103 protein-coding genes and 1 tRNA gene (2 of these 104 running past the window's edge) are annotated in these 115,343 nt (G+C 67.5%); 48 read left to right on the plus strand and 56 right to left on the minus strand.

Annotated elements, in window-relative coordinates; genetic code table 11:
* Together AC5WS7_RS24880 and AC5WS7_RS24885 are read right to left on the minus strand one after the other, a co-directional pair.
* Positions 1-303: the 5' portion of a YbaB/EbfC family nucleoid-associated protein gene (locus AC5WS7_RS24880; protein ID WP_495956971.1), read on the minus strand. Its footprint begins 198 nt before the window's first position; 303 of the gene's 501 nt are visible here — the first part of the coding sequence; its start codon is at positions 301-303; the stop codon falls past the left edge of the window.
* Positions 304-379: 76 nt separating this feature from the next.
* Positions 380-3,292 carry a WXG100-like domain-containing protein gene (locus AC5WS7_RS24885; protein ID WP_495956972.1) on the minus strand — a complete coding sequence of 971 codons (2,913 nt, stop codon included), beginning with the start codon at positions 3,290-3,292 and terminating at the stop codon, positions 380-382.
* Between the two features lie 198 nt (positions 3,293-3,490).
* On the opposite strand from AC5WS7_RS24885, the gene AC5WS7_RS24890 reads away from it, so the two are divergent.
* On the plus strand, positions 3,491-4,900 hold the full coding sequence (locus tag AC5WS7_RS24890; RefSeq protein WP_495956973.1) for a sensor histidine kinase: 1,410 nt from the start codon (positions 3,491-3,493) through the stop codon (positions 4,898-4,900).
* Here the strand turns inward: AC5WS7_RS24890 and AC5WS7_RS24895 are convergent.
* From AC5WS7_RS24895 to AC5WS7_RS24905, 3 genes are all read right to left on the minus strand, one after another.
* Positions 4,814-5,536, minus strand: coding sequence for a response regulator transcription factor (locus AC5WS7_RS24895; protein WP_495956974.1), 723 nt, complete (start codon positions 5,534-5,536; stop codon positions 4,814-4,816). The genes AC5WS7_RS24890 and AC5WS7_RS24895 overlap by 87 nt on opposite strands.
* 83 nt (positions 5,537-5,619) lie before the next feature.
* Entirely contained in the window at positions 5,620-5,820 is a 201-nt protein-coding gene (locus AC5WS7_RS24900; RefSeq protein WP_495956975.1) for a hypothetical protein, read from the minus strand.
* A gap of 154 nt (positions 5,821-5,974) precedes the next feature.
* On the minus strand, positions 5,975-6,352 hold the full coding sequence (locus AC5WS7_RS24905; protein WP_495956976.1) for a winged helix-turn-helix transcriptional regulator: 378 nt from the start codon (positions 6,350-6,352) through the stop codon (positions 5,975-5,977).
* A 94-nt stretch (positions 6,353-6,446) separates the two neighbouring features.
* Here AC5WS7_RS24905 and AC5WS7_RS24910 point away from each other — a divergent pair, with 94 nt between their 5' ends.
* Positions 6,447-7,304 carry an alpha/beta fold hydrolase gene (locus AC5WS7_RS24910; RefSeq protein WP_495956977.1) on the plus strand — a complete coding sequence of 286 codons (858 nt, stop codon included), beginning with the start codon at positions 6,447-6,449 and terminating at the stop codon, positions 7,302-7,304.
* A gap of 19 nt (positions 7,305-7,323) precedes the next feature.
* On the opposite strand, the gene AC5WS7_RS24915 is transcribed toward AC5WS7_RS24910, so the two are convergent.
* The 5 genes from AC5WS7_RS24915 to AC5WS7_RS24935 all read right to left on the minus strand — a co-directional run bounded on the left by AC5WS7_RS24915 (position 7,324) and on the right by AC5WS7_RS24935 (position 14,178).
* On the minus strand, positions 7,324-10,650 hold the full coding sequence (locus tag AC5WS7_RS24915) for a tetratricopeptide repeat protein (protein WP_495956978.1): 3,327 nt from the start codon (positions 10,648-10,650) through the stop codon (positions 7,324-7,326).
* Between the two features lie 315 nt (positions 10,651-10,965).
* Entirely contained in the window at positions 10,966-11,961 is a 996-nt protein-coding gene (locus AC5WS7_RS24920) for an LLM class flavin-dependent oxidoreductase (protein WP_495956979.1), read from the minus strand.
* Positions 11,962-12,081: 120 nt separating this feature from the next.
* Entirely contained in the window at positions 12,082-13,398 is a 1,317-nt protein-coding gene (locus AC5WS7_RS24925) for a glycosyltransferase 87 family protein (RefSeq protein WP_495956980.1), read from the minus strand.
* A 78-nt stretch (positions 13,399-13,476) separates the two neighbouring features.
* Positions 13,477-13,764, minus strand: coding sequence for a hypothetical protein (locus AC5WS7_RS24930; protein WP_495956981.1), 288 nt, complete (start codon positions 13,762-13,764; stop codon positions 13,477-13,479).
* A gap of 36 nt (positions 13,765-13,800) precedes the next feature.
* Positions 13,801-14,178: a DUF5313 family protein gene (locus AC5WS7_RS24935; protein WP_495956982.1), complete on the minus strand. Its 378-nt coding sequence runs from the start codon at positions 14,176-14,178 to the stop codon at positions 13,801-13,803.
* 183 nt (positions 14,179-14,361) lie between these two features.
* Here AC5WS7_RS24935 and AC5WS7_RS24940 point away from each other — a divergent pair, with 183 nt between their 5' ends.
* Positions 14,362-14,817, plus strand: a complete 456-nt coding sequence (locus tag AC5WS7_RS24940; RefSeq protein WP_495956983.1) for a MarR family winged helix-turn-helix transcriptional regulator — start codon at positions 14,362-14,364, stop codon at positions 14,815-14,817.
* A gap of 26 nt (positions 14,818-14,843) precedes the next feature.
* Here the strand turns inward: AC5WS7_RS24940 and AC5WS7_RS24945 are convergent, their stop codons facing one another.
* The gene (locus AC5WS7_RS24945) at positions 14,844-15,173 is read right to left on the minus strand and encodes a hypothetical protein (RefSeq protein ID WP_495956984.1); all 330 of its coding nucleotides are present in this window, start codon (positions 15,171-15,173) and stop codon (positions 14,844-14,846) included.
* Positions 15,174-15,225: 52 nt separating this feature from the next.
* Positions 15,226-15,966: a TetR/AcrR family transcriptional regulator gene (locus AC5WS7_RS24950; RefSeq protein ID WP_495956985.1), complete on the minus strand. Its 741-nt coding sequence runs from the start codon at positions 15,964-15,966 to the stop codon at positions 15,226-15,228.
* An 84-nt stretch (positions 15,967-16,050) separates the two neighbouring features.
* Between AC5WS7_RS24950 and AC5WS7_RS24955 the strand changes: the two genes are divergently transcribed.
* Entirely contained in the window at positions 16,051-16,917 is an 867-nt protein-coding gene (locus AC5WS7_RS24955) for an SDR family oxidoreductase (protein WP_495956986.1), read from the plus strand.
* A 135-nt stretch (positions 16,918-17,052) separates the two neighbouring features.
* Here the strand turns inward: AC5WS7_RS24955 and AC5WS7_RS24960 are convergent, their stop codons facing one another.
* On the minus strand, positions 17,053-17,493 hold the full coding sequence (locus AC5WS7_RS24960) for a GlcG/HbpS family heme-binding protein (protein ID WP_495956987.1): 441 nt from the start codon (positions 17,491-17,493) through the stop codon (positions 17,053-17,055).
* 96 nt (positions 17,494-17,589) lie between these two features.
* Between AC5WS7_RS24960 and AC5WS7_RS24965 the strand changes: the two genes are divergently transcribed.
* Positions 17,590-18,012 carry a MarR family winged helix-turn-helix transcriptional regulator gene (locus AC5WS7_RS24965; RefSeq protein WP_495956988.1) on the plus strand — a complete coding sequence of 141 codons (423 nt, stop codon included), beginning with the start codon at positions 17,590-17,592 and terminating at the stop codon, positions 18,010-18,012.
* 119 nt (positions 18,013-18,131) lie between these two features.
* Here the strand turns inward: AC5WS7_RS24965 and AC5WS7_RS24970 are convergent, their stop codons facing one another.
* Both AC5WS7_RS24970 and AC5WS7_RS24975 read right to left on the minus strand, forming a co-directional pair.
* Positions 18,132-18,626, minus strand: a complete 495-nt coding sequence (locus tag AC5WS7_RS24970) for a peptidylprolyl isomerase (RefSeq protein ID WP_495956989.1) — start codon at positions 18,624-18,626, stop codon at positions 18,132-18,134.
* 144 nt (positions 18,627-18,770) lie between these two features.
* Positions 18,771-19,544 carry an alpha/beta fold hydrolase gene (locus AC5WS7_RS24975; RefSeq protein ID WP_495956990.1) on the minus strand — a complete coding sequence of 258 codons (774 nt, stop codon included), beginning with the start codon at positions 19,542-19,544 and terminating at the stop codon, positions 18,771-18,773.
* A 103-nt stretch (positions 19,545-19,647) separates the two neighbouring features.
* On the opposite strand from AC5WS7_RS24975, the gene AC5WS7_RS24980 reads away from it, so the two are divergent.
* Positions 19,648-20,466 carry an AraC family transcriptional regulator gene (locus tag AC5WS7_RS24980; protein ID WP_495956991.1) on the plus strand — a complete coding sequence of 273 codons (819 nt, stop codon included), beginning with the start codon at positions 19,648-19,650 and terminating at the stop codon, positions 20,464-20,466.
* 39 nt (positions 20,467-20,505) lie between these two features.
* The gene (locus AC5WS7_RS24985) at positions 20,506-21,111 is read left to right on the plus strand and encodes a uridine kinase family protein (protein WP_495956992.1); all 606 of its coding nucleotides are present in this window, start codon (positions 20,506-20,508) and stop codon (positions 21,109-21,111) included.
* A 9-nt stretch (positions 21,112-21,120) separates the two neighbouring features.
* Here AC5WS7_RS24985 and AC5WS7_RS24990 read toward each other — a convergent pair whose 3' ends face one another.
* Positions 21,121-22,632: a DUF1214 domain-containing protein gene (locus tag AC5WS7_RS24990; RefSeq protein WP_495956993.1), complete on the minus strand. Its 1,512-nt coding sequence runs from the start codon at positions 22,630-22,632 to the stop codon at positions 21,121-21,123.
* Between the two features lie 83 nt (positions 22,633-22,715).
* Positions 22,716-24,002, minus strand: a complete 1,287-nt coding sequence (locus AC5WS7_RS24995) for an FAD-dependent monooxygenase (protein WP_495956994.1) — start codon at positions 24,000-24,002, stop codon at positions 22,716-22,718.
* Between the two features lie 157 nt (positions 24,003-24,159).
* Here AC5WS7_RS24995 and dinB point away from each other — a divergent pair, with 157 nt between their 5' ends.
* The gene (dinB, locus tag AC5WS7_RS25000; RefSeq protein ID WP_495956995.1) at positions 24,160-25,401 is read left to right on the plus strand and encodes a DNA polymerase IV; all 1,242 of its coding nucleotides are present in this window, start codon (positions 24,160-24,162) and stop codon (positions 25,399-25,401) included.
* A gap of 51 nt (positions 25,402-25,452) precedes the next feature.
* Here the strand turns inward: dinB and AC5WS7_RS25005 are convergent, their stop codons facing one another.
* A complete protein-coding gene (locus AC5WS7_RS25005) occupies positions 25,453-26,514 on the minus strand; it encodes an NAD(P)H-dependent amine dehydrogenase family protein (RefSeq protein WP_495956996.1) in 1,062 nt (353 codons plus the stop codon).
* Positions 26,515-26,579: 65 nt separating this feature from the next.
* Positions 26,580-27,629: an LLM class flavin-dependent oxidoreductase gene (locus AC5WS7_RS25010; protein WP_495956997.1), complete on the minus strand. Its 1,050-nt coding sequence runs from the start codon at positions 27,627-27,629 to the stop codon at positions 26,580-26,582.
* A gap of 202 nt (positions 27,630-27,831) precedes the next feature.
* On the opposite strand from AC5WS7_RS25010, the gene AC5WS7_RS25015 reads away from it, so the two are divergent.
* From AC5WS7_RS25015 to AC5WS7_RS25025, 3 genes are all read left to right on the plus strand, one after another.
* Complete coding sequence (locus AC5WS7_RS25015) at positions 27,832-29,505, plus strand: CocE/NonD family hydrolase (protein WP_495956998.1); 1,674 nt, start codon at positions 27,832-27,834, stop codon at positions 29,503-29,505.
* The gene (locus AC5WS7_RS25020; RefSeq protein WP_495956999.1) at positions 29,502-29,795 is read left to right on the plus strand and encodes a DUF3237 family protein; all 294 of its coding nucleotides are present in this window, start codon (positions 29,502-29,504) and stop codon (positions 29,793-29,795) included. Before AC5WS7_RS25015 ends, AC5WS7_RS25020 begins: the two co-directional genes overlap by 4 nt.
* 131 nt (positions 29,796-29,926) lie before the next feature.
* Complete coding sequence (locus AC5WS7_RS25025; protein ID WP_495957000.1) at positions 29,927-31,198, plus strand: YdcF family protein; 1,272 nt, start codon at positions 29,927-29,929, stop codon at positions 31,196-31,198.
* Between the two features lie 15 nt (positions 31,199-31,213).
* On the opposite strand, the gene AC5WS7_RS25030 is transcribed toward AC5WS7_RS25025, so the two are convergent.
* Positions 31,214-31,789: a sigma-70 family RNA polymerase sigma factor gene (locus AC5WS7_RS25030; RefSeq protein WP_495957186.1), complete on the minus strand. Its 576-nt coding sequence runs from the start codon at positions 31,787-31,789 to the stop codon at positions 31,214-31,216.
* A gap of 985 nt (positions 31,790-32,774) precedes the next feature.
* Here AC5WS7_RS25030 and AC5WS7_RS25035 point away from each other — a divergent pair.
* From AC5WS7_RS25035 to AC5WS7_RS25045, 3 genes are all read left to right on the plus strand, one after another.
* On the plus strand, positions 32,775-33,584 hold the full coding sequence (locus tag AC5WS7_RS25035; protein ID WP_495957001.1) for an LLM class flavin-dependent oxidoreductase: 810 nt from the start codon (positions 32,775-32,777) through the stop codon (positions 33,582-33,584).
* Between the two features lie 236 nt (positions 33,585-33,820).
* On the plus strand, positions 33,821-35,245 hold the full coding sequence (rox, locus tag AC5WS7_RS25040; RefSeq protein ID WP_495957187.1) for a rifampin monooxygenase: 1,425 nt from the start codon (positions 33,821-33,823) through the stop codon (positions 35,243-35,245).
* Positions 35,246-35,414: 169 nt separating this feature from the next.
* On the plus strand, positions 35,415-36,236 hold the full coding sequence (locus AC5WS7_RS25045) for a mycofactocin-coupled SDR family oxidoreductase (protein WP_495957002.1): 822 nt from the start codon (positions 35,415-35,417) through the stop codon (positions 36,234-36,236).
* 11 nt (positions 36,237-36,247) lie between these two features.
* Here AC5WS7_RS25045 and AC5WS7_RS25050 read toward each other — a convergent pair whose 3' ends face one another.
* The 3 genes from AC5WS7_RS25050 to AC5WS7_RS25060 form a co-directional block, all read right to left on the minus strand.
* Complete coding sequence (locus tag AC5WS7_RS25050; RefSeq protein ID WP_495957003.1) at positions 36,248-36,607, minus strand: hypothetical protein; 360 nt, start codon at positions 36,605-36,607, stop codon at positions 36,248-36,250.
* A gap of 56 nt (positions 36,608-36,663) precedes the next feature.
* Positions 36,664-37,560, minus strand: a complete 897-nt coding sequence (locus AC5WS7_RS25055) for an aromatic prenyltransferase (protein ID WP_495957004.1) — start codon at positions 37,558-37,560, stop codon at positions 36,664-36,666.
* 195 nt (positions 37,561-37,755) lie between these two features.
* Positions 37,756-38,577, minus strand: a complete 822-nt coding sequence (locus AC5WS7_RS25060) for an SDR family oxidoreductase (RefSeq protein WP_495957005.1) — start codon at positions 38,575-38,577, stop codon at positions 37,756-37,758.
* 74 nt (positions 38,578-38,651) lie between these two features.
* Here AC5WS7_RS25060 and AC5WS7_RS25065 point away from each other — a divergent pair, with 74 nt between their 5' ends.
* From AC5WS7_RS25065 to AC5WS7_RS25080, 4 genes are all read left to right on the plus strand, one after another.
* A complete protein-coding gene (locus tag AC5WS7_RS25065; protein WP_495957006.1) occupies positions 38,652-39,254 on the plus strand; it encodes a TetR/AcrR family transcriptional regulator in 603 nt (200 codons plus the stop codon).
* 1,005 nt (positions 39,255-40,259) lie between these two features.
* The gene (locus AC5WS7_RS25070) at positions 40,260-41,555 is read left to right on the plus strand and encodes a cytochrome P450 family protein (protein WP_495957007.1); all 1,296 of its coding nucleotides are present in this window, start codon (positions 40,260-40,262) and stop codon (positions 41,553-41,555) included.
* A 298-nt stretch (positions 41,556-41,853) separates the two neighbouring features.
* Complete coding sequence (locus tag AC5WS7_RS25075; RefSeq protein ID WP_495957008.1) at positions 41,854-43,560, plus strand: acyl-CoA dehydrogenase family protein; 1,707 nt, start codon at positions 41,854-41,856, stop codon at positions 43,558-43,560.
* Positions 43,561-43,999: 439 nt separating this feature from the next.
* Positions 44,000-44,791: an SAM-dependent methyltransferase gene (locus tag AC5WS7_RS25080; protein ID WP_495957009.1), complete on the plus strand. Its 792-nt coding sequence runs from the start codon at positions 44,000-44,002 to the stop codon at positions 44,789-44,791.
* 131 nt (positions 44,792-44,922) lie between these two features.
* Here the strand turns inward: AC5WS7_RS25080 and AC5WS7_RS25085 are convergent, their stop codons facing one another.
* Complete coding sequence (locus AC5WS7_RS25085) at positions 44,923-46,440, minus strand: alpha/beta hydrolase (RefSeq protein ID WP_495957010.1); 1,518 nt, start codon at positions 46,438-46,440, stop codon at positions 44,923-44,925.
* A 447-nt stretch (positions 46,441-46,887) separates the two neighbouring features.
* Between AC5WS7_RS25085 and AC5WS7_RS25090 the strand changes: the two genes are divergently transcribed.
* Complete coding sequence (locus AC5WS7_RS25090; RefSeq protein ID WP_495957011.1) at positions 46,888-48,213, plus strand: lipase family protein; 1,326 nt, start codon at positions 46,888-46,890, stop codon at positions 48,211-48,213.
* Between the two features lie 289 nt (positions 48,214-48,502).
* Here the strand turns inward: AC5WS7_RS25090 and AC5WS7_RS25095 are convergent, their stop codons facing one another.
* The 5 genes from AC5WS7_RS25095 to AC5WS7_RS25115 all read right to left on the minus strand — a co-directional run bounded on the left by AC5WS7_RS25095 (position 48,503) and on the right by AC5WS7_RS25115 (position 54,115).
* A complete protein-coding gene (locus AC5WS7_RS25095; protein WP_495957012.1) occupies positions 48,503-49,963 on the minus strand; it encodes an outer membrane protein assembly factor BamB family protein in 1,461 nt (486 codons plus the stop codon).
* Positions 49,964-50,589: 626 nt separating this feature from the next.
* Positions 50,590-51,177: an RNA 2',3'-cyclic phosphodiesterase gene (gene thpR / locus AC5WS7_RS25100; RefSeq protein ID WP_495957013.1), complete on the minus strand. Its 588-nt coding sequence runs from the start codon at positions 51,175-51,177 to the stop codon at positions 50,590-50,592.
* Positions 51,178-51,217: 40 nt separating this feature from the next.
* The gene (locus tag AC5WS7_RS25105; protein ID WP_495957014.1) at positions 51,218-51,793 is read right to left on the minus strand and encodes an IS630 family transposase; all 576 of its coding nucleotides are present in this window, start codon (positions 51,791-51,793) and stop codon (positions 51,218-51,220) included.
* Positions 51,794-51,880: 87 nt separating this feature from the next.
* Positions 51,881-53,311: a group II intron reverse transcriptase/maturase gene (ltrA, locus tag AC5WS7_RS25110; protein ID WP_495957015.1), complete on the minus strand. Its 1,431-nt coding sequence runs from the start codon at positions 53,309-53,311 to the stop codon at positions 51,881-51,883.
* A gap of 731 nt (positions 53,312-54,042) precedes the next feature.
* Positions 54,043-54,115, minus strand: a tRNA-Ala gene (locus tag AC5WS7_RS25115).
* 122 nt (positions 54,116-54,237) lie between these two features.
* On the opposite strand from AC5WS7_RS25115, the gene AC5WS7_RS25120 reads away from it, so the two are divergent.
* Both AC5WS7_RS25120 and AC5WS7_RS25125 read left to right on the plus strand, forming a co-directional pair.
* Positions 54,238-55,635, plus strand: coding sequence for an HNH endonuclease signature motif containing protein (locus AC5WS7_RS25120; protein WP_495957016.1), 1,398 nt, complete (start codon positions 54,238-54,240; stop codon positions 55,633-55,635).
* A 67-nt stretch (positions 55,636-55,702) separates the two neighbouring features.
* Positions 55,703-55,930: a hypothetical protein gene (locus AC5WS7_RS25125; RefSeq protein ID WP_495957017.1), complete on the plus strand. Its 228-nt coding sequence runs from the start codon at positions 55,703-55,705 to the stop codon at positions 55,928-55,930.
* Between the two features lie 81 nt (positions 55,931-56,011).
* Here the strand turns inward: AC5WS7_RS25125 and AC5WS7_RS25130 are convergent, their stop codons facing one another.
* Positions 56,012-56,752 (minus strand): DsbA family protein, encoded by a 741-nt coding sequence (locus tag AC5WS7_RS25130; protein WP_495957018.1) that lies wholly within the window; start codon positions 56,750-56,752, stop codon positions 56,012-56,014.
* A 244-nt stretch (positions 56,753-56,996) separates the two neighbouring features.
* Positions 56,997-57,941 carry an SMP-30/gluconolactonase/LRE family protein gene (locus AC5WS7_RS25135; protein WP_495957019.1) on the minus strand — a complete coding sequence of 315 codons (945 nt, stop codon included), beginning with the start codon at positions 57,939-57,941 and terminating at the stop codon, positions 56,997-56,999.
* Between the two features lie 314 nt (positions 57,942-58,255).
* Between AC5WS7_RS25135 and AC5WS7_RS25140 the strand changes: the two genes are divergently transcribed.
* From AC5WS7_RS25140 to AC5WS7_RS25150, 3 genes are all read left to right on the plus strand, one after another.
* Positions 58,256-59,638: a DoxX family protein gene (locus AC5WS7_RS25140; RefSeq protein WP_495957020.1), complete on the plus strand. Its 1,383-nt coding sequence runs from the start codon at positions 58,256-58,258 to the stop codon at positions 59,636-59,638.
* Between the two features lie 146 nt (positions 59,639-59,784).
* Positions 59,785-60,795 (plus strand): helix-turn-helix transcriptional regulator, encoded by a 1,011-nt coding sequence (locus AC5WS7_RS25145; RefSeq protein WP_495957021.1) that lies wholly within the window; start codon positions 59,785-59,787, stop codon positions 60,793-60,795.
* Positions 60,796-61,028: 233 nt separating this feature from the next.
* The gene (locus AC5WS7_RS25150) at positions 61,029-61,697 is read left to right on the plus strand and encodes a DUF899 domain-containing protein (protein WP_495957022.1); all 669 of its coding nucleotides are present in this window, start codon (positions 61,029-61,031) and stop codon (positions 61,695-61,697) included.
* A gap of 38 nt (positions 61,698-61,735) precedes the next feature.
* Here the strand turns inward: AC5WS7_RS25150 and AC5WS7_RS25155 are convergent, their stop codons facing one another.
* The 4 genes from AC5WS7_RS25155 to AC5WS7_RS25170 all read right to left on the minus strand — a co-directional run bounded on the left by AC5WS7_RS25155 (position 61,736) and on the right by AC5WS7_RS25170 (position 66,893).
* Entirely contained in the window at positions 61,736-62,074 is a 339-nt protein-coding gene (locus AC5WS7_RS25155) for a hypothetical protein (RefSeq protein WP_495957023.1), read from the minus strand.
* A gap of 14 nt (positions 62,075-62,088) precedes the next feature.
* Positions 62,089-63,729 (minus strand): phosphoglucomutase (alpha-D-glucose-1,6-bisphosphate-dependent), encoded by a 1,641-nt coding sequence (pgm, locus tag AC5WS7_RS25160; protein WP_495957024.1) that lies wholly within the window; start codon positions 63,727-63,729, stop codon positions 62,089-62,091.
* 187 nt (positions 63,730-63,916) lie between these two features.
* Complete coding sequence (locus AC5WS7_RS25165) at positions 63,917-64,321, minus strand: DUF190 domain-containing protein (RefSeq protein WP_495957025.1); 405 nt, start codon at positions 64,319-64,321, stop codon at positions 63,917-63,919.
* Between the two features lie 1,057 nt (positions 64,322-65,378).
* A complete protein-coding gene (locus AC5WS7_RS25170) occupies positions 65,379-66,893 on the minus strand; it encodes an MFS transporter (protein WP_495957026.1) in 1,515 nt (504 codons plus the stop codon).
* A 116-nt stretch (positions 66,894-67,009) separates the two neighbouring features.
* On the opposite strand from AC5WS7_RS25170, the gene AC5WS7_RS25175 reads away from it, so the two are divergent.
* Positions 67,010-67,684 carry a TetR/AcrR family transcriptional regulator gene (locus AC5WS7_RS25175; RefSeq protein WP_495957027.1) on the plus strand — a complete coding sequence of 225 codons (675 nt, stop codon included), beginning with the start codon at positions 67,010-67,012 and terminating at the stop codon, positions 67,682-67,684.
* 392 nt (positions 67,685-68,076) lie between these two features.
* Entirely contained in the window at positions 68,077-69,375 is a 1,299-nt protein-coding gene (locus AC5WS7_RS25180; RefSeq protein WP_495957028.1) for a D-arabinono-1,4-lactone oxidase, read from the plus strand.
* Between the two features lie 6 nt (positions 69,376-69,381).
* On the opposite strand, the gene AC5WS7_RS25185 is transcribed toward AC5WS7_RS25180, so the two are convergent.
* From AC5WS7_RS25185 to AC5WS7_RS25205, 5 genes are all read right to left on the minus strand, one after another.
* Positions 69,382-69,942, minus strand: a complete 561-nt coding sequence (locus AC5WS7_RS25185; protein WP_495957029.1) for an alkaline shock response membrane anchor protein AmaP — start codon at positions 69,940-69,942, stop codon at positions 69,382-69,384.
* 97 nt (positions 69,943-70,039) lie between these two features.
* Positions 70,040-70,672: a DUF6286 domain-containing protein gene (locus AC5WS7_RS25190; RefSeq protein WP_495957030.1), complete on the minus strand. Its 633-nt coding sequence runs from the start codon at positions 70,670-70,672 to the stop codon at positions 70,040-70,042.
* Entirely contained in the window at positions 70,669-71,007 is a 339-nt protein-coding gene (locus AC5WS7_RS25195; RefSeq protein ID WP_495957031.1) for an Asp23/Gls24 family envelope stress response protein, read from the minus strand. The genes AC5WS7_RS25190 and AC5WS7_RS25195 overlap by 4 nt, the downstream gene beginning before the upstream one ends.
* Before the next feature lie 130 nt (positions 71,008-71,137).
* Entirely contained in the window at positions 71,138-72,664 is a 1,527-nt protein-coding gene (gene glpK / locus AC5WS7_RS25200) for a glycerol kinase GlpK (protein ID WP_495957032.1), read from the minus strand.
* Positions 72,665-72,689: 25 nt separating this feature from the next.
* A complete protein-coding gene (locus tag AC5WS7_RS25205) occupies positions 72,690-73,454 on the minus strand; it encodes an IclR family transcriptional regulator (protein WP_495957033.1) in 765 nt (254 codons plus the stop codon).
* A gap of 258 nt (positions 73,455-73,712) precedes the next feature.
* Here AC5WS7_RS25205 and AC5WS7_RS25210 point away from each other — a divergent pair, with 258 nt between their 5' ends.
* From AC5WS7_RS25210 to AC5WS7_RS25220, 3 genes are all read left to right on the plus strand, one after another.
* On the plus strand, positions 73,713-74,540 hold the full coding sequence (locus AC5WS7_RS25210) for an MIP/aquaporin family protein (protein WP_495957034.1): 828 nt from the start codon (positions 73,713-73,715) through the stop codon (positions 74,538-74,540).
* 97 nt (positions 74,541-74,637) lie between these two features.
* Positions 74,638-76,158 carry a glycerol kinase GlpK gene (gene glpK / locus AC5WS7_RS25215; protein WP_495957035.1) on the plus strand — a complete coding sequence of 507 codons (1,521 nt, stop codon included), beginning with the start codon at positions 74,638-74,640 and terminating at the stop codon, positions 76,156-76,158.
* 68 nt (positions 76,159-76,226) lie between these two features.
* Positions 76,227-77,900 (plus strand): glycerol-3-phosphate dehydrogenase/oxidase, encoded by a 1,674-nt coding sequence (locus AC5WS7_RS25220; RefSeq protein WP_495957036.1) that lies wholly within the window; start codon positions 76,227-76,229, stop codon positions 77,898-77,900.
* Positions 77,901-78,018: 118 nt separating this feature from the next.
* On the opposite strand, the gene AC5WS7_RS25225 is transcribed toward AC5WS7_RS25220, so the two are convergent.
* On the minus strand, positions 78,019-78,852 hold the full coding sequence (locus AC5WS7_RS25225; RefSeq protein WP_495957037.1) for an MmyB family transcriptional regulator: 834 nt from the start codon (positions 78,850-78,852) through the stop codon (positions 78,019-78,021).
* A 93-nt stretch (positions 78,853-78,945) separates the two neighbouring features.
* Here AC5WS7_RS25225 and AC5WS7_RS25230 point away from each other — a divergent pair, with 93 nt between their 5' ends.
* On the plus strand, positions 78,946-79,479 hold the full coding sequence (locus tag AC5WS7_RS25230; RefSeq protein ID WP_495957038.1) for a YceI family protein: 534 nt from the start codon (positions 78,946-78,948) through the stop codon (positions 79,477-79,479).
* A 100-nt stretch (positions 79,480-79,579) separates the two neighbouring features.
* On the opposite strand, the gene AC5WS7_RS25235 is transcribed toward AC5WS7_RS25230, so the two are convergent.
* Positions 79,580-80,440 (minus strand): LuxR C-terminal-related transcriptional regulator, encoded by an 861-nt coding sequence (locus tag AC5WS7_RS25235; RefSeq protein ID WP_495957039.1) that lies wholly within the window; start codon positions 80,438-80,440, stop codon positions 79,580-79,582.
* Between the two features lie 70 nt (positions 80,441-80,510).
* Between AC5WS7_RS25235 and AC5WS7_RS25240 the strand changes: the two genes are divergently transcribed.
* From AC5WS7_RS25240 to AC5WS7_RS25250, 3 genes are all read left to right on the plus strand, one after another.
* Positions 80,511-82,181 (plus strand): AMP-binding protein, encoded by a 1,671-nt coding sequence (locus AC5WS7_RS25240; protein WP_495957188.1) that lies wholly within the window; start codon positions 80,511-80,513, stop codon positions 82,179-82,181.
* On the plus strand, positions 82,178-83,899 hold the full coding sequence (locus AC5WS7_RS25245; protein WP_495957040.1) for an AMP-binding protein: 1,722 nt from the start codon (positions 82,178-82,180) through the stop codon (positions 83,897-83,899). The genes AC5WS7_RS25240 and AC5WS7_RS25245 overlap by 4 nt, the downstream gene beginning before the upstream one ends.
* Positions 83,900-84,122: 223 nt before the next feature.
* Complete coding sequence (locus AC5WS7_RS25250) at positions 84,123-84,332, plus strand: hypothetical protein (RefSeq protein WP_495957041.1); 210 nt, start codon at positions 84,123-84,125, stop codon at positions 84,330-84,332.
* Here the strand turns inward: AC5WS7_RS25250 and AC5WS7_RS25255 are convergent.
* Positions 84,329-85,309, minus strand: coding sequence for an AraC family transcriptional regulator ligand-binding domain-containing protein (locus AC5WS7_RS25255; RefSeq protein ID WP_495957042.1), 981 nt, complete (start codon positions 85,307-85,309; stop codon positions 84,329-84,331). The genes AC5WS7_RS25250 and AC5WS7_RS25255 overlap by 4 nt on opposite strands.
* Positions 85,310-85,504: 195 nt before the next feature.
* Between AC5WS7_RS25255 and AC5WS7_RS25260 the strand changes: the two genes are divergently transcribed.
* Positions 85,505-85,885 (plus strand): VOC family protein, encoded by a 381-nt coding sequence (locus AC5WS7_RS25260; RefSeq protein WP_495957043.1) that lies wholly within the window; start codon positions 85,505-85,507, stop codon positions 85,883-85,885.
* 3 nt (positions 85,886-85,888) lie between these two features.
* Here the strand turns inward: AC5WS7_RS25260 and AC5WS7_RS25265 are convergent, their stop codons facing one another.
* Positions 85,889-86,632 (minus strand): helix-turn-helix domain-containing protein, encoded by a 744-nt coding sequence (locus AC5WS7_RS25265; protein WP_495957044.1) that lies wholly within the window; start codon positions 86,630-86,632, stop codon positions 85,889-85,891.
* Between the two features lie 147 nt (positions 86,633-86,779).
* Here AC5WS7_RS25265 and mscL point away from each other — a divergent pair, with 147 nt between their 5' ends.
* Positions 86,780-87,283 (plus strand): large conductance mechanosensitive channel protein MscL, encoded by a 504-nt coding sequence (mscL, locus tag AC5WS7_RS25270; protein ID WP_495957045.1) that lies wholly within the window; start codon positions 86,780-86,782, stop codon positions 87,281-87,283.
* A gap of 12 nt (positions 87,284-87,295) precedes the next feature.
* Here mscL and AC5WS7_RS25275 read toward each other — a convergent pair whose 3' ends face one another.
* The 4 genes from AC5WS7_RS25275 to AC5WS7_RS25290 form a co-directional block, all read right to left on the minus strand.
* Complete coding sequence (locus AC5WS7_RS25275; RefSeq protein ID WP_495957046.1) at positions 87,296-88,027, minus strand: PP2C family protein-serine/threonine phosphatase; 732 nt, start codon at positions 88,025-88,027, stop codon at positions 87,296-87,298.
* A 132-nt stretch (positions 88,028-88,159) separates the two neighbouring features.
* Positions 88,160-88,918, minus strand: a complete 759-nt coding sequence (locus tag AC5WS7_RS25280) for an ABC transporter permease (RefSeq protein ID WP_495957047.1) — start codon at positions 88,916-88,918, stop codon at positions 88,160-88,162.
* A gap of 17 nt (positions 88,919-88,935) precedes the next feature.
* Positions 88,936-89,592: an ABC transporter ATP-binding protein gene (locus AC5WS7_RS25285; protein ID WP_495957048.1), complete on the minus strand. Its 657-nt coding sequence runs from the start codon at positions 89,590-89,592 to the stop codon at positions 88,936-88,938.
* 592 nt (positions 89,593-90,184) lie between these two features.
* Positions 90,185-91,459 (minus strand): hypothetical protein, encoded by a 1,275-nt coding sequence (locus tag AC5WS7_RS25290; RefSeq protein ID WP_495957049.1) that lies wholly within the window; start codon positions 91,457-91,459, stop codon positions 90,185-90,187.
* Between the two features lie 359 nt (positions 91,460-91,818).
* Here AC5WS7_RS25290 and AC5WS7_RS25295 point away from each other — a divergent pair, with 359 nt between their 5' ends.
* Positions 91,819-93,048, plus strand: coding sequence for a cytochrome P450 family protein (locus AC5WS7_RS25295; RefSeq protein WP_495957050.1), 1,230 nt, complete (start codon positions 91,819-91,821; stop codon positions 93,046-93,048).
* 172 nt (positions 93,049-93,220) lie between these two features.
* Positions 93,221-93,982, plus strand: coding sequence for a 3-hydroxyacyl-CoA dehydrogenase (locus AC5WS7_RS25300; protein WP_495957051.1), 762 nt, complete (start codon positions 93,221-93,223; stop codon positions 93,980-93,982).
* Between the two features lie 114 nt (positions 93,983-94,096).
* Here AC5WS7_RS25300 and aspA read toward each other — a convergent pair whose 3' ends face one another.
* Positions 94,097-95,512: an aspartate ammonia-lyase gene (gene aspA / locus AC5WS7_RS25305; RefSeq protein WP_495957052.1), complete on the minus strand. Its 1,416-nt coding sequence runs from the start codon at positions 95,510-95,512 to the stop codon at positions 94,097-94,099.
* Between the two features lie 229 nt (positions 95,513-95,741).
* Between aspA and AC5WS7_RS25310 the strand changes: the two genes are divergently transcribed.
* The gene (locus AC5WS7_RS25310) at positions 95,742-96,659 is read left to right on the plus strand and encodes an aldo/keto reductase (protein WP_495957053.1); all 918 of its coding nucleotides are present in this window, start codon (positions 95,742-95,744) and stop codon (positions 96,657-96,659) included.
* Positions 96,660-96,698: 39 nt separating this feature from the next.
* Here the strand turns inward: AC5WS7_RS25310 and AC5WS7_RS25315 are convergent, their stop codons facing one another.
* The 4 genes from AC5WS7_RS25315 to AC5WS7_RS25330 all read right to left on the minus strand — a co-directional run bounded on the left by AC5WS7_RS25315 (position 96,699) and on the right by AC5WS7_RS25330 (position 101,799).
* Positions 96,699-97,466, minus strand: coding sequence for a 3-oxoacyl-ACP reductase (locus AC5WS7_RS25315; RefSeq protein ID WP_495957189.1), 768 nt, complete (start codon positions 97,464-97,466; stop codon positions 96,699-96,701).
* Between the two features lie 84 nt (positions 97,467-97,550).
* Positions 97,551-98,912: an aldehyde dehydrogenase family protein gene (locus AC5WS7_RS25320; protein ID WP_495957054.1), complete on the minus strand. Its 1,362-nt coding sequence runs from the start codon at positions 98,910-98,912 to the stop codon at positions 97,551-97,553.
* Between the two features lie 19 nt (positions 98,913-98,931).
* Positions 98,932-100,305, minus strand: a complete 1,374-nt coding sequence (locus tag AC5WS7_RS25325) for a glutamine synthetase family protein (RefSeq protein WP_495957055.1) — start codon at positions 100,303-100,305, stop codon at positions 98,932-98,934.
* A 435-nt stretch (positions 100,306-100,740) separates the two neighbouring features.
* Positions 100,741-101,799, minus strand: coding sequence for a zinc-binding dehydrogenase (locus tag AC5WS7_RS25330; protein ID WP_495957056.1), 1,059 nt, complete (start codon positions 101,797-101,799; stop codon positions 100,741-100,743).
* Positions 101,800-101,883: 84 nt separating this feature from the next.
* On the opposite strand from AC5WS7_RS25330, the gene AC5WS7_RS25335 reads away from it, so the two are divergent.
* A complete protein-coding gene (locus AC5WS7_RS25335) occupies positions 101,884-102,717 on the plus strand; it encodes a helix-turn-helix transcriptional regulator (protein WP_495957057.1) in 834 nt (277 codons plus the stop codon).
* A 26-nt stretch (positions 102,718-102,743) separates the two neighbouring features.
* Here AC5WS7_RS25335 and AC5WS7_RS25340 read toward each other — a convergent pair whose 3' ends face one another.
* Positions 102,744-103,160: a nuclear transport factor 2 family protein gene (locus AC5WS7_RS25340; protein WP_495957058.1), complete on the minus strand. Its 417-nt coding sequence runs from the start codon at positions 103,158-103,160 to the stop codon at positions 102,744-102,746.
* Between the two features lie 86 nt (positions 103,161-103,246).
* Between AC5WS7_RS25340 and AC5WS7_RS25345 the strand changes: the two genes are divergently transcribed.
* From AC5WS7_RS25345 to AC5WS7_RS25355, 3 genes are all read left to right on the plus strand, one after another.
* The gene (locus AC5WS7_RS25345) at positions 103,247-103,831 is read left to right on the plus strand and encodes a PadR family transcriptional regulator (protein WP_495957059.1); all 585 of its coding nucleotides are present in this window, start codon (positions 103,247-103,249) and stop codon (positions 103,829-103,831) included.
* A 130-nt stretch (positions 103,832-103,961) separates the two neighbouring features.
* Positions 103,962-104,654 (plus strand): DUF899 domain-containing protein, encoded by a 693-nt coding sequence (locus AC5WS7_RS25350; protein ID WP_495957060.1) that lies wholly within the window; start codon positions 103,962-103,964, stop codon positions 104,652-104,654.
* A 94-nt stretch (positions 104,655-104,748) separates the two neighbouring features.
* Entirely contained in the window at positions 104,749-105,645 is an 897-nt protein-coding gene (locus AC5WS7_RS25355) for an alkaline phosphatase family protein (protein ID WP_495957061.1), read from the plus strand.
* A gap of 600 nt (positions 105,646-106,245) precedes the next feature.
* Here the strand turns inward: AC5WS7_RS25355 and car are convergent.
* A complete protein-coding gene (gene car / locus AC5WS7_RS25360; protein ID WP_495957062.1) occupies positions 106,246-109,788 on the minus strand; it encodes a carboxylic acid reductase in 3,543 nt (1,180 codons plus the stop codon).
* Between the two features lie 432 nt (positions 109,789-110,220).
* On the minus strand, positions 110,221-110,826 hold the full coding sequence (locus AC5WS7_RS25365; protein ID WP_495957063.1) for a TetR/AcrR family transcriptional regulator: 606 nt from the start codon (positions 110,824-110,826) through the stop codon (positions 110,221-110,223).
* Positions 110,827-110,916: 90 nt separating this feature from the next.
* On the opposite strand from AC5WS7_RS25365, the gene AC5WS7_RS25370 reads away from it, so the two are divergent.
* The 6 genes from AC5WS7_RS25370 to AC5WS7_RS25395 all read left to right on the plus strand — a co-directional run.
* A complete protein-coding gene (locus AC5WS7_RS25370; RefSeq protein WP_495957064.1) occupies positions 110,917-111,261 on the plus strand; it encodes a putative quinol monooxygenase in 345 nt (114 codons plus the stop codon).
* Between the two features lie 464 nt (positions 111,262-111,725).
* A complete protein-coding gene (locus tag AC5WS7_RS25375) occupies positions 111,726-112,364 on the plus strand; it encodes a maleylpyruvate isomerase family mycothiol-dependent enzyme (RefSeq protein ID WP_495957065.1) in 639 nt (212 codons plus the stop codon).
* 580 nt (positions 112,365-112,944) lie between these two features.
* On the plus strand, positions 112,945-113,316 hold the full coding sequence (locus AC5WS7_RS25380; RefSeq protein WP_495957066.1) for a DoxX family protein: 372 nt from the start codon (positions 112,945-112,947) through the stop codon (positions 113,314-113,316).
* Positions 113,317-113,442: 126 nt separating this feature from the next.
* Positions 113,443-113,925 carry a MarR family winged helix-turn-helix transcriptional regulator gene (locus tag AC5WS7_RS25385; protein ID WP_495957067.1) on the plus strand — a complete coding sequence of 161 codons (483 nt, stop codon included), beginning with the start codon at positions 113,443-113,445 and terminating at the stop codon, positions 113,923-113,925.
* A gap of 283 nt (positions 113,926-114,208) precedes the next feature.
* Entirely contained in the window at positions 114,209-114,424 is a 216-nt protein-coding gene (locus AC5WS7_RS25390; RefSeq protein WP_495957068.1) for a hypothetical protein, read from the plus strand.
* 433 nt (positions 114,425-114,857) lie between these two features.
* Positions 114,858-115,343, plus strand: the 5' portion of a protein-coding gene (locus tag AC5WS7_RS25395; RefSeq protein ID WP_495957069.1) for a class I SAM-dependent methyltransferase. It continues 231 nt past the right edge of the window; 486 of the gene's 717 nt are visible here — the first part of the coding sequence; its start codon is at positions 114,858-114,860; its stop codon lies off the right edge, out of view.

Genomic DNA, 115,343 nt, shown 5'->3' on the forward strand with positions numbered 1-115,343 from the left:
ATTCTGCACCCCTTGCATCGCCGCTTGGGCGGCGGCGGTCACGTACTCGGCGAGCTCCTCGTAGCTCAGATCCGAGACCTCACTGCCGAACTTTGTTTCCACCACCATGCCGTCGGCATTGACCGTCACTTGGACGCGGTCGTCGCCGATCGACGCCGTCGCCGTCAGCTCGGAACGACGCTGCTGCAGGTCGGCGATACCGCGCATCTGGTCCTGCAGCCCTTCGAGCATCGTGGCCACATCGGCCGCCAACCGCTCGTTGACCATGACACCTCCACCGTAGGCTCCGCCCATCAAGCCCATCGCACGACGGTGAATACGACATGTCGCACAAGGAAATCCGATCCGACGCCGACACGATCTTCGATCGTCACCGGCACTAGAGTTTGAAGGCCACGTCCACGTTCGAGGGGCCGGACGATCCGCTTGCGCCGGGATCGGTTCCCTGCGGGTTCGTTCCTTCCGGGTTGGTTCCTTCGGGGTTGGTTCCCTCAGGATTCGTTCCCTCAGGATTCGTTCCGCCCGGGTTGTCGCCGAACGGGTTGTCACCGAAGGGGTTGTCACCGGAGCCCGACGCGCCCGAACCCGTCGCTCCCGTCGCGCCCGGCCCCGATGCCCCGGCCGGCCCCGTCGCGCCGGGGCCGGCGGAGCCGCTCGCCCCGTCCAGCCACGTGTCGGAGCCCGGCGCGGCCGGCGCCTCGTACGGCCCCGGCAGCTCCCGCCACTCGGGTTCGCGCTTCGGACGTGTCTTGGCCTTCATATCCGTCGACTTGCCCAGGAAGTCGTCGTCCCGCTTAGGCGCGGCCGCGGCCACCGGGGCCCCGCCCGCGCCCGGACCCGCACGATTCGGATTCCGCGGCGGCACCGGCGGCGGCACCGGCACCCCAACCGCACGATTCGGATTCCGCGGCGGCACCGGCGGCGGCACCGGCACCCCAACCGCACGATTCGGATTCCGCGGCGGCACCGGCGGCGGCTGGTTCCGGGCCGGGTTGCGCGGCGGGGCCTGCGGTGCCGCGTGGTCGGCCCCGCCTCCGCGGTTGGGCGGCGCCGCGTAGAGCGAATCGTCATCGCTGGAGCGCCCGCGCATACTTCCCGACGAGAAGAGCGAATCGTCATCGCCCGTGCCGGTCCGGAACGGGCGGGGAGTTCCGGGCTCGCTGCCGACGCCCAACGCGCCGGGAGCCGAGCGAATGCTCAGGTTGTCGTCGTCGCCGCCGCGCCCGGCCTCCGTGCCGAGCGACCTTCCGCGCATGCCGGTGTTGTTCGCGGAGCCGTCCCCGATGACCTCCCCGCGCGCGTTCGACCGGCCGCCGAGGAGATGCGACGACTCGCCGAGCGCGGACCCGCCGTACTTCCCTCCGCCGAGTCCCGTAGTGAGACCGGACTTCCCGCCACCCGAGCCGGGCGTCAACTCGGACTTGCCACCACCCAGACCCGGCGTGATCTCGGACTTGCCACCACCCAGACCCGACGTCAACTCGGACTTACCACTACCCAGACCCGACGTGATCTCGGACTTACCACCACCCAGACCCGACGTGATCTCGGACCTGCCACCACGCAGACCCGACGTGATCTCGGACCTGCCACCACCCAGACCCGACGACAACTCCGACCTGCCACCCAGGCCGGCGGTCAGCGACGGCTGACCTCCGCGTCTCGACGTCGGCGCGGGGAACAGGTCCGGGTTGCCGCGCCCGCCACCGAGCGTGGTTCCCTGGCTCCGGCTGTCGACCGGGAAGCCGCGCTGCGGAGCCGAACTCGCGCCCAGTTGTGAACTGTTGGCGACCGGACGGATCACCGTCGACGAGCCGTCCTCCGGCCCACCGGTCCCCCGCGGGCCCGATGACGAAGCCAGTTGTGAATCGCCGCCGCCACGGCTCGACCCCGAGGGCCGCATCTCCATTGAGCCGGAGCCACCGTTGATTCCCGAATCGCTCTGCGGCGCAGCGCGATTGGTCGGCTTCGCGATGATCTGGCTGCTGTCGGCGGCGGTCGTGTCGGGCCGCGATCCGGTATTTCGGGTCGTGTTGCCGCCCGTGATCGTGTTACCGCCGGTGGTCGTGTTCCCACCCGGCCTCGTGTTGCCGCCTGTCGTGGTGTTGCCCGCCGTCGGGTTCCCACCGGGCCTCGTATTGCCACCGGTGGTGTTACCGCTCGTCGTGGTGTTGCCGGCGTTCGGATTCGGGCGATCGGTCCGCTTGACCTTGTTCGTCGCCTGGTTCTTCATCCACACCGAGTACCGCAGATCGTCCGTGGTCGGTACGGTCCGCTTGATGAACGTGCCGCGCGCCGCGCCGACGATCGCGCCACGCGAGATGCCGCCGACCCAGCCCATCGGCGAGCCGAACGCTCCCGGGCCGTAAGCCGCCGCCGCGACCATATTGCCGAACAGCGAGCTGGTAGCACCCGAAACCGCGCCGATGCTGGCGCCGCGGATCACCGCGCCCGCCGGATAGGCGATCCCCTTGCCGAGCGGGATGTTCATCTTGGCGAGCGAGCTGCCCAGATACTTGTCCATCCCGAAACCCATATAACGCGCGACCTCGCGACCGGGTATCGAACCGGCGGCCGACGCCGCCATCGAGACGCCGAATTCCTTCCAGTCGAAGCTGTGCCGCTTCCCCGCCGCGATCTGGCCGACCTGTACCGCGCCGTCCATCAGCGCCGAGGTCGCCGCACCCTCGAGGATCTTGACCGTGTACACGCCGAATCCCTTGGCGCTGGGCATGATCAGCCTGCCGCCGCTGAGCAGTTCCTTGAAGTAGTACCGCTCCTTCATCGCCGAGGCGCCCAGGCGCTGAGCCATCCGCTCGATGAAGTTCTGTACGTAGTCCTCGATGATCTTCAGCACCGACCGGGTGGTCGCGATGGCTCCGGCCTCCACGGCCGGCGCGGTCGGCGGGAACGTCCACGCCCAGATGATCTCGGCCGCCAGCCAGGCCAGCGACAGGATGATGGTGAGCTTGGTGGCCTGCAACTGGGTGCCCATATCGAAGGTCGAGTCGGCGACCTCCTGCAACATCTCGGCCAGCGTCTTGACCGAATGCTCACCGTCGATCAGGTCGTCGAACTTCGCACCCATGCTGTCCGCGCCCGCACCGGCGGGGTAGGCCTTCTCGGTATCGGATTTCGCCGTCACGACGTCCGGTTCCAATGCGGACAGGGCTTGCGCGGCGGCCTTCCACGCATCGGACAGGGCCCACATGGCGTCCTCGTCGCCGTCGGGCCAGGCGGTGCCCGCGATCCAGCCCAGCCAGCGCAATTCGGGCGGCAGCTCGAGCGTCATCGAGTCACCTCCCCCCACGCTGTCCACCCGGCCCACGGTTCTCGCTTACCAGGAGACCGAACTTCGGTGAATAACCGATGGCGCACAGAGAAATTCGGCAAGGCGAACGATCCTCGTCCGCACCGCCCACGCGACGCGCCCGCAAACCACCGGTGAACCGTTCGAGCGGCAGCGGCCGTGGTGTCGCATGATGGGCAGGTGAATCGGATCCCGGTCTGGCTGCGGCCCTCGCGTTGGGGGGTGCGGATCCGGTCGGCCATGACTGCCGCGCTGGTCGTCGGCGTGGTGCTGCTGATCGCGGCGGGCTCGATGCTCGGGCTGCTGCGGCGCTCGCTGATCCACCAGCTCGACGTCTCCGCCGACACCAGGACCAGCCAGATCGCCGACGAACTGCGGCACAGCGACGGTCATCGGGTTCCGGAAGGGCTGCTCGCGGTCGAGGGGCAGGTGGTGGCGGTGCAGGTGATCGCTCCGGACGGCCGGATCGCCTGGCGGTCCGCCGATAAGCTGAGCACCCCGCTGACCGAACCGGGCTCGGCCGGAACCCCTGCCGTCGGACTACCGCCGACCAGCGCTTACGACGAGGATCTGCGCGTCGCCGCGCGCACCGTGAACACCTCCGAAGGGGACTTCACGATCCTGGTGGCGGCGGACACCGAACCGGTCGAACATGCCACGGAAGAGGTCGCCGTGCTCCTGGCGATGGGTGGGCCGCTGGTCGTTCTCGCTGCCGCGGCGGCGACATATCTGCTGGTCGGCCGGTCCCTGCGCTCGGTAGAGGCGATCCGGTCACGAGTCGCGCGGATCGAGTCCTCGGCCCTGTCGCAGCGCGTGCCGGTGCCGCCCGCCCGCGACGAGATCGCCCGCCTCGCCGAGACGATGAACGAGATGCTCGCGCGGGTCGAGGCGGGACACCGGGCCCAGCAGCGCTTCGTCGGGGATGCCTCGCACGAGCTGCGCAGCCCGCTCGCGACCATCACCGCGGCTCTGGAACTGGCCCGGGATCGGCCCCAGGCACTGGACCGCGATCTCATCGAGGGCGCGCTGCTGCCGGAGACCGAGCGGATGCGCCAGCTGGTGGAGAATCTGCTGACCCTGGCCGCCGCCGATGAGCACGGCCTCGAACTGCGCACGGGCGACGTGGATCTGGACGATCTGGCCGACGCCGAGGCGGGCACGTTGCGGCTGCGCGGCGATGTGTGGGTGCGCACCGCGATCGTGCCGGTCCGGGTGATCGGCGACCGGCCGAGACTGGCTCGGGCACTGCGCAATATCGCCGACAACGCCGCCGCGCACGCGCGGGCCCGGGTCGCGATCGGTCTGGAGAGCGACGGTGCGCGCGCCCGCATGATCGTCGACGACGACGGCCCCGGCATCCCGCCCGCGGACCGCGAGCGGGTGTTCGGACGGTTCGTGCGCCTGGACGACGACCGGGCCCGCAGCAGCGGCGGCTCCGGACTCGGGCTCGCGATCGTATCGGAAATCGTTGCCGCACACGGCGGAACGGTGACCATCGACGAGTCACCCTGGGGCGGAGCCCGTTTCGTGCTCGAGCTGCCCCTCGCCGGACCCGCCGGGATCGAGCAGACGATAGCCGACCCCGCGTAGGGTTTCGATACTGCTGCGGCCGAAGGGCGTATCGATCTTCTTGCGCAGATATCCCACGTAGACCTCGACCACGTTCTCCGGGCCGTCGTAGTGCACATCCCAGACGTTGCGCAGGATTTCGGCCTTGGTCAGCACATTCCCCTTGTGCCGCAACAGGAATTCCAGCAGTCCGAATTCCCGCGGGGTGAGCGTGAGCGGGGTGTCGCCGCGAAACACCGAGCGCCGGGCCGGATCGAGGACCAGGTCACCCGACCGCAGCTGCGCCGGCTGCTGGGGCGCGCGGCGGCGCAGCAGCGCGCGCAGCCGGGCGATCAGCACGACGAATGAGAACGGTTTGGTCAGATAGTCGTCCGCGCCCAGGTCCAGGGCGTCGACCTGGTCGTAGTCACCGTCCTTGGCGGTCAGCATCAGCACGGGGGTCCGCACGTCCTGTGCGCGCACCCGGCGCAGCACCTCGTAACCGCTCAACCCGGGCAGCATGATGTCCAGCACGATGACGTCGAAGTCGTGTTCGGTGGCCCACCACAGGCCATCGGTACCGGTCGCGGCCAGCTGGACCAGGAAACCCTCCAGCTCGAGCCCGCGACGCAACGTCTGCGCCAAGCGTGGTTCGTCCTCGACCACCAGCACCCGCATCGCCCCAGCATGCAACATCGCCCGTTACGCCCCGGCGGCACACCCCCGATTCGGGCAGCCCGCAACGATCGGCGCTGCCGCGGTCAGGCGCTGCCGGGGTGACGAGCCTGGTCGTACCAGCGGTGCGGAATCGACCAGTCCCATTCCGGCTCCGGTCGGCGGGTCTGTTGCCGTTCGCGCAGGTACTCGCCGTAGACTTCGGCCGCGCCGAGGGTGCCCCCCAGCATGATCAGTCCGGACATGATGTGATGCCACACATCGGCTTTCGAGATGCGTCGTCGCATCGGTACCTCCTGTACGCCCGGCTCGCAACAGTGCGCCAGCGCCGCCGTGCCCGCGGGTCGGTTCACCCGGCCGAACTCGTCACGCCGTGTCGATCCTGACGTGCGAGCGCCTCCGGGCGGGGCGCTTTGGGGGAATTCCCCTCGGGCGCGCCGCTCACACCTCCGATGCGCGCCGGGCGAGGTCGATCTCGGCCATGTGGTCCTGCGCCCACGCGCGCAGCGCCGACAGCGGCACTTCCAGCGATGTGCCCAGTTCGGTCAGCCGGTAGTGCACCCGGGGCGGCACGGTGGGCTCGACCCGACGCGCGACCAGACCGTCGCGGGTCAGATCGCGCAGGGTCACCGAGAGCATCTTCTGCGAGACGCCGGGCATGCGCCGACGCAGTTCGGCGAACCGAACCTCCTGCGGAGCGGCCTCGGCCAGCAGTTTGACCACCATCGACACCCATTTGGTGCCCAACCGGTCCAGCAATCGCCGGGTCGGGCAGCCGGGGTCGAACAGATCGCCGCGCGGGCCGGTGGGGGTGGTCACCCGGAGCTCACCACCTGTCTCGAAAGTGCCTTCTTGGCCGGACCTGTGATCCTACCTATGGTCACTTGGTAACCAAAAGTGACCGGAGGTACGAGTGTCCGCAGCACAGCCCGACATCACCGTTCGACAGGTCGCGGCCAACGGCATCGAGATCGCCGTGGCCGTCGCCGGACGCGGCCCCGCAGTCCTGCTGTTGCACGGATTTCCGCATACCTGGCAACTATGGCGCGCCGTGATCGGCCCACTGGCACAACGTCATCGAGTGATCGCGCCGGATCTGCGCGGCTTCGGCGGCAGCACCCGCGCGGCCGACGGCTACGACGCGAACACCCTGGCCGAGGACGCGGCCGCACTTCTGAACGCCCTCGGCGAGCCGAACGCCACGGTGGTCGCGATCGACGCCGCCGTCCCCGCCGCCTTCCTGCTGGCCCTGCGGCAATCCGGCCCGGTCGACCGGCTGGTGCTGATGGAATCGCTGCTGGGTACCCTGCCGGGCGCCGAAGCCTTCCTGACCGGCGGCCCGCCCTGGTGGTTCGGCTTCCACGCGGTCCCCGGCCTGGCCGAACAGGTGCTGACCGGCAACGAACCCCGATATATCGACTGGTTCCTGCGCGCCGGAACTCTCGGCCGCGGCATCCCGCAGGGCATCCGGGACGCCTTCGTCGAGGCGTACACGGGGACCGAGGCGCTGCGGTGCGCGTTCTCCTACTATCGCACGCTGCCCGAAACGGCCGAACAGATCCGCACGGCCGTTGCCGCGGCCCGGCTGACCATCCCCACCTTGGCGATCGGCGCACATCCGGTCGGGAGTTCGCTCGCGGAACAGCTCCGACCCGTCGCCGACGACCTGAGGTCGCACCTGATCCCGGACTGTGGCCACATCATCCCGCTGGACCGCCCCGACGCACTGCTCCCGCTGCTCACTGATTTCATCGATCCGGGCAGCGAGTAATGCTCTAGCGCAACCGCTCTCAACGCCCCCAGCGGCGAGTGAGGTTGTCGTCCAGGTATTTTCGCGTTGACTCGGTGAGTGAATGGTCGGGGCCCAGGATGCGGCTTCTGGTCGCGAGGGTGTGTTCGAGGATGTGTACCGCCTGGTCGTGGTCGCCGTACAGGTGGTAGGCGACGCCGAGGTTGTGCAGGGTGTTCAGCGTGAACGGATGTTCCGGGCCCAGTGCGCGCTCGCGGCCTGCCAGGGTCTTCAGGATCATGTCGATACCCTCGGCGAAGCGCCCTGCGCTGACGTAGGCGAAGCCGAGATAGTGCCGGATGGTCAGCGTATCGGGATGCTCCGGGCCCAGCAGGCGGTCGCGGATATCGGCATTGACCACGTGCAACGAGATCGCGTCCTCGTAGCGGCGCACGCCGGAGTAGGCGACGGCGAGATTGCCGCGACTGTTCACGGTGTCGGGATGCTCGAAGCCCAGGACGCGCTCGCGGGTGGTCAGCGTCTGCTCGAAGAGCATGATCGCCAAATCCTTCTGTCCCGCCGACTGATAGGCGTCGGCGAGATTGTTGCGGGAGATGAGCGTCTCGGGGTGGTCCGAGCCCAGGGTGCGTTCGCGGGCGGCCAGGATGCTCTCGTGCATCGTCAGCGCCTCGCGCAGACGTCCGGTCGCCTGATAGGCGGCGGCCAGATTGTTGCGCGTGGTGAGCGTCAGCCTGTGGTCGGGGCCCAGCGTCCGCTCGCGCCGGGCAACCAGCGTCTCGTACAGCGGCAGGGCCTCGGAGTTGCGTCCCGACTCGGCGTACGCGCGGGCCAGCATGATTCCGGCGACCATGGCCTGGTCGTGATCGGTGCCGTAGCGCCGTTCCCGCTGGGAGAACATGCGTTGCAGCAGCGGGACCGATTCGGCGTGCCGATCGGTCCTGGCGTACGCGTCGCCGAGGAACAGGCGAGCGGTGTCGACCTCGGCGTGATCGGAACCCAGGCGGCTCTCCCGATCGGTCAGCACGCGAATCAGCACCGGAATCGCGTCGGCGCATCGGTCCGCACCGTGCAGGCTCACGCCCAGCAGCATGCGCACCTCGTCCGTTTCGGCGTGCCCGGCGCCCAGGCGGTTCTCCCGTTCGGCGAGTACGCGCATCAGCAACGGAATCGCGTCGCCGTACCGCTTGACGGCCCGATAGCTGCGCCCCAGGGCCAGGCACACATTGGCGACCTGCTCGTCCTGACCGGTCAGGCACCGTTCGTATGTGGCCAGCAGTTGCTCGAGCAACGGGATCGCCTCGGCATGGCGATCGGCCTTCACGTGCGCGTGGACCAACTCCCAGCGCAGCTTTGCCGCATCGAGATCGTCAGGGCCGCAACGTTTTTCCTGTTTCGCGAGCAGCGAGGACAACAGCGCGACGCCATCTGCGGCGCGCTCACCGACGCCGATGTACGCCTGTGCCAAGCGTTTTCGGGACGTCCAGGTCTCCTCGTCCTCCGCGCCGCGCACACGCTCGTTCACCAGCAGAGCGCGCTCGAGCAGCGGCACCGCCGCCGCGCGCCGCCCCAGATCGAACAGCGAGCGCGCGAGCAGGGTGCAGGCATCGGCGATGCGGCGGTGGTCGGGACCGAGCGTGCGTTCGGCGGCCGCCAGGGTCTGCTCGAGCAGCGGAATCGATTCCTCGAAGCGCTCGGCCTCCTGGTACATCCGGCCGATTTCCGCACGGTGCGAATCGAGTTCGGGATCCTCGGGCCCGAGCGCCTTCTCCCATTCGGCCAGCAGCCCCTCGAGCAGCAGCAGCGCGGTGTCGCGATCGCCGACGTGGTGATGCGCCCGTGCCAGCTGCCCGCAGGCCTCCAGTGCCAGCGGGTCCGCGTCGCCGAGCAGGCGCAGCCGATCGTCGGCTATGCGCTCGAGCAAGGCCAGCGCCGGTTCGTGCCGCCCGGCCTGCAAGTAGGTCGTGGCGAGAAACTCACGAGCCGTGAGGGTTTCGGCGTCATCGGCACCTGTGAGCCGTTCCTGATCCGCCACCACGCGTTCGAGTTGCGCGACGGCGTCCTCGTGACGTCCGGCACTCCGATAGGCACGAGCCAGGTTTCGCCGGATGCGCATGGCCTCGGAATTTCCCTGGCCTGGTTGGCTTTCCGCGACGTCCAGTGCGCTCTCGTACAGCCGCACCGCCGAATCATGGTTACCCGCAAGGTGATACCCGACGGCGAGATTGTCCCGGGCCGCGGCGGTGTCGGGATGCAGCTCGCCCAGCAGGGCCGTGCGCTCGGTCAGGGTGCGCAGCAGCGTTGCGACATCGGTCGCCGCGGGGGCGACCGAATCGTGCGGACCGGCCAGCGCGCGGACCGTCTCGATCGCCGAGTCCAGAGCACCGCGATCGCCCAGCCGTCCTCGGATGACCCGCGCCAACCGGGGATGCATCAGGACGGTGCGGCGATCGGTCGAGTAGACCAGCAGCGCACCGCGCAGACAGTCGTCGACCGCCATCTCGACCACCTCGCGGCCGGTGTCGTCATCGCCGGCCAGCGCGTACAGGGAGGCCAGCGGGGCTCGTTGTCCGGGCAGTACGGCCACGGCCTCGAGCAGACGCCGCAACACACCGGACTCGTCGTCCAGCAGCGCACTCTCCACGGCGATCGCCAGCGCGGCCTCGACCCCGCCGGATCCGAGCAGTGCGAGGTATCCGGGGTAGTCCAGCCGCTGCGATGGATGGCGGCGGCGCAGGCGAATCGCACTGGCCGCCACCGCGAGCCCCAGCGGCAGATCGCCCAGCGCCCGGGCCACCGCATCGGCCCCGGCGTCGTCGTCCAATTGGGCCCGGCGGCGCAGATAGGCCACCGATTCCGCGCGGGTGAACGGCTCGATGAGCACTTGCTCACCCAACCCGGCTGTGGCGCTGGATGTTCCGATGACGATCACACGCGCCGACGGCCCGGCGGGCAGATACGGGCGCACCGTCTCCGGATCGCGCACCGAATGCAGGACCAGCAGATTCGCACCCGGCCGTTCCGCCAGGGCGGCGGCCAATCGGCGCGCGGACCCGACCGCATCACCCGGTTCGGCCACACCGAGTCCCTCGGCGACGGCCAGCAGACCGGTGAGCAGTTCGGATTCGGTTGCGGCGCAGACCCATCCGACCACGGTCGCGCCCATTGCGATCGCCGTCCGGGCGCAGGCGGCCGCGACCTGCGTGCGCCCCACTCCCGCCTCGTCGTCCGGGGCGGCCAGCACCACCACCGGGCTCCGCCCGAGCGCCTCGCGCACCCGCCCGACGACCTCGCGATCGACGAAACCCATGGGCTCGTCCGGAATCTCACCGATCGCCGGTACGTCAACGATCGCTTCCCCGATCGACATCGGCGGCCCCCGAAACCTTCACTACGAACAGAACAACGAGAAGCGCCGGACCCGCGACGCCCCGGCCAAGTTAACACTGCCGCGCCCGCGAGTGAACATCGCTTCTCACCACTTCTGGTGAGGCCGAATACATCCGGACCGGCCACAATCCGGCATTCACGACAGATCCGGCGGCCTCCGCGCACGCCCGCCGCGATGGCCGATCCCGCTCTTGTCTCTCTCGCCGCGCTCGCGCCGACCGTGCCCAGGGCTTGCACCGGACCGCGACCGATACCTCGACTGCTCCTGCCCCACAGGTTCGGCGGCGGACCGGGATCAGGCGGTCGCGCCCACGGCGGCGCCGGTGAGTTCGACCGAGCGGATGCGGTCGGCGATCTCGGTGGCGTGGTGGACCAGGATGAGTTCGTCCGCGCCGATGGAAGCGGCGAATTCGTTGAGGTAGGCCAGCACGTCCTCGGGCAGGCCGACTGCGGTGTACCTGGTCATCTCCGTGAGGTGGCGGCCGTTGGGCGAGGCGAGGAAGGCGTCGATCTCCTCGTCGGTGAACGCGACGTCCCCCGCGCCGCGACGGATCATCATCCGCGCGCGGGCCCGGTAGGCGACCGCCCGCTGTTGCGCCGCGTCCTCGTAGCTCTCGGCGGCGAAGACGTTCACCCCGGCCATGACGTACGGTTCGGCCAGTTGTTCGGAGGGCCGGAATTGCTCCCGGTACACCTCCACCGCGCGGTGCAGCGCGTCGGGGGCGAAGTGGGAGGCGAACGCGTACGGCAGCCCCAGTTGCGCGGCCAGTTGCGCACCGAACAGCGAGGAGCCCAGAATGTACAGCGGCACAACACCTTCCGCTCGTGGTACCGCTTGCACGCCCGGAATGCGGGTGTCTCCGGTCAGATAGCCCTGCAATTCGAGCACGTCCTGGGGAAAGGTGTCGGCCGAGGAGTGGTAGCGGCGCAGCGCGAACATGGTCTTCTGATCGCTACCCGGCGCGCGGCCGAGCCCGAGGTCGATCCGCCCCGGATACAGCGTCTCCAACGTGCCGAACTGCTCGGCGATCACCAGCGGCGAGTGATTGGGCAGCATGATCCCGCCCGCGCCGAGCCGGATGCTCTCGGTCTGTCCCGCGACATGCCCGATCAGCACACTGGTCGCACTCGACGCGATCGACCCCATGTTGTGGTGCTCGGCATACCAGACCCGTCGGTACCCGCTGCGCTCGGCGGCCCGCGCCAGCGCCACGCTGTTGTCGAAACTGTCCCGTGCGGTCCGACCGGGTGCGATGGACGCGAGATCGAGGATGGACAGGGCGAGGGGCATGCGTCGCCGCCTTTCGAAGATCGGTAACCGGAGAGACTCACCGGATGGAACGTTCCGGGGACCGTCCCGCATTCCGCGAACGCCCGGCCACGAGGGCAACGAGCCGGCCGGCTCCTCGATTCAGCCGGGCGAGCGGGCCCCGCCGGCCACCGGGTCCGGCACGTCGGCGGACACGCTCGCTCGCGACGCCCGGTCACCGGACCGGCCACGCAGATAGCCGGCAGTCGCGACGAGCAGCGCGAGGGTGAGCCAGATATAGGCGTTGTGATACAGCGCCGAATGCTCGTGATAGTCGAAGACACTGCTCGCTCGCACGCCCACCAGCGGTAACACCCCGCCCGAGGCGATCACCGCCACGGCGGCCGCGATCGGTGCGGTCGCCGGGCCGGGTCGCCGGATCGCGAGTTCGGCCAGCACGATCAGCATCGGCAGCAGGAACACCCAGTGATGCACCCAGCTGTACGGCGACACCGTCGTCATGGTCAGCCCGCACAGCGCGACTGCGGCCAGTTCCTCGCCCGTGCGCGACAGCCGCCGGGCCAGCACCAGGCTGATCGCGGCGATCGCCAGCGCCGCGATCAGCCACAGCAGCTGATGAACTCCCGCCACGCCGACGGTGCGGGCGAGCAGTCCGCGCAACGATTCGTTGGAGTTGTTCTGCGGCACGCCGACTCGCGCGGGATCGGCGAACGCGCCACTCCAGAACGTCAGCGAGTCGCGCGGCATGATCAGTGCCCCGACCAGCACGGTAGCGGCGAATCCGCCGATCGACGTCGCCGCGGCCCGATACCGCCCGGTGGCCAGCAGATACAGCACGAAGAACGCGGGCGTCAGCTTGATTCCCGCCGCGACGCCGGTCAGCGCGCCTTTCCAGCGCGAGGAATCCGGCAGCGCCATATCCACCAGCACGAGCATCAGCAGCAGAATGTTGACCTGACCGAATGCCATGGTCTGCCGGATCGGCTCACACCACATGGCCAGTCCGGCGATCGGCACGCTCAGCAGCACCATCCGCGGATCCCGCCGATACCCCAGCGTCGACAACGCCGCCCACGCCGACACGCCGACCATCGCCGCGTTGCCCAGTCCCGCGACCCACGATCGCGCCACACCGGCCAGTCCGGCCAGCGGTACGAACAACAGGGCCGCGAACGGCGTATACACGAACTCCATCACGCCGCGGGTATGTCCGAGCAGCGGCGTGTCGTAGAGCGAGATCCCGTGGGACACACGGTATCCCGCGATCTGGTACACCCCGAAATCGGTGAGGTGCAGCATGAGCCGCGGCTCGCGCAGCACCAACTCGAGGTAGTACCCGCCCGCGATCACACCCGCCGCGGCGACGGCCAGGCAGACAGGTATCGCGATCGTGCGCCGCGACGGCCCGGAGCGGACCGCGGACGGCCTGGTCGGTTTCTCGATCGTCGGCAACGACACATCAACTCCAGCATTCGACGCCCGTGCGCCCAACACCGTAACCAGGCCCGCGCCGACCGGCGCACCCGGCTGCCGCGCTCACTCGAGCTGCGGCTCCCATTGACCGGGATGACCGTCCACGGACGGGTCGTAGAGTACGACGAACCGGAACTGCCGCGGGGCCGAGAGCGGGAACGGCCCGACGCTCAACTCCTCGCAGGTGTAGCGGTCGCTGCTCATCGTGCGGACCCAGGTCGGCGGGCCGCCCTGCTGATCGAGCCATTTCTGGAATACGGACCGTGCCGGTTTGGCGGCCATGATGACCGACATCAACGGTAATGCGTCGAGTTCACCGGCAGTGGAGACGAACCGAAGACTCTCACTCATGCCGAAAATCTTCTCACCTACCGGCCGAAACGAGGGTCAACCGCGACCGTGGCTGCGTTCGTAGGCCGCTCGCGCGAGTGCGGCCCGGTCGCGCGCCGACGCATCGGCCAGCACCGGATCCAGGCCGTGCTTGGCCAGCCGATAGCGCCGGTAGACGTAGGTCAGCGCGATCGCGAAGAACACCAGCGGCAGGAAGATCAGCGCCATCATCGCGCCGCCCATCCACAGCGGGCCCGGGACCAGCAGAAACAGGCTCAGCACCAGCAGCAGCGGAATCATCAGCCGCAGCAGGTAGCGACGGGCGGCGCCCGGACCGGTGAGGTCGTTGCGCACCCACTCGGACATCGACTCGGGCAGTGTGCCGCCACAGATGTATCGCAATCGCTGTAGCGGGTTCGGCGTCCGGTCGCTCATGCCCTCTCCTTCGGTCCGCGTAGTTCGTGCATTAACTATTAACACAAAACCACCGCGCGCACATCCTCGTAACTACGCTTCACCAGCGCATTGAGCTGTGACTTTGGTTGCACTACGCGATCCGCATCCTACGATTCGTGTACTAATTGTTAGTGGCTTCAATCGACAGAGGAAGGCGGAGTTGTGACGTCCCGCATCGATGATCCGCTGCGTTTGGATCGCCAGGTCTGCTTCGCGCTGGCGCTGGCCAACCGCGCGGTCCTGGGCATCTACCGTCCGCTGCTCGAGCCGATGGGCCTGACCCACCCGCAGTACCTGGTCATGCTCGCCCTGTGGGGCGAGTCCCCGCTCTCGGTCAAGGAGATCGGCGAGCTGGTCCAACTCGATTCGCCCACGCTGTCCCCGCTGCTCAAACGTCTCGAGGCGGCCGGATACATCACTCGCCGCCGCGACACGCACAACGAACGCGCCCTGGTCATCGGCCTGACCACCGCCGGGCGTGCGCTGCGTGCCCGCGCGGAGCAGATTCCCCCCGCCGTCGTGGAGCGGCTCGGCGTGACGCTCGACGACCTCGAGGAGTTGCACTCGGTCCTGAGCCGGGTCAACGCCGCGGCCCGGCGTGCCGCCGCGGACCAGTAGCGGCCCTCCTTCGCCACCCCGGCCGCTCAGCCGATCGTGAATGTCGCGCTACGCCCGCGAGCGTCCAGACGACCGTCTCCCCAACTCGCCCCGGCATAGGCGTCGATCTCGATCGCGTACTCCCCCGCGAGCAACTGCGCGGGCAGGCGCACGGACGTCTGCGCGCGGCGGTCGACGATGCCCAGATACCGCCGCGAAACATCCTCTCCCGGCCCGACCAGAAATACCCGCGCGTACCGGAATACCTTGTGCGAGGCCGATTCCGAGGCGGGCGACCACCGCACGTCCAGGACGTCCGGGCCGGCGGCGCCGACCAGCACTCGCAGGGCCTCGCGTCCTTCGACCCGATCTCTCACCACTCCCTCCTCCCCGCACCGAAAAGCGCCGGGCCGCAGCCGGTTACGATGCTCACTCGGCCGCGGCCAGACGGTCCAGCCACTCGGTCAGCAGCTGTTGTTCGGCCGCGCTCAGCGCAGTGCGCTCGGGCAGAGTGGCGCGCAGTGCGCGAGCCGTTCCGGACGTCGTCGAATCCCGCACTGCCGGTTCGCTGTTCGTCACCGCGGTGACCATGGATTCGCGCAGCACGCGCAGCAGCGCCGGATCGCGCCGGTCCGGGGGCAGGGACAGCCAGGTGAACACCGCACCGAGACCCGAGGCATGGATGGCCATGACCGCGATCTCCTCGTTCACCCGCAACCACCCGCCCGCCGCCAGGCGGTTGACGCGCTCCCGCAGCATCTGCATTCCGGCCCGGCAGGCGGCCGAATCGCTGCGCTGGGGTTCGCCGTACATCAGCGTGTAGAGCGCGGGATTGGCCAGGCCGAATTCGACCGCCAGATCCCATCCGTCCCGCAGATCCGCGATCGGGTCCGCGGGTTCGGGGTCCACGTGTTTGGCCGCCAGGAAGGCGGCGAAGCCGTATTCGGCCACCGCGTCGAGCAATCCGTTCTTGTCGCCGAAGAGGCGATAGATGGCGGGCGCCTGCATGCCCGCGGCGACCGCGACCGCGCGGGTGGTGACCGCATCGCGCCCGTCGCGTTCGAGCAGTTCGATGGCGGCCTCGATAACCCGCCGCCGAGATTCGTCCTGACCTGCTGTTCCGGTGCGAGGTTCGACCGAGGTGACCTCGGAGTGCGGACGCGACGACATATATCAACGATAGCGCGTTGCCCATACCACCGTTATTATCGCTGATATCCTGATTTTGATATCAACGGAAACACGGAGTACGTGATGATCATCGTGACCGGAGCCACCGGAGAACTCGGCCGCCGCATCGTCGAGCGGCTGCTCACGCGGGCGCCCGCCGAGCAGATCGGGGTCACCGCCCGCGATCCGCTCCGGGCGAAGGCATTCGCGGATCGCGGAATTCGGGTCCGCCCAGCCGATTTCGCCGATCCCGCGAGCCTTCCGCATGCCTTCGAGGGCGCGACCCGGGTGCTCGTCGTCTCGGTCGACGCCCTGGGCGAGGAGGCGGTGCGCAGGCACCGCACCGCGATCGAGGGCGCGGTCGCCGCGGGGGCACAGCGCATCGTCTACACCAGCCACGCCGGTGCGAATCCGGACTCCCACTTCGAGCCCTGCCGCGATCACGCGGCCACCGAGGAGATTCTGCGCACCTGCGGTGTGCCGTACACCGCCCTGCGCAACGGCTTCTACGTCACCAGCGCGATGCGATTCCTGGACCATGTCGCGGAATCAGGCCGCATCGCCGTGCCCGCCGACGGCCCGGTCGCCTGGACCGCGCACGACGACCTGGCCGAGGCCACCGCCGCCATCCTCACCGACGAGACGCCCATCGACGGCCCCACCCCGCCCCTGACAGCTTCCCACGCACTGACCTTCGACGATCTGGCTACGCACACCGCCGCACTTCTGGGCCGCAGCGTCGAGCGAAGCATTTTGCCCGACAACGAGTTTCGTGACCAATTGATGAGCTTCGGAGTCCCGGCCGACATCTGCGACCTCCTGCTCGACATGTTCATCGCCGCTCGGGCAGGCGAATTCACCGCAGTCGACCCCACTTTGGAAAACCTGATCACCCGCGCACCCCTCGGCATCGATGCCATGCTTCGCGACCAGCTGCCCGCACAAGTCTGAACGGATCGAAATCAGCTGCGACCCAACATGAACCGACCGCGTCTTCCGTCGACGGGAACGAGCACCCGGAACCGATCGGCGGCGGCCCGGCATTCGATAACGCCCACACCCCGCAGCACCGAAATCGTCAGCGACTCAACGTGAATCCGCGAGGTTGCCGACCGTGACCGCGAGGGGGTCGCCGACCGTCCCGGCTTCGGCGCAGGCGTCGTCCTGTTCGGGCAGCGCTCCGCTCACCGCGAGCGCACCGACAATGGTGTCGCCCCGCCGGATCAACCGCGATCCCGCGCCCGCCATGATCGGTGTCGCCGCGAGCTGGTCCAGCTGAGCGAACAGCGCGGGCCAGGCGCGTTGCAGTTCGAGCAGTTCGCCGCCCTCGCGGTGGAACAGCGCGACCGCACAAGCCTTGGCCGGTGCGATTCGCGCCGACAGCGGCGGCGCGCCGTCCATCCGGTCGAGCACTCGCAGATGTCCACCGTCGTCCACGATCGCCACCGTGACCCGCACCCCCAGGGCACCGGCACGGTCGCGGACACGAATACTGACAGCTCGCGCTTCATCGAGAGTGAGCGACATGCTTTCCACCTTCCATATTGTTGGCTGCACCAACGTTGGTGCAGCCAACATAACAGGATTCGTGGGTGTAGCCAACGAATTGGTTAGAATTCACGCATGGACGCCCCCGCTCGCCTGCGTACGAAGCCCAGCTGGCTGATCAGCAAAACCGCGGCACGCGCGCAGCGGCTGATCGCCGAGGCGATGGGCGAAATCGGCGGCCGCGCTTACCATTTCGCGATTCTGGCCGCTCTCGAGGAATTCGGGCCGGCCAGTCAGGCCGCGATCGGCCAGCGCTGCGGCATCGACCGCAGCGATATGCACGCGATGGTCCGCGAACTGGCCGATCAGGGCCATATCGTGCAAGCGCCCGACCCGGGCGACCGGCGCCGCAACGTCGTCACCCTCACCGCCTCCGGACAGCGGCGGCTGGCCGAACTGGACGGGGCGTTGAGCGGCGTACAGGACAATCTGTTCGGCGCCCTGCCCACCGCCGACCGCGAACGCCTGACCGCGCTGCTGACGCGCGCACTCGCCTGAACAACTTCGCGGCGGGCGACGACCGTCGGCACGCGGTCATCGGGCCGACACCGCAGCGGGCCGCACCGGCCGCGGGAGGCGTGCACGGCACGCCTCCTCACCGGCCCGGTACCGATGAATCAGGCGACGACGCCGCTGTCCTCGATCACGATCTTCTTCGACGTGCTGCCCGAACGGCTGCCCAGGGCCTCGACTGCCTTGACCACGTCCTCGCCCTCGACGACCTCGCCGAAGACGACGTGCTTGCCGTCCAGCCACGGCGTGACGACCGTGGTGATGAAGAACTGCGAGCCGTTGGTGCCCGGCCCCGCGTTCGCCATGCTCAGCAGGAACGGCTTGTCGTGCTTGATCTGGAAGTTCTCGTCAGCGAACTTCTCGCCGTAGACGCTCTTGCCACCGGTGCCGTTGCCGTTGGTGAAGTCGCCGCCCTGCAGCATGAACTCCGGGATGACGCGATGGAAGGGAGCACCCTTGTAACCGAATCCGTGCTGCCCCGTCGCCAGCTCACGGAAGTTGCGCGCGGTCTTCGGCACCACATCGTCGAAGAGCCGGAAGACCACCCGGCCGAGATCCTCGCCATTGGCCGAAATCTGGAAATACACGTTCTCGCTCATGGGCACTATTCTTAACACCGGCCGCCGCCGCACCGAACCACCGCGGTACCTCTCGACCCGATGCCCGAGTGAATTGTGTTGCTGGACAAGGGATCTCGATGATCCGACACACACCCGGTCCGGTGCGGGCCAGCCGCGCACCGGTCACGTGAAGGACGCCTCGGTCAGAATGCGGGCGAGTTCCTCGGGAGCCTCCAGCGGTACGAGGTGGCCGCTGCGGGGAATGATCCGCAGTTCGGGGTGGTCCAGGTAGGGCAGCAGGGCTTCGCGAAGCACCTCGATCGGCTCGACGCGGTCGTGTTCGCCGGCGATGACGAGGGCGGGGACCTCGATATCGCGGACCTCGCCGGTGATGTCCTGGGCGATTCCGTGTAGCGGCCACTCGGCGCGGGCCCGCGGATTGCCCGCGCGGGAGTCGGCCACGACGCGGGCCGCGAGCTCGGCGGGCAGCGGCGTGGCGGTGAGGATCGTGTCGCGGGCCGCGACAGTGGTTTCCTCGGTGTCGTAGGCGTGCGACAGGGTTCGCTGGTATTCGGGGGTGATGGTGGCGGCGGGCTCGGCCGGCGCCGGGGCGACCAGGACCAGCCCGGCGAGGCCCGCCGGTCGCGCGGCGGCGACGAGTTGGGCCACCTTGCCACCCATGGAGTGCCCGACCAGGACATACTCTCCGACTCCGGCGTCGGCGACGATGTCACGCACGTCCTGCGCGAGTTGCCCGAGGGTGTACGGTCCGGGGAACCGGCACGAGCGTCCCCAGCCTCGGGCCTCGATGCTCAGGGTGCTTCGCCCGGGGAGCCTGTCGAGCACGGGTTGCCAGGTGCGGGCCGCGCCTCCCCAATAGTGAAGAAATACCAGGGTGGGCCCGTGCCCGGCCACGTAGTCGTAGACGGGCAGCCGGGACGAGGTGGCGACTGTCATGTGAACTCCCTGTAAGCAGTACGTTGTTTCGGCTTCGAGTCAACCGGACGGACGATCCGCCGGCATCGTCGCGCCCCGACACGCCATGGTGAAAAATGGACAGATGCCAGCGATTCGACAGCTCACCTATCAACCTCCGCGCGCGGTGCCGGTGGAGACGATGTCGTTCCGGCAACTGCGGCGGCTCGACAACGGCTCGACGCAGCGCGGAGATTTCCATGTGCTCGCGGTGATCCGCGGCGGCCTCGGACGGGTGTCGATCGACTTCTCCGAACATGCGCTGGCGGCCAGGACCGTGGTGTGGATCCGGCCCGGCGTGGTGCACCGCTGGGACGACATCGCGGACCTGTGCGGCGATCTCGTCCTGTTCGCGCCGACCGCGCCGGTCACGCCCGCGAGCCGCGATTCGGCCGCGCCCGGCAGCACCTCCCCGTGCTGGTCCGTCGACGCCCCGGCATGGCAGCTGATATCGGCCGCACTGGGCCACCTGCGCCTGGAAGCCGTTGCCGCACAGGACAACCGAACGCCCGAACTGCTCGGATTACTGCTCTCGGCGCTGCTGCTGCGCCTGACCCCGCCGGCCGACGCGGATCGAGTCAACTCTCCCGTCTTCCGCCGCTTCCGCGACGCCGTGGAGGAGGACTTCCGCGTCCATCACGACGTCGTCCACTACGGACGCAGACTCGGGTACTCCCCGCGCACCCTGTCCCGCGCCGTTCAGGCGGCAACCGGCCGCACCGCCAAGGATTACCTGTCCGAACGGCTCGTTCTCGAAGCCAAGAGACTGCTGGCCCACGACCGCCTGTCCCCGGCCCGATGCGGACAACGGCTCGGCTTCCCCGACGCCTCGAACTTCTCCGCGTTCTTCCTGCGCGAAGTGGGGGCACGTCCCGGAGCATGGCAGCGGGCCGCGGGGTGGTGAGGCCGGTGCGGCGCAGTTGGTTCCGGCTATCGTGACCGGATGCTACTGACGTTGACCGGTGGAGCAGCGGCCGGCAAGACCACGCTGGCCGCGGCACTCGTCGAGACGTTCGCGCCGCGAGCGGTGTCCGTACTGCATATCGATGACTACTATTTCGCCACCACGAGCGACGGAGTCTGGGTAGCCGATCAGGACGGTGTACCGCGACTGGATGTCGGTGATCCACGGTCGGTGGATTTCGCTCGGCTCGAAACCGCTCTCGGCGGCTTGCCACCCGACGCTGTGGTGGTGGTCGAGGGAATGTTCGCGCAGCGGGTTGGTCCGCGAACCGGGGCCGGACGGCTCGACGTGTTCGTCGATGTCCCGGCCGACATCCGGTTGGCACGCAAGATCGAACGCCAGTGCGTCAACGGCTCGGTCCCACTGAAGGTGTTGCTGCACAACTACATTCAGTTCCGTCGGCGGGCCCACGAGACATATGTCGAACCGGCCCGCCACCGCTGCGATCTGATCGTCGACGGTACCCGGCCCGTCACCGAACTCGCGCCGCTGATCCGCACGGCGCTCACGGCCCGTCTCCCGTCGAACCGGACTGCCTCCGTTGGGCTTTCACGCGACGAGGACCCCGCAACGCCCCGGACATGAGTGCGCGACTCAGGCGGGCATGAGGTCGGGGAGTTTCCAGGTCTTGTCGAACAGGGGCTTGCGGGGTCCGTAGAAGCGGAACATCACCTCGAAGTGTTGCCCTTGCTTCGTCGGGATCCAGTTGGCTTTCCGGTCCTCGGCCGAGGCCGGCCCGAAGTGCAGATCGACCGAGCCGTCGGAATTGCGTTGCAGGCCAGGGGTGGTGGATGCGCGGCCGGCCCGGTCGACCTCGCGGACGAGGGTGTGGGTGGCGCGGTCGTACGCCGTGGCGGACCAGTAGAGGCCGACCGGAACGTCGGCGGGCACGGTGAGACGGTAGTTGCTGCCGCCATCGAGGTCGCGGCCGTCCACGTCGTGGATGGTCATCAGGTAGAACTGGCCGCTGCCGGAGGATTTGGCGGCGAGGAAGCCGAAGGAGCACATCACTGCGCGCGCGTCGACCGGATAGTCGCCGGGGTCCGGATATCCGTTCTGTACGGCGGTGATCAGATTCGGATCCGCCGGCACCGCCCAGCGCGAGTTGTCGAAGTAGGACGGGGTGAACGACTTGACGTAACGGTCCTCGATCCAGGCCCGCGCTCGCTCGGCCGCGGTGTCCAGCAGGGTGAGGGCCTGCGAATCGGATTGATAGTCGATCCCTTTGCGGATGCCGATGGTGGCGAGTTGATCGACCATGGTCATATCGCGAGCCAACCACGGCCCACTCTGCACCTGCCGGTCCAAGGCGGTGAAGAAGTCGCGGTTGTACGGGATGGTCGCGTCGAAATCCTGGCCGGAGGCATCGGAATACGGTGTGGCGGGCGGCTTTGCGGCCGCGTCCAGCGAATAGAGGCCGACTCGCTTGCCGTAGGCGACCGCGGCCGCCACGTCGGTGTCGCTGCCGGATTTCGGGTTCGACCGCAACAACGCGAATCCGGCGTAGGTTTCCGAGCGCAACACGATGAATCCGCCCGGCACGGGCCGGTTGTAGCCGGGTGGCAGCAGCAGGTAGCGACCGCCCCGGCCCTTGTCGGTTCCCGCCGGACCCACATCGGCGAGCGGGGTCTGCCAGATGCTGTCGATGGACCCGGTGATGGACGAATCACCGGCGGCCGGTGGAATGTCGAGCACCACCGGGCCGTCGGTGGTGTCGTAGAACGGCATCAGGTACACCACGCCCGGATCGGGGGTGAGGGTCTGGTTGTGCCAGTCCAACAGCCTCGACCAGTACACGATCCGGTTCGCGCCGCCCCCGACGCGAATCGCGGCCTGCAGCATCCGGTCGTAGATGACCGCGGGCATACCCCAGACGACCGCCTGCATCGCGCGCGCGGACATCTGCGCGCGCTCGGTCTCGCCCTGCCCGGACCCGCCCGGGCCGGTCGTCCCGGACCGATCGGCATACTGGGACACCGCTACCACTCCGCCGCCGGCGGCCGCGCCCAGCACCGCGGTCGCCGCGGCACCGAGCAACGCGGTCCGACGAGTAACTCTCCGGGCCTGACCGCTCGTCGAACGACCTTGCTCGCGTAGGGTTTCCATGCCTCGACGGTAGCCGGGCGATGGACCGGCAATCACCATCCGAAGCGGTGAGTCGGGGCAGCGGCCCCGGCGAGTTCCGGTGCCTACGAACCGGACGCGGTGATCAGCGGCCCGGCCGGGGCTCCGGAGTCCGGCACTCCGGCGTAATCGGGCAGCTCGACGCCGTGGATCGCGCGCTCGATCAGTTCGGCGAACCACTCTCCGGTGAAATCGGGGCCCAGCTCGGCGTCCGGCCCGGCGACGGCGAGGCTCTGCGCGTGCAGCCTGCCGATCTCCTGGTTGGCCTCGACGAACGGCCGCATCCGAGCCTCGTATGCGGCGAACCCCGCCGCCGGATCCCACCCGGCCGCGGCCAGCTCTCCGGCCAGCAGATAGCCCCCGACCAGCGCCAGTCCGGTGCCCTGACCGGACAGCGGCGAAGAGCTGAACGCCGCGTCCCCGAGCAGCCCCACTCGTCCGCTCGACCAGCGATCCATCTTCACCTGGGCGACCTGGTCGAGGTAGAAATCCGGGGTGTCGTCCAGGTGCGCGAGGATGTCCGAGGTGAACCAACCCAACCCGGCCATCCGCTCGCGCAGCAGGCGCTTGTGGGCCGCGACGTCGCGGTAGTCGAGGTCGAAGGCCCCCGCCGGGAAGGAGAACATGGCCATCGCCGCGGTGGCGTCCCGGATGGGCCGCAAACCGGCCGATCGCCCGGTCTCCTGCTCCTTGTAGTCGATCAGCCAGCGGTCCAGCCCGAACTCGTTGGGCACACTGTAGAAGGCCAGCACGTGCCCGAGATGGTGGACGAACCGCTCGCGAGGCCCGAAAACCATGGCGCGCAACGCCGAATGCAAACCGTCCGCTCCGACCACCAGCTCGAAACGCCGCCGCGCGCCGCCCGCGAACACCACATCGACGCCGTCGGCATCCTGGGTGAGTTCGGCGATCCGGTCGCCGAATATGTACTCGACATCGTCGCGGGTCTCGTCGTAGAGCACCTGGGACAGGTCTCCGCGCAGGATCTCGATCTCGGAGATGTACCCGTCACCGTCGTCGTCGGCGGCACGGAAGGTCTCCAGTACCTTCCCGTCCGCGTCCACGGTGTGCGCGCCGGCGGTGTCGGTGCAGGCCGCACGCACGGCGGCGTCCAGCCCCATCCGCCGGATGACCTCCTTGGCGACCCCGCGCGCGTCGACCGCCTGTCCACCCGGACGCAGCTCGGGAGCACGCTCCACCACGGTCACCTCGGCCCCGCGGCGGCGCAGCCAGTGCGCCAGCGCCGGTCCAGCGATGCTCGCACCCGCCACCAGCGCCCTGGGACCGCGCACCGAGCCCCGCTCCTGCCCGGTCCGGCCCGTTCGCCTCTGTGCGGCGTCCTCGACGGTCATCATCGCCTCCCTGTGTTTCCTCCCGCGCCGAAACGGCCGCAGCGCGGGCCCACCGCTGTCGGTGTGTTCAGCGGTATCGACGACGGGTCCACACGAAATTCATCGGCGCGGTCGTGATGCGAGACCATCGCGCCGCACCACCCCGGTATGCGAACATATGTTCGTGTCACAGTCGGGTGCTTGGGAACGTTCGGGGTTGTCGTCCCCCGGTGATGCGCGGGCATCGATCCTGCACGCCGACCTGGATTCGTTCTATGCCTCGGTCGAGCAGCGAGACGATCCGCAGTTGCGCGGGAAACCCGTGATCGTGGGCGGCGGGGTGGTGCTGGCGGCCAGCTACGAGGCGAAGGCGCACGGGATTCGCACGCCGATGAACGGGCGTCGGGCGTTGCGACTGTGTCCGCACGCCATCGTGGTGCAGCCGCGGATGTCGGCATACGCCCAGGCGAGCCGGGCGGTGTTCGAGATCTTCCGGGACACCACGCCCGAGGTGGAGGGCATCTCGATCGATGAGGCGTTCCTGGACGTCGGCGGGCTGCTGCGAATCGCCGGAAGTCCGATCGAGATCGCCCGCTCCCTGCGCGAGCGCGTGCGCGCGGAGGTCGGGCTGCCCATCTCGGTGGGCGTCGCGGGCACCAAATTCCTCGCCAAGGTTGCCAGCGCGGTCTGCAAACCGGATGGACTGCTGGAGGTGCCGCCCGGCCGCGAGCTGGAATTCCTGCATCCGCTGCCGGTCGAAAGGCTTTGGGGGGTAGGCGAAGTCACCGCGCGCACCCTGCACGAGCACGGGATCACCCGGATCGGCCAGCTTGCCGAACTCGGCGAGAAGGGCCTGTCCGGCCTGCTCGGCCCCGCGGCGGGCCGCCACCTGCACGCCCTGTCGTGGGCCCGCGATCCCCGCCGCGTCGACACCGGCCGCCGCCGCCGTTCCATCGGCGCGCAACGCGCACTGGGCCGGCGCACCCGCACCCCCGAGGAGATCGAGGCCTACCTGTCCGGCCTGGCCGATCGACTCGGTCACCGCCTGCGCGCGGCCGATCGGGTGTGCCGAACGGTGGTGCTGCGCTTGCGATTCGACGATTTCACACGGGCCACCCGCGCGCACTCGCTGCCCGCCGCCACCGACCACGGCCGCGTCATCGATCAGGCGGCGCACACCCTGCTCACCGCCGCCATGCCGATGATCCGCGAACGCGGACTCACCCTGATCGGCCTGTCGCTGACCAACCTCGACGACGCCCGCGGCATGCAGCTCACCCTGCCCTTCGACCCCCGCCCCGACAACACGCTGGACACCACCCTCGACCAACTCCGCGACCGCTTCGGCGCGGGAACGGTCACCCGCGCGGCGCTGTTACACCGCGGCGAGGGGCTTTCGGTGCCGCTGCTGCCGGACTGACACCCCGGCCGCGAGAAGTTTCTGCACTGAATCCCTCTGTCGCGCAACCGGTCACGCGGGCACAACACCGTGCGCCCGGGTGAGCGGCAGATCGTTGTAGGTGGCGATGCCCGGATCCGCCGCGACGACCGCGGGAACCGCGTTGATCACCGGCATTGCCGTCATGATGTGGCCCAATTCCATGAAATCGGCCAGTGTTTCACCCTGGAAGTCGGCCGGCGGCAGGAACGTCACGACGTTCTTCACCGTGGGGCGACCGTCCACCTGCAGCACCCAGCCCATGTCGTCGATGGGCCAATTCGGTTCCAGCGTCTGGCCTTTGCGCCATCGGACGTTCACATCGATCAACGTCCGGCCGCCGACGATGCCCTTCCAGCCGGCGAACACCCCGGCGACGCAACCGGCCGGAATCGTCCAGGAGTCCATCACCAGATCCGCTGTGGTCCGGGCGTATTCGGGATCACAACGCACCTCGTCGAGTTCCACGCCCAGTGCGTCGGCGATCATCCGCACCGCCTCACCGAAGACGCCGGTGCCCTGCGCGGTCATCGCGGGCAGATCCGGGTTGTCGATCGGCTGGCCGAATCCGACCGGGCGCTCGGTGGCGGGCGAATCGTAGAACGTGGTGTCCGCGGCCTCGCTGACGGTCACCTTGTCCACCCGGTCGCAGATCCCCGCCGCGACGATCGCCAGCTGATTCACGAAACCGGGGCTGATGCCGGAACCGAACATCGTCGCTCCGCCACGGCGGCACGCCTCGAGGATCCGGTCCCGGCCGCCGCCCTGATTGTGGCCGGTGATGAACGACGCGGTCGCCACGACGTTCACCCCGGCGGACAGGATGCGAACCAGTTCGTCCACGTCGATCCACATCGGGTTGTAGATCACGCAGTCCGGTTTCAGCGCCAGCAGGGCCTCGACATCGTCGGTCGCGGTGACGCCGAGCGGATCGATACCGCACAACTCGCCGACGTCACGTCCGGCCTTGTCCGGCGACCACGCGTAGCAGCCGACCAGTTCGAGCGTCGGATTCGCGGCGATCGCCCGGACCGAAGCTTTCCCGACATTGCCGGTCGTCCACTGGACGACCCGATACCGCGCGTTCTCAGCCACGCCCACAGTCTAGAGACCGATTACCGAATTCGGCATGTATATTCTCGAATTAGAGAATCATAATCTCAGGAGGAGGCGGGGACCTCGGACGGACGGCATGCGTCCATGACTGCGGTGATGGCTTCCTCGCCCGGCCGAGCCGCGACCACCCGCACGATCGCGGTATCCAAACCCTTTGCGAGACGGGCGAATCCGGCTGCGGCACCCGAGGCCGGCCCGAAATAACCCACCTGTCGCGCGAGGTCGACCGGGAACGCCTCGATCAGCTCGTCCAGCGAGGCGCCGCGATCGCGACGTTCCTCCACCTCGGTCAGCGCCTGGTCGAAACCCATCCGGCCGAAGTGCCCGCGATAGCCGAGAGATTTGTTCGCCCCGGGCGCTGCCAGCGCGTATCCCATCAGGGCCCGGATCAGGCCGCGTCGGGCGAGATCCTCGTCCTCGTCCACGCAGATGCGGATGTACTCGATCATGGACACCTCGCCCGGATCGCGCCCCGCCGCCCGCGCACCTTCGGCGACGATCTCCCGGCTCGCGGCGACCTGGTCGGCGGTGCACCAGTTCAGCGCCGCGCCGTCGGCGGCCGCACCGGCCAGCGCGAGCATCTTGGGCCCCAGAGCACCCAGTGCCACAGGCACTTTCGGCGGTGCCGCCCCGAGCGCGACGCCGTGCAGATGCACCGCCCGCCCCTCGTGTTCGACCGTCTCACCGGCCAGCAGCGCGCGCAGTGTCACCAGCCATTCGCGCATCGTGCCGAGCGGCCGCAGCTCATCCGGCAAGCCCAGTGAGCGCCGGAATTGCGCCGAGTGCAGCGCGCCCGAGCCGATCCCGAGCACGAACCTGCCGCCGCTGATCTCACCGACCGTCGCCGCGCAGGAGGCCAGCGCGGGCACCGACCAGTAGCCGACCGGCACGACCGAGATGCCGGTGCCGATGCCGCCGGGCACCAGATCCGCGGTCGCGGCCGACCACTGCGCGCAGATGTGCGTCGCCTCGCGACCGATCGAGGCATTGGTCCACACGCTCCGATACCCCTGTCGCGCAGCATGTCTGCCCAGTTCACGGTATTGATCCCAGGACAGTCCGAGGCCTCGATCCAAGCCGACCGCGATCTCCATGGCACACCTTTCGTCGTCTCTCGTATCGCCCGTTACCCGATTCGGACGATAGCCTCGTGGAGATGTTCGAGGCGCGACGACGGGCCGGGACTTCCCGTCCGCGCCCGAGTCCGCGAGGAGGCGGTATGCGTGTTCTGGTTCGAAGGCGGCGGCGAAGGGTGACCGCCCCGACTCCCATCCCATACCGCAGCGGAGGCGCGGCATGACGACGCTGCGACAGCGGCTCACTCGCGCCGTGGACGCACGGGCGCGCGGAGGCGTCGAACTCGGGCCCCACGACATCGATGTCATCCGCGATCTGCGGGTTCCGATGGCGGACGGTATCGAACTGCTCGGCGACCTGTATCGGCCCACCGATCCGGACCGCTCGCTGCCGACGATCGTCATCCGCGGGCCGTACGGCCGGCGCGGGATCATCGGCGGCGCGGCCCGCGCCCTCGCCTACGACGGGTTCACCGTGTTCTTCCAGAGTTGCCGTGGCACTTGGGGTTCGCAGGGCCGATTCACCCCGCAGGTCGACGAGCAGAGCGACGGCATGGCCACACACCGATGGGTGCGCAGGCAACCCTGGTTCACCGGACACCTGGCGACGTTCGGCGAGAGTTATATGGGCTATACGCAGTGGGCCGTCGCGGGCCGGATGCGGCGGGAGGACCCGGACAACGCCCCGGAAGCCCTGGTGCTGCAGATCACCATGCCGGATTTCGGCGAAATCACCTGGGACAACGGCGCTTTCGCGCTACGCAACGCCCTGGGCTGGAGCCGCATGATGGATCTGATGGATCGTGGCGGACCGGCGCTGCTGGGGATCTTCCTGCCGGATCGCAAGCTGGACAAGGCATTCGACGCGCTGCCGCTGAGCGGGGGCGACAGTGCCGCCACCGGACATCCGATCCACTGGTATCAGGACTGGGTCCGGTACGAGCGGCTCTCCGACGAGTACTGGACGTCCCAGTCGCACACCGCCTCGGTACCCGATGTCACCGCGCCGGTGCTGATGGTGACCGGGTGGTACGACATCTTCCTGCCGTGGCAGTTGCGCAACTACCGGCAACTTGTCGATGCCGGCAATCCGCCGCGCCTGACCGTCGGCCCGTGGGGGCATATGTCGCGCGGCAAAGCCGCTCCGGCACATCGGGATACGGTCGAATTCCTGCGCGAGGTGTTCACCGGCGAGGAGTCCGGGCGCCCCGCGGTGCGCGCGTTCGAGACCGGTGCGCGGACCTGGCACGAGTTCGAGGTGTGGCCGCCGGAGGGTGCCGCCGCACAGGACTGGCTGCTGCATGCCGGCGGCGGACTGTCCACCGAACCCGCATCGGGCGGTGCGACCTGCTACACCTACGATCCGCAACGGCCTACTCCGGCACTGGGCGGTCCGAGCCTATCCTCCGACAACCGGCCCGCGGACAACACCGAGCACGAGCGTCGCGCGGATGTGGTGGCCTTCCGCTCCGAACCGCTGGCGACCCCGCTGGAGATCGCCGGGGAGCCGGTCGCGCACATCCGAATTCGTTCTAGCGCACCGAGTTACGATGTCTTCGTGCGCATCACCGATGTGCATCCCGACGGGCGCGCGATCACCGTCTGCGACGGCATCCGCCGGATCGGCTCGATCGGCACCGCCGCCACCGATCCCGCACCCGACTCCGAGGGATTCCGGGAGGTCGAGGTGCGGCTGTGGCCGACATTCCACAGCTTCGGGTCGGGACATCGCGTGGGGGTCCAGGTGAGCTCCGGGGCGCATCCGCGCTACGCCCGCAATCCGGGGACCGGGGAGCCCGCCTTCGACGCCTCCTCGACACTCGTCGCGCACCAGGAGATCTCACATTCCGGCCCGAGAGCGTCGGGAATCTCGCTGCCGGTGTGGACGCGATGACGGTCCCGCCGGCGCCCAGCCTCGAGTGGACGTTCGAGGTCGAGGCCGACCTGGGGCCGCTCGAGGATCACGGGCTCACCCGAACCGGGCACCGGCGCATCATCCCGGTCGTCGGCGGTACGGTCCGCGGCGCGTTCGAGGGCCGGCCCCTGCCCGGCGGCGCGGATTGGCAGCTGGTGCGCCCCATCGAATCCGAACCCGCCCGCCCGGAATTCGAGCGGTCGCTGTTCGTCGCCTCCTACGTGCGCGAGGCGCACCGCGTGCGCTGCGTCGCCTACCGCGTGAGCTGACCGACCGCCCTCGGCGAGTTCGCAGCGGGTTCCCAGCCCGCACCTGTCCCGCATCCAGGTCGGCCGATGAGAGTGGATTCATCGGCACCCGGATCGGCCGGGTGCGCCGCTGGGCGTCGGGAGGTGTCCGGATGAGTCGCATCGTCACGGCTTCCCGCGCCCGGGTGTCGCGATCGGACGACAAGGTCGCCGTACTCGACGCCGCCTGTTCTGAATCCTGCTGTTCGACAGAAGGATTCGGCACGCGATCCGATCCGGCAAGGGTGCCGGGCCGGGGAAGCGAGCTGCGCGACACCGCTCGCATCGCGGAGATCGCCCGCAGCGGAGTGACTACTTCCGCTGCGACGACTTCGACCGTCCGCGACGACGAACAGGCCGGACTCGGCGCGGGAATCTGGGCTGCCGATTCCGGCACGACACCCGATCTCGACCACGGTTCCGACGAAACTCCGGTTTCCACAGGGGGATTCGCCTTCCTCGTGGGAATCGCGGCACTGGTTCCGTGTGCGCTGTCCTCGCTCGGCGAGGTCGATCACGGGGTGGCCGACCTGCTCGGGTTCGGCCTGTTCGTAGTGTTGTCGCGGGTCTTCCTGGTGGTCGCGGGGCTGGGACTGCTGGCGAACGGGGTCGTGGTGGTGCGCCGGGAGGGGATGCGGGTGGCGACCGCGCTGGCCGGGGTGGTCGGGCTGGGCCTGCTGGTGCTGTCGATGGCGGCGCGGGACATGATCGATCCCGCGGCGGGCTGGTTGTCGCGGGTGGACGGCGTGATCGTGGTGCTGGGCGCGTTCCTGGTCGTCCAGTTGCTGGGGTACACCGGTTACGCGGTGCTGTACGCGCGGCGATCACGGGCGGTCGGCGGCGAAGTTCTGGTCGTGCTCGGCTGCGGGCTGGACGGCGCGCGCGTGACGCCGCTGCTGGCCTCGCGACTCGATCGTGCGGTGCGGGCGTACCGTGCCGCGGTCGCGGCCGGGGCGGATCCGATCGTGATCACCTCCGGCGGGCGCGGGCCCGACGAAAGCGTGCCCGAGGCCGATGCGATGGCCGATTATCTTGTGCGACAAGGTATTCCCGGCGACCGGATCCTCCGTGAGCGCGAATCGCGGACCACCGAAGAGAATTTGCGCTATTCGGCCGCGGCGGCACGCGAGCGGGGCCTGCTTCGCACGGACCGCCGAATGGTCGTCGTCACCAGTGATTTCCATGTGTTGCGGGCCGCGATGCTGAGTCGCCGGCTCGGTCTGCGTGCCCGGGTGATCGGCGGCCGGACCGCGCGCTATTTCGTCCTCACGGCCTTCCTGCGCGAGTTCGCCGCCTTCCTGGCTCTGCATCTGCGGACCAATATCGCCCTCGGCGTCCTGCTGATCCTGCCCGCGATGCTCGGCTCCATGGCCGTGCTGCCCTAGCGGATCGGCGCCTGTTCAGCAGGCCGTCTCCTCGGCCCGCACGAGCGCCCTGAGCTTGGCCAGCGCCCGATGCTGCGCCACCCGCACCGCGCCCGAGGTACTGCCCACCGCGGCCGCGGTTTCCTCCGCCGAGAGACCGACCACCAAACGCAATACCAGGATTTCGCGTGTTCGCTCCGGAAGCGTTGCGAGCAGAGCGTTCACGCGGCGGGTCTCCTCGGACTCGATAGCTCGCTGTTCGGGCCCCTGATCGGTACAGGCGACATCGGGAACCTCGTCGGTCGCGAACGATTTGTCCCGGGCAGCGCCGCGCCGCGCGTCGGACACCTTGTGCGCGGCGATCCCGTAGACGAAGGCCATGAACGGCCGCCCCTGATCCCGATAACGCGGCAGCGCCGTCACCACGGCCAGGCAAACCTCCTGCGCGACATCGTCCGCACAGATCTGCCCGCGCTCGGAATATCCGATCCGCGCCCGGCAGTACCGAACGACCGGCGGGCGCACGATCTCCAGCACCCGAGCCAGAGCCGACCGATCCCCCTGCGCCGCAACGCGAACGAGCGCGTCCAACTCCGCACCGACCGGCGACAGCGGCGGCTGCTCCACACCCCCGTCCCGCCGAACGCCCTGTCGCGCAACGTCGAACTCGTTCTCCGCGGCCGCCGGGAGCGACACCGCCGCAGCGCCGGAGCGCCGAACCGGCTCCGGCGCAGCATGGACCACCTCCGGCGTCACCTCGGCGTTCGGTGGCAATGCCGACGAACCCGCTGTGGGAGCAGTCACCGTATCGACGCCAACACGCGGTTCGCACAATGCGTATGCCACAACAGAACCCCACTGTTTCCAGCGCCTCGAACCGCGAGGCGTGCCCGGCCCGAAGCCGGAAACCAGCCCTGGCGAAGCTGAAAGATCGAACGGCAGAACATGTTTCACACAGCGCTGGCACGCCCGCCGCAAACAAGTATGCCCACCGTTCACCCGCCCCGACAGCGTCTACCGCCCAGCTGAGGCTTTTCGTCCCACGGACAAAGGACTTTCGGCCTTTCCGCAGCAAGCCCGGCTCGGGCGGTGAGCCGATCCGCCGCACGGCGAGAGCCCACCGCTGTCACCGTCCCGCCGACGACGAAATCGGGGGGAAGCTGCCAGCGGAAGAGCCTGCCCGCCGAAACGGCCGAGAACACCGATTTCGAGGTCGCAACGCCGGGTCCGCGCACGGATACGCGGACCGAATTCCGCCTGCCAGGAGGGCAATCGACAGGACCCGCCCACGACATCAGCGGTGGGCGAACCCGGTCTGCGACGCGACCTCACAGATTCTCGCGGCCTCGAAATCGGTGCGCAACCCGATCACGTCGGCTCCGCACCTGCCGAATCTCGACGGACTTTCTCCGGATGGGGGTCACTCGCAGGCGTTCGACGACACCGAGTTCGGCCGCCGGGAGCGGGTGCACACCTCGGTCGCACCGATGACTTTCCGATGGATCCGTCGTCGGTATCGCTGAATGTACCGATGGCGACGATCCTGGACCTGCACACCGCGTGCTGACCGGTCGCGCCGACCAGAGAGGAATCAGGCATGACGAGACCGTTTCGCTTCGGGGTGGTCGCACCGATCAGAACCGACCTGCCGACCTGGCTGGATAGCGTGCGCCGCATCGCCGACAGCGGTTACTCGACGCTGCTGATGCCCGACTTCCCGCAGCTGCAACCGGCGCCCGGCCCGGCCCTGGCCACCGCCGCGGCCGTGACCGATCTGCGCGTGGGTACCTGGGTGTATGCCTCGCCCTTCCGCCCGGCCTGGTTGACGGCATGGGAGGCGCACTCGCTGTCGCAGCTCACCGACGGGCGGTTCGAGATGGGCATCGGCACCGGCAGGCCGGGAATCGAGGAGGAATTGCGCGACAAGGGAATTGCCGCCGTCCCGCCGAACGAGCGGCTGGAACAGGTGCGCGAGACCCTCGAGCGGCTGAGAGTTCTCGACGGCCCCGGCCGTCACACACCGGTGGCGATGGCCGTGCGCGGTCCGAAGGCCCGGGCGCTGGCGGCCGAGGTCGCGGACACGGTCACCTTCGCGCAGATGCCGAATGAACCTCGAGCCGAGGTCGCGCGGTTGGCGCGGGACTTGCACGCCGTCGCGGACGACATCGAACTCGCGCTCGGCGTGCCGGTCGTCGGTGACACGGTCGCCCCGTTCATGGCACCGCCGGACACCGACCCCGCCGCGCTCCGCGCGGTCGATTCGCTGGCCGCACTTCCGGACGACCCGACTGCCGCCGCCGAGGAGATCCAGCGGCGTCGAGAGGAAATCGGCTTCTCCTACTTCATCTTCGGCGCCGACTGCGCCGAGCGGTTCGCACCTGTCGTCGCCGAGCTCGCCGGACGTTAGCCGCGCCCGGATGCGTGCATCGACGATGCTCCGCTGAATTCCACCGGAACGAGCTACGGTACGGCACTCGCCCGCATTCGGTATATCGCTTGCGGCAGCACCCGAATGTGCCGCAAAATGAGCGGCCAATGCCCAGGACCTGCGGAAATCCGGAATCAGCGCGATGTGCGCAGTCGCGCCCGACACCGGAAGCGCACGGTCACCGGGTTAGCGCGAATTGGATGAACGGGCGGTTCATGTTCGATGTGATCATTGCCGGCTGCGGGCCGACCGGCGCGATGCTTGCCGCCGAACTGCGGCTACACGATGTCCGGGTACTGGTTCTGGAAAAGGAATCCGAACCGGTATCGGCGGTTCGCATCGTCAGTCTGCATATTCGCAGTCTGGAACTGCTCGCGATGCGCGGCCTGGTGGATCGTTTCCTCGAACGCGGCAGACAGCGTTCGGTCGGCGGGGCCTTCGCCGCCATCGCCAAACCCGCGCCCGAGCACTTGGATGCCGCACACACCAATCTGCTCGGTATCCCGCAACCGGTCGTCGAGCGTCTGCTCGAAGAACATGCGATCGAACTGGGTGCGCAGGTCCGGCGCGGCTGTGCGGTGGCCGGTTTCGAGCAGGACGACGACGGCGTGACCGTCGAACTGGCCGACGGCCGGCGGTTGCGGTCGCGGTACCTGGTCGGCTGTGACGGCGGGCGCAGCACGGTGCGCAAACTGCTCGGCGTCGGATTTCCCGGCGAGCCCGCAAAGACCGAGACGCTGATGGGCGAGATGAAGGTGACGGCGTCACCGGAGGAGATCGCCGCCAAGGTAGCCGAAATCCGCGAAACCAACCGGGTTTTCAGTCTCGGGCCGTTCGGCGAAGAGATCTATCGCGTCGTGGTCCCGGCCGAAGGGGTCGGTGATCGCGCCGAGCCGCCTACGCTCGATGATTTCAAGCGGCAACTGAAGGCCATCGCCGGAACCGATTTCGGTGTGCACTCCCCCCGCTGGCTGTCCCGGTTCGGCGACGCCACCCGGCTGGCCGAGCGATACCGGGCCGGGCGAGTTCTCCTGGCCGGCGACGCCGCGCACATCCACCCGCCCACCGGCGGCCAAGGCCTGAACCTCGGCATTCAGGACGCGTTCAACCTGGGCTGGAAACTCGCCGCACACATCAACGGGTGGGCACCCGAAACCCTGCTGGACACCTACGAGACCGAACGCCACCCGGTCGCCGAAGACGTGCTGAACAACACCCGCGCCCAGATGGAACTCCTGTCCACCGAACCCGGCCCGCAAGCCGTGCGCAAACTCCTCACCGAACTGATGGCCTTCGACGAGGTCAACCGCTATCTGATCGAGAAGATCACCGCGATCGGCATCCGCTACGACTTCGGCGAAGGACCCGACCTGCTCGGCCGCCGCCTGCGCGACATCGACCTGAAACAGGGCCGCCTCTACGACCGGACGCACCGAGGCCGCGCCCTGGTACTCGACCGCACCGAACAGCTGTCCGTCCACGGCTGGTCCGACCGCGTCGACCTGATCGCCGACCCCACCGCGGCACTGGATGTCCCGGCTCTGCTGCTCCGCCCCGACGGCCACATCGCCTGGATCGGCGACAACCAGCAGGACCTGAACGACCACCTGTCTCGCTGGTTCGGCAAGCCCGCCAACTGAATTCACGCGGGCGACCGGAACTCCCGGACGCCCTGTCGAACGTTGCCTTCGCACTTACGATATAGCCGTCCACATTCCGGTCCGGGCCATTGCGATCCGCGGTTCCGTAGTCGCCGCCCGGCCCAACGGGTCCGACCCAGGTCGTGATCCGGAAACAACAGGAGGACATGTGACCGGCCGACTGAACGGTAAAGTGGCTTTCATCACCGGAGCAGCGCGAGGACAGGGACGTGCGCACGCGGTGCGGCTGGCGAGTGAGGGAGCCGACATCATCGCCGTCGACCTGGCCGGCCCGCTCCCGCCGCAGGTGCAGTACGAGTCGGCCACTCCCGACGACCTCGCCGAGACCGCTCGACTGGTCGAACAGACCGGTCGACGCATCGTCACCGCGCAGACCGACACACGGGATCTGGACGGTCTGCGCAAGGCGGTGAACGAAGGTATGGAGACCTTCGGCCGGCTCGACGCCATCGTGGCGAATGCGGGCATCTGCATTCCCGAGACCTGGGACGAGATAACCCCGGAATCCTTCCGAGACGTCATGGACATCAACGTCACCGGCACGTGGAATACCGTCGTCGCGGGTGCGCAGCAGATCATCGACGGCGGCCGCGGCGGGTCGATCGTACTGATCAGCTCCGCGGCCGGAATCAAGCCGCAGCCGTTCATGGTTCACTACACGACCAGTAAACACGCGGTGAGCGGTATGGCCCGCGCCCTGGCCGCCGAATTCGGCAGGCACTCCGTCCGCGTCAACAGCGTGCATCCCGGCGCGGTCAACACACCGATGGGCGGCGGCGATATGGTGACCGGCCTTCGCCGGGTGTTCGCAACGAATCCGCAACTGACGCAGATGAATTCACCGTTCCTGCCGGAGGGCTTCGCCGAACCGGAGGATATCGCCGGGGCAGTGGCCTGGCTCGTCAGCGACGATGCGCGCCTGGTCACCGGCGCGCAGATCGCGGTCGATCTCGGCTCCACCCAGTACTGACGGCATTCCGTTCACAACCCGTCGGCCCACTCGATGACCCGGCGCTGATACTCGACAGTGCCGGGCGCGAGATCGACCGCATGCCCGGACCGCGGCAGCACATACACCCGCAGCCGCGCCGACGGCGAGAAGTACGGAGTCTCAACGGCTCTCAACGTTCGGTGGATCACATGCCCGGGTTCGCACAACCGGTCCATGCTGCCGTTCACCAACATCACCGGCACGGTGACCCGTTCCGTGGTGTCCGGGACCGTACTCGTCATCCCGCCGGCGAATTCGGTCCAGGTGAACACATCGCGGTTCGCCAGGATCTCTCGGACGACAGCGGAATCGGCGTCCGGACCGAGTCCGCATCGAATCGCCGCCGACATCCTCGGCGTCAGGTTGGCCGAAGTACACTGTAGGTCAAGTGAATCGGCGCGCGAATTCAGTGCGTCGGCGGTATCTCGACATCACCCGGCAGCCGCAGATCATCGCTGCGCGGGTTGTAATCGGCCTGCACCTTGTAATACCGGCCGTCGGGCTTGTAGGCGGCGTAGAAGGTGAAGGCGTGCGCACCGTCGCCGACCAGCGGCGCGCTCCGCACGAAACGCTCCAGCACGGGATCGAGGTGGACCGGGAAGGTCTCCCGGGAGAACCTGCGCGGGAAGCAGATTCGCCGCACGCCCGGATTCGTCCAGGAGAACGTGCGGTAGATCGTGTAGGCGTGCGCACCGACCGCGGCCAGCTCGGCATCGCTCGCCGGAGCGAAATCGAGTTCCCGCAGAATCGTGCCGATATCCTCGGGCGGCAGCTGACCGGGAGCCAGCAGCTGCGAATACAGATTCATGGTGCGGCCCTGGAAATCCACCGCCACCAGAATGAACTTCCCGCCGCCCCACCGGGTGAGATGTCCGGCGTTGGCCCGCACTGCCTCCGGCATACCCGGTAGCTCCGAAATCCGCTGTATATCCAGCATTTCGCCGAGTGCGAGCCAAATCTTCTGCACGCCGGTACCTACCGCGACGTCGACGCCGAATTGCACCGGAACCGCCTCGGCCACCGAGGCCAGCACCTGTTCGAGCGGATGCCCGGTGAACTCGAGCAGTCCCGCATTCCGCAGCGCGACCGTCGGGTCGGCGGTGAAATTCATGAACCGCACGTTGACCTCACGCTCGCCGACCGGTTCGGTCGTGGTCCGCACCGCCATCAACGCGTCCGGCGCGATACCGGTCAGCACGTCGAGTACCGGTTCCACGCGCGACGCGTCGTATGGCGCATCGGCCAGTCGTGCGTATTCCCGCAGATCGTCCCGTAGACGTTGCGTCACAGCAGATGTCGGCATCGGACCAGTTCACCTCGTGTGCAGAGTACGGAAGGTATGTCGAGTCTCCGGCACAGGATATCCCCGCATCGTCACCGACCGGCAGGTATCGAGCTTTTCGGCATCGCACGCCGGATTCGTTCGATCGTCTTGGGCGACCGGGTGATCCGTTGCCACGGACGCGGAATCGTCCACGCGGACAACGAATCCGGCAAACTACGAGCCACCGTGGCGGGTAGCGGCCACGGCACCGCCGTCGACGAGAAGGTCGGTCCCGGTGACGAAGGAGGCGTCGGGACCGAGCAGGAACGCCGCGGCCGCCGCGATATCCCCGGCTGTGCCCAACCGCCCGGTTCCCGATGCCTCGACCATCGCGCGCATCCCGGCGCCGGATTCGCCCGCCAGCTCCTGACGTCCCATCACGGTGCTGATGACGCCCGGGCTGATGCTGTTGATCCGGGCCCCGCGCCGCCCCCAGGCCACGCTCGCGGCCTGCACCCGCACCTGATTCGCGCGTTTCGCGACGCTGTAGGCGACGCCCGGTTGCGACACGCTCGGACCGGCGAGGAACGGCAGGTCGAGCAGTTCCTCGGCGGTCGTCGTCGCGAACGCGGCCTCGACGTCGGCGGGCAACTGCCCGGCCGCGAACGTCCCGGCCATACTCGCGATCACCACACCCGCCCCACCCGGCGCGACGACCTTCCCGAACTCGTCGAGCACGAACGCCACACCGACCAGGTCCACCGCCAGAATCGCCGCGGTCGGCGCCTGCGCCGGAGACAGCCCGGCCGTATGCGCCAGCGCGGTCACCGAGCCGAGTCCGGCGGCGTGCTGCGCCAGCGATGCGACCGAATCACGCTGGGACACATCGACTGTCCGAGTCCGAACCCGATAGCCGTCACCATCCAGCGCGGCGGCGACCCGGTCCAGGAGTGCCGCGTCGACATCGGCCAGCAGCACCTGCCGTCCGGATCCCAGGCGACGCGCGATGGCCTCACCCATACCGCCGGCCCCGATCACCGTCAGAACCTCGCTCATGACACTCCTCGAATAAATACGATACGAATCGTCTCGCTTTATGGGCAGACTACACGCCTCGTACGCTGACGGCCATGACTCAGCCCCGCCGCGGCCCCAAGCGCAACGAGGCGTCGCGCCGGGCGATTCTCGAGGCGACCCGCGACATCCTGCGCATCGAAAGTTACGACCGGCTGTCGCTGGACGGCATCGCCCGACGCGCCGGCGTCGGTAAACAGACGATCTATCGCTGGTGGTCGTCGAAGGCGGCAGTGGTGGTCGACGCGGTCCTGGACGGTTTCATCCCGACCCCGCCCCTGCCCGAACCCAGCGGATCCGACATCGCCGCGGCACTGCGCGATTGGCTCCTGGCATTCCGCGAGCAGATCGCCTCCCCCGTCGGTGACACCCTGTCCCGGGCACTGACCGGCGCGGCGGCGGTGGACGACACCGCCGCGACGCGTCTGTACACGCATTTCACCGGACCGCTGCGCGAACACCTGCGCGAGCGCCTCGCCTCGGACACCGAACTGCGCCCCGACGCGAACCACCTCGCCGCCGCCGACGCACTGATCGGCGCGCTCATCTTCCTCACCCTTTCCCGCCGGCCCGTCGAACCCGACCATCTCGACGGCCTGCTCGACGTGGTACTCAACGGGCTGCGCAGATCACCGGACGATCCCGAGCGCTCGAGCTGAGCAAATGCCCACGGAGGCCGGGGAACCCAGCTGCGAGCCCGCCAGGAACCAGAACCGGTTCATGAGTTCCTCATCACACTTTCCGGTTCGGTTCGAGGCGGGAATCCAGCGCATTCCACATGACTCGGACGCACCGCGGCGCATATCGATAGCCGATCCACATCGATCCGAGCGCGGTTCGCCGGTGAACTGTCGCCGACGAAGCCGCGCTCGCTGCGGAAACGGTTCCGCCGCAACCACGCTCATGCGGATACCCGGCCCGGCGGATTCCGGCGAATCGCCCGGGCACACGCGGCGACCTGCGCACCGAGGCCAGCGCCCCAGGTCGATTCGCACTATGGCGAACGCCTGTGACTGTTCGCCGTGAGTAGTAAGAAAATTTGTGGCACAATACAATTCGTGAGTCGACTGGTCGAAAGCTACTCTGCGGCAACAGCAATGCCGCACACCTGCACAATCGGCACATCGGCACGCCATCACCTGTTCACCGCCGAACCATCGACCGAAGAAGGCCATTCGACACGTTCGCCGGAACACTTCGGGCAACCACGGTTTCGAGAGCCGACCCCGGTGACCGCGCGATTGCCCGAGAGCCGGGAGGACCGCACATTCACCGCTCCGAACCCGGTGGCCGGGTAGGGCACGGCACGCATGCGAAAGCCGGTGACGCGTCGTGCTTCCGACATGTGATCCCCCGGGCTCGGGCCGCCGATCGCCCGCATCGCCTGCGCAAATATGCGGTGATCCACGATCGGACGAAGCGCGGCGACTCGCGCCCCGGGTAGCCCCATGGTGACCATCCACCGCCGGAAAGGGAATCAGCAGCAGGCATCACCCGGAGTGCCCACGAAGTTGCCACGCGCTCATTGTGCGGGCGGTGTGGCAGACGGCTATGATGGGATCGTTTGATCGCATCCAGATACGTTGCTGCCGAACGGTTTTCGCGTATCGTGCCGCAGTTCCCATTGCCGTCCGTCCTCAGGTCATACAAGGAGCATCTTCACCGTGAATTCCGTACAGCCCACCAGATTTCAGCGGCCGGATGCGTCCTCGGCGGTGGATATCGGCGCTGTCGAAGAACGCGTTCCGATGCACACCCAAGAATTCGCGCAGAACCCGCACAGCTACTTCGATTTCATGCGCCGATACTATGGCGAATTGCCGTTGATCCCAGTGTGGATCGCCGAGGGGATACCGGCGACATTGGTGATCAAATACGAGACCGCGCGGCGAATACTACACGATCCTGCGCACTTTTCCGCCGACCCGCGCACTTGGCAGTCGAGGCTGCCCACCGATCGCCGGCTGGACTTTCTGCCGATGGTGGAATGGCGGTCGAACGCATTGCGCAGCAATGGCGACAGCCCGGAGCACAAACGCTACCGTGAGGCGACCCAGTACGCGCTCTCGAAGGTCAACCAATTCGCGCTGCTCGACCAATTGGAAATCGAAGCGCACAACCTCATCAATATGTTCTGCGCCGACGGCGCCACACCCGATCAACCGCTCGATCTGATCCAGCATTACATCGCTCCGCTGACCTTCACCATGTTGAATTACATGGTCGGCTCTCCGCCGGAGATCATGGCGCGAATCGCCAAGGCCAGCGCCGATCTGTTCGAGGGACAGGACACCGTCGAAACCAATGCGCAATTCGACTCCGCACTGCTGGACCTGATCACGCTCCGGCGAGCCGAGCCCGGCGACGACCTCACCTCCCGACTGATCGCGCACGAGAGCGAGCTGACCGACGAGGAGATCGCCCAGCAACTGGTGACCTGCCTGTCGGCCGGTACCCAGGGCCCCGCGGATCTCGCGGCCAGCACGATCAAACTGCTGTTGACCACGCCCGTTCACGAGCGACCGCTGACCAAGACGGCTCTGAACCAGACCCTCGCCACCGACCCGCCGATGGCGAACTACCAGATCACCTACCCGCGTCAGCCGATCGCGATCGACGGCGTCTGGCTGCCCGCCGACGAACCGGTGATCGTCAGTCTGATGGCATGCTGCACCGATCCGATGATCAACAACGGCGATTATCACAGCGACGGCTGGCACGCCGGTTTCGGTTTCGGCCCGCACGAATGCCCCAATGACGCCAAGAGTATATCTCTCCAGATCGTGCACGGCCTCATCGATTGGCTTTTCGACATTCTGCCGGAAATACAGCTCGCCGTACCGGCCGAATCGTTGGTGTGGCGGCCCGGCCCGTTCGCGCACGGGCTCCTCTCGCTGCCCGTGACATTCCCCAGGACTCCACCGATGACGCCCACGAGGCACCCGGCGACTTCACAGTAATCGGGCTGAGAAGTTCGGTGCCTCTCGATAATTCCATGGAGAAAGTATGAGATGACGATGAATGTTTGATCGAATGAGCACCGGGGCCGCACCGAAATACGGCCCCGAGTGGTGGACGTACCGCGTCGGAAGGTTTGTCGTGTCATAACTTCATGGCCTGGGCGCGGACTATCATCGTTACCAGAGTGGGTGTGTTATGACAACAACAGATCTTCCCCGTCCTGCCGATTCTGTCAATGAAACGCCTCCCGGCCACGAGCCACATCTCGCCTCCGAATCCTCGCCGACCGTTGCCGCGTTGCGGCATATGATCTTCGGTGAACAGTGGCCGCTGCAGCGTCGGTTCAGGGACGTCATCGCAGGCCTGGGCGACGGCCCGCGTACCGGACTCATTCACTCGGACGAAGCCCTCCTCGGACCTGAACTGCTGCAGCTCGCATTGTCCAGGCTGGGCCACCCCGCCAGGGAGATCGCGGCGGACCATCAGCTCCGGGGCGCGTTGTGTGGCAACGCCCTGGTGGCCGCACCCCACATGGCGCCCATCCTGACCGGACACTTCTCCTTGTCCGCCAGCGCAATCAACCGGCTGGGCAACGGATCTCGGTATCAGCAGGAATGCCTGAACGAACTGGACACCGCACAGGCGATCGGTCTGCTGTGCCTGACCGAACTCGGCGGCACGAACGGTAACGACCACAAGACCATCGCGACGTGGGACCCCGGCACCGACGGCTTCTGGATTTCCTCGCCGAGCGCCGAGGCGTGGAAGTTCATGCCGAACGCGGCCTCGGCGGTGCCCAAGACCGCGGTGGTCACCGCACGCCTGCTCATCGACGGCGAAGACCAGGGCGTGCTGCCGTTCTTGTTCCGGCTACGCACGTCCGAGGGCCTGGCGAAGGGTGTCGACGCGGTCGCACTGCCGGACAAATCCTCGACAGCCATGGACCACGGCATCTTCCGGTTCACCCGGCTGTGGGTACCGCGCGATGCGCTGCTCGGCGGCGACTGGGCGGTGATGACTCCGGATGGGCGCTTCGAATGTGCTGTGCCACTGCGTCATCGGTTCCATCGGGCGATCGGCGTACTGGGCGACGGAAGGCTGGACCTGGCCAACTGCATCATCGCCGCGGCACGGGCAGGACTGGCCGGACTGGTCAACTACTCGCTGCAGCGTCGCCCCGGCGAGGGCGTGCTGATGGCCGACCGTGACAATGTGCAGCTGGACCAGGTATCCGCGCTCGCCGCGGTCTATGCCACGAGCGTGCTGGGCCGCCGCATCCGTGACCTGCGCAGCGGCCCCGACGCCGACAACCACCCCCACGCGGTGTGGTCGATGATCGCCAAACCTCTGCTCACCTACACCGGACTGGATGTCCTGACGACCTGTGAACAGCGGGCCGGCGCACAGGGAACACTGCGCTCGAACCTCTACGCCGACTGGATCGGTGGCACCAAGGGCGCCATCACCGCCGAGGGGGAAAACAGGATTCTCCAGGTGAAGGTCGGACGTCCCGATATCGAGTTCCTCCGGCTCCCCGGCACCCCCGAACGGCTGCCGTGGTACCTCGACATGTTGATCCACCGCGAACACCGAATCGCGACCAGCCTGCGCACCGGCTCACCCGATCCGGCCAGCTGTGCACTCGGTCCCGAATCCGCCGCCGTGGAGATGGCCGACGCGACAAGTCAGCGACTCGCCGCCACGGCCCTGCACCTGGAGTCGATCACCACCACGGACCCGACAGCGCGCGTGCTGGCCGAGTCCGCGGCGGCGGCGTACGCATTGGAGTGTGTCCACACCAACGGCGCGTGGTTCATTCATCACGAACACATGCCGCAAGTGGCGTCCGAGTTGCGCGGGTACCGCACCGTTCTCCTCGATCGTCTGACGACCATGATCGACGGCTTCGCCCTCCCGGACCTGTCCTTCGCGCCCATCTTCTCGGAGAACTACATCGACGCGTACCGGAAGTTCACCGGCTGGGAGGATTCGGCCGCGGCCTGACCGCGCCACGGCCGGCGACATCGGCCACGGCATGTCGGCCGTGTTCGCATCCGCGAGGGTTGTCTCGACGCGTGCGCTGTGACAGCGAAAGGTGCCCCGAGTCGTAGGATTTTCGGCCACTCCGTGGTCGAGCCGCCGACGGCGAGGGGCACCTTTGCGCTGTGCGGATCGCCATTTCGGCATCGGCTGTTCGGATACGTTTCGATTTCCCGGATCGAAGCGATGCAAACCACACGGCATAATTCGGTCGACCGGAGGGAATTTTTCGGACAACTCGGTCGAACGGCATCGTGGCCGCGGCGCATCCGAATACCATTGCGGCACAGCCTTCCTCGAAAACCGATCGCGAACCGCCTCACGCAGCCCATCCTCGACTGAAATGGCATTGCGCCAAATTTTTCGCTGTGCGCGAACGGCTTTCGAGCTACAGTTGCCATTTGTGGAGGCTGCGGATCTCAATCCTCAGGTCGCGCATCCCGCGCGAGTCTACGACTACTGGCTCGGGGGGCACGACAACTATGCGGCGGACCGACGCGCCGGCGAACGTTCCGAACAGGTGCACCGCCATGTGCGGGTGACCGCACGACAGAATCGCAATTTCATGCTGCGAGCCGCGAAATTCTGCGCAGACCAAGGCATCCGGCAGTTCCTGGATATCGGTACCGGTATCCCCACCGAGCCGAACCTGCACCAGGCCGTCCAACAAATACATCCCGCGTCCCGCGTGGTCTACGTCGACAACGACCCCCTGGTCCTCGCCCATGCCCGAGCCCTGATGGCCAGCACCGCCCAGTGCCACACCACCTACGTCCACGCCGACGTCCGAAAGCCGGACTCGATCCTGGCCGCACCCGAACTACTCGACACCCTCGACCCGACCCAACCCACCGCCCTGTCCCTGATCGCCGTGATGCATTTCGTCGAAGACGAACATTCCCCCTACGAAATCGTCGACCAGCTCCTGTCGCCCCTCGCCCCCGGCTCCTACCTGCTGATGACCCACGCCACTCCCGATTTCGGCCCGGAAATGGCCGAGGTCGAACGCATCTACCACGAATCGGGAATGCCGGGCCAAATCCGCACCCGAGCGGAATTCGCCCGCTTCTTCGCGGGGCTGGAATGGGTCGACCCCGGGCTGACCACTCCGCACAGATGGCGCCCGGCCATCAGGCCGCCCGACAAAATGGACAACCAGGTCCAGTTCTACGCGGGAGTCGCGCGCAAGATATGAGCCGACCCGGCATAGCCGGTGTGACCGAGCCGTCCGTAGCAAGTTCACAGGCAGCTGTTCGCCACACCTGTTCGCGCACAACGGTTTCGGCCTCTTCCGATCCGCAAGCCTCGATGCGGCCGGTCCGAGGATCAGTAGCCGGAGCGATACTCGGGGTCACGTTCGCAGGTCCGGTCGGCACCGGGGAGAGTGCCGTCACGGAGATAGGTATCCACGATGCCGTTCACACAGCGGCTCAGGCCGGAGTGCAGGACGCCGTGCACGCGGGTGTCCGCGAGTGTGACCATCCGTGACGCGGTCAGGTCGTGGTGCAGTGCAACGCCTTCCTGGTAGGCGGTCCGAGTGTCGCGGGTCGCCTGCAGGATCAGCGCGGGCGTCGGGTTGCGCACAGCAGTGGGTGGCTCGATCGGGTCCGGCCAGAAAGCACAGGCGGTGATGTTGTTGGCGAACGCGCCGAATACCGGCTGGGTCGCCCGGACGCTGTCGATGTTGCGCTGATACCAGGCCAGGTCTCGGGGGGCGGCCTTGTCGCCGCACTGCACTGCGGCCATGCCCGCGGCTTCCAGCGGAACGGGACCGCTGATCTTCGCCTTCAGTTGCTCCATGTCGATCGGCAGCCCGGATACTCCGTCGGATATCGTCCGCACGACCTCGGCCAGGTCGGTGTTCTTGCGCGGATTCGACAGCAGCGACAGCAGCATCATCGGCACGGTGTGTTCATCGATGAGGTAGCCGTTGCCGATGACCGGATGCGCGGCGGCACGCCGGATCATGTCCTCGACAAAGGCGCGGACCTGCGGTCCGGTGCGACCGAAGTGGTAGTCGGTGTCGCGGCGGGCGGCCCAGATCGCCCAGTCGTCGAGCGCGGCCTCGTTGATCGGGCCCATGTCCTGGTACGCGCCGAGCCAGTAGCGGTCCGGGTCCAGGGCGCTGTCCAGCACCATCCGGCCGCTGTGCCGCGGGAACATCTGCGTGTACACCGCGCCCAGGTAGGTGCCGTAGGAGTCGCCGAAATAGTTGATCTCGCGTTCACCGAATGCGCCGCGGATGACGTCCATGTCCCGGGCGGTATTGCGGGTGGTGATGAACCGGGCCTTCTCCGGATCGGGCGCGAGACAGGAAGCCGCGAACGCGGCGGCCAGGGTGGCGTCGCGCGCGTAACCGAACGCGTCGAAGCCGGCCGAGAACAACATGGTGGGCAGTGGCAGCGCACAGTTCATCCGGTCCGATCGGCCGATGCCACGCGGATCCATGCCGATCAGGTCGTAGCGGGCGCGGACATCGGCGCTGAATCGATCCCGGAGGTCGGCCATCATGCCGAGACCCGGACCGCCGGGACCGCCCGGGTTCGACAGCAGGATCCCGCGCCTGCGGGCCGGGTCGGTGGCCGGAATACGCGAGATCGCGACGGTCAGGGTGCGCCCGGCCGGACGGTTGTAGTCGAGCGGTACGACGACGCCCGCGCACTGCGCCCCCGCGGCGTCGAGCACCGCGTCGCCACACGGCTTCCAGTGCAGTTGCTGGTGATAGAACGAGGCCAGCCCGCTCGGAACGTCCTCGACGGGATCGGCGCCTGCCGGTCCGACCGGCACGGTGGCGAATGCGGCCGCCGATATGACGCCCAGCACCAACCATCGAACCCACAGCATCCGCATCGCATCTCCTGCTCTCGACCTCCGTGCGCGCATCCGTGATTCTGCACAAACCATTTCCGAGGTCTCGAACCGGCACCCTACTGACGTTTGCTGAGACGGTATTGGTGAAGCTGAGATTTACAGTCACTTCATTCACATCTGCCACATCACGCCGCGGTCACGGCTCTGACATGAGATTTCATGACGCCACAGAACGCGCATGGATCATAGAATTTCGTAACAGCCACGTGCGCTGGACAATTGCCCAATATATTCCAGACAGGCTTCCGCACCGCGATCGCCGCGATTCGGCGAAACTCCTTCCTACGACTGACAGACCCCGATAGGCGTTGAAACTTTTCCGATAAGAATTCAGATTGTTATGCTATCGTGATTTCGCGTTCCCGAAACGGTGCAGGCACACGGAGCCTGCCCGTCGGGCAGGCAGACGCGGGAGATACGATGAAATCCGGGCACGAGTTGTCGACATATCGCGAAATCGCTTACCACACAGCGTATTCGGCCACCGGTACGCTCGGCCTTTCGGCCCATGGCGCGCCGGCGCGACCGGCGAAATGGCCGCGGGTCGGCGGGCTGTGGCTCGCGGCCCTCACCCTCGCCGTGATCCTGCTGCCGGCAGCATTGGCGATGCCGGTCGCGCGAGCCGCGGCGCCATCGCCCGGTGACGATCCCTTCTATTTCGCACCCGCCGATCTCGCGGCACATCCGAACGGCACGGTGCTCGGCGCGCGGCCGATCTCGCTGCTCGGCCTTCCGGTTCCGGTATCGGCATGGCAATTGCGTTACCGCACAACCGATTCCGAACAGCATCCGCAGCTGGACGTGACCACGGTACTGGCGCCGCCGGTGCCCTCGAACGGGCCGCGGCCGGTGCTGGCGTACCAGGTACCCGAGAACAGTCTCGACACCCGGTGCGCACCGTCGGTCACACTGCGCGGCGGAGGCGTCGCCGAGATGGCGGCCACCATGCAGGACGCGCCGTTCATCGCGGACGCACTGCGTCGCGGATGGGCCGTCGTGGTCAGCGATTACGAAGGCCCGCAGTCCCGGCTCTTCGACGGCGTGACATCCGGACGTGGAGTCCTGGACGGAATCCGGGCCGCACGGTCGTACGCGGCGACCGGCATCGACCCCGCGAGCCCGATCGGCGCCTGGGGATACTCGAGCGGAGCCTTCGCGACACTGTGGGCCACGCAGTTGCGTCACGAATACGCGCCGGACGTGCGATTCGTCGGCACCAGCGCGGGCGGAATCCCCACCGACATACCGGCCATGGCACAGCGCGCCGATGGCGAGGCGGGCGCGATTCTGATCCTGCTCGGGCTGGCCCGCGACGAACCCGACTCCCGGTTGGCCGACCTGCTGAACAACCGAGGCCAGCGCGCACTGCTCACCGCCGACACCTCCGCCTGCGGCGCGGATCAGGCCGGAAGATACGCCGACACCCACCTCGAGGACCTCGTCAAGGTTCCGAACCTGCTGGCGCAGAAGGCTTTCCGCGATGCCGCCGCACCCAATGAACTCGGCCGAACCACCCCCGACACCCCGATGTACCTATACCACAGCCTCACCGACGACAAGATCCCCGTCGCCGGCTACAACACCCTCCTGGACAGCTACTGCGCACGAGGCGCCACCCTCACCGCAATCCACTCACCGTTCCCGATGCACATCGGAGCCGCGGCGGGCGAAGCCCTCGGCGCCATGAACTTCCTCGCCGACCGCTTCGCCGACATCCCACCGGCCCCGGGGTGCGTGGTGCATTGAGCGTCGTCCCACCGGACCGAGAACGGGTGCAATACCAGCACTGAGCTGGCGAACACGAACCCGACCAGCGCCAACACGATCGTCAGGATATTCGTCTCGATCGGGTTCCCTCTCCCGTGGACTCGCAAAGCACCCGGTTGCCGGGGGCCACCCCCTTGGAGCGTAGGCCCTACCCCCAGCGGATCCGGTCAGGGCGGTGACCGACCGATGTGCGACTGATCCGGATAGTCTGTGCCACAGGCCATTTCGTCTCACCGACAGACACTTAACAACTGGCAGGTACGCGCGATCAGGGCAGGCCGTAGGCCAGTAGGACGTTGCCCGGTGCGCCTTGGGTGATCGGGTGCAGGTAGCCGGAGTTTGTGTAGAGCACGCCGTTCGAGATGACCGCGCCGTTGCCGTTGAGCGAGCCGCCGGTGCCTGGCACCAGGTTCACAGTCGTGTAGGCGCCCAACGTGTTGAGGTCCTCGAGGATCGCGCCGGTGTCGGCCGAGAAGACGCGTAGGTGGCCGTCGACACTGCCCTCATAGACCAGACCGGGCGTCGCGGATACCGCATTCGGCATGGCCTGACACTGCTGGCCGACCAATTTGATTCCCGGCGGGCACAGGGTGGGCGGGTTCCGGGTGCTCCAGACGCGTGAGCCGTCGGCCGGGTTCAGGGCGAACAGAGTGCCCGGACCGGCCTGGTAGGTGGCCACGTACAGGCGTTTGCCGTCGTAGGCTGCGCCCCATTGGATACCTTGCAGCGACTCGGCGCCCTGCACCGGCAGGGGGGTGGATGGAGACGACAGCTGGGATTGCCAGATGATCGCGCCGTTCGTGGCGTCGAGCAGATGATAGATGCCGCTCTTCTGACCAGCGCCGACGACTCTGCGGCCGTTGATGGTGAAAATGTTCGGCTGAGTGCCGAAGTCGTAGTCGTGACCGGGATTCGGGCAGTTCCCTCCGGCCGGTGGCACCAGGCAGCGGACGTTCCACGTGTCGTTCGGGGTCATCTGATGGTTCCAGCGGACCGCCCCGCTCCCCAGGTCCAGCGCGGCGATCGCTTCCGCTCCGTCGGGCGTGCCGGTATAGGGATTCCCGGAGGTGTAGTACAGCGTGTTGCTCGTCGGGTCGATGGTGGGTGAGGACCAAATCGCCCCACCGCTGGGCGCCAACGCCGGCGTGCCACCGGTCGGCTCCGACGGCGGAATCGTGTAGTGCTGCCACTTGATAGCGCCGCTCGCGGCATCGACCGCCACCATGCTGCCTCGAAACGAGCAGCACTGGTAGGCGGGGTTGACCGCTTGGCCCTCCTCCTGACTCGAGGTGCCCACGTAGACCGTGCCGTTGTACACCAACGGCGAGCTGGTAATGATCGCCCATGGGTGCTGGTCGAGTTTGGCGCTCCAGCGCTCGGCGCCGGTCGCTGCGTCGAGCGCCCACAGGTTGGCCGAGTTGTCACCGAAGTAGACGATGCCGCCCACGACCGCGATCCCGTCGCGCAACCCGTACGTGGGAAGGTTCCCGAGAGTCGTGTGGGCGTCGAACGACCACTTGAACTGACCGGTCTTGGCGTCGAGAGCGTACAGCTTTCCGTCGCGCCCGCCCACGTAGAGGACACCGCCTACAACTGCGGGCTGACTGGATGCGGCGACGGCGCCTGGGAAGGCGAACGCCCACTTCAGTTTCAACGAACCGACATTGGTAGGCGTGAGAGCGGTTTCGTACGGGTTGTATCGCGAACCGGTCGGGTCGAACTGCGACATGGGCCAGTCTCCGCCGGCCGCCGGAGACTGCGCGGAGGCGACGGAGGTGAACAACAGGACAACCACGACGAGTGGACAACACGCGCGGAGTAGTAGCTTTCGGAGCCTGGCTGGGAACGCGCCGAGCATGGTCGCAACGGCCTTGCTGTTCACGGTCGTACGTCCGTCCATTAGCTGAATCCTTTTGACCCACAGCGTATTTCATCGCCGCAGATGCATGGTGCGCCGGTCCCGCCTCCACCGGCGCCGGCCGGTGTTCGGGAGCAGTGCATGGATGTTGTTGCTATGCGGCAACTTTCCCCCGGATTATCGCCGTCTGAACCTGAATCTGTTCCAGTTTCACGAAATCAGACACTCGACCGCCTGGCCCCGCCGGCGCGCCAATTCCGCTGGCTCGCACAGGAAGCATCGTGGCGTGGATCTGTGACACCATGACAGCCGATGGCATTCCGGCGCACCACGCCGTAGCGTTGGGGCAAGTCGATGCCGAAACCGGTTCTCCCCTCGCCCATTCGTTCTGGCACAAGACCGCCCTGAATCGCCGCCTGTCTGCGGTGTCATGACAGAGGAGATCGACACTCGGCCCTTGACGGACGACTGCTGAACTCGTACCCGCAGTTTTCGGGCTAGAGGTCGTTTTCGTATTTCCGCAGCGAAAAGTAGTCCAATGGTGTGTACTTCCGGCCGCGTTCGGTCTGCTCACTCTGCAACAGGACGATTCTGTCGACCAGCATGGGCCGCAGGTTCAACCGCGAGAATTCATGAAGATGCGGTATCCGGTATTTGATCACCCGGCCCAGCGTGAGATGGGGCGAGAACGGCCGCTTTTCCGGTACCAAACCCGCGTTCACGGCGACCTCTTCCAATGTCGACGCGAGCGCCGGCAGTTCCGGGCCGGAGGTAACTTCGCCCACAATGGCATGCGGTCTGCGCGGCGTCGGGAACAGCGCGATGCTGGGCACCTGCATGCGGAGTGGGCCGATCCCGCCGGTTACGCTGCGCACACCGCTGGATATTCGTGAAACGTCCTCGCCGGCGACGTCACCCAGGAACCTGAGGGTGACGTGCAAATTAGCCGAGCGCACCCACCGGACGTGTGCTGCCCACGACTCTCGTTTGAGTTCGCCGATCAGATGGGACAGGCCTCGGCGTAGTTCCGGATCGGGCTCGACGGCCAGGAATAATCGTAAAGCTTCCGACATGGGCCCTGCCACCTCGCTTTCCGAATATTACTTATGCTACAAGGGCGTGAATCTAGTGTCGTGAGTCGTTAATTCGCTGGCAGTAGGCGGCGAGTGTTTCGAGGATCTGGTCGGCGGTTTTGGTCCAGACGAAGGGTTTGGGGTTTTCGTTCCAGGCGTTGATCCAGGCTTGGACGTCGGCTTTGAGTTCGGTGACGCTGCGGTGGGCCGAGCGGCGTAGTTTGCGGTTGGTGAGTTCGGCGAACCAGCGCTCGACCAGGTTCATCCAACTGGCCGATGTCGGGGTGAAGTGCAGATGGAACCGGGGGTGGCGCAGCAGCCATTTCTTCACTTCCGGTGTCTTGTGGGTGCCGTAGTTGTCGCAGATCAGGTGCAGGTCGAACCCGGCCGGCACGGCGGTGTCGATGGTTTTGAGGAACCGGAGGAATTCCTGATGCCGGTGGCGCGCATAGTGTTCGGCGATGACCGAGCCGCTGGCCACGTCGAAGGCAGCGAACAGGTTCGTGGTGCCGTGACGGACATAGTCGTGTGTCATGCGTGCCGGGGTGGTGGGCATGATCGGCAACGTCGGTGCGGTCCGGTCCAGGGCCTGCATCTGTTGGGTCGGAGACGGGACGCCGTACAGCATTTCGGCTGTCGGTCTCCCCGTCTCCGCCCGCCGAACCCGGCGTGCGAGTTGTCCCCGCACCGGGCTCTCCACGTGTCCCGATAGGTCTCAGGTGACGAGTTCGGAGACCTGCCCGACGAACGCCACATCGTCGTGACTCGTGCGCCGGAAGCGTGCTCCGGCCGGGTCGAGGCTGTCGATGTTGAAGGGCGTGGAGATGCGTGTGCCGCGGTAGCGATACCGCCGCACTTGCATCGTCGCCGGGTTGTAGAGGACCAGCTCACCCTCGCGGATCCGGTCGGTGCCGTAGTAGCGTCGCCGGATCTGTTTCCAGGTCAGGTGCGGATGCTTGCGGCGGATCCAGTAGATGACCCGCCACCAGGCGTAATAGCCCAGGTAGGAGAAGGTCTTCTTGGACGCGCCATAACGGAAGTAGGCAGCCCAGCCCCGCAGGATCGGGTTGATCTGCCGCAGCAACTGCCCCAACCGCGCCGAGGTCGTCGCCGGCCCGGTGGCCTGCTTGATCTTGTGCATCACCCCGGCCAGCGCTTGTCTGGACGGGATGGTGCGCACCACCCGGCGGCCGTTGCCGTGTTGCCACCGCTGGATGCGGAAGCCCAGGAACACGAAACCACCTTGTTGATCGATGTGGGTGATGTGTGTCTTCTCGACCGAGAGAGTCATCTTCAACTTCTGCGCCAGCAGTTCGCCGATCTCCTCACGCAACGCTTCGGCGTCGGACTCCTCGCCATGCACGAGCACGACGAAGTCGTCAGCGAAACGCACGAGACGATAATTCGGCAACCCTTTGCGGCGGCGCTGCTGACGCCGCCACGGCGGGTTCATCTCCCGGTCCCAGATCTCGGCGAAATGCCGATCCAGCACCGATAGATAGATGTTGGCCAGAAGCGGTGAAGCAACTCCGCCCTGCGGCGTGCCGGTCAGGCTCGCCGCGAAACCACCGTGCTGTTCCATGATTCCGGCCCGCAGAAACGCACGGACCAGCCGCAACACCTTACGATCAGCGATGCGTTCGGCCACCAGGTCCATGAGCACCCGATGATCGACATTGTCGAAACACGCGGTGATGTCGCCCTCGACCACCCACTCATAGCCCTGGGTGGTGAGTTTATGGATCTCGGCGATGGCATCCTGAGCCCGACGCCCTGGGCGGTATCCGTAACTGTGCGGATAGAAATCCGCCTCGAAAATCGGTTCCAGGACCAGCTTGAGGGCCATCTGCGCCACACGATCCCGCAGCGTCGGAATCCCCAGAGCGCGAAGCTTTCCGCTCTTCTTCGGGATCATGACCTGCCGCACCGGCATCGGCGCATAGGTGCCGTCCTTCAACGAGGCCCGCAGGTCCTCGAGGAACACCGACACCCCGATGTCCTGTTCGACGTGACGGCGGGTCACCGCATCCACACCCGCTGTCCTGGCACCCTGGTTGCCCGACACCCGATCCCAGGCCACCAGCATCGTGGCCTGGTCGTAAACCAAGTTGAACACGTCACCGAACCGCTTGCGCGACTCGGCCATTGCCCATCGGTGCAGCTTGCGTTGATGACCGAGTACCCGCCGCTCAGCAAGGATCCGAGGCTCCGGGGCCAGACCGTCGGCTCGGGTCGACGCCGCAACGGCGCCGCATCCTGCCGCCGGGCATGACCTTGCGACAGGGTCACTACAAGGGCGCGCCTGGCGATATCGCTTCACGAGCACGCCGTCTCACCCCTCAACAAACCCGACATCTCGCCTTCCGCCCAGCCGAGCGGATCGGCATGTCAGACTAGCCGGAGCAATCGACACCACCACTCATCGCCCCGAGGCCACATCCAATGCAGCCAGACGGACCGGCAACAATCCCAACCGACTACGTCACCCGGCAATCAACGCGGATCATCGCCAACGGACACCACGACTACAGAGCCGACAGCATCACCGAGCCGGACGACACCTTCCCGTACCCGTTCCCCGACCGCGACAACCCCATGCTCGAATACCTAGTCCGCAAAGCCAGGGAACTGCAGGACGCGAGGAAGGACAGCCCCCATACATCTGGCTGGCCGTACACGCCTGGTACGAAGGTGCCCTGAGCACTCTCGCCAACCCACCCAAATCCCACCAATAGGCCAGCAGACCCTACACACCCGGCCAATGCCGGTGCACGGCCGGAACGACATTCGAAACCGAAAACGTGGGGTTTCCGTGGGGCTTGGCCAAATAAAACAGGTCAGGACCGGTGCAATACCGGTCCTGACCTGGGTTTTCCGTGGAGCTAAGGGGACTCGAACCCCTGACCCCCACACTGCCAGTGTGGTGCGCTACCAGCTGCGCCATAGCCCCGTGCTGCGCTTCCGGAGTGTTCCCCTTCGGCTTGAACGAAGTTACACCACGCGGGTATTTGCCGCCAAATCGCCTGGACAACGGGGTGGTGGAACTGATGTTCGAAAGGTACGATCGAACACATGTTCGACAGCGGAGAGCTTCAGGGGATGACCGATGAGGGGCTGCTCGACGCGGTGCGGCGGGCGCACGGGGCGGCTGCGTTCGCGCAGGCTGCCGAGGCGCTTGCGGTGCGGGAGCTGTATCGGCGGCGGGCGGCGCGGGAGCGGGGGGCGGAGTTCGCCGCGGCCGAGGTGTCGGTCGCGGTACAGATCTCCGAGACGGTGGCGGCGGGGCTGATCGATATCGGGGTCGGGCTCGATCGGCTGCCGCGGGTTCGGGAGGCGTTCGCCTCGGGGCGCATCGATCTGGCGCGGGCGCAGGTTCTGGTGGAGAACGTGCGGGATCTGCCGGAGGAATTGCTCGCCGATGTCGAGCAGACGCTGATCGACGTGGCGGAGCGGCTCACCCCGGCGCGGCTGCGGCAGACAGTGCGGCGCTGGGTGTCCAGGCTCGATCCCGCGGGCGAGCGTCGTCGTCGCGAGCGCCGCGAGGGCGACCGCGATGTGCGCATCAAGGCCGTGCGGGACGGTATGGCGGTATTCGACGGCTTACTGCCCGCGGTGGGCGCGCAGACCGTCGCGATGCGTTTGCGGGAGATGAGCCTGCAGGTGTGCGAAGCCGATCCGCGCACGATGCCGCAGCGGCGAGCCGACGCGCTGGTTGCGCTCGCCGACGGGTCACGGCGGCTGCGCTGCACCTGCGGGCGCGGAAAGCGCTGCACCGCAGCGGAAACCGAGCCGCCACGCCGGCCGTTGATCCAGATCGGCGTGCCCGCTGAGACTCTCCTGGGCGAACGGGATTCCCCGGCACATCTATCCGGCTACGGCCCGATCGATGCGGCGCTCGTTCGTCGAGTCGCGGAATACGCTCGGTTCCAAGTGGTTCCGGAGCGAATAGAGCATCCGACCAGTCCGGAGGAGTCGGACCGGGCGCGGTGGCAGGAGCGACATGTCCGCGCGCTCGATGGTATGTGCCGTTTTCCGGGATGCACCATGCCCTCCTCGGAATCGCTGGTGGACCACAATGTTCCGGTCGATTCCACGCGCCGAGGCGCGGCCCTGGCGAACCTCGCGGTGTTCTGTACACGTCATCATCGGCTGAAGGCAGCGGCCGACCGTGGCGAGACATCGTGGCGGATCCATTGCGTCGATGCCGATCGGTTACTCTGGAAGAGTCCCACCGGCGATGAGCGCACCACCCTCCGCGAGGGTGAACGGTATCTGTTCCCACACACCGATATCGAAGCGTTCGATGCCCTATGGCCCTGTCCCGCAAGCGTTCCCGCACAACCGCATCCGTCCACCGTCGACCTGACCTATCCGATCGAACACGGCGCGTTCGTCCATCCGGAGCTGGCATCAATGACGCCCGAGAACGAACCGCCAGGCCACTTTGTTGTCGAAAACCCAAGTCGCTGAGGGGGATTCACTTATGCTCGCCCTGCAGCCGGACGTTCGTCCGGTAGCGATCCACAGGACACCGCACATGTCGCACCCGGACCGCCCGCCGGCGCCGACCGTCATCGACGTCGCCGTGGAACGCGAACGAATCGCAGCGCTCGACAAACTCCGCCGTCGCCTGGAATCCGAACTCGACCGAACTCCCGCGGGCTCCGGCTACGCCGCGATGGCCGGGCAACTGCGCGATACCGTCAACTCCATCGCCGATGCGCGTAATCGCGTCTACGAGGCGCTGATCGATGAGGATCCCTGATCCGGAGGACGTCCACGGGGGTCCAAGAACACCGCCCGGGCGGCTGGGGTTGCCGTCCGGGCGGTTCGAGGTCTGATGCGGTTACCCCGCGAGCTTGGTCACCCAGGCGGAGTCCCCGGTGTCGACATTCTTGCCGCCATCCAGCACCGTCGGGGTCTGCACCTGCCCGACAGCAGCTTTGAGGGCAGCCATCGCGGTCTGCGCGTGGTCGCGCGCCTCGTCGACGCGGTCGCCCTTGGCGATGCACTGCTGGACCTCTTCCGGGGCCCCGGCGTCCTTCGCGATCGCGGCCAGCTGATCGTTGCTCAGGCTGCCGCCTTCCTCGCTGGGCTGTTTGGTGGTGAACAGCGCCTGGTGGAATTTCGAGAACATCGGGCCGTCACCGGCCGATGCCAGGCAATCGCTGGCCGCGATCGCCCGGGTCGAGTAGTCCTTCGTACCCGACTTCGGATCCAGGAAGTTCACCAAGCGGTACCGCACGGCGAGCTTGCCCGCATCGATGTATTTGGCGATCTGCTGTCCGTAATAGTGTTCGAGCGAGCCACAATCCGGGCACAGCGGATCCTGGTACAGATCGATCGTCTTGGCGGCGTTGGTTTTACCGAGCACGATGGCACCATCGGAGTCCAGCAGGGCGCTCACCGCAGAGTCGCGCACCGGACCGTAGCCGTCTTCCTGGACCTTCGGACTCTTGCTGCTGCTCGAATGCATCACGTACACCACGATCAGCACGATGACCACGAGTGCGACGCCGCCGAGGAGATAGGCGGTGCGGCTGGACATCGGGCGCGGCTGATACGTCGATCCGGGGGAGGAATTCACGGCCCCTACTCTGCCAAAGCAACCGCGCCCGCCGGAACCCGACACGTCAGCTTCCGCGTCCCTGCCGGAACCTGCTACCGCCACGGTCGATTACCGGTCACTGCGGGTCGCGGACCCGCCGGGCGAGCCAGGGTTGACGATATCTGTTCGTCGCGGGCGATCACCCGGCCGGTCACCATTCATCCGCGCAATACGCGGAAGGACCCGTCCGCACCTCTGGCCCCGAACGTGCCGGTACCGAAGATCAGGGTGTGGCGGTGGTGGCGCGGGGGTCGAATCCGCCGGGGATCTCGTAGACGGCTCCGCCGAACGTTGCGGCGAACAGGCGGCCGGCGGAGAAGCCGGTCGAACCGCGGCCGTAGCTGACGACGCTGGTCGCCGGGGCGGCGGTGCCGAGTTCGCAATATTGTCCGGGGGCGTCGACCCGCACGATCCGGCCCGAGGGGTTGAGCGGGACCACCGGCCGGTTCAGCGAATCCAGGGTGAGGCCGTCGGGTGCGGCGGTGATGTCGGTGCCGGTCAGGTCGAGCAGTGACTGCGGGGCGGCGGGATTGCCGATCGGGATCCGGCTGACGCCAGGGTTGCTGAAAGTGCGTGACACGTAGAGGAATTGACCGGCGGGGTCGAGTACCGCGCCGTTGGCGCTGGGGAAGCGGGCCCAATCCGCCTGCACCGCACCGCCGGGGCGGACGCGGCCGATCAGGGCGGCGAAATCGTTGGTGGCGTAAGCGGTTCCGTCGCGTCCGACGGCAAGTCCGCTGGCGGCGCTCAGGCCCGCGGCGTACGGGGTGAGCCTGCCGGTGGCGGGGTCGAATTCGTCGATACCGGCCGCGCGCGCGGCGTCTCCGACGATCACACCCGGATTCGATCCGTAACCGATCAACAGCTTGCCGTCCGGGGTCCAGGCCAGCCCGCCCGCCCCCGGCACGGTCGCGACCGGGACGGCGGCCGCCCCGGGAGCATCGATGCGGAACACCCGGCCCGAGCTCAGGTCGGTGACGTAGGCGCGGCCGTGCGGGTCGACGGTGAGACCCTCGAAGGCTGCGCCGGGCACGGACGCGGCCCGAACACTCACCTGCCCCGCTCCCGGGCAGGTTGCCGCGGCCTGAGCGGCCGGCGCAACGGCGGCGGTCAGGGCGGTGAGGGCCGACGCGGCCATCGTCGCGGCGGCAGCGCGCAGAATGTTCATGACCTACCTTCTCTGTTCTGGGCGACAGGGGTGCCCACGCGGCGACAGGGGTGCCGCCCACGCGGGTGTGGCCGCCTCGGGCGGGCATCCCCGCTGGTCTGGTTGATCCGACCAGGGACGATACCGGCACGAGGAAGATCTTCCGTGTCACTACACGATTCGGGAAGGCTCGAGGTTCACCCCGGCCGTTCAGCGGTCGCAGTGAGCCGGCGCACGAGCGAATTCAGGGTGCGGCTCAGGGGATTCCCGGAGGCGCCGCAAGCCGTCTGTTCGTAAGTTCGTACCGTTGCCTACTTCGAAGAAGGGTGGTCTGCGTGACTGCCGCGACAGTGGAGCGGGAAGGCGAGCTGCGGGATGTCGAGGGGTCGGCCCGTGCTCGCTGGAACCCGTTCACCCGCATCGCATTTCGGTTCTGCTTTCTGTACTTCGTACTGTTCTGCGTGCTGTATCCGCAGTTGCTGTTCGCATTCCTGGGCTGGTTCGGCTCCAACGGTTGGTTACCCGACGACGCGGTCGTCTGGCAGGTGCGGGTGCTCGAACCCGGCTATCGGTGGGTGGGACGCACCGTTTTCGGTGTCGACGCGGAACTGAACAGCAGCGGCAGTGGCGATATGGCACTGCTGTGGGTGCTGTTGTTCTGCGTGCTTTCGGTGGCCGTGGCCGGAACCGTGCTGTGGTCGCTACTGGATCGGCGACGACCCGAATATCGTTGGCCGGCAGGGTGGTTCCTGCTGTTCGTCCGGCTGTGCCTGGCCGGGCAGATGTTGACCTACGGCATGGCCAAATTCATTCCGACGCAAATGGCGCAACCGGGGCTGACCACACTGCTGCAACCCTACGGTGACTTCTCGCCGATGGCGGTGCTGTGGAGCCAGGTGGGCACCTCGCCGACGTACGAAATCCTGCTCGGCACAGCCGAACTCGTCGGCGGCATACTGTTGTTCATCCCGCGCACCGCGACACTCGGCGCGATGCTCGCACTCGTCGACATGTCCCTGGTGTTCGTCATGGACATGACCTTCGACGTACCGGTGAAGATTCTGTCCGGGCATCTGATGCTCATGTCGCTGCTCCTGCTGGCGCCGCAGGCGCGGCGACTGCTCGACGTGCTGGTGCTCGATCGCCCCAGCGCGCCCTCGAACGCGCCATATCCGTTCCGTACCAGCATGTCTCGCACGATCGCGGCGCTGATCCAGATCGCCTGCATCCCGTGGATTCTCCTGCCGCTGGCCCACTCCAGCTGGAAGCACTATCAGGAAATGGGTGACGGCCGCCCGCATCCGCCGCTGTACGGCATCTGGTCTGTCACCGATTTCACCCGGGACGGACAGTTGGTTCCTCCGCTGCTCACCGATGAGCACCGTTGGCAGCGAATCGTTTTCGATATGCCAGGAGTGATGAGTTATCAACGTATGGACGGCCGGGTGGTCGATGCGGCGCTGCGACTCGACACCCGGACCCATCACATCGAATTGGCAGGCGAGCAGCGTCACGTCATCGAAAGCGAGGGACCGGCCGATGCCGCGCCGGAGCGCCTGGGCGAGTTCACATTCGCGCAATCATCACCGGACCGGCTGCGTCTGGACGGCCGATTGGACGGACATCCGGTGAGCATCACGTTGAATCGAGTCGACCTGAACAGCTTCCGACTGCGCAGCGGCGGATTCCACTGGGTTCAGGACAAACCGGCATTCTGACCCGCGAGACCGCTGCGATGTGCCCGGAAGAATCGTCCAACCGCTGCTCGATATGCATGAGCGCCGGTACCGCCCTACGATCGCGTAGCGGTGCGGCACCGGCGTAACCGGTTTCGCGCGAACGTTTCGACGCACGCGGAGGGATGGTGACCGTGGTGGGGCACGGCACGGATACCGGCTGGCATTACGGCGTTTTCCAGGTGTCCCTCGGCACCGATCTGCCCGCGATCGACCGGATCGACATGTGGCACGAGCACGTCGGCCACAACCACGGCCCGGTGCACACCCGGATCGATCGGCCCGATGGGTTCGAGGGCAGGACCTGGACGCAACAGGCACTGAGCACCCGCGGCGGTACCGACCCCGGCAAGTTCCAGCTGGTCGAATTCGCCTCCAGCGCAATTGATTACATCCGCAGCGATGAGATCGCGAGGAACGCCGGAGACGACAGCGCCCGGCTGATCATCCCGCTCGACGGGCGGATACTGCTCGCTCAATCCGACCACGCCGTCAGTGTCGAGCCGGGCGGGATGGGCATTCTGCGATGGAATCGGGACATGGCCATGTCGCACGGCGACGACTTTCGAGCCTACATCCTCAATATCCCGGCATACGCGCTGCCACCGGCCCGGGAACCGCGCGGGCCGTTGGGAATTCAGCCCAAGAACTTCATTCTGAACAATGTCCGGCGCATGGTCGACAGCCTGGCGACCGATCGCCGCACGGTCACCGCGACGGAGTTCGTCGAGTTCAGCCGTGCGATCGTGGATCTGGTCGCGGGAACCCTGGACGATCGACGCGCCCCGGAACTGGACGCGCACGCCAGACTGGTGGCAGCGGCCCGGCGACGGATCCAGTTGTACGGCAACGACTCGAACCTGACCGTTCGCACGCTGGCGGAAAGCCTCGGAACGTCGCGACGTCAGCTCGAGACCGCGATGAAGAAGGTCACCGGACGCACCCCCGGCCAGGAACTGCGCGAGACCCGCCTGCGCCGAGCATACGATCTGCTCGCCGACCCGGACGCCACCACGGACATCGTGGATGTGGCGACCTCCTGCGGATACAGCTCCCTGAGCGGCTTCAGAACCTCGTTCGTCGACAGGTTCGGCGTCCTGCCCGGAGAGGTGAAGCACCGGGCCCGGTCCGGGGGCTGAGGCAGTCCCCACCACGGCCTCAGCCCGGAACGACCGATCGCTTTCCTTCACCGGCCGAACCGAAACGCTAGTCGGCGTAGGTGTTTCGGCGGAACCGAATTCGCGCAGACGTTTTCGCACGGCGTGCGCCCGGCATCCCGCACCGGACTCCCCGAATGTTCGGGCCGCGCGACGATGAATTCACCGCACGCATCTCGTCCTACCTGCAGGAGAATCGCTCGGAAAGGAGCAGCATGCCCGCACACGACATAGGGACACGGGAACAATGGCGCGCGGCGTACGAGGATCTGCGCGCGCAGGAGAAGGAGCTGACCCGGCGGTCCGATGCGCTGGCCCGGCAGCGCCAGGCGCTGCCGTGGGTGCCGGTGACCAAGGAGTACCGGTTCGAGACAAATGCCGGTGAGAAGACCCTCGCGGAACTGTTCGACGGACGGTCGCAGCTGATCATCCGGCATTTCATGCACGGCCCGAAAACGCCGGAGGGCTGCCCGGGGTGCACCTTCGAAACCGACAATCTCGTCGGCGCGGTCCCCCATCTGGCCCATCGCGACGTGACGTTCATCCTGGCCTCGCGCTCCCCCTTGGCGACACTGAACGCCTACAAGCAGCGTTTCGGCTGGGGCATCGAATGGGTCTCCTCGGGCGACAGCGGATTCAACGACGACTTCTTCGAGATCATGCGCACCGCGGCCGAACACCGCCCACCCGGAAATATGCTCGACGTGATGGAACTGATGGCGCTGAGCTGTTTCGCCCTGCGAGACGGCGTCGTCTACCACACCTACTCGACCTACGACCGCGGCACCGACGCCCTCAACGCCACCTGGCAACTCCTGGACCGGGCCCCGCTCGGCCGCGGCACCGATTTCGCCGGCTGGCCACGCAAACGCGACGAATACTGAACCACAACAGAATTCACGCGCGGACTGTTAGCCGTCGGTCACTTCGGCATGGTTCGGCCGCCGCATTCAGCGCGGCCGGCCATGCCCTGCCGGCCGACGCCGAGGTATCCGGTGGGGGTGGGCACGTCCGCCTCCACCAGCGCACCACGCGAGTTCTCCTCGATGTGCGCCAGGACACCACCGTCGGCCGCGATGAAATCCCCGACGTGGGTACCGCTCTCGATCCGCAGACCCCGGCCGTCCGCGGGTCCGCCGCAGTACGAACCTGTCCTTCTCTCGAACTCGCCGGGCAGTTCACCGGCATGGAGTTCGACCCCGCTCCGCTGTACGCCGCGGAGCCGAGCACGCCGACATCCGTCGATGATCCCGCCTCGCACCCGGGCGCACCGGATCAGTCGCTGCCGAGGGCTCGGCCCACGACCTCTTCCGCGACGGCCTGGACCTGGGCGAGATGCTCTGGGCCCTCGAAGGATTCGGCGTAGATCTTGTATTTGTCCTCAGTGCCCGACGGGCGCGCGGCGAACCAGGCGTTCTCGGTGCTGACCTTGACGCCGCCCAGGGCCGCGCCGTTGCCCCGGGCCCGGGTCTGGATGGCGGTGATCTCCTCGCCGGCGACCTCGGTGGCGGTGATGTCGTCGGGGGTCAGGGCGGCCAGACGGGACTTCTGCGCGGCAGTGGCGGCGGCGTCGATCCGGGCGTATGCCGGTGAACCGTAACGCTTTTCGAGTTCGGCGTAGCGGGCCGAAGGGCTCTGGCCGGTGACCGCGGTGATCTCGGCGGCCAGCAGGGCCAGCAGGATGCCGTCCTTGTCGGTGGTCCACACCGTGCCGTCGTGTCGCAGGAAGGAGGCGCCGGCACTCTCCTCACCGCCGAAAGCCAGTGAGCCACTGAACAATCCGGGCACGAACCACTTGAATCCGACAGGCACCTCGTGCACCTGACGTCCCAGCACGCCGACCACCCGATCGATCATCGAGGAGGTCACCGCGGTCTTGCCGATCTTGGTCAGCGCGTCCCAGCCCATCCGGTTCGCGATCAGATATTCGATCGCCACCGCCAGGTACTGGTTCGGGTTCATCAGTCCCGCATCGGGTGTCACCACGCCGTGCCGGTCCGCGTCGGCATCGTTGCCGGTGGAGATATCGTAGTCGTCGCGGATCGCGATCAGCGAGGCCATCGCGTAGCGCGAGGACGGATCCATCCGGATCTGGCCGTCCGCGTCGAGGGTCATGAAGCGCCAGGTCGGGTCGACGAACGGGTTGACCACCTCGAGTTCGAGGTCGTAGCGCTGCCCGATCTCCTCCCAGTAGTCGACGCTGGCCCCGCCCATCGGATCGGCGCCGAGCCGGATGCCCGCGCCGCGAATCGCGTCCAGGTTCAACACGTTCGGCAGATCGGCGATGTAGTGGTCGAGATAGTCGTACCGCTCGACGCTGGTCGTCAGCGCGTGCTGCAACGTGGTGCGCTTGACCCCGACCAGGCCGCCGCGCAGCAGTTCGTTCGCACGATCGGCGATGGCATCGGTGGCGACGGTATCGGCCGGGCCGCCGTGCGGCGGATTGTATTTGAAGCCGCCGTCGCGGGGCGGATTGTGCGAGGGCGTGACCACGATGCCGTCGGCCTGATGCCGGGCGCCGCCCCGATTGTGCCGCAGCACCGCATGACTCAGCACCGGCGTGGGCGTGTAACGGTCGCGGGCGTCGATGATCGCGGTGACCTCGTTGGCGGCGAGCACCTCGAGCGCGGTCGTCCAGGCGGGCTCGGACAGGGCGTGCGTGTCGCGGGCCAGATAGACCGGGCCGGTGATGCCGCGGGTGGCGCGATATTCGACGATCGCCTGGGTGATGGCGAGGATGTGCGCCTCGTTGAACGCACAGTCCAGGCTCGACCCACGATGTCCCGATGTACCGAACTGGACCAACTGCGCGGGATCCGACGGATCGGGAATGCGCGCGTAGTAGGCCGTCACGAGATGCGGCAGATCCTCCAGATCGGTGGCCCGCGCGGGTCGTCCGGCTCGATCGTGGGCCATGGTCGGGCCTCCTTTCCGTATCGCCTGCGCCCGGCTGGTCATCAGGATCACGGCCACACCCACTCTGCGAGAAACGCTCCGGCGGCGGCCGCCGTGCCCAGACGTTCTACCGTAGCGAATCGCAGCGGGTTCGCACGATCCACCGGAACCGGGGTACTCGGGTCGCGGGGCCGCGGGTTGTCCGCCGTCACGGGCGGCTCCCGGAGCCGCCGGTCCAGACCTGCACCGGAGACAGCGCGATGGTGCCGATATCGAAGAGTTCCGCGTTGGCGGAGACGAATTCGCGCAATCGTTCGGCGTCGTCGATGATCATCACCATGACCGGAAGGTTCTCGGCCAGATCCAGCAGCCGGGTGGTGTGGATGCGGGAGGAGACGCCGTAGCCTTCCATCCCGCGCCACACGCTGGCGCCGGCCAGGCCCGCGTCGCGGGCGCGCCGCACGATCTCGTGATAGCGAGGCCGGTGCTTCCAGTGATCATCCTCACCGAGCAGCACGGTGAGCCGGGCAGCGGGCCGCCATCGCGGATCGGGCTGCCATGCATCGGCTTCCGTCATGATCTCCACGACGGGGTCCGCCGGTTCTTCACTCATCGCATACCCCCGATCCTCGTGCCCGCGTACCCGGTTGCCTCGAACCCTGCGTCATCGCACCCGTCCCTCGCACCGCCCTGTGCCGTCCATCGTGCCCTCGCCGGCGCGCGGCCGCCCCGAATCGTCCGGGCGGCACACCGCACGCGACGCCACCGCAATTCTCCCGGGATACCCGCGGCTGCCCCGCCAACGGGAAATCTGCTACCCCGGCCCGGTGATCACCGGATCATGCTAACTGCCAGCGATCGCCGCCAATCGGCTCGGTCGGCCGCAACGGGTGACCGCCGCCCGACGCAGGCTCGCGAGCGGCAGGTTTCTTCCAGCAGATTCGGGGCGATGGCCCGATCCGAGCATTGCGAATCGCGATATTCGGTCCGCGTACGTAGTCCGTCGAAGGTCCGATCTTGGCTACTACAAGGCAACTCGAACTGACACACCCAGGATTCAGGGAGACGCGACACCGAAATCAGCGCGAGACTCCGGTACTCACGAACAACCGCAGCGCCGCGAGGGCAATCCAACGGTCACCCAGGCTGATTCACCAGGGAAACGCAAACCCGAGGTTCGCGGACCATCGCGCCGGTCGGACGCACAGCGGACACCGGCAACGAGCACCCGACACGGGCCGCAGGGTAAGCCCCAGGACCAGCAACAACCGCAGTGAAGCCAATCAGCCGTTCACCCAGACTCGTTCACCTCGAACAACACCAACCGCAAGCTTCGCGGCCCCCGCTCGAACGTAGAGCGTCACCATCAGCGAGTGCCCGACACCGGCCGATCGGCAAGTCCCCAGGGACCAGCAACAACGGCGGCGAAACCAATCAGCCGTTCACCCAGACTCGTTCACCTCGAACAACACCAACCGCAAGCTTCGCGGCCCGTCTTGCCGGTCGGACGCGTGGCGGGTGCGAGGAACGAGTACCCGCCAGGGCCGAGCGGTGAGACTTCCGGGGCCGCGAACACGCCGGAGCGAAGCGGAGGCCGAAAACACAGCGCCCGCCTGCGGGTACAGGCGGGCGCCGGTGCGGACGGCATTGTCCGGAAAGGGAATTCGCGATCAGTGGACGATGACCGGCTCACCTTCCGCCGGGGCGGGTGCGGTGTTCGGCATCAGGGCCAGCATGATCGCGGCGCCGGCCAGGAAGATCCCGGCGGCCCACCAGAAGCTGGTGGTGTAGCTCTCGATCAACGACTGCGCGACGTTCAGCGGGGTGGGCTGGCGGTTCGTCAGATAGTCGGAGGCGGCCGAGGCGGCGATGGTGCTCAGCAGGGCGGTGCCGATCGAGCCGCCGACCTGCTGACTGGTGTTGATGGTCGCCGAGGCGACACCCGCGTCCTCGTGGTGCACACCGGCCGTCGCGCTCTGGAACGCGGTGGACATCGCACCACCGAGGCCCAGGCCCAGCAGGATCAGCGCAGGCAGAATGTGCGAGGCGTATCCGGTGTGCAGACCGATCCGGGTCAGCCACGCCATACCGATCGCGGCGACCAGGAACCCGCTGCTGACAACGAGTTTCGGCCCGATCCTGGGCAGCAGCAGAGACGGCACCGTGGTCGAGGTCGCGACGAGCGCCGCGATCATCGGCAGGAAGGCCACGCCGGTCATGATCGGTGAGTAGTGCAGGGTCAGCTGCATGTAGTAGGTCAGGAACAGGAAGATCGCGAACATTCCGATGCCCATCACGAAGATGGTCAGGAAGGACGCGCCGCGAGTGCGGTCGAGCACGATCCGCAAGGGCAGCAACGGGTTCGACACCCGCGTTTCCAGCCAGGCGAACACGCCGAGCAGTACGACGCCGCCGATCAGGAAGGTCAGGGTCACGCCGCTGGTCCAGCCGCGCGACTGTGCCTCGGAGAAGCCGTAGACGATGCCGAACAGCGCGGCGGTCACCGTGACCGTGCCGGGGATGTCCAGTTTCGGCCGCTCGTTCGTGACGTGCTTCGCCAGCAGGGCCACCGCACCGATCAGCGCGACGGCGGCGAAGATCAGGTTGACGTACATCACCCAGCGCCACGACGCCCATTCGGTGAGCGCGCCACCCAGCAACAGGCCCAGCGCGCCGCCGCCACCGGCCACCGCGCCGAAGATGCCGAATGCCTTGGCCCGTTCGGATGCCTCGGTGAACGTCACCGTCAGCAGCGCCAGCGCGGCGGGAGCCAGCAGAGCACCGAAAGCACCCTGTGCGACGCGAGCTGCGACGAGCATCACGAAACCGTTCGCCGCACCGCCGACCGCGGAGGCGACGGCGAAGCCGACGAGGCCGACGATGAACGTCGTCCTGCGTCCGACCAGGTCACTCAGGCGCCCGCCGAGGAGCAGCAGGCTGCCGAACGCCAGGGCGTAGCCGGTGACGACCCATTGCCGATCGCCGTTCGAGAAGCCGAGAGCGTGCTGCGCGGCGGGCAGCGCGATGTTCACGACGGTAGCGTCGAGGACGACCATCAACTGGGCGACGGCGAGGACGGCGAGCACCCACCAGCGCAGGGCGTGCGAACCGCGGCGGCTCTGGCCGCGGTCGCGCCGGGACGACGATGTCGCCCGGTCTTTCCGGAGATCTATCGAAGTGGTCATGGGGTTCCCTTGTCCGATGCCGTTATACGGAGGAGGTTCCTCCGCTTCGTTTGAAAGCTATCACAATAACGGAGGTATTGCCTCCACTTAATCCCGGATCTTGGTAATATGACGTTGTGAACCCCGCCACTACCTCCGCACCACCCCGGCGTCTGCGCGCCGACGCCGCCCGCAATCAGCAACGCATTCTCGAGGCCGCGCGCAGCCTCTTCGCCGAACGCGGCCTCGAGGTCACCCTCGACGACGTGGCCGAGGCGGCGGGTGTCGGCGTGGGCACGGTGTACCGGCGGTTCGCGAACAAGCAGGAACTGATCGTCGAGGTGTTCGAGCACAACATCGCGGAGATGGCGGAGATGGTCGAGTCGGCCAACCGCAATCCGGATCCCTGGGCGGGGTTGACCGAGGTGTTCGAATACGCTTGCCAGCACATGGCACAGAACCGCGGCTTCGGCGAGGTGATGCTCGAAATCCCCGATGCGCAGGAACGTTTCGCGTGGGTGCGCGATCGGATCAAACCGGCGATCGAGCATCTGATCGAGCGCGCCCGCGGCGCGGGGGTGCTGCGCGAGGGTATCGCACCCTCGGATTTCTTCTTCCTGGTCAGCATGGTGGAGACCACAGCGGCCTTCGCGCGCCCGGTCGACCAGCAGGTCTGGCGGCGCTATATGACCATCGTGCTGGACGGCGTGCGAGCCGACAGCGTTCCCCGCAGCCCCCTCACCATCGCCCCGCTCGACGACGAGGCGATCGACCGCGCCAAGGCCGCCTGCTTCCCGCCTCGCAAGAAGTAGTCGCACCGGCCGGGTTTCGGACGCGGTAGAGATCCGCTCGGACAGCACCCGGCCGAGCGACACCGCACCGAAGAGCAACCGAGGGCGAGCCCGGCCTCCGATGGGTTACCTGCGAGAGCAGTGGTTCAGCAGGTCGGCATCGGATCGAACAGGCTCGGCACGAAGCCGAGCGAACACTCGGCGCGGCAGCACGGCGAGTTCACCTTGGATTGGGCAGCCTGACGGCGAGCGTAACCCCGGCACAGCGGTCGGCCGCTACGACGTCCGATCGATCTGTTACCTGCCCGCGCTAACGAGTCGGCCGGGCCGGTGCGACCGAGCCCCGGACGCGAACAGCGCTGACAGAGGTACCGAAGTGGCGTGCCACACACCCATCCCTTAAAGTTGGACGCGTGACCAACTCATGGGTGAACTGGGCAGGCGATCAGCGGTGTGCGCCGGATGTCATCGCCGCACCCGAGTCCGCCGATGAGGTCGCCGAGCTGGTGCGCATGGCGGGAGACGCGGGGCGGACCGTGCGGGTCGCCGGCGCGGGGCATTCGTTCACCGACACCGTGCTCACCGACGGCACGCTGCTGCGGCTCGAGCGGATGAACCGGATTCTGGAGGTCGACCGGAGCAGCGGGCTGGTACGGGTCGAGGCGGGAGCGACACTGAACGCGCTGAGCAGTGCGTTGCATCCGCTGGGGCTGGCATTCCCCAATCTGGGTGATATCGATGTGCAGACCATCGCGGGCGCGACCGCGACCGCGACGCACGGCACCGGGGCTCGATTGCAGAACATCTCCGCCGCACTGCATTCGGTGGAACTGGTGCTGGCCGACGGCAGCCGGGTGGAACTCGACGAGAAGAGCGACCCCGAGGGGTGGCGTGCGGCCCGGGTCAATCTGGGCGCACTCGGCGTGGTCACGGCGGTCACGCTCGCGCTGGTGCCGGCTTTCGTGCTCGAGGGCATCGAACGTCCGCTGCCGCTGGCGGACGTGCTCGCCGACCTGGACGAATTCGTCGACGGTAACGAGCATTTCGAGTTCTACATGTTCGCGCACAGCCCGATCGCGATGACCAAGCGCAACAACCGGATCGATCTGCCGGAGCAGCCCCGCGCCAAACCTGTGGACTGGTTCGCCGACATCCTGCTGTCCAATTACACGTTCGACGCGCTGGCCCGGTTGTGTCGCGTTCGGCCGCAACTGATTCCGTGGGTGCAGCGGGCGGCGGCATACGCCGGTTCGTACCGCCGCCAGGTGGATCGATCCTATCGAGTTTTCGCCTCCCCCAGGCTGTTTCGTTTCACCGAGATGGAATACGCGGTGCCGCGCGAACATTCGGTGGATGCCATTCGCGAGATCAAGGAGGTGTCCCGGCGGTTCGCCGTCCCGATGCCGATCGAGGTGCGCTGGGTGGCGCCCGACGACGCGTACCTGTCCCCCGCCTCCGGCCGGGACACCTGCTATATCGCGGTGCATCAGTACCACGGCATGGAGTACGAACCGTATTTCCGTGCCTGCGAAGCGGTTTTCGATCGTTACCAGGGCCGCCCGCACTGGGGTAAGCGCCACTTCCGGACCGCGGACACGCTGCGCGAGCGATACCCGGAGTGGGAGCGGTTCCAGCAGGTCCGCCGCCGGCTGGATCCGCAGGGGCGTTTCAGCAATCGGTATGTGAACCGGGTGCTGGGCCCGGTCGATTGACCCCGCTCACCGGGACCGTTCGCGCGCGAGGCGCAATTCCATCTGCACCGGCAGTTCCTCGAGCTCGAGAGCCTGCCGCAGCCGGGGAACCGCGTGCGTGCGGATCCGGTCGCGCAGGGCCGTGACGTCGGCGTCGGGGGCCGCCGTCACGACCAGGTGCAGACCGGGCCCGCTCCCCGGCCCGCACAGCCGGGCCGCGGCGCCGCGGACCCCGTCGTACGATTCGATATCGGTGGACACCGGAGCACAGGCGACCACCGTGTCGAGCGCGACGGTATCCGCGCAATCCCTTGCGCGAGCACGCCATCGGGCCGGTCGCGGCTTCCGGGGAATCTGCGCGAGCACCCACCGCACGGAGCCCAGCGCGACCAGGCAGCCGACCCCCACGACCGTCCACAACACCCACGCGGGCGGCACGGCGGCCGGCACCAGAGCCGAGCGCGGATTCACCCAGCCGAGCCGGCCGAAGTGCGCGGCGAGCACGTACCCGCCCACCGCTGTCGAGGCCAGGCCGAACGCCGCGAGCAATATCCGGTTCAACCGCGCCGCACCATTGCGAGTCGTCACCGCGCGACCACCCCGCCATCGCGCTCCGCCGCGCAGGGTGCGGCCGGATCGCCGTCCTGCGTGCCATACCGATACCGCCGCCCCGGCATCATTTGGGTCATCCGGCCCTCCCCACGACCTGTTCCGGTCCGGCGACCGCGATCGAATCGCCGCCCAGCGCGGCGTTTTCGGCACCTGGCTTGCGCGCACGGTCCGGCTCCGCGGATCTGCCTCCTCGGCGCGCTGTCACCGCGACGCGTGGTGCCGGGTCCGGACCGATCAGGGCGATGCGTTCGGCCACGACTGCGCGCACGCGCTCGTTCAGCCCTGCGGAGTGTACGTACGCGGTACGGATTGTGACGCGAACCTTCCTGTGCCGCAGCCTGACTCGGGCCGAGCGCACCCCGTCCACCGATTGCGCGGCGTCTCGCAGGGCCGCACACAGACCCCGGCGCGCGACGCCCGCGGCGAATCCGTCGTCACCGGCCAGGGGCAGCAGCACGGCGCGTCCGGGCAGGATCGCGGGCGTCAGCAGTGCCAGTCCGGCCGCGACGGCGACCACGCCGCCGACCGCGACCCACCGGTCACCCCAGGCGATCGCGTGCAGCCGGGCGACGACCCATCCGAAGGGTACGAAACCCTTTGTGCCGGTGAGGTATTCGATCAGTGAGCCGACCGTGACCAGACAGGCGGTCAGCAGGGCGACGGCCAGCACACTCGCGGGCAGGGCCCGGCGCGGTCGTCGTTTCATAGCTGCACCAGCTCGCACATCTCGATCTCCAGGCGGCGCACCGCCAGGTCGAGCCGGTTGCGCACGCGTTCCGCGATATGGGTCCGGCACGCCGAACTCACCTGCCACACCGGCATCGGGTAGCGGATCGGCAGTCGCATGCTCAGCTCCGCCGCACCGCGCACGATGCGGGCCTGCACCCGCACGTCGGCGCATACACCGGTGATCTCCCGCGCGGCCTCGGCGGCGATCGCCCCCACCGCGCCGGGATCGACGGCACCGGACACATCGGGCCGTATCACCGCGGGCGTGGCAACAGCCGATACAGCAGGGACACCGCTGAGAATGCTCGTCATCAGTACCTCCGGCTTTCGGTAGGGGCCGATCAACTGCTCCCCCCGCAATAGCCGAACAGTAACCGAAAATGACGTTCACCTCGCTTTACGCGCCGTGCGCGCGCCGATTCGTTGAACGAACCGCTCCGGTTCACCGCTCGGCGGGCACCCCGCGCTCTCGGCGGCGGGCCCAGCCGAAGCTGAGCTGCACCGCCCGCTTCCAGTCGTCGTACTGCTCCTCGCGGCGCGACGGGTCCAGCCGCGGGGCCCAGCGTCCGGCCGGACGCCAGTTGTTGCGCAGTCCCTGCAGGTCCGGCCAGTAGCCCACGGCCAGCCCGGCGGCATAGGCCGCGCCGAGGGAGACGGTTTCGGGGACGAACGGGCGCATCACCGGGATGCCCAGGAAATCGGCGACCATCTGCATCAGCAGATTGTTCGAGGTCATCCCGCCGTCCACGCGCAGGGTCGAGGCCTGCAATCCGGAATCGGCATTCATCGCATCGACCACGTCGCGGGTTTGCCACGCGGTCGCCTCCAGCACCGCCCGCGCCAGATGCCCCTTGGTGATGTAGGAGGTCAACCCGATCACCAGACCTCTTGCGTCACTGCGCCAATGCGGTGCGTAGAGCCCGGAGAACGCGGGCACGATGCAGCAGCCGCCGTTGTCTTCCACTGTGCGCGCGAGAGTTTCGATTTCCGGCGCGCTGGCCACCAGACCGATGTTGTCCCGGATCCATTGCACCAGTGAGCCGGTCACCGCGATCGGTCCCTCCAGCGCGTAGACCGGGTCCCGGTCGATCTGATAGCCGATCGTGGTGAGCAGGCCGTGGGTGGACTGCACCAGTTCGCCGCCGGTATTCATCATCAGGAATCCGCCGGTGCCGTAGGTGCACTTGGTTTCTCCACGGGCGAAACAGGTTTGGCCGAACAGCGCGGCGTGCTGATCGCCCAGCGCGGCGGCGATCGGGATGCCCGGCACCACCCGGCGGGTGGTGCCGTAGGAGGCGGTCGAGGGCTGGATGCGGGGCAGCATCGCCGCGGGAATGCCGAAGAAGTCCAGCAGTTCCGGATCCCAACCGAGGCTGGCCAGATTCATCAGCAGTGTGCGACTGGCATTGGTGACATCGGTGACGTGCTCGCCGCCGTCGACGCCGCCGGTCAGATTCCAGATCAGCCAGGTCTCCATGGTGCCGAACAGCACCTCACCGCGTTCGGCGCGCTCGCGCAGGCCCGGAGTGGTGTCGAGCATCCAGCGCAGTCGCGGCGCGGCGAAGTAGGTGGCCAGCGGAAGTCCGCACAGCTGGCGTATCCGTTGCGCGCCAGGACGTTTCTCGAACTCGGCGACCAGCTCCTCGGTGCGCACATCCTGCCAGACGATCGCGTGCCCGATCGGATTGCCGGTGCGCCGGTCCCATACGACGCTGGTCTCCCGCTGATTCGCGATCCCAAGTGCCACAATCTGTTCCACGCCGACGCCGGCATTGCGCAGCACCTGCGGCACGATCCGGTCGACATTGCGCCAGATCTCCATCGCGTCCTGTTCGACCCACCCGGGCCGGGGGTAGTACTGCTGATGCTCGCGCTGGGCCACCCCGGCCAGCTGTGCCCGCTGATCGAACAGGATGCAGCGCGTCGAGGTCGTGCCCTGGTCGATCGCCAGCACATATCGTTGTGTCATCCGCCCAGCTCTCCGATCGGAATGGTCACCGGCCCGCGGCCAGGTCCCGGGATATGGCGTGCGCGGCGTCGCGCACGAGCGAGATCAGCGGCGGGCGATGTCGCAGCTGTGCGTCGCAGAGCCGATCCACGGGTCCGACGATTCCGATCGCGCCGATGACGAGTCCGCCGGGGGCGCGGATGGGCGCGGCGATACCGGCCTCGCCCGGCCGGAACTCCTCGACGTCACCGGCCCAGCCGTTGCGCCGGACCTCGGTCAGCGTCCGGGTCAGCGCACCGCGATCGGTGAGAGTGCGGTGCGTCAGCGGGGTCAGCTCGCCCCGGCGGACGGCCCCGGCGAGGTCGGGCTCGGCCGCGAGCAGCACCTTGCCCAGCGCCGTGGCGTGCGGCGGCAGCCGCTCGCCGACCTGCATCGCCTGCTCGGAGTTGTCCGGCCGAAAGACGTGATGCACCACCAGAACTCCGCTGTCGGACCACACGCCGACGCGAACCGCCTCACCGCTGCGCGAGGCCAGCGAGTCGGCCCAGTTGATCGACCAGGACCGCAGTTCGTTGGCGTCGATTCCCACCGCACCGAGCTGCCGCACCGCCGCCCCCAGCCGATATTTGCCGCTGGCCGCGTCCTGGTCGACGAAACCGACGCCCTGCAGAGTGCGCAGGATGCCATGGGCGGTGGGTTTGGCGAGATCGAGTGCGGCAGCGATATCGCCGACGCCGAGACGGCCGGAGCCGCGGGCGAGCAATCGCAGAATTGCTGCCGCACGTTCGATCGACTGGATCGGACCGGGCATGGCGGGAACCTATCTGGAAAGTTTCGATTCGACAATGTCGAACGCTGGGTGATCGACCGACGACATCACCGCCACCATATGTGACCTGCACCATGAAGTCCTCCCAGCCGGAAGCAAGGTAACCAGCCCGGCAGGGCCCGGCCACCCCGGTCGTTCGGCATTGTCGAACGTTGACAATTCCGCTGTTCCGCGGCGGTTCGTACCGTTTGCCGGAGCGGTCGCAGTGGCGGCCCGACGGCTCATCACGGAGGCTCAACGGTGAACTTCGGCTCGATTTTCGTCAGCGAGGCGTTCGGGACAGGACTTCTGATCCTGCTCGGCGCCGGCGTCGTCGCGAATGTACTCCTGACCAAATCCAAGGGACTCGACGGCGGCTGGCTGTTGATCAACTTCGGTTGGGGACTGGGTGTCTTCGCCGGCGTGTACGCGGCCTACAAGACCGGCGCGCATCTCAATCCGGCGGTCACCGTCGGTATCGCGTTCAGCGGCGCGCACGAGTACGCCCCGGGTATTCCGATCACCGTCGGCAATACCGTCGCCTATCTGCTCGGGCAGATGATCGGCGCGTTCCTCGGCGCTTGCGCGGCCTATCTGGCCTACAAGCGGCATTTCGACGCCGAGCCCGACGGGGCCAAGAAGCTCGCGGTGTTCTCCACCGGACCGGAGATCCGCTCCTACGGCTGGAACTTCCTGACCGAGGTCATCGCCACCTTCGTACTGGTCTTCGTCGTACTCGCCTTCGGGCACACCCCGACCGGCCTCGGCCCGGCCGCGGTCGCGCTGCTGGTGGTCGGTATCGGCGCATCGCTGGGCGGTCCGACCGGATACGCCATCAACCCGGCCCGTGATCTGGGCCCGCGCATCGCGCACGCGGTACTGCCGATGAAGTCCACCGCCCCGGCCGAGCCGGAGCGGGTCGCGGTCGGCGTCGGCGCGCATGAGGGGCGCGCCGAGTCGCAGCGGCCCACCACCGCCGTGGGTCCGGCACACCGCAAGAACTCGGACTGGTCCTATGCGTGGGTTCCGGTGGTCGGCCCGCTGGTCGGCGGCGCGCTTGCCGGGCTGATCGCGCAACTGGTGCTGTAGCTCGCGGACTCCCGGCCACGGCCCTTGCCATCGCCGCGAGATCCGATTAGAGACTTCTGAATCCCTCCTGGCAGCACATTCTTTCGAAAGGACCACGATGACCCAGTACGTCGGAGCCATCGACCAGGGCACCACCAGCACCCGTTTCATGGTGTTCGATCACGGCGGTAACGAAATCGCCCGTCACCAGCTCGAACACGAGCAGATCCTGCCGCGGGCGGGGTGGGTGGAGCACAATCCCACCGAGATCTGGGAGCGCACCCGCGCCGTCATCGAATCCACGCTGACCAAGTCCAACCTCACCGCGGCCGACCTGGCCGCGGTCGGGGTGACCAATCAGCGCGAGACGACGGTGGTGTGGAATCGGCGCACCGGCCGCCCGTACTGCAACGCCATCGTCTGGCAGGACACCCGCACCGACAAGATCGCCGCGGACCTCGAGCGCGCCGGGCACGGCGACACCATCCGCCGCAAGGCCGGACTGCCGCCCGCCACCTACTTCTCCGGCGGCAAACTGCGCTGGATCCTGGACAACGTGCCCGGTGTAGCCGAGGACGCCGAACACGGGGAGGCGCTGTTCGGCACCACCGACACCTGGCTGATCTGGAATCTCACCGGCGGCGTCGACGGCGGTGCGCATCTGACCGATCCCACCAACGCCAGCCGCACCATGCTGATGGATCTCGAGACCCTGGACTGGGACCCGGAACTGTTGTCCATCTTCGGGATTCCGCGTGCGATGCTGCCGGACATCGTGCCGTCCTCGAATCCGGGGCTGTTCGGCACCACGTTGGCGAGCGGCCCCTTCCACGGCGAGGTGCCGCTGGCCGGAGTGCTCGGCGATCAGCAGGCCGCGACCGTCGGTCAGGTGTGCTTCCGGCCGGGCGAGGCCAAGAACACCTACGGCACAGGCAATTTCCTGCTGTTGAACACCGGCGAGGAGCTGGTGCGGTCCAAGCACGGACTGCTCACCACCGTCGCGTACCAGTTCGGTGACCGGAAACCGGTGTACGCGCTGGAGGGGTCGATCGCGGTCACCGGTTCGGCGGTGCAGTGGCTGCGCGATCAGCTGGGCATCATTTCCGGTGCGGCACAGAGTGAATCGCTCGCCGCGCAGGTGCAGGACAACGGCGGGGTGTACTTCGTGCCCGCGTTCTCCGGACTGTTCGCGCCCTACTGGCGCTCGGACGCGCGCGGTGTCATCGTCGGGCTCTCCCGCTACAGCACCAACGCGCATCTGGCCCGCGCGACGCTGGAGTCGATCTGCTACCAGACCCGCGACGTGGTGGCCGCCATGCAGGCCGATTCCGGCGTGGAACTCGATGTGCTGCGGGTGGACGGCGGCGTCACCGCCAACGAGCTGTGCATGCAGATCCAGGCCGATTTCCTCGGCGTCCCGGTCTCGCGGCCGGTGGTGGCCGAGACCACCGCGCTCGGCGCCGCGTACGCCGCGGGGCTGGCGGTCGGATTCTGGAGCGGCACAGACGAACTCGAACAGAACTGGCAGGAGGACAAGCGCTGGGAGCCCGCCCTGGGCGAGCAGGACCGCGAACGCGGTTATGCGCGTTGGCGCAAGGCCGTCGAGCGGACCCTGGACTGGATCGACCTCGACGAGTGATCGGCCCCGGGCCCGGCGCCGTCCGGGCCCGGACATCGAAAACCTTTGGAACAAGGAGAGTTACGGCAGTGCCCGCACAACTGGATCGCACCTATCGCGCCGGCGCCCTCGCCTCGCTCGCTGCGGACGAGGTGGACGTCCTCGTCATCGGCGGCGGCGTGGTCGGTGCCGGAGCCGCACTCGACGCCGCCTCCCGCGGCCTGACCACCGTGCTGGTCGAGGCCCGGGATTTCGCGGCCGGAACGTCGAGCCGCTCCAGCAAACTCATCCACGGAGGCCTGCGCTATCTCGAGCAACTCGATTTCGCGCTGGTACGAGAGGCGTTGCGGGAGCGGGGCCTGCTGCTGAACAAACTCGCCCCCCATCTGGTACATCCGGTGTCGTTTCTGTTTCCGCTGCAACATCATTGGGAACGGCCCTATATCGGCGCGGGCGTCGCGCTGTACGACACCCTCGGCGGCGCCCGGGCATTGCCCATGCACCGGCATCTGAGTCGTTCGCGCGCACTGGAATTGGCCCCCGCGCTGCGCGAGGACGCGATGGTCGGCGCGATCCGCTACTTCGACGCGCAGGTCGACGACGCCCGGCACACGATGACGTTGGCGCGCACCGCCGCCCGGCACGGCGCGACCGTGCTGACCCGGGCGAAGGTGACGAGCCTGCTGCGCGAGCAGGAACGGGTCGTCGGCGCTGTCGTCACCGATCGGGAGTCCGGGCGCGAATATCGGGTGCGCGCCCGGCGGGTGATCAGCGCGACGGGCGTGTGGACCGACGAGATGAATGCCATGACGGGAGTGGACTTCCCGTTCCATGTGCGGATGTCCAAGGGCGTGCACATCCTGGTGCCGCGGGAGCGGCTGGACCTGGGCACCGGGCTGATCATGAAGACCGAGAAGAGCGTTCTGTTCGTGATCCCGTGGCGGGAGCACTGGATCATCGGCACCACCGATACCGACTGGTCGCTGGACAAGGACCACCCGGTGGCCAGCGCCGCGGATGTCCGGTACATCCTCGATCATGTCAATTCGCTGCTGCGCGAACCACTTTCGAATGCCGATATCGTGGGCACCTACGCCGGTCTGCGGCCGCTGCTGTCCGGAGCGTCGTCGAGTACGGCCAAACTCTCACGCGAACACGCTGTGGCCGAACCGGTTCCGGGCCTGTTCGTGATCGCGGGCGGCAAGTACACCACCTACCGCGTGATGGCCGCGGACGTGATCGACGCCGCGGTGGCCGGATTCGGCCGCGGGGTCGCCTCCTCGGTCACCGCCGAGCTGCCGATCCTCGGCGCGGCCGGCTACCACGAACTGCTCGAGGATATCGACAGCGTCGCCCAGCGGGCCGGGCTGTCGGTCGCCGCGGCCACCCATCTGGTGTCCCGCTACGGGTCGCTGGCCACCGAATTGTTCGCCATGATCGATCGCGAACCCGAACTCGGCATGCCGTTGCCGGGCACCGAATATCTCGGCGCGGAGGCGGTGTACGCGGTCACCCACGAGGGCGCGCTGCACCTGGACGACATCCTCACCCGCCGCACCCGCATCTCCATCGAGGTTGCCGATCGCGGCCTCGCCGCGGCCGCCGCGGTGGCCGACCTCGTTGCCGGACAACTGGATTGGGACGAAACCACGAAAGCCCAGGAACTCGCCCGCTACCGGGACCGGGTGCACGCCGAACTCGCCGCCAACGCCGCCGCGGACGATGCCGCGGCCAACGCGGCACGCCTGGTCGCACCCTGCTGAGCGCGTCCCCCGTTCCACGCAGGTGCGCGGCCCCGAGGTATCGCGGGGCCGCGCACCGCGAGAACCGTCGCGGCGCGAACGATTCAGCGATTCTCGCTGCCGAGCACAGTCCGGCGAGCTACTCGTTGACCAGCCGCAGTCCCGGCGCGTGCACGCGGCGCCGATCGACCAGCCACACCATCACACTCTGATCGACCGCGGGATTGAGGGTTTCGATCTCGACCTCGACCTCACCGCGGATCGGATGGCTCAGATGTACCGTGGCAGAACGGTAGTCGGTCACGCGGTGTTCCTGCCAGCGGCGGGCGAACTCCGGAAAGCGTTGCAGCGCTTCGATCGTCGTGGCCAGTTGCGGATCGTCGGCCCACTGCGAGCGGGCCGCGCGCAGGGACGAGGTCATCAGGTCGGCGGCCACCGGCCAGTCGGTCCACCATTTCGCCGCCGCCGGATGGCCGAACAGGTAGTGCGCGAGGTTGCCCTCGACCTGCGCGTCGAGCAGCCCGAGCGGCTCGGCGAAATCACGCCACGCCGCGTTCCAGGCCAGGATGTTGAGCCGGCGGCCCAGCACGAAGGCCGGGGTGGGGTGTATCGCGTCGAGCACGGCTTGGACGGTGTCGCTGACGCGCTCGAAGGCCCGCCCGTCGGAGGGACAGCTGCCCACCTGGTGATCCAGGCCCAGCGCCAGCTTGCTGAAATGGTGCCGTTCGACCTCGTTGAGCCGCAGCGCGTCGGCCAGGGCGGCCAGGACCGCGGTCGAGGGATTGGTATCCCGGCCCTGTTCGAGGCGGGCCAGGTAGTCCACGCTGACTCCCGCCAACGCCGCCACCTCTTCGCGCCGCAGCCCCGGCGTGCGGCGCCGGCGCCCGGACGGCAGCCCGACCTCCTCGGGTTGCAACTGCGCCCGCCGAGCTATCAGGAACTCGGCGAATTCGGACCTCGACACGCCATCCATCCTCTACTATCCCGGACCCGTTATCCGCGCCCTGCCAGTACCAGGATAAGGGCGGTGTGGATAACCGGACCACGGTCCGGAAAGCTGGATGCCATGACGACTTCCGAACAGACCCTCGCGACCGGAGCCTGGACGCTGGACCCGAACCACTCATCGGTCAACTTCACCGTGCGTCACCTGGGCATCTCCAAGGTACGCGGACGTTTCAACAACTTCGAGACCAGCTTCGTCGTCGACGAGTCCGGCACCGCCGCGATCGAGGCCACCATCCACCTGGACTCCTTCGACACCGGCAACGAGGGCCGCGACAACCACGTGCGCAGCGCCGACCTGCTCGATGTCGAAAAGCGCCCCACCCTGCACTTCAAGGCGTCCGAGCCGGTGCGGGTGACCGAGGAATTCGAGGTCACCGGCGAGGTCACCCTCGGCGGCATCACCAAGCCGATCACCCTCGACGTGGAGTGGGGCGGCCTGCAGGAGTTCCAGGGCGACGGCAAGCGCCACGCCGGATTCTCGGCCACCGGCTCGTTCAAGCGCACCGACTTCGACGTCGCCCCGGGCCTGCCCGCCGCGATGCTGAGCGACAAGATCGCCATCGAACTGGACATCCAGCTCGTCGAGCCGTGATCCCGATCATCGGATCACCGGTCTGATTCACTCTCGGAGCCGCCCTGGCCCACACCGGGCAGGGCGGCTTCGTCGTATCGTTCCGAGCCGATCCAGCCGATCAGGGCAGCAGGCCGTGCCGCCGCGCCCGCACCACGGCCTCGTGCCGGGTGTGCGCGGACAGTTTCGTCATGGCGCTGCGCAAATAACTCTTGACCGTCTCCGGGCCGACCGAAAGGCGTTCCGCCGCTTCGGTATTGGTGCAGCCCAGGGCGATCTGCGCGAGTACGTCGAGTTCGCGCGGTGTGAGAGCGGGCACCTCGTCCGGCAGACCGGGATCAGCCATGAGGCGGGCCAGCCGTTCGGACAGATCCCGCAATCGCGCGCGGGTCACGGCATCGGGGACGCTCTGCGCGATACCCCGCATCTCGGCGTGGATCGCGCGCAACTGCTCGGCCACCGCCACATCCGGTCCGGGCGCCATCGCGGCCGCCGCGGCCTCGCGCAGCCGCAGCCGCCGGTCCACCTCGTCGCGGATCGCCAGTTCGACCGACAGCCGTCGCCCCGCCGCCACGGCCAGATCCGCTGCCCGGTCACCGACCGGCCCCGCGTCGCGACTCGCGACGTACAGCACAGCGCGCGACTCTCCCCGGACCACGACCGGGATCCCGACCACCGCGCGCAGCCCCTCGGTCAGCACCGGCGCATCGTAGTGATGGGTGATCGTGGAGGCCGCCCGATAGTCCGCGACCGAGGTCGGGCGCTTACTGGCGAAGGCCGCGCCGCCCACTCCGGAGGCCGGGGTCACCACCAGGCCCCGCATCGCGCTGGTGCGAGTGCCGAGGAACTCGGTCAGCACCAGCGCACCCGCGTGGACCTGGCCGCCGAATACCACCGGCATCCCCGAAACACTCGCGACCTGCCGTAATTCCGCCCGCAGCGCATCGGAATCGCGGGGGCGCAGCACATCGGCGGAACTCATTCTCAGCACCCCTTTCCGGGGGTAGCGGGCGGGCAAGTGTGACCTGGATCCTATATCTGTGAGTAGGACCATGGGCCTGGCTCGGCCGACCAGCTATACACACGGGGCATGGGATACGCCGCTACTCGGCGACACCATCGGCGACAATCTGGACCGCACGATCGCGATCCACGGCGACCGCGACGCGCTGATCGATCGCGTCACCGGAACACGCTGGAACTATCGCGAACTCGGCGCCCGAGTCGACGCACTCGCTTCTGGCCTGCTGGCCTCGGGCATCGGCAAGGGCGATCGGGTGGGCATCTGGGCGCCCAACCGCGCGGAGTGGACGCTGGTGCAGTACGCGACCGCGAAGATGGGCGCGATCCTGGTCAACATCAACCCCGCGTACCGGATGCACGAACTGCGATACGTGTTGCAGCAGGCCGGAATTCGGATGCTGGTGGCAGCGACCGAGTTCAAGGGTTCCGACTACGCCGCGATGATCGAACAGGCCCGGCCCGAATGCCCGGATCTGGAACGTGTGGTGCTGCTCGACAGCGACGAATGGTCCGCCCTGCTCGCGGCGGGCGCAACCGCCGACCCGGCGGAACTGGCCGCGGCACAGCGGAACCTGTCCCCCGACGATCCGATCAACATCCAATACACCTCGGGCACAACGGGTTTCCCCAAAGGCGCGACACTCTCACACCACAACATCCTGAACAACGGCTATTTCGTGGGCGAGCTGTGCGGTTACACCGCCGAGGACCGGATCTGCATCCCGGTGCCCTTCTATCACTGTTTCGGCATGGTGATGGGCAATCTGGCCGCGACCACTCACGGCGCGGCGATGATCATCCCGGCAGCCGCGTTCGACCCGGCCGCGACGCTGGATACCGTTGCGAGCGAACGCTGTACCTCGCTGTACGGCGTGCCGACGATGTTCATCGCCGAACTCGCGGACCCCGGTTTCTCCTCGTACGACCTGAGCTCGCTGCGGACCGGCATCATGGCCGGCTCACCGTGCCCGATGGAGGTCATGAAGCAGGTCATCGACCGGATGGGCATGAGCGAGGTCTCCATCTGCTACGGCATGACCGAGACATCGCCGGTCTCCACGCAGACCCGCCGCGACGATTCGCTGAGTCAGCGCACCGCCACCGTCGGCCGGGTCGGGCCGCATCTGGAAGTCAAGATCATCGACCCCGCAACGGGTCTCACGGTACCGCGCCGGGAACAGGGCGAATTGTGCACGCGCGGTTATTCGGTCATGCTCGGCTATTGGAACGACCCCGGACGAACCGGCGATGCCATCGACGCCGGGCGCTGGATGCACACCGGTGATCTGGCGGTGATGGACGAGGACGGATACGTCGCGATCACCGGCCGGATCAAGGATATGGTGATCCGCGGCGGGGAGAACATCTATCCCCGCGAGATCGAGGAATTCCTCTACACCCATCCGGACGTGCTCGATGCCCAGGTGGTCGGCATACCCGATCCGAAATACGGCGAGGAACTGGTCGCCTGGATCCGGATGCGCGAGGGCGCAACGCCATTGGACGCGGCCGCGCTGCGCGAATTCTGCACCGGCAAACTCGCTCATTTCAAGATTCCGCGCTACGTCCACCTCGTCGAGGAATTCCCGATGACCGTGACCGGCAAGATCCGCAAGGTCGAGATGCGGGAGATCTCCGCGACGTTGTTCCCCGCGAGTTCCGCGCACAGCGGCACCGGATCGACAGGAGAGGCTCAGTGACCCGGCCCGAACCCACGTCCAACACCGCGCTCTATCGCGCGGCCCGCGACCAGCTCATCGGCGCGGCAACCGATTACGAGACCGCGCGCGACACCTTCCGCTGGCCTCGGCCGACCGGGAAGTTCAACTGGGCCGTCGACTGGTTCGACGTCATCGCGCACGGCAACGACCGCACCGCCCTGTGGATCGTGGAGGAGGACGGCAGCGAGCGCAAGGTCGGCTTCCAGGAGATGTCCCGGCGCTCGGATCGGGTGGCGACCTGGTTCGCGAATCTCGGTATGCGCAAGGGCGACCGGGTGCTGCTGATGCTCGGCAACCAGGTCGAACTCTGGGAGTCGATGCTGGCCGTGGCCAAACTCGGCGCGGTCATCATGCCCACCACGGCCGCACTCGGTCCCGCCGATCTGAGCGACCGAATCGACCGTGGCGCAGTTCGTTTCGTCGTCGCCAATACCGGCGATACGGCGAAGTTCGCGGAGGTGGCGGGCGATTACACCCGGATCGTCGTGGGCGATCCGGTCCCGGGCTGGCACGCCTACACCGAGGCCGACGCGGTCCGGAGCGCGGGCCCGTTCAGGGCGGTCACCGATGTCACCGACGAACTGCTGGTCTATTTCACCTCCGGCACCACGAGCAAGCCGAAGATGGTGCGGCACAACCAGGTCAGCTATCCGGTCGGACATCTGAGCACGCTCTACTGGATCGGCGTGCGCCCGGGCGACGTCCATCTCGCGATCAGCGCCCCCGGCTGGGCCAAGCACGCCTGGAGCTGTTTCTTCGCGCCCTGGATCGCCGAGGCGACGATCTTCGTCTACAACTACGCGCGTTTCGACGCCGCGGCACTGCTGAACCAGCTGCACCGGGCCGCAGTGAACACCTTCTGCGCGCCGCCGACGGTATGGCGCATGCTGATCCAGGCCGACCTCGGCGAACGTCCGGCCGGACTGCGCGAAATCCTCGGCGCGGGTGAACCGCTCAATCCCGACGTCATCGCGCAGGTGCGCAAGGCGTGGGGCCTGACCATCCGGGACGGTTTCGGCCAGACCGAGACGACTCTGCAGGTCGGCAACACTCCGGGCCAGCCGGTCAAACCGGGATCGATGGGGCGTCCGGTGCCGGGAGTGCCTGTGGTGCTGGTGGATCCGATCACCGGCGAACTCTCCGACGAGGGTGAGATCTGCCTGGATCTGAGCGCCGATCCGGTCAATCTGATGACCGGATATCTCCAGGACCCCGAACGCAATGCCGCCGCGATGGCGGGCGGCTACTACCACACCGGCGATGTCGCCACCCGCGACGCCGACGGCTACATCACCTATATCGGCCGCACCGACGACGTCTTCAAGTCCTCGGATTACAAGGTCTCCCCCTTCGAACTGGAGAGCGTGCTGATCGAACACCCCGCCGTGGTGGAGGCCGCGGTGGTACCGCAGCCCGACGACACCCGCCTGGCCGTGCCGAAGGCATATGTGACCCTCGCGGCCGGATGGGCACCCGACGACGAGACCGCCCGCGCCATCCTGGAATACGCGCGCGATCATCTCGCGCCCTATCTCCGCGTGCGCCGCGTCGAGTTCACCGACCTGCCCAAGACCATCTCGGGCAAGATCCGGCGGGTCGAACTGCGTCACCGCGAACAGGCCGCACACGCCTCGGGCACTCGGATAGACACCGAATTCCGTTACGAAGAACTCATTCGCACAACGACACTCGACTAATGCCCACGCCGCGATCGTGATTCGGATAGTCTCCCATCCGGCAGCTTCAGCGGGGCGTATCCGAGTTCGGTCTCGGATACGCGGTGTTCGGCCGAATGTTGGCGCGTTTGCCCGAAAATGGCGTGTTCCGGGCTAGCAGAGCAATTGGTCAGCACACAAGGCTGGAGCTCACGTCCCGATTATTCGTGATCGACAGTCCGTAACTCGACGATTGGAGATTACCTTGCCGCAGCACACCGGGTGCCAGCACAACAGCGAGAGCGCCACGGCGTACGTCGTGGCCGCCCTCGAGGCGAAAGGCACCGCAACCCGCGACGATTTCGATGTACCCGCGATCGTCGCCGCAACCCACGCGATAGCGGAGAGCTGGGATTTCGATTCCCTGGAACGCACCACGTTCTGGGGAATCGCCGCGACCCACCTCAAATTCTAAGAGCCGGTGGTGGTTCCCGCCTCGATGACCGAACGCGCTTGCGCCGCAACGTTCCACCGCTGCGCGGCGCGACGGACCGAGGCGGCGTCCGCGTATCCGAGCAACTTCGCCTGCCGGGCACGGCTCACCGGGCCCGCGGCCGCGGCGCGCTGGAGCCTGGCGCGATCCAACTCCCGGCGCCAGGTCGTGCCGGCCTCGGTGAGCCTGCGCTGCAAGGTGCGCGGACTCGTGGCCAGGCGGCGAGCGACCCGTTCCAGCGAGACCTCGCCCTCGTCGAGCGCTTCGGCCAGCGCGGCGCCCACCCGTTCGGGCCAGCTCAGTTCCAGTGGCGGCGGTGGCGGCAGCGTTGCCGCCAGCGGTTGCAGCACCTCGGCCAGTACCGGATCGGCGGTGGTCAGCGGCAGATCCATATCCGCGGCCCGGAACGTCATCGCATCCAGCGGCGCGCCGAAATCGACAGTCGCCGTGCCGAATACGTCGCGGAAGGTACGCAGATCCCGTGGCGCGGACTGCCGCAGCGAGACCCGGATCGGATCCAGCGGCGCGTCCACGACGGCGCGAGCCCGGGTCAGCACGGCCACCAGGCCCCAGATCTGAGTCAGATCGCGGGCCCTGCCCTCGCCGTCGATCATGTCCAGCGTCAAGGTGGCCTCCGCCTCGTTCTCCTGGAGAAACTCGAAGCGGTGATTGCTGGTGACCGCGGTGACGTACGGGCCGCAGGTCGCGAATCCCGCCCCCACCGTGGGCGCACTGGTGAACAGATAGTCGTAGAGCCGCGTGGTCGACAGCTGGTATCGGCTCGCGATGTGCAGCGCGACGTCGGGATCGTCGAGCCATTGCTCGGCGATTTCCCAGAGCCGGCCGAAATGGTCGTTCGGTACATGTGTGCCGGGCCCGGTCATCGCCCAATCGGGCAGCCCGCATTCGCGTAGCAGCCGGTCACGATCCAGGCCGGCCTCGGCAAGTCGCGTAATCACAAATCGGTGCAATAGCGTCGAATCGGTCCCCATGCCCCTCCTGCCTACTGTTTCCCCGAAAAATCTTCCTGGAAATAGCTACTTGGCAGAGTAGCCGCAACGGCGGCGGCGTTTCGCATTACCAGCGGTACTTCTCGGCTCGGTGTCCGATTTGTTCAAGACGTCATCGCGGTCCCCGCCTTAGAGTCCGGATCCATGACTCTTCGACTGAATGTGATCGGCCTCGTCGCCGCGGATCTCGATGCCACCATGGCGTTCTATCGCCGTCTGGGACTGGAGTTCGGCGAGGTGACCGGAGGCCATGTGCAGGCCGGGCTACCCGGTGGCATGCAACTGATGATCGACACCGAGGACACCGTCCGTTCCTTCCACCCGGACTGGCAGGGGCAGCCCGGCCGGATCGGGCTGGCGGTCGAATGCGACGGGGTGGCCGAGGTGGACAAGGCCTTCGCCGAGCTCACCGCAGCCGGATATCGCGGGGAACTCGAACCGTTCGACGCGTTCTGGGGCCAGCGCTACGCCACCGTCCTGGATCCGGACGGGAACGCGGTCGACCTCTACGCACCGCTGGGCTGAGCACTACAACTGCACATCGGTGGGCAAAGCGCCCCGCTCCCGGGCGATCAACCGGGCCAGTGACGTCCCGGCCAGCTCGCGCACATCCCGCGCCAGATGGGCCTGATCGGCATATCCGGCGCGGAACGCGGTGTCGGCGAACGGAACTCCCGCACGGGCCAGAGCCAGCGCGCGTTGCAGTCGCAGCACCCGGCCGAGCAGCTTGGGTCCATATCCGAAGGCGGACAGCGACATTCGATGCAGACGACGCTCTCCCAGGCCGAGCGACTCGGCGACCGCGGCCACCGAAGCGCCCTGGTTCAGCCGCCGCACCACCGCGCGTAACGCCGGATCGGCCGGAACACTCTCGGCGGCAACGAGTCCGGCGATCCGGTCGAGTCCGGTCATGGGATCGGTAGCGGCGGCGAGGATCTCGGCCAGCGCACGCACCCGCGCGGGCCGCCACAGCTGGTCGAGATCCGCGCGGCGGTCGAGCAGCTCGCGCGCCGGCACCCCGAGCAGTGCGGGCGCGGTGCCGGGGAAGAACCGGATTCCGGAGATTCGCGTTCCGGGCGGGGCGGTGGTCGGATAACCCCGGGTGTCCGGCCCCGCGACGACCAGCCGCCCGCCCACCCAGAGCAGATCCATACATCCGTCCGGCAGGACCGGAGCGTCGTCGGCCGGGCCGATCGCTCGCGTCCACACCGTCGCGCCGAGGACCGTCCGGGAACGCCGTTCCCGGTACCGCGGCGGCGGGTGGATCTGCACCTTCGACACATTACGCGGCGCCCTACTTCGGCCGTGTTCATCGCCACACGCATCGGGGAGCGTCCGGTGGCGCCGCGTACGGACCAGTAGACTGCCCGGGACTTTCCGGAGGGAAGAAAGCTAGTTCAGATTGGGGTCAGCACCACCATGTTCAAGGGTTTCAAAGACTTCCTGATGCGCGGGAACGTCATCGACCTGTCCGTCGCCGTCGTGATGGGTACCGCGTTCACCGCGATCGTCCGGTCGGTGACCAAGGGCATCGTGGAACCGCTGCTGGCGATCTTCGGCAGTAACAGCCAGCTCGGGCTGGGTTTCCAGCTGGTGCCCGGCAAACCGGCGACCTTCATCGCGATCGGGCCGATCGTCAGCGCCGCGATCGACTTCCTCATGGTCGCCGCGGTGCTGTACTTCGCGCTGATCCTGCCGATGAACACGCTCAAGAAGCGCTTCGCCAGGGGCAAGACCAAGGAACTCGTACCCACTCAGGAAGAACTGCTGGCCGAGATCCGCGATCTGCTCGCCGCTCAGGCGAGCGGGAAGTCCGAGGACTCCGAGCCTTCCGGGGACTCCGAGCGCTCCGGCGATTCGGAACGCGCCGATGATTCGGCCGCCGACACCCGCCGCGTCACCGCGAAGAGCATCGCCGACTGAAATCCCGTCCCGTCACCCGCAGCCGACCACCAGGGCCGTGGTGTTGTCGCTGCCGCCGGCCCGCAGCGCGCCGTCGACGAGAGCCTCCGCGGTGATCGCCGGAGTGGCGCAGACGGCGAGCGTCTCCTTGATCTCCGCCATCGCCAGCGGTTTGTGCACACCGTCGGTGCTCAACAGGAACCGGCCGTTACTCGACCCGGTCGTGGCGCGGCCGATGGCCTCGGGAGCGACCGTGCGCGCCGACGTGGTCACCAGATGTTCGAAGCGCCGCGCGGGAGTCCGGCCCAGGGACCGGAAGTATTCCGCGGCGGTGTGGTCGGTGGTGATCTGATGCAGTACCCGGCCATTCCACCGGTAGGCGCGGCAGTCGCCGACCCAGGCGATATCGCAGGGCCCGCCGTCCGACGGCAGCACCGCGACGACGAGCACCGCGTCGGCCTCCTTCTCCGAGAACTGCCGCAGCAATTCCGCTTGCGCCGCAAGGATTCCGGCCGCGGCCCCGGCCTGCGTCGCGGCTCGCGCGGCCGCCGCGGCGACCGTGCGGGCGGCGCGGGCGGCGAGCAGGTGATCTCCGACCCCGTCCGCGACGACGAACGCGTTGTTCCCGGTGGCCGGATCGGTCCAGCTGGACACGGCGTCGGCATTGAGCGACCGCAGGCCTCGCCTGCTCACCGATGCACCCGCGACGCCCGCCACCCGAATCAGCTCCCGACGGGAAAACGCGGCGGTAACTCCACTGTCCACGGCCGCCTCCTTGGGTTCAGCTCACCCCCCGCTGCCTGTCGGCAGCTACTCCAGTAAACCGCGCATATCCAAGGACAGCACCAGATCCGGCTGTGTGATTCCTGAGAACCGGACGACCAGCATGTTCTGTGGTCACCCCGGCAGGGTGATCAGCCGTTGGGCGTCGTCGAACAGCGCGCGCTCGGCGACCCGGGCGGCGGCCAGTGCGGCCAGCGATGCCGCGGCGAGCAGCATGTACATCACCACGATCTGATAGCGGATCGCGGTGAGCGGTTCCACGCCCGCCAGGATCAGGCCGGTCATCGCGCCGGGCAGGCTGATCAGGCCGACGACCTTGGTGGAATCGATACCGGGCACGAGCGCGGTGCGCAGCGCCGACCGCCGGTAGGGCAGGAAGGCGGTGCGGGCGGGCAGGCCGAGACACAGGCTCGCCTCGATCGCGGGACGAGCCGCCACGGCGTCCTCCCGCAGGCGGCGCAGGGCGATTCCGGTCGCCTGCATGGCTCCGGAGACGATCATCCCGCCGACCGGGACCACCACCCGCGCCTGAGTCGAGATGACCTGCAACGCGATCAGTGCGCCGAGGGTGATCACCGTTCCGAACGCGACTCCCGCGGTGGCCGCTCGGATCGCGTGCGGCAGACCGGCGCCGCGCCGGCCCGCGACCTGGCCGGCGATGCCGATCATCAGCACCACCCAGGCAAGCGCGCCGGGCAATCCGGTGTGCCGGAACAGAACCAACAGGATCGCCCCGACCGCGACCAGTTGTATGACGGCCCGCGCGGCGGCGATCAGCAGCTCACGCGTCAGATGTAACCGCTGCCGGTACGCGATCAGCGCGGCCAGGGCCACCAGCGCCACCGACGTGCCGACGCCCTGCCAGTTCGGCACCGAAAGTCCTTGTACCATCAGGCTTTCCGATCGTCGTGCGCGCCCAGAGGGGACAACCCGCCGCTGCCCAGCAGCAGGACGTCGTCGGCGACCCGGCCGACGAATCCGCTGTCGTGGCTGACCAGTACCACCGATCCGCCGTCGCGGGTGTGCGCGGCGATGAGGTCCGCGACCGCTCCCGCGGCGGCCTCGTCCAGAGCCGAGGTCGGCTCGTCCAGAATCAGCGCCTGCGGGCCGACGGCCAGCTCGCGCGCCAGGCAGACCCGTTGCGCCTCACCGCCGGACAGCTCGCCGCAGCGCCGATGCAGGTACGCCGGCGGCAGCCCGGCTCGGCGCAGGAGTTCGGCCGCCTGCTCGTCGGTCAGCTCGGGACGGCCCACTCGCAGTTCGTCGGCGACGACGTCGGTCAGCAGCGTCGGCTGTTGCGGAACCAGTCCGACCCTGCGCCGCAGATCCAGGACGTCGAGTTCGGTGATCGGCACATCGTCCAGCAGGATCCGCCCGCTGGTCGGTTCGGCGAGCCGATTCAGCAACCGCAACAACGTGGTCTTGCCGACCCCGCTCGGCCCCACCACCGCGGTACACCGACCGCCCGGCAGCCGGACGCTGACGTCGGCGAATATCGTGGTCGACCCGTATTCCACGCCGACTCGCTCCAGGACGATGCTGTGCACGCCACCACCCTGCCGCACCGGGGCACATAACGCACCGCAACCGACACGACCGCGCCGTCACCCGTGACCGGACGAACAACCACGCCCTGCCCACCACCTCACCCGCGACTCACAACAGCACGCTGTCAAACCGATCCCGCACGAACGACTCCACACGCACCTCGCCGCACGGGCACACACCCGCAACCACACAACCGCGCTGCCATCCGGGACCCGACGGACAACGCACGCCTTGCACACCACCTCACCCGCGACTCACAACAGCACGCTGTCAAACCGGTCCGCATGAACGACTCCACACGCACCTCGCCGCAGGGACATACACCGCAACCGCACCACCGCGCTGCCATCCGGGAGCCGACGGACAACGCGACACACACTCCGCCCCGCCCGAGGCCACGACTCCCCCGAACGCACCGCCGACCGTGCCGGGACGAACGACCCACCGCGCCGCACCGATATCCGAACGCGCCGCTACACCGCCGGACGAGGTGGAGCGCAGTACCGGCCCACCCGGCCAACGCTGATTCACGCCTCGAACCACGAACGCGCTGCCATCCGGAACCGGATGGCAGCGCGTCGCGGAGTTCGGTCAGTCCTCGCTCAACGAGGAGGCGCGCTGCTTGCTCGCGCGGGCGCGCCGACGCTCGGCGCGCAGTTCGGCGAGTTCCTGTTCGAGGGTTTCGGCGATCCGGAACTGGCCGGTGTCATAGCCGTTGAGCGGATCGTCCTGCGCGGCATCGGGGTCCGCGCCGTTGGTCGCGGATTTGCCGTTGGCGCCGGACTTTCCGTTCTTGGCCGCCGAGCCGTTGATGTCCGAACCGCTCAACCAGGCGTCGTTGGCGCGGTAATCGCTGGTGACCGTGGAGTCGTCGGCGACCGAGGACCGGAACGAGGCGACCGGATCGTCCGCGTCCACCGTCGAGGGCTTGTCCGAATCCCCGGTCCTGGAGTCCATCCGGGCGGCGTCCTCCGCCGAGGTGGCCTCACCGCCGGGCAACGCCATCAACGCACCGCTGGGCCGGGTGACATCCGGCGAGACGTTCTGCCGGAAGAAACTCACGAAGGTCGGCATCGTGCGCCGGATCTGCTCCGAGGGATCGGGCAGATCGCGGACCTGTTCGGTGGCGTGCGCGATGGCCAGTCCGTAACGCGAGCTGGCGGCGTGGTGAATGAGCAGCGCGACACCGATCATCACCGGCGCGACCGCGTGCACGCCGACGTCGTACCAGCGCCCCGACCTGATGTAGGGGTAGGTGTTGAGCCCGACCGTCAGCGACAACAGGGCCAGTTCGGCGATGGCGACCTGCTTGCGGCTGTCCAGGATGCCCCACTCGGCCACCTTGTTGGTGCCGATCATGATGATGACCAGACACACGCTGATCATGCCTTCGAGCAGGTAGCTGAACCAGTACAGCGGATCGGTCGGACCACCGGGGGCGATGTTGTGTTGCACGTTGACCGCCGACCACAGCATGCCCGCCGCGACCACACCGGCCAGTGCGCGCAGCGACCAGGCCCGATGCCGGTACAGCGACGCGAGTTTGGCGTGCGGACTCGATTCACGCCGCTGCGCGGCGAGCGCCCGGCGGGCGAGCAACAGATCACGCATGTCAGCCTTCGCGATCTTCTGGGAGGTTGTCCTGGCTTCGTCGGAGGCCGCGGCCGCGGCTTGGACATGCTTCCAGCGTTGGTCGCGCTCGGCCTCGCGGATCTTTTCGGCTAGTTCACGTTCGGCGCGCAGCTCGTCTTCGGACAGGGCCTCGGTCAGCGCGGGGTCGAACTGATAGGCCAGCCGTCCGCGGGCATGCTCGACCCGCTTCGCCAGATGCGTGACATCGTCTTCGCCCGAGTGCTCGATGGTCATCGCGCCTCCAAGCGTGTGAGATGCTGCGGCAGCCAAGGGGTCACGGTTGGTAGCGGCACATAGCATTAATAGTCGATAGACCGCCCATGGCGAAACCGCAAGTTAGCCAACAGGCGCAATTTCTCGGCGTGGCGCGCGCGACACGCGCAGAAGACCGGTGCGCCCGAGCATTCCGAACTGGACCACCGACCCGGAACCGGACGGTACCGAACGCACGGCTCGTCCCGTTTCGCGTCCGTCGTCGTGATCGCTTGCGCCACAGCCTGTCCCGGTACTCGCGAGTAGCTTGGTTGGGGTGGGGCCGACAGCCGCACAGGGAGCGCGATCGAATCCCGATCGCAGGAGACAGTGAGGACATCGTGGTCGAAACCGAAGCACCCGCGCCGGCCGAAACAGTCGGCGATGATTTTTTCGCCGACCCGCACGCGTACTACCGCCGCTGGCGCGAACGAGGACCGGTACTGCGAGTCCGATTGCCCCGGACGGGCATATCCGGCTGGGTCATCATCGGATACGACGAGGGGCGCGCCGCGGCCACCGATCCCCGGCTGCGCAAGAACGTTCCGGGCCTGCGGGCGATCTTCGAACGCAAAAATCCTGCGGCTCGGGCGAATCCGGGCGCCTTCGATCTGTCCGCGCACATGCTCAACAGCGATCCGCCCGATCACACCCGGCTGCGCAAGCTGGTCAACAAGGCCTTCACCGCGCGCAGCGTGGCCGCGCTGCGCCCGCGCATCCAGGAGATCACCGACGGCCTGCTGGACGCGATGGAGGGCAGCGACGAGGTCGATCTGATCCAGTCCTTCGCGGTCCTGCTGCCGGTCACCGTGATCTGCGAACTGCTGGGCGTGCCGTTCGATGATCGCGAGGACTTCCAACGCTGGACCAAACTGCTGATCGGCGGCGCGGCCACGACCGACGAGGAGGTCTTCGCCGCCGGTTCGGACATGTCGCGGTATCTGCAACGGCTCGTCCAGTCCAAACGCGAAGCGCCCGGCGAGGATCTGCTGTCCGGACTCGTGCACACCAGCGACGAGGACGACGATCGCTTCACCGAGCAGGAACTGGTCTCGATGGCCTTCCTTCTACTGGTCGCCGGTCACGAGACGACGGTGAATCTGATCGCCAACGGAACCCGGGCGCTGCTGCACAACCCCGACCAGTTGCGCGCTCTGCGCGAGAATCCCGACGGCGTGCCCGCGGCGGTGGAGGAATTCCTGCGCTACGACGGCCCGGTCGGCTGGGCCACCGTGCGGTACACCGAGGAGCCGGTGCGGATCGCCGGGGTGGAGATTCCGGCGGGCGAGCTGGTGTACATCGCGCTGAACGCGGCCAACCGTGATCCCGAGCGCTACGCGGATCCGGACACGCTGGACGTCACGGGCGACGCGAGCGGGCATCTGGCCTTCGGGCACGGGATCCACTACTGCGTGGGCGCGCCGCTGGCCCGGCTCGAAGCGGATATCGCCTTCCGGACGCTGCTGCGCCGGTTCCCGGATCTGGGCCCCAGCCCTGCGGCGGCGAACCCGATCTGGCAGCCGAGCTTGCTGATCCACGGGATGACAGCCTTCCCCGTCCGGCTCACGTAGGGGGCATACGGATAACAAATTCCTTCCGTTCCCCGTAACACAATTACGCTCACCTGCCACAATACTGCCAGGACTGTAACATGTTCCACCTGGTGGTATAGCGAAGCTGTATTTACTTCTTTGCCGTGCGGCGGTTAATCTCGAGCGGACGCAGAGCAGAAGGGAACGTCATATGCAGATCAGTAACGCGGTCGCCGTGGTGACCGGTGGCGCGTCGGGCCTGGGCCTGGCGACGGTGAAGGAATTGCACGGCCAGGGCGCGAAGGTCGTCATCATCGACCTGCCCTCCTCCAACGGTGAGTCCATCGCCAAGGAGCTGGGCGAGGGCGTGGTGTTCGCGCCGGCCGACGTCACCAGCGAAGAGCAGGTGTCCGCGGCGCTGGATGCCGCGCAGGCGCTGGGCACGTTGCGGATCGCGGTGAACTGCGCGGGCATCGGCAACGCGATCAAGACCGTGAGCAAGAAGGGCGCGTTCCCGCTCGATGCGTTCACCAAGGTCGTGTCGGTGAACCTGATCGGCACGTTCAACGTGATCCGCCTTGCCGCCGAGCGTATTTCGGCCACCGAGCTGGACGGTGAGGAGCGCGGTGTCATCATCAACACCGCCTCGGTCGCCGCGTTCGACGGTCAGATCGGCCAGGCCGCCTACTCCGCGTCCAAGGGCGGCATCGTGGGTATGACGCTGCCGATCGCGCGTGATCTGGCGAGCGTGAACATCCGCGTGGTCACCATCGCGCCGGGTCTGTTCCACACCCCGCTGTTCGAGTCGCTGCCGGACGAGGCGATCGCGGCGCTGGGCGCGCAGGTGCCGCATCCGGCGCGCCTGGGTGATCCGGTCGAGTACGCGGCGCTGGCCCGGCACATCGTGGAGAACCCGATGCTCAACGGCGAGACCATCCGCCTGGACGGCGCGATCCGCATGGCGCCGCGCTGAATTCGGCGCCGATCCGCCGGCGATGACGCGGGGCCCGGTCCGTATCCCCCACGGACCGGGCCCAGTCGTTCGTTCGGGCGCGCAATGCGCTCGCCCGCAACGTATTCGCCGGTCTCAGACGACGACGGGCTTGACCCCGGCGACCAGTTCGGGCCGCAGGATGTCGGCGAGCCGCTCGGGCGGCAGCAGGCCCTTCTCCAGCACCAGTTCGGCCACGCCGCGCCCGGAAACCAGTGCCTCCTTGGCGATTTCGGTCGCGGCGAGATATCCGATATACGGGTTCAGCGCGGTGACCAGGCCGATGGAATTCTGCACCATCGCGCGGGTGACCTCGGCATTGGCGGTGATCCCCGAGACGCACCGTTCCGCCAGGGTGCGGCAGGCCGCGCTCAGATGCACCATGCTCTTGGACAGCGAGTGCAGGATGATCGGCTCGAATGCGTTGAGCTGCAACTGCCCCGCCTCCGCGGCCATGGTGATCGTCATATCGTTGCCGATCACCTCGAACGCCACCTGGTTGACCACTTCGGGGATCACCGGATTCACCTTGCCGGGCATGATCGACGAACCCGCCTGCACCGCGGGCAGATTGATCTCGTTGAGCCCCGCGCGCGGCCCCGAGGACAGCAGGCGCAGATCGTTGCAGGTCTTGGACAGTTTCACCGCGATTCGCTTGAGCACACCCGAAAGCTGAACGAACGCACCGCAATCCTGGGTGGCCTCGATCAGATTGGTCGCGGTCACCAGGGGCAACCCGGTGATGGCGGCCAGATGCCCCCGCGCGGCTTCCGCGTAGCCCTCCGGGGCGTTGAGCCCGGTGCCGATCGCGGTGGCGCCCAGGTTGATCTCCTCCATCAACACCACGGCCTCGGCCAGGCGGCTCTGATCCTCCTCCAGCATCACCGCGTAAGTGGAGAACTCCTGGCCGAGCGTCATCGGCACCGCGTCCTGCAACTGGGTGCGGCCCATCTTCAGCACGTCGTGGAATTCGGTCGCCTTGTCCGCGAACGCGTTGCGCAGCACCGTCATCGAGTCGAGCAACTCGCGCACCGCCAGGATCGTCGCCACCCGCACCGCGGTCGGATACGCGTCGTTGGTGGACTGGCTGAGGTTGACGTCGTCGTTCGGATGCAGGTGCGCGTACTCGCCTTTGGCGTGCCCGAGGATCTCCAGCGCCCGGTTCGCGATCACCTCGTTGGCGTTCATATTGGTCGAGGTGCCCGCACCGCCCTGGATGACGTCCACGATGAACTGCTCACGCAGCCGGCCCTGTTCGCGGATCTCCCGGCAGGCCGCCGCGATGGCCGCGGCCTTGTGCGGCGCGAGCAGACCGAGTTCCTCGTTGGCGCGCGCGGCGGCCTCCTTCACCGCGGCCAGGGCGGTGATCAGATGCGGATACGCGGCCAGCGAGGTGCCGGTGATCGGGAAGTTCTCGCTCGCGCGCAGGGTGTGCACACCCCAGTAGGCGTCGGCGGGAACGTCGCGGTCCCCGAGCAGATCGTGTTCGCGGCGGGTCACGGCGGTCGTCATCGTGCGGGTATTCCTTCGCTGGAACGGAACGCGCCGAGGCCGGAAGGGTACCGCGGGCCACGGCGCATCCCATAGGTTTCGCGCCGGTCGGCGCTCGGATGACCCTACGCCGATCGTGAGGTATATGCCACCATTTACTGGCATATACCAAATTTCGTTGGCCCATAGACAGCTGGTGCGGCGGGTGAGACTACTGCTTCGGCCGTCCGGGGTGACTAGGGTGGTGGCCATGTCCACCGACTCACGTCCCGCCACCGCCTCCGGAACCTTCACCCTCGGCGGCGATCTGCCCATCCATCGTCTCGGCTACGGCGCGATGCAGATCACCGGCCCCGGCGTGTGGGGCGAGCCGAAGGACCCGGACGAGGTGGTGCGGCTGCTACGGCGCGCGGTCGAACTCGGCGTCAACTTCATCGACACCGCGGATTCGTACGGCCCGTTCGTCAGCGAGACCCTGATCCGAAAGGCCTTGCACCCCTACGCCGATGACGTGGTCATCGCCACCAAGGCGGGGCTGACCCGGCCCGGCCCCGACGTGTGGCTGCCGCTGGGCCGCCCCGAATACCTGCGCCAGCAGCTGGAATTGAGCCTGCGGCACCTCGGGCTCGAGCGCATCGATCTGTATCAGCTGCACCGGATCGACCCCAAGGTGCCGCTGGCCGATCAGATCGGCGAGCTGGTGGCATTGCAGAAGGAAGGCAAGATCCGGCACATCGGCCTGTCCCAGGTCACCGTCGCGCAGCTGGAGGCCGCGCGCAAACTCGCCACCATCGTCTCGGTGCAGAACCTGTACAACCTGGCCGACCGCACCTCCGAGAAGCTGGTCGACCACTGCGAGGCGAACCAGATCGCCTTCATCCCGTGGTTCCCGATGGCCACCGGTGAACTCGCCCGCTCCGGCGGCCCGCTCGACGACATCGCCAAGAATCACGAGGCCACTCCGTCGCAGCTGGCGCTGGCCTGGTTGCTGCGCCGCTCGCCCGTGATGCTGCCGATCCCGGGCACCTCGAGCGTCGCGCATCTGGAGGAAAACGTTGCGGCGGCGACCGTTTCGCTTTCCGACGAGGACTACGCGGCGCTGTCCGCGGTGAGCGCACCGCCGAATTCCTCGGGCGGCGGCGTGTCGCGACTGTTCAAGCGGCGCTGATCGAATCCTCGTGCGGGCGCGGAATCCACGACTCCGCCCTCACAGCGGCGTCACGTACGCGCCCGCGATCCCGCCGTCGACCAGGAATTGCGATGCGGTGATGAAGGAGGAGTCGTCGCTGGCGAGGAAGGCGACCGCGGCCGCGATCTCCTCCGGCTCGGCGAACCGGCCGAGCGGGACGTGCACCAGACGCCGCGCCGCGCGTTCGGGGTCCTTGGCGAACAGCTCACTCAGCAGCGGAGTGTTGACCGGCCCCGGGCACAGCGCGTTCACCCGAATTCCCTGGCGCGCGAACTGGACTCCGAGTTCGCGACTCATCGCCAGCACGCCGCCCTTGGACGCGGTGTAGGAAATCTGCGAGGTGGCCGCACCCATCACCGCGACGAAGGAGGCGGTGTTGATCACCGATCCCCGGCCGCGCACGAGCATCTGCTCGATGGCGTACTTGCTGCACAGGTAGACCGAGGTCAGATTGACCTGCTGCACCCGCTGCCAGGCGTCCAGGCCGGTGGTGAGAATCGAATCGTCCTCCGGCGGAGAGATTCCCGCGTTGTTGAACGCGATATCGAGCCCGCCGTAGACCTCCACCGCCGTCCGGAAGAGCGCCCGCACCTGCGCCTCGTCGGTGACGTCGGTACGCACGAAACGCCCGTCGACCTCCGCGGCGGCGGATTCGCCGGCCGCGGCGTCGATATCGGCGACCACCACCCGCGCGCCCTCCTGCGCGAAGCGGCGGACGGTGGCCAGGCCGATACCGCTGCCACCGCCGGTGACGACGGCCACGCGATCCTGTAAGCGCTGCACGATGACTCCTCTGCGAACGAGCCCCGGACGTTCCGAGGCGGTGAGGTGAGGTGAGGTGAGGTGAGGTGAGAATGCTGCCCGATCGGGCTAGTCGGTCGCGATGAAGACGTTCTTGGTCTCGGTGAACGCGCGCGCGGCATCCGGGCCGAGTTCACGACCGAGACCGGATTGCTTGAATCCGCCGAACGGCGTCCAATACCGCACGGAGGCATGCGAATTCACCGAAAGATTCCCGGCCTCGACCCCGCGCGAGACGCGCAGTGCCCGGCCGACGTCGCGGGTCCAGATCGAACCGGACAGCCCGTAATCGGTGGCATTGGCCAGCGCGATCGCCTCGGCCTCGTCCTCGAACGGCAGCACCGCCACGACCGGGCCGAAGATCTCCTCGGTCGCGATCGGATCGGACGCGCTGCCCGGCAGCACAACCGTTGGCGGATACCAGAATCCGGGCCCGGACGGATTCGTGCCGGTGTACGCGACCGTGGCGGCGGCGTCCACGAAGCCGGCGACTCGTTCGCGGTGTTCGGCCGAGATCAGCGGGCCCATCTCGGTCGATTCGTCGGCGGGATCACCGACCCGCACCGCCCGGACGGCCGGTTCCAGCAGTTCGAGGAACTTGTCGAAAACACTGCGCTGCACCAGAATTCGCGATCTGGCGCAGCAGTCCTGCCCGGCGTTGTCGAACACTCCGGCGGGTGCGGTGGCCGCGGCCGACTCCAGATCGGCGTCGGCGAACACGATATTGGCGCTCTTGCCGCCCAATTCCAGCGTGACGCGTTTGACCTGCCGCGCGCATCCCGCCATGATCTCCCGGCCGACCTCGGTGGATCCGGTGAAGACCACCTTGCGCACGGCCGGGTGGGTGACGAACCGCTGCCCCACCACCGCGCCCTTTCCGGGCAGGACCTGGAAGACATCCGCGGGCAGACCCGCCTCGAGCGCGAGTTCACCGAGCCGGATCGCGGTCAGCGGGGTCAGCTCGGCCGGTTTGAGGACCACGGTGTTACCCGCGGCCAGCGCCGGCGCGAATCCCCAGCCGGCGATCGGCATCGGGAAATTCCACGGCACGATCAACCCGACCACTCCGAGCGGTTCGCAGAAGGTGACGTCCACGCCGCCGGGCACCGGAATCTGGTTGCCCAGCAAGCGTTCCGGCATACCCGCGCAGTAGTCGAGCACATCGCGGACGTTCCCGGCCTCCCAGCGCGCGTTAGCGATGGTGTGCCCGGAGTTTGCGACCTCGAGCCGGGCCAGATGGTCCAGATCGGCGTCGACGGCCGCGGCGAAACGACGCAGCAGCCGGGCCCGATCGCCCGGTGCGACCTCGCGCCAAGATCCGGCCGCCGCGGCCGCCCGCTCGATCGCGGCATCGGTCCGCGCGAGATCCGTCGATTCCACCGTGGCCACGGGCCGTTCGGTGGCGGGGTTGATCACCTGGACGGTTGTCACCGCTGACACTCCTTTCGCCTCAGAGCCGTTCGAAGCCGCGCACGCGTTCCCAGTCGGTGACCGCGGCGTCGAAAGCGTCCAGTTCGACCTGCGCCGCGTTCCGGTAGTGCCGCACCACGTCCTCGCCGAACGCGGCCCGCGCCACCGCGCTCTCGCCGAACAGTTGCGCGGCCTCGCGCAGCGTACCGGGCACGCGCGGGCGCTGCGACCGGTAGGCGTTGCCGTGGAATTCGGGCTCGAGCGGAAGACTGCGCTCGATGCCGTACAGGCCGGCCGCGATCAGGCCGGCCACGGCAAGATACGGATTCACATCCCCGCCGGGCACCCGGTTCTCCATCCGCAGCGACGGGCCGTTGCCGACCACCCGTACCGCGCAGGTGCGGTTGTCCCGGCCCCAGGCCACGGCGGTCGGCGCGAAACTTCCCGAGACGAATCGCTTGTAGGAGTTGATGTTCGGCGCGTACAGATAACTGAACTCACGCAGGCAGTCCAGCTGCCCGGCCACGAAGTGCCGCATCAGCGCCGAGGGTTCGCCGTCCTGCTTCGCGAACACCGGCCGATCCTGCTCGTCCCGCAGGCTCAGATGGATGTGGCACGAATTACCCTCGTGCTCATCGAATTTCGCCATGAAGGAGATGCTGCGGCCCTCCTGGGCGGCGATCTCCTTGGCGCCGGTCTTGTAGATGCTGTGGTTGTCGCAGGTGGTCAGCGCCTCGTCGTAGCGAAAGGCGATCTCGTGCTGGCCGGGGCGGCATTCGCCCTTGGCCGACTCGACATACAGTCCCGCGCCGGACATCTCGGCGCGGATCCGGCGCAGCAGCGGTTCGATCCGGGCGGTGCCGAGCAGCGAGTAGTCGACGTTGTACTGATTGGCCGCGGTGAGATCGCGATAACCCGAGCGCCAGGCCGCCTCGTAACTGTCGTCGAAGACCAGGAATTCGAGTTCGGTGCCGACGTAGGCGCGTAAACCGTGCTCCGCCAACCGATCCAGCTGCCGCAACAGCACCTGCCGCGGCGAGACCGCCACCGGCACGCCACCGGGTATGCCCGTCGCGTCCACCTGGACGATATCGCACAGCACCAGCGCGGTTCCCGGCCACCAGGGAACCAGCCGGGCGGTACTCATATCCGGTCGCAATGCGAAGTCGCCGTAGCCGGTGTCCCAGGAGGACATCGCGTATCCCTGCACCGGCGTCATCTCCACGTCCACCGCGAGCAGGTAGTTGCACGCCTCGGCGCCGTGGGCGAGCACCTCGTCCACGAAATACCGTGCCGAACAACGCTTCCCCTGCAACCGCCCCTGCATGTCGGTCACCGCGACCAGCACGGTGTCCAACGCCCCCTCCTCGGCCAACTCGACCAACTCGTCCACACTCAACAGCCCCGTGCGCATCCCGAACCCCTCTCAGCGTCGACCCGCTCACGCTAGAGGAACCCCGCCGCCTCGTCCCGCCGAACACGCGATCACGCACCACACCTGCACCGACACCAGCCGCCGCCCAGCAGAAACCACGGCGGCCCACCAGCACCGCGGCTGGGGTCGGGCACGCGTACCGACCTGAGCGGACATACCAGCGCCGCCGCCGAGTGGAATACGGGGTCACAATCCATATCCGCGACGTCCGCCACCGCGCGGCGAGCTTCTTCGTGCACTCGTCGACCGGACCGACGGCCCGGCCGCCGAGCACGATGCGCGGACTCCGCCCCCGGTTCGGCCGTGCTGTCGAGGCCGCGCCGGATGCGGTGGCGATGGGCGGCGGCCGGTCGATCCACCACGACTCACTGCAGGCCACCCCCTCGGCCGCAGCGTTTTTCAGTGACGAATCGCTCAGGGCACCAACACGACGACGCTCGGGCCGTGCGCGTCGGCCGCAGCCGACAGTGCGGCCGCGGGGTCGGCCAGGCCGACCACGGTGACGTCCAGCACGGACAGGTCCAGCACGCCGTGCCGGATCATCGACCACACCTCCCGCACCGTCGAGTCGTGAGCCATCCACGAGCCGCGCACGGTCAGCCTGCGGTGCATCAGGTCGTGATACGGAATCGGCAGTTCGTGGCGCACTCCGCCGATCAGCACCCACGTCCCGTCGATCCGGATCGCGTCGTATCCGGCCATCGTCGGCTCCGGACCGGGCACCATGCCGAGCGTGTCCAGCACCGCGTCCAGAGGTCCGGCCGCCGCGCGGATGGTCTGCCCGTCGGCCGTGCGGTCACCGGACAGCGGCACCGTCAGCACGCGCGGATCGATGGCCGCGAGGGCGTCGAGCGTCGTGCGATTGCGGCCGACCGCGACCACCGCGGCCGCACCGCGCGCGAGGGCGACCAGGACCGCCGCCGTACCGAGTTGCCCGGTCGCGCCGATCACTCCGACCGTGTGACCGGGGCGAACACCGGCACGTTCGACTCCCTCACCGGCGATGGCCAACCACTGCAGAAAGGCCAGTCGTTCGGGTGCGGGATAGGCGTCCGCGCCGGGCAGCGCGACCAGGGTGCGCTCGGGTTGCAACGCGCGCTCGGCGAACATGCCGTTCCGCCAGACCTCGCGCATGCGGTCCGTGGTCGGCGTGGCCCGGCCGTCGCCGCCGATCCCGGTCCAGCCCAGCAGCACCTCTTGGGGGTCGTCGGTGCGATTCGAGCGGAACATCGCGTTGGCGGCGACGATATCGCCCGGCTGCACCGCGAACACGTCGTCGGCGGTCTCGGTGACCCGCGCGATTCCGCAGGGCCCCAACACGATCGGAGTCGGGAAGCCGCCGCGCTGTCCGGCCACGAGGTTCCCGGTGTACGCGGGAATCATCGCGGCGAGCACCTCGAGGGTGGCCCCGCCGCCGCGCAACCGCGGTTCGGGGACGTCCGCGAGGTTCAGGCCGCTGTCGAGTGCTGTCATCTGCCATGCCTTCATGCCCTCTAGTCCACCGCTGGTCCGGCGTGGTATCCAGAACTGCGTGATCGTGGAACCGGGAGTACCAGCATGAGCGGCACGGCGAACGTCCGCGTGAGCGCCGATGCCCGCCGGTCGCGGACCGCGGCCCGACGTCGCGAGCTCGGCGCTTTCCTGCGCGCCCGGCGCGAACGCACCAGTCCCGCGGAGGTCGGGCTGCCCGGCTCGAACCGCCGCCGCACCCCCGGTCTGCGGCGGGAAGAGCTCGCGGTGCTGTCGGGCGTGAGCACGACCTGGTACGCGTACCTCGAGCAGGGGCGTGATGTGAACCCCTCGGACCAGGTGCTCACCGCCATCGCCGATGCCCTGGGTCTGTCCGGAGACGAGCGCGCCCACCTGCGCGCCCTGGCCGACGACACCGGCGGGTCGGCTCCCCCGCCTCCCGCGGAGACACTGGCCCCCGAGGTAGCCGCGATCCCCGCCCTTCTGTCGCCCGCACCCGCGTACATCACCGGCGCGACCACCGACGTTCTGGCCTGGAACGACGCTGCGGCGCAGCACTTTCCCGGCCTGCTCGGCCAACCCGATTCCAGCACACCGAATTTGGCGCGCTGGGTGTTCCTCGACCCCGCCGCCCGGCGGACCCTGCTCGACTGGGCCGAGGTCGCCCAATCCGTTCTGGCCCGCCTGCGCACCAACGCCGGCCGACATTCCGGTGACGCTCGATTCGCCCGTCTGGCAACCGAACTGCGCGATGGCAGCGCCGAGGCGGCCGCCTGGTGGCCGCGCTACGACATAGCCACCAGCCATTCCGGGACCAAACGCCTGCGCCACCCCACGCGCGGACCCCTCACCCTCACCCACGCCTCGTTCGCCGTGACCGATGCTCCGGACCAGATCCTGGTGGTCTACTCCGTACCCTGATCGCATCGGCCGGACGAAACGAAACCTCAGGCCCGCACGGCATCCGGATAGAAGCTGCGCCCCTGCACGCCTCCCGACACCGACCACACCTCGACGATCTTCCCCTCCTGGAAGCGCAGGATGTCGGTGCCGCTGAGATTCAGCTCACCGTCCGGTCCGGGTCGCCGCGCACCGTACGGCCGTGCGATCAAACCCGTTCGCGCACTGTCGATCTCGATGACGGGTAGGCCCTGGGTTTCGTAGCGCAGGCCCGGCCGCTCGGCCCGGAACCGCGCGATCTGCTCGACGAAAGTCCGCGGATCGTGAATCTCGTCGTACGCCGTTGCTCCGGGCTGGGCGTATCGCAGCGTCAGTTCCGGGGCCAGGATCTCCTGACCGAGCGTGAGATCGCCACTCCACAGGGCCGTCCACTTGTCGAACAGCTCGATCGCGAAGTCTCGCATGATTCCTCCAATAGTCTCATTGATACGATATCGCTGAGACTAACTTATAGTCTCAGCGATACGGTGTCAACGGACAGGGAGACGCGATGCCCGAACCAGGACCGCAGGACCACGTAGTGCTCGGCCTCGTCGCGCGCCACGGCCCGCTCACGCCGTACGACCTCAAGGCCAGGGTGGAGGAGAGCATCGACTATTTCTGGCCGATCCCGCACGCGCAGCTGTACCGGATCCCCGCACGCCTGGCCGAACAGGGCCTGCTGCGCGAGGAAGCCGAGGAGACCGGCCGGCGCCGCCGGGTGTTCCACCTGACCGACGCGGGCCGCGCGGAACTCGAACGCTGGCTCTCCGAACCGAAATGCCCACCCGCCGAGACCCGCGACCCGGCCCAGCTCAAACTCTTCTTCGCCGACCTCGGCGCCCCCGAGGACGTGATCGCCCTGGCCGACGACCAGGCCGCGCGGCACCTGCACTGGCTCGACCAGTACCGCGCCCTGCAGGCCGAGATCGACCCGGCCGACAGCGTCCGTGCCGAATCCCGCTCCCGCATACTCGAACTCGCCATCAAACACGAACAGGCCTACGTCGACTTCTGGGAAGCTCTGGCGCGCAACCCCACCCGATCCCCCGCGGCCGGTCGTGCGACATCGGCAGATCGGCGATCCACGCCCTGACATGAACGACAGTCGGTCGACCCGGGGCCGGCCATGGCGGAAGCGGGCCCCGGCACACCGATGAATTCCACGGGCGGGCGGCGTCTACCTCTACAACCCGCACGCCGTGGACCCGCCCAGGGAGGACTCAATGAGCACCGAAGCACTGCCGCCCGTCGTCGACGCCGAGACCTGGCAACGCGAACTCGACGCGCTGCGTATCCGGGAGAAGGCCGCGACCCGCGAACTCGACGCGATCGCCGCCCAACGCCGCCGCCTGCCGATGGTGGAACTGCCCGATTACACACTCCAGGGAGAACAGGGCCCGATCCGGTTGGCGGATATCTTCGAGGGCAGATCGCAGCTGATCGTCTACAACCACATGTGGTTCGAGGGCGAGCAGTGGCAGTGCCCCGGCTGCACCGGATTCACTTCGCAATTCACGCGTCTGGAATTCCTGGACAACTACGACGCCCGTTTCGTCATCGTCACCCAGGGCCCGATCGACGAGGCGCTGGCCTACAAGCGCCGCGTCGGCAACAAGATGTCCTGGTACTCGACCGCGAACAGCTCGTTCGGCGCGGACGTCGGCGCGCCCCCGAACAGCGGCTTCGCGGTGAACGTCTTCCTGCGGCACGGCGACACCGTCTACCGCACCTGGCACACCAACGGGCGCGGCACCGAACAACTCGCCCACACCTTCCCCCTCATCGACATCCTCCCCTACGGCCGACAGGAAGAATGGCAGGACTCTCCCGCGGGCTGGCCCCAATCCCCCACCTACAGCCGCTGGTCCAGCGCACAGGACATCGCCGCCGCCTACGGCGAGCCGGACAATCGCTAACCGGACCGATTCGAGGTCATCACACCCCGTTCGATGAACGGTTACCGGTGGGCACTACTGTGAGCGGCGTCTCGCCGACCCGTCAGGAGTGCCGATGCGTGGGATCCACGGAATTGCTCGACTGATATCCGTCCTCGCCGGGACGGTGACGCTGGGGAGCGCCGCCGCCCTGGTCCCGGTGGCCGCGTCCGCGGCGGTGCCGAGATTCGATCACATCGTGCTGGTGATGTTCGAGAACGTCGGATTCGATTCGATCATCGGCAGTTCTCGCGCGCCCTACTTCAACCACCTCGCCGACAATGGCGCGCTGTTCACCGACGCGCACGCGCTCACCCACCCCAGCCAGCCGAACTACATCGCGTTGTTCTCCGGCGGGACGCGGGGCGTGACCGACGACAGCTGCCCGCACAATCTCACCGGCCCGAATCTGAGCACCGAACTCGCCGCAGCCGGACGCTCCTTCACCGGATTCGCCGAGTCGATGCCGGCGCCCGGCTACACCGCGTGCACCGGCAGCAACGGCCGATACGCCCGAAAACACAACAGCTGGGCGAACTTCGCCGACGTACCCGCGGCCGCGAACCAAACCTTCGCCGCCTTCCCCCGCGATTACTCGCGCCTGCCCACGATCTCCTTCGTCAGCCCCGACATGTGCAACGACATCCACGACTGTCCCGTCCCGACCGGCGACACCTGGCTGCGCAACAACCTCGGCGGCTACGCCGACTGGGCCAAGGCCAACAACAGCCTGCTGGTGGTGACCTTCGACGAAGACGAGGGCACTCGCGCCAACCACATCCCCACCATCTTCTACGGAGCGGGCGTCATCCCCGGCCGGTACAACCAGCACATCGACCACTACTCGGTGCTGCGCACCCTCGAAGACGCCTATGCCCTGCCGCCCCTCGGCGAATCCACCCGCGCCGCCGCGGTCACCAACATCTGGGGCCCCGCCGCCGGTGGCCTACCGGTGCCGACCGGCTCACACTGATCCGCCTGCACGTCGCTCGCCGCAACGTTACCCGACGCACGAAATCCCTTCCGCAAGAACACATCCGGCGACGATACCAAACTACTTTCATCGCAAGGCAATCCGTACCAGCGGCTCACGGACGACCGAACCGTCGACGCGAAACACGTTCGGCGACATGGTCTTCGAGAGTGGCCCGAAAGAACGAAGTCACCAACGGCGGACTGGCCGAAACCACGGGCCGACGCTGGCGGCGACCGGCTGCGGCTCTCGGGTTGCCCGCGGGTGCGCCCCCGACCGACAGCGGCAAGCTCGAGCACGATGCATATGGCGAATTCGTCGAAGGTGCTCGATCATTCATCAGACAGCCACTCCGGTCCGGAAGCGACGGCGAACAGAAGCCGGGTCCGGACCGTCGGCCAGTAGGGGCAGCAGGTAACCCACGCCCGGCACGGCGAGCGCGAGCACCACAGTCAGCGCCGGGCACGCCGCGTTCCCGATCAACTGCTCCTCCCGCCTCGGCCGCGGCCACCCCGTGCGGATCGGCCCGGCGCAGCGTGACCGCCGGGCGCGGTGACGAATGTTCGCCGACGCCACGCCCTGACCAGCGCTTCGCGCCGACTACGACACCGAGGCACCGGCTTCGAGCAACCCCAGCTGCCGCAGATCGGTGACGTACTTGTCGATCAGCGGCTCGGTCAGGTGCGGCACATCCTGGGTGCGGTCGATCGCGACGGATTGCACTGCGGCGCGGAACTTTTCGGCTGGCATGGGGGTTTTCGGCATCGGCGGCGCGGGCCTGGCGTAGGCGCTCAGCAATGGCAGGACCGAGTTCTTGCGCTGGTTCTCCGGCAGCGCCTGCAATGCCGCCTCGAATCTGCTCAGCCACTCGTCGTAGTTGTCGATCCGGTCGATCCGGTTGCCCGCCGCGCTGAGCCAGTCGACGAACGTGTCCAGGGATATCCCGTCGTCGTAGGTGTTGAGCACGTTGTAGGTGCGGTATTCGTCGGTGATGACCCCGCCCAGGGCGGTGATCGCCGCGGCGGTGAAGTCCGCCGGCAACCCGTCGTAATGGGCTCGCTGCGGGTTGCCGGCCTGGTCGAGCTGATAGAAGGACCGGGGCGCGATATGGGTCGTCACGAGACTCAGGACCAAGCGGGTGAACATATCGGCCACGTTGAGCTGGCCGGAGTAGCGGCTGTGCGCCAAGATCATGTCCGACCGGAATACCGCCACCGGCAACCCACACAGATCGTGCGCGCGGCGCAGCAGCACCTCACCGGCCCATTTGCTGGTCGCGTAGCCGCTGGCGTACGAGGTGTCCAGGGGCCGGGACGGACTGGCCGTGCGCACGTCCGCGTCCTCGCCGATGAAGCCGCCGTCGGGCAGCGCGGCCACCGCCACGGTCGAGATGTAGTCGATCGCCTTGAGCCGCTTGGTGATCGCCAGCTCGATGATTTCGGCGGTGCCCACCACGTTCGGACCGAACAGCTGACTGTAGGGCAGCACGTGATTGACCATCGCGGCCGCGTGCACGATCAGGTCCACCGACTGGGTCAGGCGGTTCCAGGTGTGGCTGTCGAGACCGAGGTGGGTCGCGCCCACGTCGCCGACGAGGACCTCGAGATGTTCGTCGGCCAAGGCGCGGAAGCGGGCGGACAACTCGGCATCCCCGCTGTCGATCGCGGACTCGATGCGCTGCCGCGCCGCGATCGGATCGGCGCCGCGGGCCAGGCAGATCAGCGTTCCGCCGACCTTCGCCAGCCGTTCCAGCCACTCCAGGCACAGGAAACGACCGAGATATCCGTTGGCGCCGGTGAGCAGGACCGTGGTCACCGTACGGGCCGGCGCAGCGAGCTCGGATGCGGCAACCAGCGTCTCGGCGTCGATGAACTTGTCCAGCGTGAGGTCGGCCGCGAGCGCGGCGGTGGCATCGCGGCCGTGCACCGAGGCGAACGTGGGCCGCGCCGAAGCCGAAGTACGTTCGCCGTCGACATAATCCGCGATAGTGGCCAGTGTTGCCGTGGGACCGATGATCGTCTGCACCGGCACCTCGATGTGATAGATCTGCTCCAGCAGCGAGCCGAAGGAGAATGCCGAGAGCGAATCACCGCCGAGCTCGATGAATCTGGCGTCGGCCGGCATGCCCGCTGCGCCGGCCTCGGAGCCGAGCGTCACGAGAGCGGCCCGCCGAACGGTTTCGATCGTCGGCAGTTCCCTGGCATCGGCGCGTAGCTGGTCTATCCGATTCTCTTGTCCCGCAGCGATATCGGCGTACATCGCGGTCAGCCGATCGCCGTAGCGGGCCTTCAGCGCCGGGCGCAACAGCTTGCCGATCCCCGACAGCAGGCCGTTGGCACGGGTGAACGGCTCGGGTTCCAAGAGGAACGCTCGCGGGATCTCATAGCCGTTGAGGCGATTCTCGGTTGCGATGTGCTGCAACGACTCCGAGATGAGCGTACGGGCGTCGCCGTCTCCGATCGCGTCGAAATTCGGCACGACCACCGCCAGCAGGAACGATTGTTCGCTGCTGCCGTAGACGAATATCTGCCGGATGTACGGGCTCGCTGCGTATTCGGCCTCGAGTTTGGACACCGCGACGAACTCGCCTTGCGACAGTTTGATGACGTTGTTGCTGCGGTCGAGGTACACCAGGTGATCCGGCGCGGTCTCCGCCATGATGTCGCCGGTCTTGTAGAAACCGTCCTCGTCGAATATCTCGGTGGTCAGCTCGGGATGCTTGTAGTAGCCGGGAATCAGGCTGGTCGACTTCAGATACAGTTCGCCGCGCGGGTGCGGCCGATCGGTGGTGAGGTACCCGAGTTCGGGAACGTCGACGAGCTTGTAATCGGTCACCGGCGGACGCATGATCGTCCCGCTGCGCATGATTCCGCCGCCGTTCTCCGTCGAACCGTAGCCGTCGCTGACCGGACAGTCGAGCAGCGACTCCATGAACGCGTGCATCTGCGCCGACAACGGCGCGCTGCCGCACATCGCCGACACCACGCGGCCACCGAAGAAGTCCTGGCGCAGTGCGGATTTCACCATCTCGTCGAGGATGTCGGAGCTGTGCCCGTCGCCCGCGGACTGATCGAGCTCTTTGCGATAACGCTGAAAGATCATGTCGCACACCCGCGGAACGAGATTGAGCGCGGTGGGGCGAACCAGCCCGATGTCCTCGAACAAGGTGGACATGTCGCTCTCGGCGGCGAAATAGCCTATGCCACCGGCGGATAGCGTGCTGATCAGCCATGCCAGTCCGTATACGTGGCTCAGTGGCATGTACTGCAGGTGAATCGCCGGGATCTCGATGCCGATATCGAGCGAGGGGCTGTGCGGACGCAGCCACAGTCGCGAGACCAGGTCGACGGTGTACATCGCCCCTTTGGGCGTGCCGGTGCTGCCCGAGGTGTAGATCAGGGTGGCCAGCGGGTCCTGGCCCGCCGCGGGGGCGAACGCCGGCGCCGGCGGCAGTCCGCGCCCGGCATCCAACTCCTGCCGCAGCGGTATCACGTCCACCGCGCGACCGGCGTCGGCCAACCGCATCGTGGCCGACCGGAAACGCTCGTGCTGCTCGTCGTCATCGCTGCGGTAGTCGAAGACCACCAACCGCTCGACCGAGGACGAGCCGAGCACCACGTCGACCGCGACGTCCACCGATTCGACGCTGGCGGCGAAGATGCGCGGCTCGGTCTCGGCGACTATCGGCGACAGCCGGGCTGCCGTCGAACTGGTCTGCAACGGTACGAATACCGCGCCCATGCGGATGCACGCCAGATTGATCAGCGCATAGTCGATGCTGGTGAAGCCCAGCACGGCGACGAAATCACCGGCACGAAAGCCGCTCGACCGCCACGAGTTGACCAATGCGACAACCCGGTCGCGCAACTGGCCGTAGGTGATCGTGTCGAACCCAGACAGCAACGTGGTGCTCTGCAACCCGGTGGCCTCGTCCCGCCTCACCTCACGCGCGCGCTGTCCCAACGCCGGCCGCTCGGCGTACCCGTTCAGGTACTCGTCCACCACTTCCCACAGCCCGAGCCCCGGCCGCTGCGCGGCCTCTGCCACGTCCGGCAGCGGCGCCGCGGCCCGAAATTGCGGATCGGTCGCATACAGCCGGTCGACCCGGCGGCTCAACCGCTGGACTAGCTCGGTTTCATCCATGATTCCTCGCCTCGCTGATTCGCTCACTGATCGCCACATAGCCGTCAGGCACTCGGCTACAACTCCGGCCCCGACCGCACCCGAAGCCCGACAGCTCGTCCATCACCGAGCCAAGCACGAGGTCAGAGCAGTTACGTCCCACCTCCAGTGAAGCTCCACCGAGCCACCTCTTCAATGGCCAGAGGTCACGACCATGCCGATAGCTGAGGCCGACCGCACCCACCGGCAGCCGTCCCGGGAACACGATCTCCCCGGCATCGCGGCGGTCCGGGCGAAGCGCTGCGGCAGCAGCCGGACCATTGCGGCGGAGCTGGCGAAATGCGGGCACGGAGGCCGTCCAGGCGCCGGAAAAGCCCCTCACCCACAGGGCAGATGAGGGCCTGTGGTGGAGCTGCCGGGAATCGAGCCCTTTCGCGTTGTGGTCGAAGTAAGTCAGCCGACCGGCTGTCCGACCGGCCAGGCGAGTAGGGCGGCACGTGCGATGTGCTCGAGGTCCGCATGAGTGGCGCCGTCGCGGGCCTGGGCCGACATTCCCTGCAAGACAGCGGAATAGAACACCGCGAGTGCGTGCGCGTCGGTGTTGCGAGGAAGCTCCCCGGCATGCGCGGCCGCGGTGAACTTGCGCTCGATACTTTCGAGCCCAGCGGCTCGCAAACCGCGCAAATGCGCTCGGACGTCTTCCGACTGCGGTGTGCAATTGGTGGCGGCGGTGATCAGCAGGCAGCCGGGCGGATGACCATCGCCGGTGTAAGCGGTCGCGGCATCGTGGAGCAAACGCGCTATCGCCGAGTATGCCGTCGGTTCGTCGGCGACCGCGCGGGTGGTGAACGCGGCGTATGTGTGCAGATATCGGTCCAGGGCCTCGAGGAACAGGGCCCGCTTATCACCGAAGGCAGAGTAGAGGCTGGGTGCGGTGATACCCATCCGCTCGCCCAGGAGCGCGACCGAGGTCGCGTCGTAGCCGTGCTCCCAGAACGCGATGAGAGCGTGCTCCAGCGCTTCGTCGCGGTCGAAGGACCGAGGTCGTCCGATAGCCATCCTCCAATACTATAGCGATCGCTCAAAATGTCTGCTAGCGTCATTTCGTAGCGATCACTCAAAAAAAGAGTGCCAGTAGAGGAGTTGACGATGGTCCAGGTAGGCGTGCAGATCCGCTTCGAGGCCAAACCAGGCAAGGCGGATGAGGTCGAGGCGATGCTGAAGCGAGCCCTGACACAAGTTCTCCAGGATGAGCCCACCGTCGTCTGGCTGGCGCTGCGCATCGGCCCCGCGTCCTTCGTGGTGGTGGACGCGTTCAATGACGATGCGGATCGACAGGCCCATCTGGCTGCATATCTGGCTCCACTACACCGAGCAGCCACGGAGTTGTTCGTGGGCCCTCCGTCGGTGGAATACACCAACGTGGTCGGAGCGAAGTTGCCCGGCCCTCGAAATCCGCGAGCCGGCGCTACTACTTCGGCGCATATCAGGTGAGCGGCACCGTCGTCGGCTCCGACCCGATGCGGACCTGCGGCCGACCCGCGACCGACTTACCCAATCGCACGGCGGCGACCGGCTTTTCGCCTCTCCGGACGTCGCCGACCATCTCGGCGACCTACGCGAACCCGGCATCGGCGAACGCCACATCGATCTGGAGCGTGACGGCTGGATCTGCCATCCGCCTCGAACAGGACGACGGCTACGACTGGTCGCCGGAGAACCCCACCCGCCTGTCCTCGCGGTCCGTATCCGGCAGTTCCGGACCTTCCGTCCAGGACGTATCTCCATGGCGACGTCCGGATGTGAGCAGCGTTGCCGGACCGATGAGTTCGGGCGTGCCTCGCCGTCGATACAGACGAAATGATGAACACGCAGTCGTCCTGGTGCGACGTGACGAATGGCCGGGCCATCATCCCGCTCGCGCCGGGCTGGCTGCGCCGACCTGGAGGTATCCGCGAGTGTCGAACGTCGTATCTCGTGACGAGCTATGGGCGTTGGTGCACGCCGAACGCGCCGCATTGGCCGAAGATCTCGCCGATCTGAACGACATGCAATGGGCGCAGCGGTCGCTGTGCGGACAGTGGACAGCGGAGGAGGTCCTCGCCCACCTCACCGCGGCGGCAACGACGGGCCGGCTCCGTTGGCTGATCAGTGTCGCGCGCGCCCGTTTCGACTTCGGTAAACATAACGCCCGGCAATTGGCCGCCCACCGCGGTCCAACGCCTGCGGAAACACTGGACCGATTCCGTGCGGTCATCACCAGCACCACGGCGCCGTCCGGACACACGGCGGCCTGGCTCGGCGAGGTGGTCGTTCACGGCCAAGACATCCGTCGCCCACTTGGCCTATCCCGAGAACCCTCGATCGAGTCGGCCACCGAGGTCGCCAGGTTCTACGCGAGCCGGGACTTCACCGTTGCCAGCCGCAGCTCGATCGAAGGTTTGCGTCTGGAAGCGACCGATGGCCCCTTTGCCAGCGGAACCGGGCCCTTGGTCAGTGGAACAACGATCGCCTTGACCATGGCGATGGCGGGCCGGGTCACCTATTGCGACGACCTCGCCGGCCCCGCCTTGCCCACCCTGCGCAGCCGTCTATGAATCTCCCCCCGAAAAAGGTCCCCGCCACATCCTCGTGATGCTTCGCGCCGATCTCCGACATCCACGGCTCGTTCACACTGGGCGAGTCCGACCGAGCCACCCGGGTTGCTCCTCGGGTCCAGTCGTCGGCCGGTGCGATCAGCGCCGCAGTCACAGCAAGGGCTCCGTGAATCAAACATGCACGGACACAGCGTTTCTCACGCCAGGGCGGGTGATGTTCGAACTCCTGAAGCACGGCGCGGGCAACAGGACCCGGCAGCCGAGGCGGACTGCCACTCACGCGGTGGCACGAGCAATAGTGCGCGGCGGAATCGGTTGACAGGAGAAGATCGGCGACAACCCGGCGGATGCGTGTGTTCGATATCGTATCGTTCCCATATTTTATGGTGTAGCATTGCGGTCACGGACACACAGGGCTGGCGCCGGATGGTCAACGCTTCAAAAGGTCATCGTCGGGTTCCGCGAGTCAATGTGACGGCATCCCGGTGCGCCGGCCCTCGACCGCATCCCGTCCGTCGCAAGCCGTCGGGCGGGCGGGAATCCCGGAAACCGACCGCATCTCATTTCCCAAGGAGTTCCGATGTCAACCGCATATTTGGTCGTAACCCTCATCGCCATCGGCGCCAATGCCTTCTCCGGTCTTGCCGCGATCACCCGGTTCCGGCCGATCATGAAGGTTCTGGGTCCCGCGATGGAAACAGCCGGGGTCCCTCGGTCCTGGCTCGTCTTCCCGATCGGCACACTGAAAACGGCAGGCGCGGTAGGCCTCACGATCGGCCTGCTCGGCGTACCGCTCATCGGGGCAGCGGCAGCCATCGGCCTGATCCTGTTCTTCGTCTGTGCCGCCTACACCCATGTTCGGGTGGGTGACTACTCACAGACCTTCTTCGGTGCCGTGACGTTCTTCCTCCCTCTCGCTGTCGCGAGCCTGGCTCTGGGGCTCGCCGCTTAGCATCCACGTCGGCAGCTGCAGGCCGCACAATCCGAACCCACCCCGCCGTGGCCGGACGCACTCTCATGCCTATCGTATGATACGAATAATGAATAACTAGCCGCGCGAGTCGTAAGGTACAGGTCAGTGACAGATCAAGCCGGGGCGAGGCGCCGCCGCCAGCTGACCAACGGTGTCAAAGAGGCGCTACGTGACCTCAACATCCAGATGTCACTGCTCAACCGGCGGATGAGCAGCAAGGTTGAACTCAAGGACGCCGACTGGACCTGCGTGGATCTGTTGAACCGGCAGGGCCCGCTGTCCCCGAAGGAGCTGGCACGGCGGACCGGCCTGCACCCGGCAACTCTCACCGGAGTACTCGATCGACTGGAACGCGCCGGATGGGTTGTCCGAGAACGCGACCCGCACTCCCCCGACCGCCGCGCCGTCACCGTGCGCGCCCTGCGCGAGCGCAACCAGGAGCTCTACCGCACCCTCACCGGAATGAACAAGAGGATGGATGCGCTCTGCCGCGATTACACCGAGAGCGAACTCGAGGTGATCGCCGACTTCCTCCGCCGCACCGCCGAAGCCGGACACAGTTCCACCGAAGAACTCGACACCGCGTAGCCGGACGCCCGCCCGCGTCTACGGACCGACGCCGCGTCCGCAAGACGTCCGCCGGCCGCCCGACGGAGTCCGCCATCGGTAACGGCACGCTGAAACATCAACTACCGCAAGGGTTTCAACTCTGCTGCCGTAGTTCGGCCACCACATCCAGCCGCCTGGACCGAGCGGCGTTCGACATCCATGTCCGCGATCGGCGCATCCCGGCGTATAGTATGTATTACGTATTATATGCAACGCATGCATTATGGGATATGCTCGTACTCACGAGCACGATGAGATACCGATGGAGCGTTACCGGCCGCATGATCTCGCCGTTCACCAATTCGGAACCCAGGGCCGCGCCGAGGGCCGTTTCACTGCCCGCACCGACCTCGCGGCCGGTCTGCTGGCGCTGGCGGGCGACGACTCCTGTCTACACAAAGCCGTCGGAATAATCACCGCGGTCGGCAACCCGAGTTTCATGCGGATCATCCGAAAGGAAGGCTCCGCCGGCCGCTGAGCAGGGCACCGCCCGCCGCGATCACGAGGTGCCCGCCTCCGCACCCGCAGGAGACGCCGAACAACGCTGCGCTGCAGCCGATCTCATATCCGTACCAAAAGTTGGCGAGTGCGTCGCGCCACCCTTCACGACCTTACGGCTGGAGCCCTCGACTTACAATATATTAGATACTATACGAAACTCATATATTATATGTTACACTCGTATACGTGGGGCGCGGACACCTCCGCCAATCCCGGACTACACACAACCCGACGCCGAGCCGTGCAGGCAGCAATTCCCGCAAGGGGACAACCGGCAGGCCGATCCAGACAACGGAGACCACTGCACAGCAGCGGTTCCTCGATTCGCTGGGGTCCGGGCGCAACCCACGAGCCGAGCGATCGACGCCGGCCCACGAGATCCGACCCATCCGACACCGAAGGGACACACGGTGAACGACACCAACGAAACACCGAAGATCGACATGGCCACCTCCGACTTCGAACCCATGTACCGCGGCGACGAATTCTCCACCGGACTCGTCATGCAACGCGCCCCCTGGGACATCGGCCGGCCACAGCCACTGGTCCTGGAATTCGAACGACAGGGCCGCATCACCGGGAGGATCCTCGACGTCGGCTGCGGCCCCGGCGACAACGCCATTCATCTCGCCGACCTGGGATACTCGGTCATCGGCCTGGACGTCGCGCCCACCGCCATCGAACAGGCCCGCGCCCGAGCCGCAGCACGCGGTCTGGACGTCGATTTCGCCGCGGGCGACGCAACTACGCTCGAAGGCTACGACAACTATTTCGACACAGTGCTGAGCAGCGGGCTACTGCACAACCTGAATCCTCAACAACAACAAGCACACCTGGCCGCACTGACCCGAGCACTCAAACCCGGCGGCCGAGTGATCCAATTCTGCTTCACCCCA

It is taken from the genome of Nocardia sp. PLKS1-43, from assembly GCF_059510335.1.

Coding starts and splice junctions, on each gene's coding strand:
- AC5WS7_RS24885 (WP_495956972.1), bottom strand. CDS start 3,292: ATGACGCTCGAGCTGCCGCCCGAATTGCGCTGGCTGGGCTGGATCGCG.
- AC5WS7_RS24895 (WP_495956974.1), bottom strand. CDS start 5,536: ATGCGGGTGCTGGTGGTCGAGGACGAACCACGCTTGGCGCAGACGTTG.
- AC5WS7_RS24900 (WP_495956975.1), bottom strand. CDS start 5,820: ATGCGACGACGCATCTCGAAAGCCGATGTGTGGCATCACATCATGTCC.
- AC5WS7_RS24915 (WP_495956978.1), bottom strand. CDS start 10,650: ATGTCGATCGGGGAAGCGATCGTTGACGTACCGGCGATCGGTGAGATT.
- AC5WS7_RS24920 (WP_495956979.1), bottom strand. CDS start 11,961: ATGCCCCTCGCCCTGTCCATCCTCGATCTCGCGTCCATCGCACCCGGT.
- AC5WS7_RS24930 (WP_495956981.1), bottom strand. CDS start 13,764: ATGAGTGAGAGTCTTCGGTTCGTCTCCACTGCCGGTGAACTCGACGCA.
- AC5WS7_RS24935 (WP_495956982.1), bottom strand. CDS start 14,178: ATGAGCGACCGGACGCCGAACCCGCTACAGCGATTGCGATACATCTGT.
- AC5WS7_RS24950 (WP_495956985.1), bottom strand. CDS start 15,966: ATGTCGTCGCGTCCGCACTCCGAGGTCACCTCGGTCGAACCTCGCACC.
- AC5WS7_RS24955 (WP_495956986.1), top strand. CDS start 16,051: ATGATCATCGTGACCGGAGCCACCGGAGAACTCGGCCGCCGCATCGTC.
- AC5WS7_RS24960 (WP_495956987.1), bottom strand. CDS start 17,493: ATGTCGCTCACTCTCGATGAAGCGCGAGCTGTCAGTATTCGTGTCCGC.
- AC5WS7_RS24965 (WP_495956988.1), top strand. CDS start 17,590: ATGGACGCCCCCGCTCGCCTGCGTACGAAGCCCAGCTGGCTGATCAGC.
- AC5WS7_RS24970 (WP_495956989.1), bottom strand. CDS start 18,626: ATGAGCGAGAACGTGTATTTCCAGATTTCGGCCAATGGCGAGGATCTC.
- AC5WS7_RS24975 (WP_495956990.1), bottom strand. CDS start 19,544: ATGACAGTCGCCACCTCGTCCCGGCTGCCCGTCTACGACTACGTGGCC.
- AC5WS7_RS24980 (WP_495956991.1), top strand. CDS start 19,648: ATGCCAGCGATTCGACAGCTCACCTATCAACCTCCGCGCGCGGTGCCG.
- AC5WS7_RS24985 (WP_495956992.1), top strand. CDS start 20,506: ATGCTACTGACGTTGACCGGTGGAGCAGCGGCCGGCAAGACCACGCTG.
- AC5WS7_RS24990 (WP_495956993.1), bottom strand. CDS start 22,632: ATGGAAACCCTACGCGAGCAAGGTCGTTCGACGAGCGGTCAGGCCCGG.
- AC5WS7_RS24995 (WP_495956994.1), bottom strand. CDS start 24,002: ATGACCGTCGAGGACGCCGCACAGAGGCGAACGGGCCGGACCGGGCAG.
- dinB (WP_495956995.1), top strand. CDS start 24,160: ATGTTCGTGTCACAGTCGGGTGCTTGGGAACGTTCGGGGTTGTCGTCC.
- AC5WS7_RS25010 (WP_495956997.1), bottom strand. CDS start 27,629: ATGGAGATCGCGGTCGGCTTGGATCGAGGCCTCGGACTGTCCTGGGAT.
- AC5WS7_RS25015 (WP_495956998.1), top strand. CDS start 27,832: ATGACGACGCTGCGACAGCGGCTCACTCGCGCCGTGGACGCACGGGCG.
- AC5WS7_RS25020 (WP_495956999.1), top strand. CDS start 29,502: ATGACGGTCCCGCCGGCGCCCAGCCTCGAGTGGACGTTCGAGGTCGAG.
- AC5WS7_RS25025 (WP_495957000.1), top strand. CDS start 29,927: ATGAGTCGCATCGTCACGGCTTCCCGCGCCCGGGTGTCGCGATCGGAC.
- AC5WS7_RS25035 (WP_495957001.1), top strand. CDS start 32,775: ATGACGAGACCGTTTCGCTTCGGGGTGGTCGCACCGATCAGAACCGAC.
- rox (WP_495957187.1), top strand. CDS start 33,821: ATGTTCGATGTGATCATTGCCGGCTGCGGGCCGACCGGCGCGATGCTT.
- AC5WS7_RS25050 (WP_495957003.1), bottom strand. CDS start 36,607: ATGTCGGCGGCGATTCGATGCGGACTCGGTCCGGACGCCGATTCCGCT.
- AC5WS7_RS25055 (WP_495957004.1), bottom strand. CDS start 37,560: ATGCCGACATCTGCTGTGACGCAACGTCTACGGGACGATCTGCGGGAA.
- AC5WS7_RS25060 (WP_495957005.1), bottom strand. CDS start 38,577: ATGAGCGAGGTTCTGACGGTGATCGGGGCCGGCGGTATGGGTGAGGCC.
- AC5WS7_RS25065 (WP_495957006.1), top strand. CDS start 38,652: ATGACTCAGCCCCGCCGCGGCCCCAAGCGCAACGAGGCGTCGCGCCGG.
- AC5WS7_RS25085 (WP_495957010.1), bottom strand. CDS start 46,440: ATGCTGTGGGTTCGATGGTTGGTGCTGGGCGTCATATCGGCGGCCGCA.
- AC5WS7_RS25090 (WP_495957011.1), top strand. CDS start 46,888: ATGAAATCCGGGCACGAGTTGTCGACATATCGCGAAATCGCTTACCAC.
- AC5WS7_RS25095 (WP_495957012.1), bottom strand. CDS start 49,963: ATGTCGCAGTTCGACCCGACCGGTTCGCGATACAACCCGTACGAAACC.
- AC5WS7_RS25105 (WP_495957014.1), bottom strand. CDS start 51,793: ATGCTGTACGGCGTCCCGTCTCCGACCCAACAGATGCAGGCCCTGGAC.
- ltrA (WP_495957015.1), bottom strand. CDS start 53,311: ATGGCCGAGTCGCGCAAGCGGTTCGGTGACGTGTTCAACTTGGTTTAC.
- AC5WS7_RS25120 (WP_495957016.1), top strand. CDS start 54,238: ATGTTCGACAGCGGAGAGCTTCAGGGGATGACCGATGAGGGGCTGCTC.
- AC5WS7_RS25125 (WP_495957017.1), top strand. CDS start 55,703: ATGTCGCACCCGGACCGCCCGCCGGCGCCGACCGTCATCGACGTCGCC.
- AC5WS7_RS25135 (WP_495957019.1), bottom strand. CDS start 57,941: ATGAACATTCTGCGCGCTGCCGCCGCGACGATGGCCGCGTCGGCCCTC.
- AC5WS7_RS25150 (WP_495957022.1), top strand. CDS start 61,029: ATGCCCGCACACGACATAGGGACACGGGAACAATGGCGCGCGGCGTAC.
- pgm (WP_495957024.1), bottom strand. CDS start 63,729: ATGGCCCACGATCGAGCCGGACGACCCGCGCGGGCCACCGATCTGGAG.
- AC5WS7_RS25165 (WP_495957025.1), bottom strand. CDS start 64,321: ATGAGTGAAGAACCGGCGGACCCCGTCGTGGAGATCATGACGGAAGCC.
- AC5WS7_RS25170 (WP_495957026.1), bottom strand. CDS start 66,893: ATGACCACTTCGATAGATCTCCGGAAAGACCGGGCGACATCGTCGTCC.
- AC5WS7_RS25190 (WP_495957030.1), bottom strand. CDS start 70,672: ATGAAACGACGACCGCGCCGGGCCCTGCCCGCGAGTGTGCTGGCCGTC.
- AC5WS7_RS25195 (WP_495957031.1), bottom strand. CDS start 71,007: ATGACGAGCATTCTCAGCGGTGTCCCTGCTGTATCGGCTGTTGCCACG.
- glpK (WP_495957032.1), bottom strand. CDS start 72,664: ATGACACAACGATATGTGCTGGCGATCGACCAGGGCACGACCTCGACG.
- AC5WS7_RS25205 (WP_495957033.1), bottom strand. CDS start 73,454: ATGCCCGGTCCGATCCAGTCGATCGAACGTGCGGCAGCAATTCTGCGA.
- glpK (WP_495957035.1), top strand. CDS start 74,638: ATGACCCAGTACGTCGGAGCCATCGACCAGGGCACCACCAGCACCCGT.
- AC5WS7_RS25225 (WP_495957037.1), bottom strand. CDS start 78,852: ATGGATGGCGTGTCGAGGTCCGAATTCGCCGAGTTCCTGATAGCTCGG.
- AC5WS7_RS25230 (WP_495957038.1), top strand. CDS start 78,946: ATGACGACTTCCGAACAGACCCTCGCGACCGGAGCCTGGACGCTGGAC.
- AC5WS7_RS25235 (WP_495957039.1), bottom strand. CDS start 80,440: ATGAGTTCCGCCGATGTGCTGCGCCCCCGCGATTCCGATGCGCTGCGG.
- AC5WS7_RS25240 (WP_495957188.1), top strand. CDS start 80,511: ATGGGCCTGGCTCGGCCGACCAGCTATACACACGGGGCATGGGATACG.
- AC5WS7_RS25260 (WP_495957043.1), top strand. CDS start 85,505: ATGACTCTTCGACTGAATGTGATCGGCCTCGTCGCCGCGGATCTCGAT.
- mscL (WP_495957045.1), top strand. CDS start 86,780: ATGTTCAAGGGTTTCAAAGACTTCCTGATGCGCGGGAACGTCATCGAC.
- AC5WS7_RS25290 (WP_495957049.1), bottom strand. CDS start 91,459: ATGACCATCGAGCACTCGGGCGAAGACGATGTCACGCATCTGGCGAAG.
- AC5WS7_RS25300 (WP_495957051.1), top strand. CDS start 93,221: ATGCAGATCAGTAACGCGGTCGCCGTGGTGACCGGTGGCGCGTCGGGC.
- aspA (WP_495957052.1), bottom strand. CDS start 95,512: ATGACGACCGCCGTGACCCGCCGCGAACACGATCTGCTCGGGGACCGC.
- AC5WS7_RS25310 (WP_495957053.1), top strand. CDS start 95,742: ATGTCCACCGACTCACGTCCCGCCACCGCCTCCGGAACCTTCACCCTC.
- AC5WS7_RS25325 (WP_495957055.1), bottom strand. CDS start 100,305: ATGCGCACGGGGCTGTTGAGTGTGGACGAGTTGGTCGAGTTGGCCGAG.
- AC5WS7_RS25330 (WP_495957056.1), bottom strand. CDS start 101,799: ATGACAGCACTCGACAGCGGCCTGAACCTCGCGGACGTCCCCGAACCG.
- AC5WS7_RS25335 (WP_495957057.1), top strand. CDS start 101,884: ATGAGCGGCACGGCGAACGTCCGCGTGAGCGCCGATGCCCGCCGGTCG.
- AC5WS7_RS25340 (WP_495957058.1), bottom strand. CDS start 103,160: ATGCGAGACTTCGCGATCGAGCTGTTCGACAAGTGGACGGCCCTGTGG.
- AC5WS7_RS25345 (WP_495957059.1), top strand. CDS start 103,247: ATGCCCGAACCAGGACCGCAGGACCACGTAGTGCTCGGCCTCGTCGCG.
- AC5WS7_RS25350 (WP_495957060.1), top strand. CDS start 103,962: ATGAGCACCGAAGCACTGCCGCCCGTCGTCGACGCCGAGACCTGGCAA.
- AC5WS7_RS25355 (WP_495957061.1), top strand. CDS start 104,749: ATGCGTGGGATCCACGGAATTGCTCGACTGATATCCGTCCTCGCCGGG.
- car (WP_495957062.1), bottom strand. CDS start 109,788: ATGGATGAAACCGAGCTAGTCCAGCGGTTGAGCCGCCGGGTCGACCGG.
- AC5WS7_RS25365 (WP_495957063.1), bottom strand. CDS start 110,826: ATGGCTATCGGACGACCTCGGTCCTTCGACCGCGACGAAGCGCTGGAG.
- AC5WS7_RS25370 (WP_495957064.1), top strand. CDS start 110,917: ATGGTCCAGGTAGGCGTGCAGATCCGCTTCGAGGCCAAACCAGGCAAG.
- AC5WS7_RS25380 (WP_495957066.1), top strand. CDS start 112,945: ATGTCAACCGCATATTTGGTCGTAACCCTCATCGCCATCGGCGCCAAT.
- AC5WS7_RS25390 (WP_495957068.1), top strand. CDS start 114,209: ATGGAGCGTTACCGGCCGCATGATCTCGCCGTTCACCAATTCGGAACC.